This is a genomic window from Lutibacter sp. HS1-25, assembly GCF_004121075.1.
Lineage (GTDB): Bacteria > Bacteroidota > Bacteroidia > Flavobacteriales > Flavobacteriaceae > Lutibacter.
Genome location: NZ_RHLN01000007.1, coordinates 1 through 95,859 on the forward strand (window position 1 = coordinate 1; position 95,859 = coordinate 95,859).

Annotated in this window: 72 protein-coding genes and 1 pseudogene; 11 read left to right on the forward strand and 62 right to left on the reverse strand. The window is 32.2% G+C overall.

Features of this window, described 5'->3' with window-relative positions; translation table 11 throughout:
- The coding region (locus EC396_RS04185; protein WP_240665628.1) for a transposase at positions 1–866 on the forward strand (866 nt) is incomplete at its 5' end.
- Positions 867–955: 89 nt separating this feature from the next.
- Here EC396_RS04185 and EC396_RS04190 read toward each other — a convergent pair.
- From EC396_RS04190 to EC396_RS04285, 20 genes are all read right to left on the reverse strand, one after another.
- Positions 956–1,912 (reverse strand): hypothetical protein, encoded by a 957-nt coding sequence (locus tag EC396_RS04190; RefSeq protein ID WP_129365454.1) that lies wholly within the window; start codon positions 1,910–1,912, stop codon positions 956–958.
- On the reverse strand, positions 1,905–3,848 hold the full coding sequence (locus EC396_RS04195; RefSeq protein WP_129365455.1) for a P-loop NTPase fold protein: 1,944 nt from the start codon (positions 3,846–3,848) through the stop codon (positions 1,905–1,907). Before EC396_RS04195 ends, EC396_RS04190 begins: the two co-directional genes overlap by 8 nt.
- A 3-nt stretch (positions 3,849–3,851) precedes the next feature.
- Positions 3,852–4,154 carry a hypothetical protein gene (locus tag EC396_RS04200; RefSeq protein WP_129365456.1) on the reverse strand — a complete coding sequence of 101 codons (303 nt, stop codon included), beginning with the start codon at positions 4,152–4,154 and terminating at the stop codon, positions 3,852–3,854.
- 272 nt (positions 4,155–4,426) lie between these two features.
- Positions 4,427–4,729, reverse strand: a complete 303-nt coding sequence (locus tag EC396_RS04205; RefSeq protein ID WP_129365457.1) for a hypothetical protein — start codon at positions 4,727–4,729, stop codon at positions 4,427–4,429.
- Positions 4,730–4,758: 29 nt separating this feature from the next.
- Positions 4,759–5,769, reverse strand: a complete 1,011-nt coding sequence (locus EC396_RS04210; RefSeq protein WP_129365458.1) for a hypothetical protein — start codon at positions 5,767–5,769, stop codon at positions 4,759–4,761.
- Between the two features lie 622 nt (positions 5,770–6,391).
- Positions 6,392–6,934 (reverse strand): hypothetical protein, encoded by a 543-nt coding sequence (locus EC396_RS04215; protein ID WP_129365459.1) that lies wholly within the window; start codon positions 6,932–6,934, stop codon positions 6,392–6,394.
- Positions 6,935–7,010: 76 nt separating this feature from the next.
- Positions 7,011–8,105: a PD-(D/E)XK nuclease family protein gene (locus EC396_RS04220; RefSeq protein WP_129365460.1), complete on the reverse strand. Its 1,095-nt coding sequence runs from the start codon at positions 8,103–8,105 to the stop codon at positions 7,011–7,013.
- Positions 8,095–9,012 carry a YafY family protein gene (locus EC396_RS04225; RefSeq protein ID WP_129365461.1) on the reverse strand — a complete coding sequence of 306 codons (918 nt, stop codon included), beginning with the start codon at positions 9,010–9,012 and terminating at the stop codon, positions 8,095–8,097. The genes EC396_RS04220 and EC396_RS04225 overlap by 11 nt, the downstream gene beginning before the upstream one ends.
- Positions 9,013–9,689: 677 nt before the next feature.
- A complete protein-coding gene (locus EC396_RS04230) occupies positions 9,690–11,630 on the reverse strand; it encodes a tetratricopeptide repeat-containing sensor histidine kinase (RefSeq protein ID WP_129365462.1) in 1,941 nt (646 codons plus the stop codon).
- A 396-nt stretch (positions 11,631–12,026) separates the two neighbouring features.
- Entirely contained in the window at positions 12,027–12,518 is a 492-nt protein-coding gene (locus EC396_RS04235; protein WP_129365463.1) for a hypothetical protein, read from the reverse strand.
- A gap of 1,125 nt (positions 12,519–13,643) precedes the next feature.
- A complete protein-coding gene (locus tag EC396_RS04245; RefSeq protein ID WP_129365464.1) occupies positions 13,644–14,792 on the reverse strand; it encodes a Wadjet anti-phage system protein JetD domain-containing protein in 1,149 nt (382 codons plus the stop codon).
- Positions 14,789–15,052: a hypothetical protein gene (locus EC396_RS18060; RefSeq protein WP_240665629.1), complete on the reverse strand. Its 264-nt coding sequence runs from the start codon at positions 15,050–15,052 to the stop codon at positions 14,789–14,791. Before EC396_RS18060 ends, EC396_RS04245 begins: the two co-directional genes overlap by 4 nt.
- Before the next feature lie 6 nt (positions 15,053–15,058).
- Positions 15,059–18,133, reverse strand: a complete 3,075-nt coding sequence (locus EC396_RS04250; protein ID WP_240665630.1) for an ATP-binding protein — start codon at positions 18,131–18,133, stop codon at positions 15,059–15,061.
- A gap of 37 nt (positions 18,134–18,170) precedes the next feature.
- Complete coding sequence (locus EC396_RS04255) at positions 18,171–18,749, reverse strand: DUF4194 domain-containing protein (RefSeq protein ID WP_129365465.1); 579 nt, start codon at positions 18,747–18,749, stop codon at positions 18,171–18,173.
- A complete protein-coding gene (locus EC396_RS04260; protein WP_129365466.1) occupies positions 18,746–20,212 on the reverse strand; it encodes a DUF3375 domain-containing protein in 1,467 nt (488 codons plus the stop codon). Before EC396_RS04260 ends, EC396_RS04255 begins: the two co-directional genes overlap by 4 nt.
- A gap of 244 nt (positions 20,213–20,456) precedes the next feature.
- Positions 20,457–20,969: a hypothetical protein gene (locus tag EC396_RS04265; protein WP_129365467.1), complete on the reverse strand. Its 513-nt coding sequence runs from the start codon at positions 20,967–20,969 to the stop codon at positions 20,457–20,459.
- Between the two features lie 59 nt (positions 20,970–21,028).
- Positions 21,029–21,676, reverse strand: coding sequence for a hypothetical protein (locus EC396_RS04270; RefSeq protein ID WP_129365468.1), 648 nt, complete (start codon positions 21,674–21,676; stop codon positions 21,029–21,031).
- Between the two features lie 150 nt (positions 21,677–21,826).
- Positions 21,827–22,210: a hypothetical protein gene (locus EC396_RS04275; protein ID WP_129365469.1), complete on the reverse strand. Its 384-nt coding sequence runs from the start codon at positions 22,208–22,210 to the stop codon at positions 21,827–21,829.
- 2 nt (positions 22,211–22,212) lie between these two features.
- Positions 22,213–23,709 carry a hypothetical protein gene (locus EC396_RS04280; RefSeq protein WP_129365470.1) on the reverse strand — a complete coding sequence of 499 codons (1,497 nt, stop codon included), beginning with the start codon at positions 23,707–23,709 and terminating at the stop codon, positions 22,213–22,215.
- Positions 23,710–23,948: 239 nt separating this feature from the next.
- Positions 23,949–24,725, reverse strand: coding sequence for a hypothetical protein (locus EC396_RS04285; RefSeq protein ID WP_129365471.1), 777 nt, complete (start codon positions 24,723–24,725; stop codon positions 23,949–23,951).
- A gap of 1,152 nt (positions 24,726–25,877) precedes the next feature.
- On the opposite strand from EC396_RS04285, the gene EC396_RS04290 reads away from it, so the two are divergent.
- From EC396_RS04290 to EC396_RS04300, 3 genes are all read left to right on the forward strand, one after another.
- Positions 25,878–26,852, forward strand: coding sequence for a tocopherol cyclase family protein (locus EC396_RS04290; protein WP_129365472.1), 975 nt, complete (start codon positions 25,878–25,880; stop codon positions 26,850–26,852).
- A gap of 195 nt (positions 26,853–27,047) precedes the next feature.
- Positions 27,048–28,052, forward strand: coding sequence for an elongator complex protein 3 (locus EC396_RS04295; protein ID WP_129365473.1), 1,005 nt, complete (start codon positions 27,048–27,050; stop codon positions 28,050–28,052).
- Positions 28,036–28,731, forward strand: coding sequence for a DUF6873 family GME fold protein (locus EC396_RS04300; protein ID WP_129365474.1), 696 nt, complete (start codon positions 28,036–28,038; stop codon positions 28,729–28,731). Before EC396_RS04295 ends, EC396_RS04300 begins: the two co-directional genes overlap by 17 nt.
- A 114-nt stretch (positions 28,732–28,845) precedes the next feature.
- Here EC396_RS04300 and EC396_RS04305 read toward each other — a convergent pair whose 3' ends face one another.
- The 8 genes from EC396_RS04305 to EC396_RS17820 form a co-directional block, all read right to left on the reverse strand.
- Entirely contained in the window at positions 28,846–30,114 is a 1,269-nt protein-coding gene (locus tag EC396_RS04305; RefSeq protein ID WP_129365475.1) for a DUF2130 domain-containing protein, read from the reverse strand.
- Between the two features lie 291 nt (positions 30,115–30,405).
- Positions 30,406–30,714 (reverse strand): DUF6804 family protein, encoded by a 309-nt coding sequence (locus EC396_RS04310; protein ID WP_129365476.1) that lies wholly within the window; start codon positions 30,712–30,714, stop codon positions 30,406–30,408.
- Between the two features lie 2 nt (positions 30,715–30,716).
- Entirely contained in the window at positions 30,717–31,553 is an 837-nt protein-coding gene (locus tag EC396_RS04315) for a DNA/RNA non-specific endonuclease (protein WP_129365477.1), read from the reverse strand.
- 61 nt (positions 31,554–31,614) lie between these two features.
- A complete protein-coding gene (locus tag EC396_RS04320) occupies positions 31,615–32,532 on the reverse strand; it encodes a hypothetical protein (RefSeq protein ID WP_129365478.1) in 918 nt (305 codons plus the stop codon).
- 9 nt (positions 32,533–32,541) lie between these two features.
- Positions 32,542–33,801, reverse strand: coding sequence for an ABC transporter permease (locus EC396_RS04325; protein WP_129365479.1), 1,260 nt, complete (start codon positions 33,799–33,801; stop codon positions 32,542–32,544).
- Position 33,802: 1 nt separating this feature from the next.
- The gene (locus EC396_RS04330) at positions 33,803–34,210 is read right to left on the reverse strand and encodes a hypothetical protein (protein WP_129365480.1); all 408 of its coding nucleotides are present in this window, start codon (positions 34,208–34,210) and stop codon (positions 33,803–33,805) included.
- Between the two features lie 454 nt (positions 34,211–34,664).
- Positions 34,665–36,602, reverse strand: a complete 1,938-nt coding sequence (locus EC396_RS04335; protein WP_129365481.1) for a tetratricopeptide repeat-containing sensor histidine kinase — start codon at positions 36,600–36,602, stop codon at positions 34,665–34,667.
- A gap of 50 nt (positions 36,603–36,652) precedes the next feature.
- Entirely contained in the window at positions 36,653–36,814 is a 162-nt protein-coding gene (locus EC396_RS17820; RefSeq protein WP_164975201.1) for a hypothetical protein, read from the reverse strand.
- Positions 36,815–37,177: 363 nt separating this feature from the next.
- Between EC396_RS17820 and EC396_RS04340 the strand changes: the two genes are divergently transcribed.
- From EC396_RS04340 to EC396_RS04350, 3 genes are all read left to right on the forward strand, one after another.
- Positions 37,178–37,861, forward strand: a complete 684-nt coding sequence (locus EC396_RS04340; protein ID WP_129365482.1) for a hypothetical protein — start codon at positions 37,178–37,180, stop codon at positions 37,859–37,861.
- 100 nt (positions 37,862–37,961) lie between these two features.
- Positions 37,962–38,720, forward strand: coding sequence for a glycoside hydrolase family 25 protein (locus EC396_RS04345; RefSeq protein WP_164975202.1), 759 nt, complete (start codon positions 37,962–37,964; stop codon positions 38,718–38,720).
- A gap of 372 nt (positions 38,721–39,092) precedes the next feature.
- Positions 39,093–39,998 (forward strand): EamA family transporter, encoded by a 906-nt coding sequence (locus EC396_RS04350; protein ID WP_129365484.1) that lies wholly within the window; start codon positions 39,093–39,095, stop codon positions 39,996–39,998.
- 65 nt (positions 39,999–40,063) lie between these two features.
- On the opposite strand, the gene EC396_RS04355 is transcribed toward EC396_RS04350, so the two are convergent.
- The 3 genes from EC396_RS04355 to EC396_RS04365 all read right to left on the reverse strand — a co-directional run bounded on the left by EC396_RS04355 (position 40,064) and on the right by EC396_RS04365 (position 42,395).
- Complete coding sequence (locus EC396_RS04355; protein WP_129365485.1) at positions 40,064–40,600, reverse strand: peptide-methionine (S)-S-oxide reductase; 537 nt, start codon at positions 40,598–40,600, stop codon at positions 40,064–40,066.
- A 316-nt stretch (positions 40,601–40,916) separates the two neighbouring features.
- Entirely contained in the window at positions 40,917–41,711 is a 795-nt protein-coding gene (locus EC396_RS04360) for a cation transporter (protein ID WP_129365486.1), read from the reverse strand.
- A 291-nt stretch (positions 41,712–42,002) separates the two neighbouring features.
- Entirely contained in the window at positions 42,003–42,395 is a 393-nt protein-coding gene (locus EC396_RS04365) for a DNA-binding protein (RefSeq protein WP_129365487.1), read from the reverse strand.
- 391 nt (positions 42,396–42,786) lie between these two features.
- Between EC396_RS04365 and EC396_RS04370 the strand changes: the two genes are divergently transcribed.
- Positions 42,787–43,887: an alkene reductase gene (locus EC396_RS04370; protein ID WP_129365488.1), complete on the forward strand. Its 1,101-nt coding sequence runs from the start codon at positions 42,787–42,789 to the stop codon at positions 43,885–43,887.
- Between the two features lie 452 nt (positions 43,888–44,339).
- Here the strand turns inward: EC396_RS04370 and EC396_RS04375 are convergent, their stop codons facing one another.
- Together EC396_RS04375 and EC396_RS04380 are read right to left on the reverse strand one after the other, a co-directional pair.
- Positions 44,340–45,899 (reverse strand): hypothetical protein, encoded by a 1,560-nt coding sequence (locus EC396_RS04375; protein WP_129365489.1) that lies wholly within the window; start codon positions 45,897–45,899, stop codon positions 44,340–44,342.
- Positions 45,900–45,992: 93 nt separating this feature from the next.
- Entirely contained in the window at positions 45,993–47,681 is a 1,689-nt protein-coding gene (locus tag EC396_RS04380) for a hypothetical protein (protein ID WP_129365490.1), read from the reverse strand.
- Positions 47,682–47,918: 237 nt separating this feature from the next.
- Here EC396_RS04380 and EC396_RS04385 point away from each other — a divergent pair.
- A pseudogene (locus EC396_RS04385) lies at positions 47,919–48,151 on the forward strand (alkene reductase); the annotation flags it as partial.
- Positions 48,152–48,643: 492 nt separating this feature from the next.
- Here EC396_RS04385 and EC396_RS04390 read toward each other — a convergent pair.
- Positions 48,644–53,851: a LamG-like jellyroll fold domain-containing protein gene (locus EC396_RS04390; protein ID WP_129365491.1), complete on the reverse strand. Its 5,208-nt coding sequence runs from the start codon at positions 53,849–53,851 to the stop codon at positions 48,644–48,646.
- Between the two features lie 189 nt (positions 53,852–54,040).
- Between EC396_RS04390 and EC396_RS04395 the strand changes: the two genes are divergently transcribed.
- Both EC396_RS04395 and EC396_RS17825 read left to right on the forward strand, forming a co-directional pair.
- The gene (locus tag EC396_RS04395; RefSeq protein WP_129365492.1) at positions 54,041–58,825 is read left to right on the forward strand and encodes a LamG-like jellyroll fold domain-containing protein; all 4,785 of its coding nucleotides are present in this window, start codon (positions 54,041–54,043) and stop codon (positions 58,823–58,825) included.
- Between the two features lie 12 nt (positions 58,826–58,837).
- Positions 58,838–58,993: a hypothetical protein gene (locus EC396_RS17825; protein WP_164975203.1), complete on the forward strand. Its 156-nt coding sequence runs from the start codon at positions 58,838–58,840 to the stop codon at positions 58,991–58,993.
- Positions 58,994–59,405: 412 nt separating this feature from the next.
- Here the strand turns inward: EC396_RS17825 and EC396_RS04400 are convergent, their stop codons facing one another.
- The 28 genes from EC396_RS04400 to EC396_RS04535 all read right to left on the reverse strand — a co-directional run.
- Complete coding sequence (locus EC396_RS04400; RefSeq protein WP_129365493.1) at positions 59,406–60,074, reverse strand: response regulator transcription factor; 669 nt, start codon at positions 60,072–60,074, stop codon at positions 59,406–59,408.
- 329 nt (positions 60,075–60,403) lie between these two features.
- Positions 60,404–61,501 (reverse strand): BamA/TamA family outer membrane protein, encoded by a 1,098-nt coding sequence (locus tag EC396_RS04405; protein WP_129365494.1) that lies wholly within the window; start codon positions 61,499–61,501, stop codon positions 60,404–60,406.
- An 11-nt stretch (positions 61,502–61,512) separates the two neighbouring features.
- The gene (locus tag EC396_RS04410; RefSeq protein WP_129365495.1) at positions 61,513–62,706 is read right to left on the reverse strand and encodes a BamA/TamA family outer membrane protein; all 1,194 of its coding nucleotides are present in this window, start codon (positions 62,704–62,706) and stop codon (positions 61,513–61,515) included.
- Between the two features lie 16 nt (positions 62,707–62,722).
- Complete coding sequence (locus EC396_RS04415; RefSeq protein ID WP_129365496.1) at positions 62,723–63,763, reverse strand: hypothetical protein; 1,041 nt, start codon at positions 63,761–63,763, stop codon at positions 62,723–62,725.
- Positions 63,756–65,702, reverse strand: coding sequence for a hypothetical protein (locus EC396_RS04420; RefSeq protein WP_129365497.1), 1,947 nt, complete (start codon positions 65,700–65,702; stop codon positions 63,756–63,758). Before EC396_RS04420 ends, EC396_RS04415 begins: the two co-directional genes overlap by 8 nt.
- A gap of 77 nt (positions 65,703–65,779) precedes the next feature.
- On the reverse strand, positions 65,780–67,060 hold the full coding sequence (locus EC396_RS04425; RefSeq protein ID WP_129365498.1) for a DcaP family trimeric outer membrane transporter: 1,281 nt from the start codon (positions 67,058–67,060) through the stop codon (positions 65,780–65,782).
- Positions 67,061–67,178: 118 nt separating this feature from the next.
- The gene (locus EC396_RS04430; protein WP_129365499.1) at positions 67,179–68,105 is read right to left on the reverse strand and encodes a hypothetical protein; all 927 of its coding nucleotides are present in this window, start codon (positions 68,103–68,105) and stop codon (positions 67,179–67,181) included.
- A gap of 255 nt (positions 68,106–68,360) precedes the next feature.
- A complete protein-coding gene (locus EC396_RS04435) occupies positions 68,361–69,608 on the reverse strand; it encodes a threonine/serine exporter ThrE family protein (RefSeq protein ID WP_129365500.1) in 1,248 nt (415 codons plus the stop codon).
- Between the two features lie 216 nt (positions 69,609–69,824).
- Positions 69,825–71,099 (reverse strand): serine hydrolase, encoded by a 1,275-nt coding sequence (locus EC396_RS04440; RefSeq protein WP_129365501.1) that lies wholly within the window; start codon positions 71,097–71,099, stop codon positions 69,825–69,827.
- Entirely contained in the window at positions 71,092–72,663 is a 1,572-nt protein-coding gene (locus EC396_RS04445; protein WP_129365502.1) for a M81 family metallopeptidase, read from the reverse strand. Before EC396_RS04445 ends, EC396_RS04440 begins: the two co-directional genes overlap by 8 nt.
- Positions 72,664–72,724: 61 nt before the next feature.
- On the reverse strand, positions 72,725–73,699 hold the full coding sequence (locus EC396_RS04450) for a GTP-binding protein (protein ID WP_129365503.1): 975 nt from the start codon (positions 73,697–73,699) through the stop codon (positions 72,725–72,727).
- 12 nt (positions 73,700–73,711) lie between these two features.
- Entirely contained in the window at positions 73,712–75,247 is a 1,536-nt protein-coding gene (locus EC396_RS04455) for an amidohydrolase family protein (protein ID WP_129365504.1), read from the reverse strand.
- A gap of 36 nt (positions 75,248–75,283) precedes the next feature.
- On the reverse strand, positions 75,284–76,354 hold the full coding sequence (locus tag EC396_RS04460; protein WP_164975204.1) for a membrane dipeptidase: 1,071 nt from the start codon (positions 76,352–76,354) through the stop codon (positions 75,284–75,286).
- Between the two features lie 201 nt (positions 76,355–76,555).
- Positions 76,556–77,737, reverse strand: a complete 1,182-nt coding sequence (locus EC396_RS04465; RefSeq protein WP_129365506.1) for a dipeptidase — start codon at positions 77,735–77,737, stop codon at positions 76,556–76,558.
- A 21-nt stretch (positions 77,738–77,758) separates the two neighbouring features.
- Entirely contained in the window at positions 77,759–78,856 is a 1,098-nt protein-coding gene (locus tag EC396_RS04470) for an amidohydrolase family protein (RefSeq protein WP_240665631.1), read from the reverse strand.
- Between the two features lie 285 nt (positions 78,857–79,141).
- A complete protein-coding gene (locus EC396_RS04475; protein WP_129365508.1) occupies positions 79,142–80,797 on the reverse strand; it encodes an amidohydrolase family protein in 1,656 nt (551 codons plus the stop codon).
- Between the two features lie 162 nt (positions 80,798–80,959).
- Positions 80,960–82,612 carry an amidohydrolase family protein gene (locus tag EC396_RS04480; RefSeq protein ID WP_129365509.1) on the reverse strand — a complete coding sequence of 551 codons (1,653 nt, stop codon included), beginning with the start codon at positions 82,610–82,612 and terminating at the stop codon, positions 80,960–80,962.
- Between the two features lie 26 nt (positions 82,613–82,638).
- The gene (locus EC396_RS04485) at positions 82,639–84,330 is read right to left on the reverse strand and encodes an amidohydrolase family protein (RefSeq protein ID WP_129365510.1); all 1,692 of its coding nucleotides are present in this window, start codon (positions 84,328–84,330) and stop codon (positions 82,639–82,641) included.
- Positions 84,331–84,604: 274 nt separating this feature from the next.
- Complete coding sequence (locus tag EC396_RS18265; protein ID WP_129365511.1) at positions 84,605–84,733, reverse strand: response regulator transcription factor; 129 nt, start codon at positions 84,731–84,733, stop codon at positions 84,605–84,607.
- A 632-nt stretch (positions 84,734–85,365) separates the two neighbouring features.
- Positions 85,366–86,766 carry an amidohydrolase family protein gene (locus EC396_RS04495; RefSeq protein ID WP_205757912.1) on the reverse strand — a complete coding sequence of 467 codons (1,401 nt, stop codon included), beginning with the start codon at positions 86,764–86,766 and terminating at the stop codon, positions 85,366–85,368.
- Between the two features lie 423 nt (positions 86,767–87,189).
- Entirely contained in the window at positions 87,190–87,849 is a 660-nt protein-coding gene (locus EC396_RS04500; protein WP_129365512.1) for a DUF3299 domain-containing protein, read from the reverse strand.
- Positions 87,850–87,882: 33 nt separating this feature from the next.
- The gene (locus EC396_RS04505) at positions 87,883–89,127 is read right to left on the reverse strand and encodes an ABC transporter permease (RefSeq protein ID WP_205757913.1); all 1,245 of its coding nucleotides are present in this window, start codon (positions 89,125–89,127) and stop codon (positions 87,883–87,885) included.
- Between the two features lie 5 nt (positions 89,128–89,132).
- A complete protein-coding gene (locus EC396_RS04510) occupies positions 89,133–89,873 on the reverse strand; it encodes an ABC transporter ATP-binding protein (RefSeq protein ID WP_129365514.1) in 741 nt (246 codons plus the stop codon).
- 273 nt (positions 89,874–90,146) lie between these two features.
- Positions 90,147–91,322 carry a DcaP family trimeric outer membrane transporter gene (locus EC396_RS04515; protein WP_129365515.1) on the reverse strand — a complete coding sequence of 392 codons (1,176 nt, stop codon included), beginning with the start codon at positions 91,320–91,322 and terminating at the stop codon, positions 90,147–90,149.
- Between the two features lie 179 nt (positions 91,323–91,501).
- Positions 91,502–92,773, reverse strand: a complete 1,272-nt coding sequence (locus EC396_RS04520; protein ID WP_129365516.1) for a carbohydrate porin — start codon at positions 92,771–92,773, stop codon at positions 91,502–91,504.
- Between the two features lie 475 nt (positions 92,774–93,248).
- Positions 93,249–93,458, reverse strand: coding sequence for a hypothetical protein (locus EC396_RS04525; protein ID WP_129365517.1), 210 nt, complete (start codon positions 93,456–93,458; stop codon positions 93,249–93,251).
- Between the two features lie 109 nt (positions 93,459–93,567).
- Positions 93,568–94,830 (reverse strand): threonine/serine exporter ThrE family protein, encoded by a 1,263-nt coding sequence (locus tag EC396_RS04530; protein ID WP_129365518.1) that lies wholly within the window; start codon positions 94,828–94,830, stop codon positions 93,568–93,570.
- A gap of 307 nt (positions 94,831–95,137) precedes the next feature.
- Positions 95,138–95,859: dipeptidase (locus EC396_RS04535; RefSeq protein ID WP_129365519.1), on the reverse strand; the 722-nt coding region annotated here is incomplete at its 5' end.

A 95,859-nucleotide genomic window follows, 5' to 3' on the forward strand; every position in this document is an offset into this window, starting at 1 on the left:
CACATTACAGTCCCACCGACCCAGATGCACGTATCAGTGTAAAACCAGGCAAGGCAAGAAAACTTAATTACATGAGCCAGTTGAGTGTTGATACAGCTCATCACGTAATCACAGATATTAGAGCCTATCACGCCGACAAACGAGATAATCAGTATTTACAAGATATTAGTACACGTTTAAAAAAGCGACTACACAAACAAGGATTACTTTGGAGAAACTGTATAGCTGACACAGGTTATAGCAGCGGAGAGAATTATGCCTTTCTAGAAGCAGAAGGATTGGAAAGTTTTATACCACCTCACGGAACCTATAAAGGCGGTCCAGAAGGCTTTACCTACAATAAACAAGAAGATTGTTTTATCTGCCCCCAAAATAAAACGATTCCATTTACAAAGGTTTTTTATGAAGGAGAAAACAATAATAAAAAGAAAGAGTATCGAGCATCTAAATACCTATGTATTGATTGCCCTATACGTAGTACTTGTTTAAAAAAGAGTCAAGAAAAACGGATTACCATCACTTATTACAAAGAAGAATATGAGCGTAACAATACAAGGGTAAACAGCAAAAGAGGAAGTTATATGAAAGGTAAACGGCAAAGCACTGTTGAGCCTGTATTTGGCACCCTTACTCAGTTTATGGGACTTAGGAAAATAAATACAATTGGTATACAGCAAGCAAATAAGGTAATGCATCTGTCAGCAATGGCTTATAATCTGAAAAAGTACTTAAAATTCATTTCAAAAACTGTAAAAAGTGATGCAAAACAGGTGCATCATTTTATTTTAACATTAGAGGGCTTTGTAGGCCTTCAAATAAACCTTTTTAAGCGATTCGAAATTGAGAAGAGTTTGCTATTGCTTTAAAAAATAAGCCCCTTAAAAAGGAGCTTATGAAATAGGATATTTGTGTTTTAAGGTCTTGTGCAACGGCTACCATTGTTGTATGCAGTGCTTTACTGTTCAATTATCGTTAATCTGTTAATAATGTTTAGTTTCTGTAAATATTTTTCGCTTATATCTGAATAATTATCTAAAATCATTTTCGCAATATCTTCTGGGCCGTAAACATATACATTTGTTTCAAGTGCTTTTTTCTTAAAATCATCATCAACTGTTCCGCTCGTTACTAATATATTACGGCTTAAAGTATTTTTATCATCATTCACACTTTTGTTTATTTGAAAAACTCCGCCAAAAGATGCTTTATTTGTATGTTGTTTTACTTGTATGTTTAACTCTAAAAACAAATCTAATTCGTCAATTGCGTATGTTAAACTCAAATCTTTACCGTCAATAGCTTCTTGTCTTTGGTCGTTTTTAAAACCCTCAAATCCATTGTAATTGATTTTAAAAAGTTCTAAAATAAATTTTTCAAATTCAACATCTTGAAAATATATGTCTGCTCTTTTATTTAAGTGTTCAGCTATCGTTTTTATATTTTCTTCTCTTTCTAATTCAATTTTTTGATTGAAACTTTCACTGAGAGATACAAAATCTGAACTTATTAGTGTTTCAATATCAGACTTTAAGTCAGCTAAATTTAAAAAAGTTCCTCTAAATTTTAATCTTGATTGAAATTTAGAACTTAAATCTTTTCTTGGATACCATTTTGTAAGCCAATTTACATTTAAGGTATCTTTCCAATCCAAATCTTCTCTTAATTGCTTCTTTTTTGCAATACCAATGGCAATACCTCCATAATTAGGCATAATGATTACATCACCTTCTTGAATATGACAAAATTTAATTGCCATTCGCGATGCCCAAGGATTTTCTATTAAAACTTCTTTTGGTGTTTTTGAACTTAAACCAATATTCCAACCACAATATATAAGATTATTTTCTTTACAAAAATCTATTCTTTTTCCCCATTTTTCTGAAACTCTGAAAAGCCAATAATTTCTATTCATTATTAATTATTTTGTTTGTTAAGAACAATACTTTTGTTCGGTAATCGTGCATTATTTGAACTGCTTCACAAATTTTATTTATCACACTATTTTCGTAAAAGGAATTTACATTATCTAATCTAACGGATAAAACTAAATGTCCTTGAAAACCATCTTTGTTTGTGTGTTCTTTGTCTAATAATTTGGCAAACTTGTAAATTGATGAGCCTAACATAAATTTTGTTACTAAACCATTGTATTCTTTTTCTAAAATTTCTAAATCATTCAACAAATTTTTATCTTTAAATGTCTCTTTAATTGTAGGATAATTTTGAGGGAAATACCACAAATTAGTCCAAATATCTAATTTGATTTTACCATCTACTGAACCACAACTTAAATTAAAACTTGTTTTTTCATCTATTCTAATTGGTGCATTTACTTGAACACGTTTCCCTATTGGTTTAATTTGATTGGCATAGTTTGGCATTACCTCTTTTAGTCTAGCCAATATTTTATTTCGTGCATTTTTTAATAGAGTAGGCTTGTGAAAATTAATACTATTATTGTCATTTGCCTTCAAATTAGTGATTGCAGATAATGAAATTATTCTGTTTATATAATGTTCTAAATCCTCTTTATCCTCATCGTCAGTACTAAAAGAATTTTCAACAATTTCTTTAATCATATTTAACAATAACGATAGACTTAACGCTTTTTGTTTTAAATAATAATCTGTTTCACACAATCTGAATAATATTTTTTCCCATTCTTCATCAAATTCTTCCATTTGATTAAGTTTGTTTTGGGAATTTTCATCTAAAGGTTTCAAATTGTAGTTTAAAGCAATGGTCTCATTCCAAGCTGTAAAGTCATTATTTTCAACAAGGATATTATAAATTTTAGGATAAGCAATTTGCAAGCTAACAAGGAAAAAATTTAGCAATAAATCTGTGTCAGTTTCAAGTTTTAAATCATCATCTTCTTTTGCATCGTTAATGCACTTAATTAGTGAAAGTGAATTTAAAAGCCTTTTTATAGACCTTGGATTTGAACCAACGGATAAATTGGCAATAGTTGATAGCTTTGTTATTAAAACGTCATTTGAAGCTTGTGCTGTAGTTATATATTCAATATTCCTTAAACTTTCTTTTAGAAAGTCGTTTACCTTATAACTTGATACAGGCATTGAAAAAGGAACTTGAATTATTTTATCAAAAAACGACCTAAATTCCCGTTCGTTTTTATCTGATAATATACCGAACTTAGGTTCTAAACCTTTTACAACTACATCATAATCAATCGCCAAAACAAAAATACAGTTCTTTAATGTGAAAATATTCTTCAATAATTCCAACAACTCGACTGCAACTGGTGGGTCAATTCTATCTAAATCGTCAATAAAGAAAATAAAACCTTTATTATTAACTTTAGTTTTGTACCATTTAATTATATCTTCTAATTGTTTACGAATTTCGGATACAGAATTATTACTATCAGAGTTAAATGCGGCATCAATAATTTCTCCGCTACCATTCAATGCTTTTTCAGCAATTACTTTTGAAGTTGCTAAAGCGACTTTACTACTAAATTTAGCAAAAGTTTTAAAAAGTTTTTCGGATTTTGTACTATCTGCTTGCGACAGACTTGTAACCTCTTTTATTAATTGATATATAATTGACACCAATGTTGAATGAGCATCTTTCATTAGTGCATATTCCCACGTATTTAACCAAATAGAGTTAAAGGGTTTTTGTTGATTTTCATTATCACATAAATTCTCTTGCAGAAGATTCATTAATGATGTCTTTCCGCTGCCCCATTCTCCTTGTAGTGCTATTGTTATTGGCGTAGAAGAATTTTCAATAAATCGTTTTAATCCATTTTCAAATGGTGCTATACCAAAATTATCTTTTTCTTTTGCCTTTCTTGGTATGTCTATAATACTTGTATTCATATTTTATGCTATCCTTGAACCTGTTTTTTTACAATTTCTATCATATGTATAAATGTAACTACCTTTTTTGAGATTAAATGAATTGCCAGAAGCATTCCTAAACTCACCATTCGTTGTTGAAAGTGAATTTATTTTTTTAGCATCATCATTATATGTATAATAATAACTGCCTTTTTCAAGAATTAAGAAATCTGTTCCAAAGTCTAACAACTCTCCATTTGTTGTTGACAGAGAAGAAATTTTCTTTCCGTTTTCATCATAGATATAGTAATAACTACCTTTAATTTGTACGTCTGAAATTGCCATAATTGTATTTTTTTTAATTTACCTACTCTAATTCGGTTTTCAGCTTATCCCTATTTCTGCTATTTGTAAATTATTTTTTTTACTATGTAAATGTATGTCGTTGTGTACAATTTTTTTTTGCATTGCATTCAACGGAGGCGTTATGAAAAGTTGCCGATTGGGGCGATTCCCTGTCAAGTTACACAAAAGTTGAAGCGGGCTATAACCCTTGATTAACCAATGTCACAGCATTTTTTTATACCGCGTGTTAGCCACAGATTTTTTATATTCAATCAAATAATCCTTATTAAAGAACCGTTTTCTTTTCGCAATTCAGTTTTCCCTTTGGTTGTACTTATTGCAATATCAGAACCATTCCATCTTGCTCCAGTTGCATCGCCATTCCCAATAGTCCGAACTAATGAACCGTTATCTTTTCTGATTTCTACTTTACCTTTCATAGTTGTAATAGCAATAAGTGATTGGTCATTATTAAAATCAGCTGCAACAGCAACCCCGTTTCCAATTGTGCGCAATAAAGAACCATTGTCTTTTCTGATTTCTACTTTTCCTTTTACAATTTTAAGAATGTTCATAATCTAAATTTTAGAGGGTTAGTAATTTGTTATTTCCACGATAAATTTCTTTTAACAATTTCGTTTGCCAATTCCGCTGAATTAGATGCATTTAGTTCTTTTGCAAAATCCCAGAAGTATTTTTTATTACCATACAAACCTCCTTTTGAAGTCTTTTTGAAATTTACTTCATGTGGATTTTCCAATAAAAACACTTGAATACCATTATCCTTAATTTCTTCTCTGCGATAATCCCAAAGTGAAATTTTTTGTTTTGCTTCTTGGATTAGTTCGCTTTCAGAATAATTTGAGTTATTCCATTGTAAATATTCATTCTCATAGCTTTTCTCAATAACAACAACTGCCTTGATTTCATGTATGAATTTTACATTTTTCCATTTATACCCTCCAAAATACTTTGCTCTTCGATGACTATAAACTCCACCTGTATTTGGACACATAAATACATTTTGGTTATGAACTTCGCGTATAGTCGAAGCACAGTTAACAACTTCCAATAAATATTTCCATGAAGGGAAGTAATTATTCCTATCAAGATATGCTCTAAATTCAACAAGAAATTTTTTAAAAACATCAGATGAGTCAACAGTTTCTAATGTTTCTACAAAATCTTCAAACGAAATAGGTACTAAAATAATGTCAAGTGATTTAGCTATTTCAATTTGTTTTTGATATTTCTCTTCAGGATTGTCAATCTCAAAGTTTGAAAGTAAAAACAAGATATTATAATCAACGTTTTTCTTAAATCCATCTAAATGACGATTTATCTGATCAGAATAGAACCAGTCAGTTCTTTTGGTTTCAAAGAATATTGAAAATGATTTTTGTTCAATTACTAAATCAGGTATGCTTGTTTCTTTTCTTACTTGTTGCTCGAAAGTCGGATTGATTATAAAATTTGTCGAAGTCAATGATGAAATTGCTTCTTCAAAACTCGTTGGATTTTCTTCATAAAGTAATTTCAAAATCAAACCACAATGGTTTGTCAGAGAGTTTTCTTTTGTGTGATAGTCAGAGAATAATGATATTTCCTTGCTCATTGGTTGTCTTTTCAAATTTGTGGCTAACTTTAATATATCCTTATACTAATTATGTTTATCAAGTCAAATTTCCTAGATAAAGTATTTTGTATCTGTTTTATTATTTCTGATTGTGCAATTTTTTGAATGTACTAATTTAACTAAAAAGAGTTCATAAAATATGTTTAAGGTTAATTTATAATGAATTTAAATATACTTTGTTTTCATTTGTCACATTCAAATGTATGATACAAAATTGAATTGATATTACGGGAAACCGTATTGTGAACTCATTTTTTTATTGTTAGGCAATTCTTAAACATCAATAATTTTCACTTTCAAGTTATTTTGTTCCGCTAGGTTTATCACATTCAAAGTCCCTTTACTTTTTCCATCCCAAAAAGCGACTAACGCATCTGTATAATTTGCCATTTGTTGGTTGCGTTTTAGTCCTGCTGCTTTGCCAAATCGTTTCCAGTCTGCAGTGAATTTTGTGACAATAATTTCTCACCACAATTTTAAACTTTGATTGTAAAACCATTGTTTCGTAGTAAATAAAATGCCTAGCTATTTTTAGCCAGTCATTTTAGGTTAAACTTCTCTATAGAATATTTTAACCCTGTTTTTTTTAACATTAGATTGTTTAATTAGATTTGAACTTGTTGATGTTATGTTTCCAAGCGATGTAATGAAATTTGGCAAAATAACTAAGACCAAAATCTCCGTATTTTTTCAGATATTCATCTAAATTAACAATTATTGTATCTCCCAAACTTTCAATTTCTAATTTAATTTCATTAATTATTAAATGGTGCTCTGCATTGTATTCAAAAATTACAGGAGTAGTTAAAACTATTTTAAAATCATAGTTGTTTTTAGAAAAATACGAAGCAATGTGCTTTACCAAAGCTGTACTTGCTTTTTTTCTAAACTCAGAGTATGATAATGATGCTAACAACACATAACTTTTGTCTTTAGAAAATTGATTCGTAATAGCATCTAGATTTTCAAGATCTACTATTTGTTCAGAATACTTCCCCTCGTATTCTAATATCAAATCATCTTCACATGTACTTTCTGTGTCAAACAAAAAGAATTCAGCATTTTCCTCTTTTTCTATGAAAGAAACTAACGCATTTCTGCCAGCTCCGCCTAAACCTATAAAACATTTGCTTTTTAATTTCATCGTTCTAATTTTAATTATAGGACAAAATTAAATAGCTGAAAGACAAAGGGTGTCTTTGCTCCTTAATAAACTTAAATTAAGCTGGTAATATTTTTTCGATTATTTTTTTTAACACATCTAAATCAGAAGAACCATCTTCAATCAAATAATATCTCCAACTACCCCAATTGCTTTCATATTCAATTTTGAGGTCTTCAAAATTGGAATGAATTTTCTCAAAATCTTTTTTGTTTTCTTCAAAACAGCATATATATAATTTCACTGACTCATCGTTAGACCAAAGATTAATCCAATATTTTTCATTCTCAAACTCTATATCTCTGTAATAAGCATTAAATTGAGTAGCCCTCTTCACTTCACTTAATTTCAATTTATCTTGTTTAAGACTATCTGCAAAATAGTTATGAAAATCATCTAAAAAAATCTCAAATTTAGCTTCGTGCCACTCTTTACTATTTACAATTTTAGACAACTCAACAAGTTTTTTAAAGTCTTCTGGTTTATTTATTAGACTACTTTGAATCTTTAAGGCTGTTTCCATATACTTATAATTATGAATATTATTTTTTAATAAATTGATATACTCCGTTATGTGAGAATGAGAGGTATTGGTGTTGCATTTTTCTAAACTTTTAATTAGGTTTTGTACATTGTAATTAACAACATCTATTACATTCAAAGTTTTTTTAATATTTTTGTCAATATGTATATAAACAACCTTCTTCACATTATACCCTTCCCTTTTAATACCTTTGTAATAATCTATTAATTGACCTGGTTGATCTGGAGCATAATTCAGCTTATTTTCTATTATAATTGCACTTGACTTTTCTTCAAACTCGCAATCCCAAGTAATCAAAATATCTATTGGACGAGAATTCGCTTCATCTGATACTTTAATTCTTCGTTCAGTATAAACATTAATATTTTTGAATTCTTCAAATTTACATACATCATCTAAACCAATATCGATTAAGAATTGTTTTAGAAATAAACTTTCATGGCCATGATTTTCTGCTGGATTTAAAAAGCTAGCTAAAATGTTGCTATGAGCTAATTCTTTTTGAGGTACTTCTGTATATAATGTATTTAAAATACTGTAAGGAACATCTTTGGTCACATCTATTTCCCTAAATTCTTCTAGTAAGTTCGAGATATCTTTAATATTCATATCTTTTATTTAAAATTTTTAATTTTTCTATTATCATATTAATTAATTCTACTGGTTGTTTAATGGTAATTCTATCTCCATAAGAAAGTAACTTGTAAACTAACTCGTCTCCTAATTTCAAATCCAACTGAAATACAACGTTGCTATCAGTTTCTTCAATAATTTTTTGAGAACTATGAATTGGTAAACTCTCTAAATATTTTGCTTGAATAGTGTCTGTTGTCAAAATTACTTTTTCTGGTTTTAAATCATTATCTATAGATATTCCATAATTGTATTGATACAATTCAGAAACATCAAAATTATCAGGTAAAATATAATCAGCTGATTTTTCAATGCTAATTTCCTTAATTCTATCTAGTGCATAAGGAGCTATATAATTCTTGTTATTTTTAGCTATTAAATACCATCTATTTTGAATTTCTTTTAAGGCATAAGGTTCTAATAATTTCACCTTTGTTGCTCCTTCCCAATATTTCTCATATCGTATTTTTATTTTTTTTCTATGTGTGATCGCATAAATAATGGGCTTTAAATATTCAGTACCTTTACTTTGTTTTTGCTCAAAAAAGACGACATCTTTTATCTTATTTTGAAATTGAGAAAGCTTTAAAACTTCAAATGTCTCTAACATTTCTATGAAGTTAGGTCTGCTATAATCTTCATTGACAATAAAATATCCTTTCTCTTTACTTGAGTGTAAAATATCTACCCCAAAAACCTCCCTAATATCATTAATATCGCGATTTAAAGTTCTTTGTGAAAAACCTACTTGCAAATTATTATCTGGCAATAAATAAGCATTCTCATTTACATAATCAACAAGGTTTTGATATGATGGATAATCTCCTCTTTCTACTCGTTTAACAAGCAATAAATAACGATTTATATATTCCTTTTTTGACATAGGTTATTTTTATTCACAAATTTAATTTTCAAACAGACAAACTATGTCTTTATAAAAGCTGTTTATTAAACTTTTTTTATGGAAATGATAGTTATTAATATTAGCACCCTTAGCCAACAGCATTTGAAAACAGTACCTCGAAAGTTTTTATTGTTTTACAATAAACAAAAAATGCCAAGCAATATAGACTGCACCATAAAGTTTAGATTCTATCTAATCTAAAAAAATTTGCACTTATCTTGGTTAAAATAAATTTTGGGTTTTCCCCCTTTCTCCAAGGAGCAAAATTATTTTCGTGCATCCACTTTCCAATATTTGAATTTCTAAACTCTGGACAATTTCTCCAAAACCCAGGAGACAATGAAACGTTAAAAGAATTTTTTCCCTCAATTGATAATTCAAATTTGGTTATATTCTCAAATAAATATCTATTTTTTTTCCAACTCGAATTCCATAACCATTTCCTCTTGTATCGTGTTTTCCATCATTCCAAGAACTTACATTAATTTTTTCCATTTTTCTATCAAGCTATTTTAGTTAACTGTAAATTATATGAGTTGTGGCAGATTGCGTGGTAATTTCCTGTCAAACCGATTCGCAGTTTGAGCCGGGTTACAGACCTTGAAATTTAGTTCTTTCCCTGCCATTACTTATACAAAATATTAACAACAGTTTTACTAACCACCATTTATTTCTGGTAGTGTAAAGCGAAAGGTACTTCCTTTACCGGTTTCACTTTCAATAAACATTTTTTCATTATGCATTTGAATAAATTCTTTACAAAGAATCAATCCTAATCCGGTACCTTTTTCATTATTTGTTCCCAGAGTGGAAGTGCCAGAGTTTAATACAAAAAGATTTTGAACCATTTCCTCATCCATACCAACTCCATTATCAATAATTGAAATTTCAATTTTATTCACATTCGACTTAGCAGATATGATTACGTTACCTTCAGGAAATGAATATTTTATTGCATTAACAATCAAATTCCTTACTATTGTAGATACCATGTTTTCATCGCCTTTCACAAAAATATTGCTAGAGACTTTGTTTATTAACTTCACCTTTTTTTTGTTCGCTGTTTCACCAATCAAGTTAATAGTTTCATTGACTGTTTTACAAAGGTTGATTTTTGTCGGCTCAAAATTTATTTTACTGCTTTGAATCCTTGCCCAATCAAGAAGATTTTCTAGTAGCGTCAATGTACCAGCAGCACTATTATAAATAATGTTGGCATATTTTTTTATCTCCTCCGGATGGTTAGTTTCAATATTGCCTTTAAGAATTTCACTAAAACCCATGATGCTATTAAACGGACTTTTCAGGTCGTGGGCAATAATTGAAAAAAACTTATCCTTTGTTGCATTTGATAGTTCCAACTCCTTATTCGCATGCTCCAGGGCTAACTTTCCGTTTACAATTTCCTGGTTTAACTCATGTAATTTTTGGTTGGTTCTTTTCTGAAACCTAAGACTTTTATATATTATATATGCAAATCCTACAAAAAGTAATAGTATAATAATTAAACCATAAGTAACCCGTTTTTGCTTGACAATATCTGCTTCATACTTAACTCTTTCAATTTTAAATTCTAAATCTTTTTCAAGCTGAGTAATTTTTCGGGTATTATCTATTTTAAATAAACTATCTTTTAATTGGGTAGATTCTAATTGTAGTAGATATGCGTTTTTGAAATCATTCTGTTCAAAATACACTAAGCTTAAGGTTTCATATAACTCAAGTAATATTTCGCTTGGTTTGCCGTTTAAGGTTTCAATCGCACTCTTTAAATTGTGTTCTGCTAATTGAAGTTGTTTTGTTGCAGCGTAATACTTCCCATAAACAATTTGCGACATATCAGTTCCATTGCTTTTCTTAAAGCCATCAATTGACTGTTGGTAGTAGACTAGTGCACTATCTGGCTGATTTAGTTTTAAAAAATAATTACCAATATGATAATTCATTATAGATAGCCTTTCAGGGTTTCCATTGTTTACCCGAAGTTGTAAGGCACTTTTGAATTTAATTAATGCTTCATCCCATTTTTCTTCGCTTCCCAAAACTGAGCCTATCAAAATCAGATTATAAGACATACCAGCCTCGTTATGAATTAATTCATTAATTTTTAATGCTTTATTAGCATACTCTATTGCTTCTTCATTTTTCCCCAGTAGTCGATAAATTTCTCCAATGTTATTATAAGCATATGCAATCTCAATGTTGTCGGGTTCAATATTCATGTCAAGCACCTTAAAATGGTAATCCAAAGCAGCCGAATAATCTCCGTGTTGCTTTTTTGATACGCCTAAAAAATTTAAAACTTTACACTGACCAGCAATATTTTTTTGCTTTGAATATATTTCAATGGCTTTGTTACCATAGTTTAATGCTACCTTAAAATCATTATACCGGTTTTCCCAACACAATTCAGCATAAATTTCCGCTTTATCGGAATCAATTGTTTTAGTTTTTAGAACACTAAGTAAACTTTCTGTTTTTGAATTAGTTTGAGAATACCCTATGTTGAAATTTATAAATACTGCAACCAATAAGATAAGGGAGGGCAAATGAAAAAAACATTTTTGGGTTAAGATGTTGATTCTATGTTCAAGCATAATAGTAATATCTTTTCTTATTTTAAATACTTAACCAATATAAATAATAAAATTAACAAAATGGCGAATTGCATTGAAGTATTAGGTTAATAATTAGTTCGTTTACTAAATATTTTTTTGCTGTTTTAATTCTGATTAATGTTGAATTTACTTCTTTCTTTTTCTATTTAAATATTGAACTTAGACTAATGAGGAAATATTCCCAAAAAGGATTGATCATCTTGTATTTTAAACAAACCCTCGCATTTTTTTAATTAAGCCCAACTGGCTTTTAAAAGATTTGTGTGACTGGAAAATCGGAGATTTTTCTGCCGTAGCAAATCGTTTGTTGAATGTTTGTCGGTTCGTTATTTAGTTTAAATGTAAGCATAAAATTTATGAGGTGTTATATACCGTTTAGATTATCATTTTAAGTTTTTGTTTAATTGGTTTTTCATCTATTATACTATTCAAAAAATAATATGCATTAATTTCGCTTTCGGATAATTCTTTTTCAATTAACTTAAAGTTTTTCTCTATATTTTTATAATTAGGATTTATGTCATTGAGGAAATGGAAAATTGAATTTTCCTCAAGTTTATAATACTCAATTAATTTAAGAAATATTCTTTTTTTAAGTTTCACAAATGAAGTATTTATAACAGTATATTTTTTAAAATCTTCGTTACTGATATTAAGTAGATTTTGTAGTTCTATTTCTGTTAAATAAATAATTTTTTTCAGATCTACTGTTTCATTTTTTGTCTTTGAAATAATAAGTTTATGTATTTTTTCAGGACTATACTCTTTTACAAAATCAAAAATTTTACTTTTAGTAGAATGTTCAAAAGATTGTTTTTTAAAATTTATATTAATCGGCCTTTCGTTAATGAAATTTAAACTTTCCAATGTTAGAAGTTGAATATCAAATTCATGTAATCCATTTTTAATAAAAAAATTATCAATCTCACTAAATATTTCTGCGGAATACCTTCTACGATGAGTCTCTATTGATGATTTTTTTTAACTTTTATGATAATTTTCAATTAGAGTATTTAGTTTATTTTCTTTCATATCGTAAAATTTTATGAAAATGGCATATAACTTTTTTATATACTTATATTAAGTATTTTTATCCAGTCAAACTTCCTAGATAAAGCATTATATATATGTTCTATTATTTTTGATTGTGCAATTTTTTGAATGTACTAATTTAATAAAATTGCGTTTAAAAAATATGTTTAAGGTTAATTTATAATGAATTTAAATATGCTTTGTATTGATTTGATACATTCAAATGTATGATACTAAATTGAATTGAGATTATGGGAAACCGTATTGTAAAATCATTTTTTTATTTTTAGGCAATTATTAAACATCAATAATTATTACTTTCAAGTTATTTTGTTTTGCTAAGACAATCATATTTTTAGTTCCTTTACTTTTTCCATCCCAAAAAGCAATTAAAGTATCTGCATAATTTGCCATTTGTTCGTTGCTTTTTGGTCCTGCAGCTTTTCTATATCGTTTCCAGTCTGCAGGGAATTTATTGACATTAATTCCTCACTACAATTTTAAACTTTGATTGTAAAACGATTGTTTCATAAAAAACAAAACACCTAGCTTAAAAAGCCAGGCGTTTTGTTTGTTGTTGAGTAGTTATACATCTGTCAAAATGGCTTATAATCTGAAAAAGCACTTAAAATTCATTTCAAAAACTGTAAAAGGTGTTGCAAAACAGGTGCATCATTTTATTTTAAAATTAGAGGGCTTTATAGGCCTTCAAATAAACCTTTTTAAGCGATTCGAAATTGAGAAGAGTTTGCTGTTGCTTTAAAAAATAAGCCCCTTAAAAAGGAGCTTATGAAATAGGATATTTATGTTTTAAGGTCTTGTGCAACGGCTACCGGTGTTGTGCCTTAGTTGTTTATTCTTTGTCCGTGGATTGGGTTAGACACACTCTTTGACAAGTTTTGGTTTGTGCGGTTGGTTTTTCGCGCGACTTGGCAATGTATGTGGCTGTGAAGGGTTGAATTATTCATTTTCAAAATATTTATTAACATAGTCAAACGGAATTTTTTCTTGTTCCAGTCGCCAGTTATTTGTTTTTAAAATGTCATAAAGTTGTTGTTCTTCGTCAGTCAGATTAAGTTGTACGGAAATGTTTGTCGGTGTTCCGCTATCGTTTTCAAAGAATTTGTCAAATGTAGGTTTGTCCATTAAAATGCTTTTTGTTTGAGGGAAATAACTACGGAATTGTGATAGGATTTCAAAACCTTGTACGTCAATATCTCCCCAGTAAAGTAATTCTTTATGTTTAAACCAATATACATTCTTGAGATTTGAAACACTGAAACCACTTCCGAACAGAGCTATCGCTTTATCCATTTTGGGAAGAGTCAATGCAGTATAAAAAGTTGTTTTATTTTCAAAAACGATTACCCTTTCAATTGGCAAATCAAGTGTCTCAAATTCGCTCATAGGAATAGAAATATCATCAATTCCCGAAAAGAATTTTTGACTAACTTCCTTGTCAAGAATTTCAAACCGTATTTGTGGTTCTGCATATTTCAGATTAAATCTTTTTTCAAATTGCTTTTCTTCCTTGTTGTTATATTCTGAGATTAAGATGTCGAGCAAATCCTTAATAACACTTTGATTCCGCTCAATAAATTTAGTATGAACATTTATTGGCAGTTCTCTTATGTATAAATTTGGCTTAGGATTTTGTTTGAAATATAGACATACTTTTAAAATACTTCCCCATTCAACTGTGTTTTGAATAACCTTAATAGGGTTATTAATTATCCATTCTTTTAATTCAGGAAATACTTTAGTGATTTTTATAATACTTTCATTGAATAATTTAACTTCGATTTCCTTGCCTAAAAACTTCAGAAAATCTTTTTCTGTATCAAAATAAATGGAAGTTGGTAAATCTTGTGTGCCTAAATGTTTTGTTTTTACTTGTTGAAAATCTAGGGTGTAACCAAATCCTTTTTTCTCTTTGGATTGGCTTATAATTAACTGTATTTCTTTTTCAAATTCAGGTAATGATGATTTTGTGTATTTTTTATCTCCTCTAATCACAAGTTTCTCGTAAGTGTTATTTATAACCAACGATTGAAGAAAGAAAATATATTTTTTTTCGGCTTTTTTCTTTATTTCTTGTGGTGTAATCATTGAGTCAAGTAATTTGTTTTTTCTTCTTTAAATTGCTCAATAGGCATATCATATAGCCAAGAGTGTCTTTCTTCTTTTCGCTCTACAAAATGCACGAACGAAATATCATTTTCCACAATATGAATATTGTCACTTGGAGTAACAACTAACAATTGTAAATGAAGCTGTTTGCAAAGTGTAATTAGATAGCGAGCCTTATCTTCGTCTTGCGCTTTAAAAGCTTCGTCGATAGCAATAAAGCGAAACGAATTAGTTTGCAAAGCTTCCTATGTTAAACCAAATTGATAGGCTATAGCCGAACCTAAAATGGTGTATGTAAGTTGTGCTTTTTCACCACCCGATAGTTGTCCCATATTTTCATAAGTTTTGAATTTGGCATTGGTTTCCTTGTAAAATTCTTCTGCTTTGTAGCTAAACCACAAACGGACGTCCATAACTTTTTTACGCCATTCTTCTTTGTCTAATTTTGAAATCAATGGTTCAATGTGATTATAAAAATGATTTTTCCTCCCATCAATGGAAGAATCAACTTCCCTGATGTTTGGAATGGCAGCGTGAAGTAGATTCCTAAATTCTTTTACTTCATCATTAATTTTGTTGGGTGCAACCAGTTGAATATAAGTTTTGGGATTGTTTTTGAAATCAATATCTTTTAATGAATCATTCAGGTGTTTAATATTTTCTTTGATGGAATCTGACCAGTTTTCAAAAAACATTCTAAAATTACCCACCTTATTAGTAATAGTTTCTTGGAGATAGTCGTTGAATTTTTTCTCAAATTTTGGAAGATTATCTTTTTCTAATCTTTCCAATAACTTCTGATACTCATTAATAAATTCTAAATTTGTTGAATCGGGTAATGAATTTACATCAGAACGCCAATCTTTAAACTTGTTTGTAATTATTTCAGTAGGACGTTTAAAAGCATTGATTTTAATTTTCACTTCGTCTTCGTTCTTCTGTTTTTGTCCTTCAAGTTCTTCTGTTTCTTTTGCATTTTCGTCTTGAAATTTTTTGCGACTTGTTTCAAAGTATGCGTATTCCATACTTAGCAAATCTTGATTTTGTTTTTCAAATTCGGAAACATCGATATGCCCCAAAGGCTCGAAAACAGCTTTGTTGCTATTTACAGTTTTAGTGACGGAGTCAATTTCTGTTTGCTTTTTACCTTTCTCAATAACTTTATTCTCAATATCAACTTCTGAAAGTTGTTTTAAATTTGCCTGAACTTTTTCTAGCTGCTCTTGCAACTTTTTTACTCGGTCATTGGTTTTTTCTAAATCATCTTTCTGCTCTGTTTTTTCCTGTATTTGGTTAGCGTAGGTTTGCCAGTCTATATCATCATATTTCTCATACTTTGAGAACAAATTATGGCATTCATCTTTAAATGTGCCTAAATTTTTTATCTCGGTATTTTTATTTGAAATAGCTTTCTTATTTTCGGTTTGTTGATTTTGTAGATTTGTTAATTCTTTCTTTAATACTGCAATTTTTTCTTTGTTATCCCAACCTAAAACATAGTTTTCTTTTCTTGAAATATGTGGGCGGTCATCTTTTTCGTGCTTCCCTTTCCTGAATTTTATTAAACCGTTTTGAGTAATTGCCATTTCAGAATAGCGTTCAAACTCAGAAAGATTATCCACGCAAATGAATTGAAACTGTACTTCTAAATAGTTCTCAATCCATTCCTCATATTGTGTTTTTGGCTTTATTTCAATTTTGTTGATTAAAGATTTTTCGTTGACATTCTTGTAGCGTAAATTTTTGAGATAAGCTTGTTCTTCGAATTTATCATACCGGATTCTTCCTCGTAAATTGTTGCCGTTTACATACTCATTTACTTTTGAATAATACTTTGGTGGCACAATTAACCGTAAAGCAAAATTGTGAAGCACTTTTTCAATAGAAGATTCCCACGCCAATTCATCATCTTTTACTTTGATAAGTTCACCAATAAAAGGAATTTCTTCTTTACTCGCACCAATGTGATGAATGAGTTCATCTCGTATTTCGGCTTCGCGACCTGCAATATTATTTTTGTTCTTTTGAAGCGTTTGAATGGTTTTTACTAAATCATTAGTTGATGTCTCAAAATCATCAGCTTGGTTTTTTAATGCACGAAGGTTTTCATTTTCATCATCAATTTTTAATTGAGTAGCTTGTTTTAATTCTTTTGCTTTTTCTCTATTTATCTTAAAAGTTTCTTCGCCTGGGTTGGTGCTCAATTCTATATTTTGAGCAATTTTGTTGTAATCGTCAAGTTTACTACTTCTTAATTCTCGACTTCGTTCAAGCTGCCGTATCTCTTTTTCTAAATCCTTGATTTTACTTCCAACTTCATCTTTTTCAATAGAAATAGAAATTCTTCTTTCGTCTTGTTTTAATGTTTCCTCTTTATTTCTTAACTCCTTTAATTCCTCATTCAGTAGTACTATTTCTGCTTTACATTTTTTAAGTTCCTTTTCTCCTAATTCAACACCTTTCATTGCAAACCAATAAACAGCCGTTTCTTTTGATTGCTCTAAATGCTTCAAATTCTCTTTAATTTTGTTCAGTTGAATTGCAATTTCATTGATAGGAGCAAGTTGTGCAATTTGCTCTTTGGCTTTTTCAATGTTGGTTTTTGCATCCATTAAAGTCAAAAAACTTTCTTTTAGTTGAATGAATTCCGTTTCGGCATCTTGCTCCTCCAACATATTAGTTCTGATAAACTCGTCCAAGTCTTCCAAAACTTTCACACCTACTACCTGATTGAATAAGCTCAAAGCTTTCACAGAACGCATACCAAATAGGGTTGACATTCTTTCAGCATAAGCTGATGGTCCATCTATAAATTCTATTCTCTTTTTAGTACTGTTTGCATTGTAGTTTTTATCCAGCCTCCTTTTCCACAGTCCCTTCGCATCAAACTGACCGAAATCTTTTTCTATTTCAAGCGGAAGGTGTGCAATTCCAAATTGTCTTCTCATCTCATTGTTTGAAAACCAGCGCACCTGGAAAATTGTAATTTGTTTTTGGTCAGTGTTTTTAAAGTGAGCAAGAATTACTGAATAAGTGTTCGTATCGCGGAGTTTTTGTGTGGAAGTAGAGCTTTTCCCTTCTTCCTGTATATTTCCGTAATGTCCCAACACGTATGTTTCTTCAGTTCGGTCACCTTTTTTCTCAACACCCGATGACTGATTATAAAAGCGGTCTCTTTTGGCAGGAACTATCAATGTAAGTAACGCATCAATATAAGTGCTTTTACCTGATGCATTAGCACCGGTCAATAATGAATTATTTCCTTGAGGATTTATTCTGAACACTTTTTTATCAAATGTTCCCCAATTAAAAACTTCCATATATTGAAGTCTGAAACCCGCTGTGTCAGAACTTGTACTAAACAGACTCAACATATTCCTGCAATTTTGTTTTAAAATCCTGTAATATATCCAGTGTTATTTTTTCTTTGATAATGCGATGTATTTGATATTTCGTTTCATTTTCTTTTTTGCTTATTTCTTTCAAATAGCCTAGTTCTACAGCCTTTTTAATGTAGCTATCCAAATCTTTTTGAAATTTCAACTTATTGTAGCCCTGTTGAAGAAAGAGTTCCAATTCATCTTTAATTTCGGAATCGGTTATAAATTTTTCTGTAGCCAACTGTGTTGGATTACTATCAAATTCCTCTAAACTTTGTCTTAAAACCATAAGCACGATTGATGTTTCAAATCCGATTTGTCGTCTTGTTACCAAACCAAGTGTTTTTCCCTCACCGTCTTCAAATTGTTTTACAAAGGCAAAACCATCATCTTTTTTTAAAATGAGTTCTAAACCAACTTGGCTTATGTATTCCTGAATTTCATTTTGATAAAAGACTATATCTTCCCACACGTTTGAGTTACGCTCAACAACTCCTTTGAGCAATTTTACTATTGCCTTGCTGTATGGATTTATATTTTGTTCTAAATTACTCATTTGGTCAATATGATTTCGGGTATTTTAATCTGCTTTTTATTTTCTACATCAAACACTATATTCTGGGTTTTTTCGAGATTGATAGAATGTTTAAATTCTTTTACAATACCAATGTATCCAAATAGTTCAGGTAAACCTTTTTCAAGTCCTCCATGATTTTCAACCACATCAAAAAGCGTTGTTTGAGATTTTTCTTTTAGAATATCTTTTATCCTTTTTCTAAGCATTTCTTTGTCAATGTTTGATTGAGAAAATAGCTTACTCAAATGATTGGAAGAAGTGATATCTTCGTTTGCAACTTGCGGTTTCTCTTTGTAAGTGATTTCTTCTTTTTGTTCAAAAGTGAGTTTTCTTTCGAACAAAATGTTGGTTTCGATATCAGTTTCCAACTCAAACGAAATGTTAGGCTTTTTCCTTATTTTAGCTTTGCCAATTTCTACAAGGTGTTTCTTTATTTCCTGAATTATTCTTTTAGTTGCTTCTGATTTTGAGCTTTCACTCTCACGAATAATACGGCTCAATTTTTCAGCCATTTTATCGTTGGCTTTATATACTTTTTGCCCTGAACTATGAAGGTGCTTTTTCATTCCTTTTAGGAACGGGTCGTTTACAGGAATTGATTTTTCCTCTAATGTTTTGTACAACTCTTTAGTAAGACTTTCCCATCTGTTTTGCAATTCAGGATTTAAAATGAACGACCAAAAAGCGTAAAAACTTTTACCTTGTTGACTTTCTTTCAAGGCTTTAAGTGCATCAAAAGTAAATTCCAGTATATCGCTTTTTGTTAAACTCCCGTCAGCGTGTTTTTGATAAATGCCCTTGGTTATTTCTTTGAAATTATCTTCAACTTCTTTAAAGTCCGATAATAATTCTTTAGCCGATTGATTGAGTTGGTTGAAACGTGGAACGATTTCAAATTCTTCGAACACTTTTACATCTTCGCCAATTTTTATTCGTTGAATTTGTTGTTCAATTTCTAATTTCTTTTCATTCAATAACTCAATCCGTTTTTCAGCATCTTCATTGGTAAATTCTACAAGCTCTTTTAGCTGATTTAAAATGTTATTGAACTTTGATTCTGTACCAACAAATTCTTCCTTTTTCAAACTTGACAACCAATCGATAGTTTTACTTGAATTATTAGAAAGTTCATAGAAAACTTCACCTTGCTCATCAGGATAATTGGTTAAGAAACCTTTGTTTGTCCAATTTAGAATGTACTTTTTAGCTTTTTCTTCATAAGTATCAAAGGCACTTATTTCGCTGTCTTCATCATTTTCAACTTGCTTGTATTCTAAGAAATCGGCTAATTGATTATGGATATTTTCAGAAGAAATTGAGCTTTGTTCGCTTGAAAATGTACTTATCAAAAACTCAATAATTATTTCTCTGTTTTTTAAACGCAGCAATTCAACACTTGGTGATGTGTTCAGTATTTCTAATATTTTGGAACTTTCTGTCATTCAATTTTATTCAGTTTAGCGTTGGCAAAATTCAAGCTCTTTTGGTTTTTCTGTTTTGGCTTTGAGTGTCGGCAAAACCAAATGTGCTTGAATGTGCGGTCGGCTCTTACACAATGGGGCACAACGGGCTTTTATAAGATTTGTGCGTTTTAAAAATACGATAATTTTCAGCCGTAGCAAATTGTTTATTTAATATTTTAAATTTTCTATTAGTTTAAATTTTATGGGGTGTTGGTTGCAGTTTTTAATCGGTAAGTGATTTTGAAATCATTAAATAATCATCCCTCAAATTATCTTTATACTCTAGCAAAGTCCAACATAATATTTTATAAAAATGCTCTTTTGTTTCTACTGTAGTTATTAGCATATATAAACTACCATCTTCTGTACTCCAACTCAATTCAACCTGAGCATGTTTATTTTCATTAGATTCAAACTCTGTTATTTCGGAGATTGTTCTATTTTCTGTTTCCAGTTGATAATCTTTAGTGAAATTTTCAAGAAATTCCTTAGGATTTTGAAAAATTATACTTAAAGAATTTAACTCATCCTTAGAGTCTTCAATTACAATTACATAAGCTTCTTTTACTGTATTGTTATATTGTAATGTTGCGACATCATTCAAATCATACGTTTTAACCATATAATTTGGGATTTCCAAACTGAAACAATTTCCAGCATTTTTTGTTGAAAAATTTTGAGAAAAGGAATTAGTCGTAAATGTTATTAAAAAAAGAATAATGTAAATTTTTTTCATATTATTTGGATTCTTGTTAAATATATTATTTGTTTGTTCTTGTTCATTTTTATTGCGTGTTAGCAGCTGGCATTCTTCTTCTTTCTTATTAATACTATCAGAAGAATTATATTGGTCAACATAAAAAATCCAAGTAAAATATCTTTAATCTCAAATGCATTCTTGCTATCATTATCTTTTCCTTTAATGGCTTGATGATGATTTTTCTTTGTGATTTTTTTTAGTTTTTCATAATCATTGAACCAAATTGCAATACCTTCAGTTCTCTTTTCTAATTTCTGCAATTGATATTTCAAAGTATTAATTGGCTCATCATTTTCAGAAAATTCTGGTGGCGGAGGTGGTATAATTCCCTCGGCTCTTTGTAATGCCATAGAACGCAAACATCCATTTAATTCGATTGTTGTATCGTTTAGTTTTTCAGCGTAAACAATCCAAATCCCTTTGACAGTAGGAAATATAGAACAGTTAGAAAATGCTTTCCCCCAAATAGTATCTCTTTTGTAATCTCCTTTAAATAATTCAAAGATTGAAAAACTAAAAGTGTTATTCTCAAAATCACTTTTTATAAGTTCACCAGTAAAAACCATGTCAGAATTTCTTAATCCAACAATGACCGCACTGTCTCTTTTTATTTCTTTACAATCACAAGCAAATGAGCTTGTATGTATTATCACTATCAGTATAAGTATTGCAATTTGTTTCATTCTTTTGCTTGCTGCCAACGAGTTTGTATATGGAAAGTCGCAGGTTTATTTGTTGCTATTTTCGTTTAAACTACAAAGTAGCAGAAAAGTACAAATTAAAAAAACTTGTACTTATTCTGCTATTTTTTATTTACGTGGTTGTGGTTTGTATTATTCTATTTCAAATCTGGATTCTACGTGAATATATTCATTCTTGTTAACCAAAAAGACAACATATTTCTCAAAATACTCATATAATCTGAAATCATTAAGCTTTCTATGATTTTTTTTTCTGTAAAATTCTGAATTATGTATGAATTTTTTCAAACATTTTACCTTTTTGGATTTTAAATTATAAGTTGTTTCTTTTCTTTCAAAATAAAACGTTCCGTCAGAATTACTATCAGCAAGTAAGAAATCATCTGAACCATCCTTTGCGCCCAATATATAATTCCTGTCAAATTTAAAAAAGAGTGTGTCTTTATCTATTGATTGAGCTTTGGAATTAAATGACAATAGAATTATTACAAAAGTTAAATAAAATATATTTTTCATGATTAATTGTTTGGACAATTTGGTGTAATAGTAGGGTAATGAAATTCTAAACTGTTTTTTAATTCTTCTTTTTTGCTGTCAGATAAGTCAGTATAAGCTTTTACTCCTTGGTCTTTTAAGCCTTGCCACGCCAATGCTTCATAGAAACTATTAGGTAACGGATTAGTGCCATTATTGGTAAGCCAGTTATAATCACCTACTAAAGCGTTTTCATGAAAATTCTTTAATGCATTTGTCATTTCTCCGACATATAAATCTGCCATAGTTTCATGTTGAAAAGAAGCTTCAAAATTATCTGATTCAAATTTTTCATATGTTGTTCTAAAGTCTAATTCATCATTTGTCGGATTTTCTGTTAATAACTTTCTATACATATCAGCATGAATATATTCGTGTAAGATTGTTCTTGCAACTTCAAGTGCTTTATTAGTTTCCATCTGATATGAATTGATTTGAATAGTTATTACATTATCTATTGGAGACTTTGTAAGCCCGTTAACTTCATCGCCATTTTTATTATAGACTCTTGCCTGAGATTCAATTTTAATGTCAAATTCAGATTTCCCATCAAATTTATTCAATATGTTTTTTATATATGAATTTCCTGTTTCGTCAAGTAGGTCGTTAATACACCCTTCTTTTCCAGTAAGATTTGTATCAATAATTTGGTCAGGTTCAAGAGGAAGCGGTTCACTATCTTTTGGGTTACCGTTTCCGCTACTGCCACCTCCTCCATAATTAGAATAAACACCATAAGTTTCAGGGTTATAGTCGCTACCAGAAGAACAACCAACTAAACTTATTTCTTCAAAATGGCCATCTTCATACCACCAACCCCACCAAACACAAGTTACTTCCATTGGAGCTAACTTAGACAAATATTGTTGTTTTTTTGTTTTTTTTGCAGTATCCTTAAATTCTTTAAGATTATTGTTAGCATCTATTATTGCTATTTTTCCTTTGAAAGAATTATGGATGTGAAAATAATTAACACTTGAAAATAACTTTTCAAGAGTTTTACTATTATCAAGATAGAAATTAGTAAGATAACTACTGAAAGGTTTTTCACTATTATTTGATGGTAAAAATAAAAGTCGACTAAATGTTTTTTCTTTTTTAAGATAATTTTTTCCTTTCTTTTTTTGCAAAGGAATTAGATTAAAATCTTTTTTAAAATATATAGGCACTTCAACAGCATAAGTGTTGTTATTGAAAGTAACAAAGGCATTGTTCCAATCAATTTCTTCTAAATGTTCAAGAGCAGTAAAATTATTTTCGTTAGGATTTTGTTTGAACCAATTTTTAGCAGCTTCTATAACAGCTTGGTTATTTTTAAGTTTGTTTTTTTTAAGAAGTGTTTGTTCAAAATCATTTATTTGTTCTTCTGCGGTTTGTTCCTCAAGTATTTGTTCCTCATTTTGACAACTTGATAAAAAGATTAGAGTACAAAAAAAGACTAAACCTAATTTCAAACAATTTTTAAATGTTTTCTTTCTCATAATTTTCAAATTTTTCATAGTGTTTAAATTTATTGATTCATAATTAATTTTCAAAATTTTAGACAAGTTGCAATTTTTCTTGTGAATTTCTATCGTAATATAAACCACAACGTGATTTTATATGATTTGTGCGACTGGAAAATCGGAGATTTTTCGGTTGTAGCAAATCGTTAGTTGAATGTTTGTCGTTTGTATTAGTTCAAATGTAAGCATAAATTATATGAGGTGTTAGGCACAGTTTAGTCATATGTTTCTCTTTTTATAGACCAATCTGCATTTTCATTAATGCTTTGATATGAAAAATTGGTTTTCTCAAATTCGGTCAGAATTGGTTTGAAAAGGTTTTTATATAACTGATATGTCTGAAGAAATTTTCCTCTTACTTTTGAATTTGAATGATTTATTGAATTTAAATAAATATTTTTTAAATAATTCAGTTCAAATTTTATCGCCCAATATTCATCTGTTCCATCTATTGTCAATAAATCCTCAGAAGGTAAAATGCCTAGAGTATTTTCACTTAATCTTTCAAAACATTGTAATACTGAAACAAAATTTAAGTCATTATCGTAATTAGTAGTTGGATATATTCGATTGAAATTTAATATTCTTTTATCTATGAATAAACCTATTCCGTTTACTTCTTTTTCTTTATTGTAACAATTAATCAACGCATCTCCAAAATAACATTCAACGTTCTTAAGATTATAATGTTTAAATTTATCATAAGTCAAGATGGCTCTAAAATAGATGTCTTTATCTGCTAAATGATATGTTAAATCTTGTATAAATTCAATAGCATACATCACAAAATATTGATTTTCTTTAGTGTTTGTAGGCTCTGATTTATTGTAAACAAGTATTGTGTCTGAAAAAACTATTGTTTTAAATGCATTGTGTGAATGTACATTAAGTGAATCAATTATGTTATAAATCATTTCTACTTTATCGGAATTACTACTGACTAAATCAGCAAATCCAAGAATATCAATATACAATAAATATTTATTTTTCATAGTTGTTCCAATTTCGAATTTAATTGTGCCTAACTCGTTTTATCTAAATAATAAATAGTTTAATCCGTTTCTTTGTCAAGATAAAACAACATTTAATTCATCTTATTACTAACTTAAGTAAACTAATAATTTTTAGCTCACTTAAGTTTATCCCATAAAAAAAACACTAAAAAACAAGAGAATCTATGTTTGTTGTTTATAAATAATATATGTTGATTTTTTTAGCAATTCATTTGGGGGCTTTTCAAGGTATTAAAATTAAATATTTTTTTTTTAACCTTTATGACAATTATCAGAAAGCTAAAATTAAAGTGATTTTAAAAACATTTTCTTATTTCTGTTCTCCAACAAAATTATTTATTAAATTAATATTCAAACCAATCCAAATTCTTTTTATATTTGAGTAAAATATTATAATAATCAAAAGCTAAAAACCGCATACTTTTTTGCATACGTTTTTAAAATTATATAGCTCTGGAGCCCCAGTAAAATGGTTGTAAATCAATTTTTACTTGGAATTCATAACTCGGAGGTCTCGGGTTCAATTCCCGATCTCGCTACAAATTTTATGTAATTAAAAATTAACGGTTTAGTGTTCACTAAACCATTTTTTTATGTTTAGTATAACTAAATTTCTTACATTTGAATACGAAAAAGAATACGATTGATCAAGTCCAAAAATTATGAGATTTTGGTTTTAAGCAAAAATAGTTGATGGTCTTAAAAAGAAAAATCCACGTTTTTAATACCTCTAAACTGAACTATAAATAATTTTATTTTGCATTGAATGATTCAGCGGAGGCATTTACACTTCTGTTATCAAAGTAGTTTAGCATATTCTTGTATGGTATCTCCATTGTTTGAAGTACCGATTTTTAATCTGATGAATTTATAGATATTAACACAAACGATGTTGATTTTTATAATAATAAAGCCATTTTTAAATATTTGTTTGGAGATAAAATAGGCACTTACACAGATGGAAGAAAAGCACAACAATTAGGTTATTGTGTTAATCCTCAATTTATCAATGCTACTTGCAACCAAACATCAGTTTACACGTTTTACAGGGTAATGTTTTAAAACGTTCATTTAAAATACCAAACTATTTTATGTTTCTTATATTTGATTTATATAAATATTATTTCAAATATGCTTACAAAAAAATTAAAAGCCTTGTTTAATCCTGAACGATACCATGGCTGGGGAAAAACTGAAAAGTATTTTGAAGGATGGTATTACAAAGTTCTCAATAAATTAGAAGATAGGGCATTTGCCATTATACCTGGTATTTCTATGGATGAAAATGGAAATCAACAAGGTTTTATTCAAATTTTAGATGGAAAAAAACTTACTGCTGAGTATCACAAGTTTGATATGCAAGAATTTCAAACAAAAGCAGATACATTTGAATTTAAATTGGCAAATAATATTTTTACTATTCATAACATCCAATTAGATTTACCTGAAATAAAAGGTGAGTTACGTTTTAAAAAACTAGTGAAATGGCCTAGTAAATGGTATTCTCCTGGTATTATGGGACCTTTCTCTTTTGTTCCATTTATGGAATGCTATCATGGTATATTAAGTATGGATCATTCCATTGAAGGTCAATTGACTATTCACAATGAAGTTATAGATTTTACTGCCGGAAAGGGATATATTGAAAAGGACTGGGGGCATTCTTTTCCAAGTGCTTATATTTGGATGCAAACAAATCATTTTAGTCAACCCAACGTATCATTAAAATGTTCAGTTGCCAAAATACCTTGGCTAAAAAGTTCATTTATTGGCTTTATAGCAGGACTTTGGCTGAACAATAAATTGATTGAATTTACAACATACAATAATTCATATCTTACTAAATCATTTGTTGATTCACATAAAGTTGAAATCATTTTAGAAAACAGCAAATACAAACTTGAAATTAAAGCTTTTAGACATGAAACAACCGAACTTTCTTCTCCAATATTAGGTTTTATGGATGGCCGTATAAATGAAAGTATGACTTCAGAAGTAAATGTTTTACTATTAAATAAAAGAACTCAAAAAATTATTTTTCAAGATACAGGAAGAAATGCAGGTCTTGAAGTTGCAGGGAAAATTCATGAAATTATCGTTCGTTGAAAAATGATTTAATTGTGAAACTTATTTTAAATCAATTAATGACTAAATTTAAAAATAGGATTCATCTTAACAATATTGAACCCTAAAAATATGTTTATACACCTTACAAGCTAGAGTCAAATTTAATTATCGTAAAATTGCATTTTAAAACCTATTGCTAATAATTTAAAATAAAAAAGCACAAATAGTTATAAAATGAGTCTTAAAAAGCATTGTAATATCCCAATATTTATTCCTGAGTTAGCCTGCCAGCATCAATGTGTGTTTTGTAATCAGGAAAAAATAAGTAATACTTTTTCGGTTCCAACACCAAATGAAATTGGTCAAATAATAGATAGTTACCTTGCAACACTTTCTGAAGGCACAGTAATTAACATCGCTTTTTTTGGGGGTAGTTTTACAGGTATTCCTCAAGAGGAAATGATCAATTATTTAAAAGTTGCACATACCTATGTAAAAACTGGTAAAGTTCAGGGTATTCGAATCTCTACAAGACCTGATTATATTACAAATCCAATTTTAGATATTTTAGAACAATACGGTGTTACCGCTATTGAATTAGGTGCCCAATCTACAAACGATAAAGTGCTGGTTAAATCTGGAAGAGGTCATAAGTTTAATGCCATTGAAAATGCAGCTAAACTTATTCGCAAAAGAAATTTTGAATTGGGACTTCAAATGATGTTGGGACTTCCCTATGATACGCTAGAATTATCCTTACAAACAGCCCGGGATATTGTTCGTTTAAAGGCCGACACAACACGTATTTATCCAACAATTGTAGTAAAAGGAACTGTTTTGGAAAAATTATATAAAAAAGGCGAATATCAACCACTTTCAATGGAAGATGCTTTAAGTTGGTGTAAAGAAGTACTAAAAATATTTAATGAAGCCAGTATAAAGGTATTACGAGTTGGTTTGCATCCTTCGGAAGAATTAGAATTTGACAAATCGTTAATAACTGGCCCTATCCATCCTTCGTTTAAAGAAATGGTATTGTCTGAATTATGGAGCGATGTATTGATGAGCAAACATCTTCATAAAGGAAAATCAATCATTTATGTGGCAAAAAATCAATTGAATTACGCTATTGGGTATAAAGGAAAAAACAGAAATACACTTCGAGAAAAAGGATATGACATTAAATTTGTAGCAGATAAAAACCTAAAAGATTTTGAATTAGATGTATGCTATAATTGACAAAAGAACTCCTTTAGAGGTAAAAAAGAACCTTGAAAAATATGTAGATGATATTTTCGAGTTTTCAAGCGAGGATATCACATACAACGCTATTTCTGGTCATCCGGATATCTTTATGTTTCAAGATGCAAATAAACTTATTATAGCTCCTAACACTACAAAAGAATTGATTAATTTTCTTGATAAAAAAGCTGTGAACTATACATTTGGAACAAATCCTGTTGGTAAAAATATAGATAATAGTGTGCTGTATAATTGCTTAAGCACTAAAAAATATTTCTTTTGTAAAAAAGGAAAACCAGACATCTCCATTCAAAAATGGTGTTCGTTAAAACAACTTGTAAATATCCCTCAATCCTATGCCAGATGCAGTATGTTTACTTTAGACGATACAATAATTACGTCTGATAACGGAATTGTTAAAGCACTTAAAAAGGCTGAAATAGCCTATTTTTATTTTGATCCTTCTGAAATTAGAATTATCGACCATAAAAATGGTTTTATTGGCGGAACCATGGGGATGATTGACAACAAGGTACTTTTTTTAGGAAATATCTTAAAACACAAAGATGGTAAGGCGCTCGATAAATACATTGCCACTCTTAAAAAAGAAACTATCTGTTTAGGTAATGATTATTTGTACGACGGAGGTGGCCTGTTTTTTGTCTCTTCAAAGTAATTCATACTTTTTTTAACCCATGTAATTGATAAAAAATTGAGCTTAATTATCAATTAGTTAGGCGCCACCTCGTAAAATAGGTAAACATATTTTTAAGGTTCAATTTTATTGAACTTAGTCTAATTCCGTTTGCTCTTCATCAAAACCTGGCAGTTCCAATGCTTTAACAGACTGTATCGCATTACCCGCTATTCCTTTAATTGAACCATACATATCAATGGTATTGGTAACAACTTTTTCTATTTGCTTATCTCGTTGCTTCCAAATTCGTTGCATAGAGCGTTTTTCACTTTCTAAATCTGCTTTCATTTGGGTAAAGCCTTCAACAATGGCTTCAATTTGCATTCTAAAGGTATTACTAGTTAAAAAATCATATAGCATATCCATTTTATCGCCTTTATTTTCTTGAGAACTAACCGCTGTACTCACTTGAATAATGGATTCTCTTAAAACAGTACAAAGCCCTTTAAATTCTTCATAATTACAAATCCAAATACCATCTTTTAAGCCCAGTCTATCCATATCAGACGGCATTACTTCTGTTACCAACACACCAATATTTGCACCTTTATCTCTAATATCTGCTTTAAATTTTTCTATCCAACTAGGTTGAAAATCTTTGGTTCGTTTGCTTTCATAATAAATTGTACCACAATTCTGTTCAGTGCGTGTATGCACAATTTGAATACAATCTCCACCTCTAGCTCCCTTTTTAATTTCCTCAATAGTATCTAACGGAAATTTAGCAGCTAACCACTCTTCTATTGCCAATTCCTGAACTTCACCTTGCATTTGCATAGATCCTTGCTCCTGCTTTCGCTTCATTTCCTCTGTCAGTTTTTTTTGATCTTCTAACTGTTTTATCAATTCTTTAAAACGCAACTCATTTTTATCTTCTTCAGACCTTTTTATTTTCTCTCTTTCAGCTAATAAAATTTCATTTAATTTTTTTTGAGCTTCAGCCTCCGCAATTTCTTTCAACTCCCCTTTTTCACGTTTTAATTTTTCAATTTCAGCTTTGGTACGATTTAACTCTTTTATTTGCTCCGATTTTTCATTTAATTCATTTTGTAACGACTTAAATTGCTCCGATTGTTCTTCTTTTAATTTTGCTTTGACCTTTTCTTCAATGGCTCTTTTTTCTTGCTTTAATTGAGATTCTAAACGCTCTTGAAACAGTTCATTTTCCTGCTTCTTTTTTCTCTCAAAATCCTCTTTCGCTTTATTTAAAATTTCAAATTCTGAAGCATATTTTTTCTTCTCCTCTGCGATTTGAGCTTGGTATTTTTGTTTGATTTCTTCTTCTAACTGGTGCGATAATATATCTTGAACATCAATTGATGTTCCGCAATTAGGGCATTTTATTTGAGTTTCGTTTTTCATAATTCTCTATTTCTACAGGGTTTGCAATTGTTTTATTTCAGCTATTTTTTTAAAAAAAGACGCATTGGTTTGCAACAATTTTTAGCTAGCAAAATAATGATAATTGCGTTATAAATAAAATGAATGTGATAATTTAAAATGAATTTAATTTGCTACAATTGAAATACGTTTCAACTGGTTTAATTGATTATTTACTGTTGAAGGTCTTTTGTGTATAAAAAAAGATTTTCTAAAACCACCAAAACCCGTTGACTTTAAGTGGCGGATTTACACAAAATAGAATGTTAATTTTTATAATTTATGTTTTAATTGATTTTTTTTAGAAATAAACAAGCTAATTAACAAGCCCAGTCCAACAATTACATCAACCACATTCCATAACATCCTTCCTAATGCTATTTTAAAAATAGGTTGAAACAAAATTGCCAAAGCAATATAAATAACAACAGCTGTTTTTTTATCCTGTTCATTTGATTTGTATGCTAAAATAGCAAAACCTACCAAAGCTAAAAATCGTACCAATTCATAAAACCCATAAGGCATATCAAATAGACATAAAAAGAATGAAATTGCTAATAGTATTTTAATGAGTTTTCCCATAATTACCTTATTGAAATCCAGGTTTTTAAATTTATATTCGCTTCCAATGAATCTTGTATTATTTTATCAAGATTATAGTAAAAATCTATTCCGGTTACCTCCTCTACTTTATCTATTGGAACCGCATAGGTATAAATGGATTTATCAGATTTTTCATTCGGCATTATAAAGGCTACTGCCTTTATTTTACCATTTTTAAAAGCAAGTAATGTTTTATAAAATGCTCTTGGTACAGTAACTTTATTTTCTCCAATATGCTCAATTGGGTTGTCTAAAATTGGTCCGGTTACTACATAAATCGAATCGTTAAAAGATGACCAATAACTAATTTTCCCTTCTAAGGACTTCCATATTCCGCGGTTAAAAGAAGCTTTTTGAGGACTTATATTACTCAAATAAAAACTTTCACTCATAGCAGTTATATTATGACCCATATCGTGAGCAGGAGCCAAATGTCCCATATCATAGCCACTACCAGAATAATCTTTCGGACTGGCAGATTGAGTTTTTACATATGGGTCTTCTCGATAGTCATTTGTTCTTTCTATACTTTTATTGTAATTATTGCTTGTAATTTTATAGGCAACCCATTCAGCCTGTTCGTTTTTTTCACTATACGAAACCGTAAAATAGGGATGTTTGATTATTTGATTTGTGGTTGAAGTTGGGTAGAAAAAAAACTCATTTAGTTTTAATGAAGCTTCAATAATATTTTGTGCACCCCTAACTTTAGTGATTGATAAACTATTATCAATCCTTAATTTAGCTTGTTTAGATTTTGATGTACAACTAACAAATAAAAAAATAAAAAATAGATTTATTATTACAATTTTAAACATTTTTGTAAAAATATTTTGAGGGAATCATTTTTTTCCAAAATTCTAAAATATATAATACTCGTTAGTGGTTTATTAGAAAATCCTTAATAATATTTTCCATATTTGAGGGCAAATCTGCATTCTTAATTTCAAACTTTTTTACATTCATTTTTTCAAACCAAGTTGTCCAATATGCCTTAATAACATCTTCTTCGTAAGGGTTTTTCACATCTGGATTAATACCAATAACCAAAATTTCTAAATTAGATAAATCTAGATCCAATGGAATAAATCCAAAATTTCCTTCATCGAATTTAGTTTTCCATTTTGAGTCATTTAAATGATCCCTTCTAATCGTTTCTGGCGTGATATACGTTGACAAATTCTCTTCCTTAATTTTAGTTGACTCATGATATACATATCCATCCGTTAAAATTATTAAAACATTTCTATAGGCTTCATCAACACAATAATCTTTTACTTTATTCTTAAAAAATTTCCAAGTATCAGACCCTACATATTGTCCATCTTCAATAGCTAAATTATAAATCTCTATTGGAGAATTTGCATATGTATTTTTAATTTCATCTAATAAATCAGGGGTAATATTACCTTTCGTAATGTGATATTTTAATTTTTTAGATATAGAATTTATTTCCGAACTTAATGGCTCAGGATCAAAATAAAGTTGAATTTTATCATCCATGCTTCTATTCTTTTTTGCTCCTAAATGAGAACTAAAGACTTGAGCAACACTGTTTATATATCCAACATCTCTTTTATAATAATCCAAACTTTCATTTGGGTATTTTTCGGGGTTTATTCTATCTGATAAATCTAGTAAAAAACTAACATTCCAATTATTTAAATCAGTTTTTTCAACTACTTTTTTTGAATCTTCATTTACAGTATCTTTAACTTCCTTACTATCATTTCCACCACATGCTATATTCAAAATAAGCAGCGAAATGAAAACTATTTTTTTAATTTCTTTTTTCATTATAATATTTTAAGAGTAGACTACATTTTGATTTTGAAAATCATCTAATTTTAAACTTTTTAAATGTTCTTGACAAACAACTTCACATTGTGCTAATAAATCTTCCTTTTGTTTTTTAGGCAATGCTATTTCTGTCCCAATGGCTTGGTACCAACCTTCCTTATACTGTGAATGATACAATAAGTACTCTTTTATTGGAAAAATAAAACCATTGATTTTTGCTTGTAGTTCTGAAATTTTTCCTTCAATATCTGTAATATCTTTTTTTATTTGATCTATTGTTGAAATTATCTTATTCTTTTGAGTATATAAATTTTTAATTTCATCCTTTTTAGACCTAATGAATACATTTATTTTATCCAAATTATCATATTCTTTCATTATAAAATCAAAAACCAACCCCCAAATTAAGTAAACTACAAATCCAGCAAAAATAATCATCCAAAATTCTGGTTCTCTAATTGCAATACTAAAATTAAAATCTGGTGTCGTCGGTGTTCTATTAAAATCATATATCTTTTTTTCAATAATGAAAGCCAATAATCCATCAAAACAAAATGTAATCATAAACAGTCCCACAAGCTTAATAATACTAATAACAGATTTACTCTTTTGCATCATATGTATTAAATACCCAAGTCCTAAAAAAACAAAAGGAATTGTAATAATTAGTACACCTTCCAACCAACTAGCTTTAAATGCCTCTGTTAAGGCATTTGCATCAAAAATAGCTGCAGTTAAACTATCATCAGAAAATTCCTTAAAAAAAGCAGAATATGATGCAGATATATAAAAAACGAAAAGGTAAATAGTTATTGGAACTAATAGACTTAAACCAATATACAACAATGCTTTTGGATTTTTATCTACATCAATCCCATAGTCCTCAGGATTCCTTTTTACATTAACAATATCTTCATTTGCTTTTACAATTTTACTTCTAAAATTAGCTACCTTTTCCTCATTAATTCCTTTTAAAGTTTCTAATTTTTTTAATTGTGTATTTTGTCTTTCCATTTCCTCAACAAAAGGTTGCTTCAACATTTTTTGTTCTACTTCTTGTTTTTTACATTGATTTTCAAAACTGTTATATACATTTTGCAAACAAGCATTTAAAACAATTGGAGTTCCAGTTGCTTTTTGAGAGGCTGCAAAACCACTTTGATAATAAGTAATTCTAATCTGCTCTCTGTGATCCTCTGTACTTTCAATTTTGTTTTCTTCAACTTTTGGCTTATTAATTGCAAATAAATTCTTTATAGATCCCATTTTATAAATTTTTTAAATCATTAATAATTACCTCCTTCTTAACTCCCTCTTTTGCGTTTTTTAATAAGTATGTAGTTAATTCTTCTATATTCTCTTCTAAAAAATCAAACCTTTTACAATATTTTTTTAAAGTATTTCTCTCATCAAGAGTTTCCTTGCCATCTGCCCAAATCATAATTGCTAAATCATACAAATATTCAACTCTCAACTCTATTGTCTCAGGAATTGAATTGTCATTTGTTGGATGTAGTAATATATAATTTAATTGCTCCTCAGAAACACCTCTTTCTTGCGCGAAAGAATATAGCATTTTTAATTCCAAAACATCAAAATTATCATCTGAAAATGCCATTTGATATAACCTTAAAAAATGGGTTTGGAGTTCTTTTGTAATATGAATATGTTCCATAAAGATTTCAATTTTTTATAAAAAATTAATTATACTATTCAATACTTAATTTTAATTTACTAATTCAAATATAATTCCATTAAAAATCAAATCTTTACGGGTTTCCGTAAATCAGAAAAAAATATGCTTAAAAAATTTTAAAATATTTGATAAAAAAAACAAAAGGGCGAATTATTGGTTTTCAAATTGAAGTCTATTTTCAATAGCACAAAAGACAAAACGCTTACATTTATTCATAAAATTCATCATTAATTTTATTTTATAAAAAATTATGTAAGCGTTAATTTTGGAGAAATCTTATTTTTTAATTTCTAGGTATTACGCTTAAAAACAACAGATAAAATTGTAAATAAATGGAAGATTTTTTTAATTCTTATTCACGAATTGTCTCTTAAACTACACAAAATCAACACTTCAGAAAAAAAAATAAAAAAAGGAATGAAATTTTTAAAAATCACTTTTTAAAACTTATGAATGCTTTAAAACCATTGTGCATGCTTGTCTCAAAAGTTATAGTTCCGTATAAAGATTTGATGCGGGTTTTGATATTTTTAAGTCCATTTTTAAATTTTAACTCATTTAATTCCAAACCTTTACCATTATCTGAATATTTTACAGACAATAGATTTTTATCAACTTTAAAAGTAACTGCAACAAGTGTAGCTTCGCTATGTTTGCGCATATTTACCATGAGTTCTTGCAAAATACGATACAATTCAATTTGCTTTTCTTTTGTTAATGAAGCCAATCCTACTTTTTGAATGTCTTTAAGAATAACCGTTGTGGTATTGCTATTAAAGCTGGTGAGCATTGACTTTAAAAACAGTTCAAAATGCACTCCAGTTTCAATTGAATTGTTTTGATGCGAAATATCTCTGGTCAATAAATACACTTTTTCCAAATCATCCAATAAAGCTTCTTTTGAGTTATCGGTATATTGTATTTTATTCATAATGTTTACCATATTATTGGCTACTTCATCATGAATTTTTTTAGAAATACGTTTTTCTGTTTTATAAACTTCTACCCTTTTTTCTATTTGGTGTTTTTTTCTTTTGTAGTATATAAAAACCAATAAAGTAATAAAAATTGTACTTCCCGATGTGAACAATAATATGTTATTTGTTTTTATCTTTTGAATTTCCAATTGCTTTTCAGCTGAAATGATTTTTAGTTGTGAATTTTCTTCTCTATTTTTTTCACTATCATATTTTATTTTAGCAAATTGATTTTTTGCTATTTGTTTGGCATTTTGTAAACTATCATTCAAATGTAGGTAAGTATGGTAATACGCTTTTGCTTTTACCGGCTTATCCAACGCTATCAGTTTCTGTAAAGCTTCTAATTGATCGGGTATACAATTTTGACTGATTGCCACATCGTACATTTTGGAAGCGTAATAAATAGCTGTTTTAGTATTCAAGTTTTCATAATATGTTGAAAGATGTGCATAACTGGCAATTAATCCATATAAATCATTTTCTTGCAATCGCATTTCCAAGGCTTTTTCTAGCTCAGGTAACACATTTTCAGTTGTTTTTGCCAACCATTTAACGTAAGCTAAATTGTCTATAACCCTAGCTTTTGTTGTAAAACTAACAATAGTATCTTTTAATAAGCTATCTAAAATTTTTATTGAAGTATTGTAATCTCCTAATTTTCTATAGGTATTAGCGATATTATTTTTTATAGTTATGCTATTTTCTTTTGAAGTTGTTAAATCAATCGCTTTTTTATAAAATAGCAACGCGTCTTTTAGTTCTCCTTGTTCGTTTGAAGAAATTGCCCAGTTATTGTATACACTTGCCGAGGAAATTGGATTTTTATCACCAAAATATTTTAAAGCCAATGAACCTGAATGTTCACTTGCAATATTATCTCCAAAAGAACGCTCAATAATAGCCATTGTTAGTAGGTTATTACCATTTAAAATACTGTCATTGTATTTTAAATATTCATTTTTAATTAAATTATAATAGTAATAAGCACTATCTGTTTGTTGGTTTGAATTATAGTAATAGGCAAGAATCGAATAATTGCGTCCAATTGCAATTGAGTCGTTGTCTTGTTTTGATTTTTGTATCAATTGTTTTGAAATGTAAATTGCACTATCATATTGCTTTAAACTTCCAAATAAATAAATTTTATTAGTTAGAATATCTTCAATACGTGGGTCAGATTTATCAGCCCCTATTTTTTGAAGAGCACTGTTAGCGCTGTTTAACCGAGTTTCAATAGCCAAACTATCATTTTTCATCTCTTGTATAAAAAAACCAATAGTATCTAAATCACTCACTTTTGAAGAATTTAATTCTTCTTTTGGAGAACAAGATGCTAACATAAATAAACTGCTAACAACAAAAAAGAGGAATGTAAATTTTAAATTTTTCATTCCTCAAAAATAAGATAAAACTAATAATCAATTGACAATTAATTTAAATTTTATGGCTTTGGTGGCGGAGGTGGCAATTCCCCATTTTCTCCTCCAGTAGCAAATAGTTCTAAACCTTCTTGGTAAAAACTTAAATCTTGATCTTCATCATTTGAACAAGAAATTAACATTCCATTCATTAAAATAATTCCTAGTAATATAAATTTTTTCATTTTTGTGTTATTAAAATTTGACAATAGTATTGCTGCCCGAATTTTTACTCAGTGTGTTTTTGCGTTACAGCAATACGCTAATTTTTTGAAGAGATTTTCTCTTCTGTTTGGGAAGTATGAAGTCTAAAAACAGTTAAGGTAAACTGCTTCCCAAAACGGTTTTCTTTACTGCTTTTAGCGCTTCATTTAGATTTAGCTTATGTACATTCTTAATTTGTACCGAATTAAGTTTTTGCTAATTCTGAGGCAAATATTGGGATGGTTATGTATTATTCTGTGGAAAATTGATAGACAATTTTTGGAAAATATTGTCCAACACGCTTGCAAATATTTTATAATTTTGAAATTGTTAATTTTGCCTTCATGTTAAAAGAATTATTACATCAACTATTTGTTAAACTCGAAAATGAAATAGGAAATAACAAAAAATCGAAGAATGGCAATGCCATTTATTTTGTTGAAGAAATTTTAGAAAACCAGTTTAAAAAACCATCTTTTATTAGCTCAAAAGCAATAAAAGGTTATTATGATAAATATGTTGAAGGAAAAGAAAACAATGCAGGAGAACCAAGTATTGAATTAAAAGACTTAATTTCTAAATATTTAGGTTACGAGCATTTTTTAGCTTTTGAAACTCAAAATAAAGCAACAAACTTTTTTAATGTAAAAAAATCAAAAATTACATTGCTAAATTATTCCTTAACCGCTCTTTTAAGTTTAACCCTAATTGTTGCTTTTTATAAGATTTATTTGGCTAACAAAAATGATGATTGTGTTATTTGGCAATTTAATCATTATGAAAAAGTAAATTGTGATAATCAATTTGCAATTCAAAAACCAACAGATATTAATATTGAAAAATTTAATAAAGTCAATGTTAATGATTCAACCATATTCTTTATAAATAACAAACCAATTATTTGGTACGGAAAATCTGTTAAAGGAGAAATAGAGTTTTTCAATGCTAGAGGTACACACCCAATTACTGGAAAAGAATTAAAACCAGTAACTTCATATATCATAAATAAATATGTTTACAAACAGTAGCAATAAAAAGCTAAAAATAAGCACATTATAACGTTCAAATTCTATGAAACATTCCCGTAGAAAAAAGAATTACTTTCATTTTTTTTTAATTTTTTGCCTGTTGATTTTATCAACAGCTGGACTTTTTATTTATAAAACAAATGGTGTTTACCTAAAGAAAGTTTATCGTAATTACGTAGAAGCTACTCCAAAAATATATCGGGCAATAGCATCAACAGAACCATATCTAAAACCGCATATTAAAAAATATGAGGTTCACGGTATTGATGTCTCAAAACATCAAGGAAAAATTAACTGGGATTTGGTTAAACACCCTGATTCAGGAAAAAAAATTGATTTTGTCTTTATAAGGGCAACATATGGTACTTATGAAGATAAATTGTTTGATACTAACTGGGTAAATGCTGCCAATAAAAATTTCGCTTTAGGTGCTTATCATTATTATTGGGCAAATACAAATTCAACTTTACAAGCTAATAAATTTATTGAAACTGTTGAATTAAAAAAAGGCGACCTCCCTCCTGTGCTGGATATTGAAAAACTTCCAAAATTTCAATCAAAATCAAACTGGTTGAAAGGCATCAAAAACTGGTTAAATTTAATAGAAATGCATTATGGCTTAAAACCAATTATATATACCAGCGATGGTTTTTACAAACATCATTTAAAAACAGATCCTTTTTTTACCAACTATCCCCGACTTTGGATTGCAAATTATAACAACATACAACAACCTGACAGTAACTGGCACTTTTGGCAATACAGCGATCAGGTAAAAATTGAAGGAATCAATGAGAATGTTGATCTCAACGTTTTTAAAAATGATTCGATTTTATTTAATGAATTGCTAAAAAAATAAGTTTACACACTGTACTGGATTGTGTTTTGGCAATTCTTTTTTCATTTTTTTATTTTTCATTGTTCCATCATCTATTTAACAGCGGCTCTTGTTAAGTACTTTGTTAATTGTAACCAAAGTATTAATTAAAATTCATGGTCTTTAATTTAGATTATTTTATATATTCGCTTTTAAATAAAGGTTTTTTTGTGCTGTGTTATTCATTTATTGGTTTTAGCAATCACAACCAATAACACATATTGTATTGGCTGCGTTATAAACATTGTGAAAAATGAACTTAACGTAAATATTGAAAAAACGCTTTAGATTTTAGTTAAATGAATAAGAGGTTTGTGCACTATTTTACCTCATTTTTTGATTGAGAATTTATTTATGAGGTATTTATTTGGCGTTACTATTATCTGGGCTTTTTCGTTTAGCTTAATTGGTGTATATCTTTCTGGGTATGTTGATGCATGGTTTTCAGTATTGGTACGTATTGGTATCGCTACAATGCTATTTTTACCCTTTTTAAAACTTCAAAAAATTAAGGCCGAAACAATTTTAAAACTTACTGCAATAGGTGCCGTTCAATTAGGTTTAATGTATTGTTTTTATTTCCAGTCGTTTAGGTTTCTTACTGTGCCTGAAGTATTGCTTTTTAGTGTATTTACACCCATTTACATTACTTTATTAAACGATATTTTAAGCAAACAATTTCATAAAGGGCATTTACTCACTGCTTTAATAGCTGTTTTAGGTGCTGCTTATATTCAATACTCAAGCATTAGTGAAAATGTATTTTTAGGTTTTTTGATTACGCAAGGTGCCAACTTTTGCTTTGCTATTGGTCAGGTTGCTTACAAGTATTTGTTAAAATCTATACCCGAATTAGAAAGCACACCAAAGTATACCATTTTTGGATTGTTTTTTATGGGTGCATTTATAGTGTCTCTAATTGCTTTTTTTATTTTTGGTTCAACAGAAAAATTACCAACAACATCTGTACAGTGGGGAATATTAATATACCTGGGAGCTGTGGCTTCTGGTGCAGGTTATTTTTTTTGGAACCAAGGTGTTGTTAAGGTAAACACAGGCTCGTTAGCGATTATGAACAATGCGTTAATTCCAGTAGGATTGATTGTCAACCTTCTTATATGGAATAAAGAGGCTGATCTTAAAAAGATTTTAATTGGTGGTAGTCTTATTTTTGCTTCACTTGCGGTTAATGAATACATCAATAAAAGAAACAAAAAAACACCCAACACACTGTTAATTAACAACCTAAAAGCAGATTGAGATTGGTTTTTATATTCTTAGTTTAAATTACTGTCTTAACAAAATTGCAGCTACCCAACTAAATACTAGTTGTTATTTTTTTTATACTTATGAAGTAAATCTAAAGGAATGTGGCAATAAGAATGGTCATTAGGGTGTAAGGTTAACCTGTCTTGATGTTCTGCATCACTTGGAATATAATTTGTTAAAGGAAGTATTTCAATAGCTATTTTTTTTGTTGTTTTATTTTGAAGGTTTAATTTTTGTTCAATTTTATCAATGCAATTTTTTGCTTTTAAAAGGTGATTTTGATGCTCGCTGTAAATGCCTGTACGATATTTCTCACCTATATCATTCCCCTGTTGGTTGATACTATAAGGATCAATAATTTCTAAAAAGTAATGAATTAAATCTTCAATTGAAACAACCTTAGCATCAAAGACAGTTTTGACACATTCTGCATAACCATCATAGGCTGTTTTAGTAGATTTTGTAGCGCCATTGGCTCTACCGGCTTGGGTCTCAACAACGCCAGGCAGGTGCTTTAAAAACTCTTGTACACCCCAAAGGCAGCCGCCTGCAAAATAGATCGTTTCCTTTAATAATATTTGTTTTTTTGTCATTGTATTATCCTAAAATAGGTTGACTTTTAATAAGATTTGTGCATCTGAAAAATACCACCTTGCCTACGCAAAGGATATTTTTGGTGTTATTTCGTATGGCGGCTTCATTGTGATACTATCATTTGATACTATCAAAGATAATATCATTTATCTAAAAGTACTATTATACTGTAAAATTTTAATTGAGTAAAATGGATTAAAAAAAAAAGAAATTAAGACTATACGCATCATTTATAAATACATTTACAACGTTAATTTGGTTAATATTCACAATAAAACAATTACATCAAAGATAAACACTTCAGGTGCTTTACAATTATTTACTCAATTTCAATATCCTAAAAGCACCTTGAATTACCAAACCAAAAACGATGGTTCCAATTATCAAATCAGGTTTGCTTGAACTCAACCAATTTACTAAAACTCCTGCAGTTATTATACCTAAATTGATAATCACATCATTAGAGGTAAAAATCATACTTGCTTTCATATGCACTTCTTCTTTGCTTTTTGAACTTTGTAAAATATAAAGGCAAATTCCGTTCGCAATCAAGGCAAAAAATGAAACAACAATCATTGTTGAAAAATTAGGAAGTTTTTCGTCTCCAAAAAATCTCCTTAATACTTCTACAAATCCAATAATGGCAAGTAAAATTTGAAAATATCCCGCAAGTTTCGCAATCTTCTTTTTTTTAATTAATGTTCCACCAACTGCAATCAGGCTAATTCCGTAAACAAAACTGTCTGCAAGCATATCTAAACTATCTGCAACAAGTCCCATAGATTTTGAAATTATCCCTGTTGTTATTTCTATAATAAAAAAAGTGAAATTGATTACAAGTACAGACCAAAGTAGTTTTTTCTGATTTTTATTTTCTTTAAAGTTTGTTTGAGCTGTTTGCTCAGTTGATATTTTCTTTCCTCCTAAATTCAACTCAATAACAGACTTTTCAATTTGGTCAATTGCTCCGTTGTGAAAAATAGTTAATTTTCGATTGGGAATGTCAAAATCTAAATTCACAATGCTTGAAATTCCATCCAATTTCATCCGTATAAGATTTTCCTCTGAAGGACAATCCATTTTGGTAATTTCAAATATTGTTTTATTCATTCTATTTTTTTTGGTTTTAGCATCAACTACTGCTTACTTTTATCTAAACAAGCAAAAAGTTTAACCCGTATATTTGTCTAGATATACTAATATTTAATTTATCCTATTGTCAATTTAAGCAAACTTAATTTTATCCAATAAAAAAACAAAATCAAAAGAAAATATTAGCACTGTGCTTCATATAATGTGTGTTTGTTTTTTAGCATTTAACAAAATGCAACAAACTTTATAAAAGTACCAACATGCAACTATGAATTTTAAAAACTTCAACAAATTTTAAAGTAAAGTCAATTAATCTTTAAAACCTTGCTTGTTAAATGTAAGTTTTTTTAAAAAGGTTTTAACACGTTTATCAGGTCTAAACAAAATTCGTCGCTGTTTTACAGAATTAACGCCTAAAGCTTCTTTGCTATCTTCACCATAAGAACTAATACTTATTTGAAAACTTCCTAAAAAACCAAAACGCACTATTTTACCAAAACTCAATGCATCTTTAATATTGTGTTCTAAAGCAAGTAAAACAAGGTAACAATCTGCAACAGATGCGGTACATTGTTCAGATGTTATTCTTGCTAAATCTTCAAAATTAACCTCACCTGTAGCCTTTGTCGCTACATAATATTTTTCAGGTTTGGTAAGGTCTCTTGGGTCTTTTTTCTTTACAATTTTTAGAGGTAATGCCATTTTATATTGGTTTAAATTTAAGATATCAATAACTATTTTTAATTTGTATTGAAATATACTCAATTTACTTGATAATTACGATTAATTAATTAGCAATTAAAATAAAATGTCTAGTCGTTTATAAGTTAACGTCCAGACGTTTTATAAGCAAGGTCTAGACATTATTTTATTATTACCAACTCTTTTTTATAAATGAATCATAGATATATAAACCTGCTTCATAAATTTATAAAAAAGTATTATTAAATAACATATTGTAAAAGTCAATTTATCCTTTTTCATTTGCTTGTTATACAACTTTCTGTTAAAGTGTTTTTAGAAACTTTAAACTCCTAAAATTCATACTTCAAATTATATTAGTTAAATTTACAAGAAGCTAATTTATAAGACAATGACAAATATTCAAGCGCTTTTAACTCCTTATAAAATGGGAGATTTACTTTTAAAAAACAGATTGGTAATTGCGCCTATGACCCGTTCTAGATGTAATAATAACGAAAATGCTCCAGGCAATTTACAAGTAAAATACTATACGCAAAGAGCCTCTGCAGGTCTTATTATTACTGAAGGTTCACAAGTTTCAAAACAAGCAGTTGGCTATGTAAACACACCCGGAATTTATGCCGAATCTCAAATAAAAGGGTGGAAAAATGTGACCGATGCGGTTCATAAAAAAGATGGTAAAATATTTATTCAATTGTGGCATGTTGGTCGGGTTTCTCATCCTGATTTTCACAATGGTGCGTTGCCTTTGGCGCCCAGCGCCATCAATCCAAATTCAAAATCTTTTACGCCCAATGGTTTTAAAGATACGGTTACACCAAAAGAAATGACTTTGGCCGATATAAAAACCACTGTTGAAGCATTTAAACAAGCCGCCATAAATGCAAAAAAAGCAGGGTTTGATGGTTTGGAAATTCATTCATCAAACGGTTATTTATTTCATCAATTTTTTAATAAATGTGCTAACCAAAGAAAAGATGCCTATGGTGGAAACATTGAAAACAGGGCTCGTTTTTTCTTTGAAGTTTTAGATGAAATCAGCAAAATTTTTCCACAAAATCGTATTGGTGTAAGGTTCAATCCTGCTATGCACAATTTACACGGAATTGATGTTGATGAAGAAACCATTCCATTATTTGAATATGTTATAAAAAAATTAAACAATTACAACATTGCTTATGTGCATCTTTCAGAACCTTTTACCGATGTTTCTAAGGTTAAATATGCGGTACAAAACATAGCAGCACATTTTCGTCCATTGTATAACGGAACCCTTATTATAAATAACAATTTTAATCAGGAAAAAGGAAATAAAATTATTGAAGCTGGTTTGGCTGATTTGGTTGCTTACGGAAAATTATTTATTTCAAATCCTGATTTGGTTGAACGATTTGAAAAAAATGCGCCTTTAGCCAATTGGGATGCTGACACCTTTTACTCGGATACCGGTGAAAAAGGCTATACCGATTATCCTTTTTATGCTGAATAAAGCATTAGACATCATAAACAATAATTTATCCTATTTGAGTTATAAAAAGCGTGTTTTAAGAAGCGCATAGCTCTAAAACTTGTGTAAAATGGTTATATGGAATTGAACTCAGAAATCTTCATTCTGGATTACGTTGCTAAATAAAAGAAGATATCCAAAAAGTGAACTTTTCGTCAACCTGAACTTGATTCAGGTTCTTATAATAGTTAATTTACAGCGTAATAAGATGCTAAAATTATAGATTCACGAATTCCTATTTAAAAAATGGATGTGATTTCATCAATTCAGCACAAAGAGTTTTGATGCATTTAAGACAGCCACTTTATTATTTACAAAAAATGGTATACCAAAAATTATCCGCAGACTTTATTTTCATCAAAGCTTGTATCTACATTTGAAAACACTTTTATAAATCCCTCTAATGTCCGTTATAAATCTGTCTGTTTTTATTTTTAATTACAAATTCCAACTATATCATTCACCGTATTTTGATATTTGAAATAATTAGCAACCTTAACCGTCCCTCTTACACTAAATTCAACATAATCAGAATCTACTTTTACTACAACCCCTCCAAATTTATTAGCTATTAATTGAGACTCAATTTCTGCACCACTTAATGGTATTCCTTTAACATCAGTACCTCTTAACAAGATGCGTTGAACAAACGGTATGCGTACATTACTTAATTTTTGTATCACATCAAAAACTTCTATTGAAGTATAAGGTGGCACTATAATTTTACGATTTGAAGAAACAATTTGTGAATCGGTATATTCTTGTGCTTCTATTGATGATAATTCAGCTCCAAAACCTCTTGTAAAACTTGTTTCTGAAGTACTTGAACCTGATACACTTACTCCTACACCAAAAAATTCACAGCCGGCTTCAGCTTTTACAGTAGTTGATTTTGTATTAACAGAGTTTGAATAAAAGTTAGCAATTTCTTCAAAACTTATACTTGAAGTTGTAAATTCTTCCTTATTGGTACCTACATAATACTCTCCAATTGCGCTAGAACAGTTATTAATGGTTTGGTCGAAAGCAAAATCCTGTTGCGATGGAGGTATAATTGCTGTAGAATATTCTGTACCTAAATCGTCAAATTCCCAATTAATATCTGCTGCTACAAAATAAAATGCTTCTAAATTTGTTCCTAAAATTTTCATCTTACCATCTGGCGTTTGTTCTAAAGTAAATTTATGGCTGTTAAGATTGTCTTTGTTGTCTTTATTGTATCTAAGATTTCTAAGATTGATCTCTAAATATGAATTCTCATATGCGGTTTTAATTTTAAAAACATTGGGTTCTCCTTCTACTTCAATAAAATAAAATTTTTGAATTTTACTATAATTATTTGATGGATCATTAGCATAAAGATTTTGTGTCATTTCTAATACACCACTCGCTCCCACAGGTGAATTACTTTTAAGGCCAAGGTATGATGTACCAAAATAACTTTCAACTTTCAAATAATAAGCAATGTCAGGATTGAATTTATTTACTATTGGTTTTCGTAGTTTTTTGGTTTCTATTTTAATGGTATTATTATTACTACTTACAACAAATTTTGTACTAGACAATTTTTCTAAAATTTCATTAGTAGCATCTAAAACAGCAATTTCAATAGGTACACCCTCACTAAATTTAAATAATTGTGTTTCTGTAAGGTCTTTTATAGACAATTTAAAAACAGCAACATGCGTATATTGATCTACCTGAATACTAGTTTGTGTAAAGCTACTTAGTTCAGCATCGTCTACAATAACACTTACAGTTGTTGGCTTGTAACCTAAAACGGCTAATTTTCGAGTATCAATGGCAATACCAATTTCACCGGCATTTAAAGGTATACTGTTTAAGGTTTCATCAGAAATACCTTGTATTCTCACCATACCTGCTCCATCATCCTCTAGTACCTCACCAGAGGTAGGCTTAGTTTCTTCAACTACTTCAAAAGTACAACTTGTAAAAATAGAGATAAGCAATAAAAAGGATAGTATATTTTTCATTTTATATTTATTTTAATCATTTATATAAAAAATAATTGCCATTAAAATGGAATTGTTTTTAAAAGAAAACTTAAATTGAGTTAATTACTTATTTTATTCGCAAGCACTTACAATATCGTGCATGGTATTGTTAAATTCGAAATAATTTTCAATATTTACAGCTCCCCTAACACTTACAACAATATAATCACTGCCTCTTTCGGTTACAACACCATTAAAAGCATTTGCAATAAGTTGCGATTCAATTTCAGATCCTGATAAATAATTTTGGTTTACAGCACCTCTTATGATATATCTTTGTACAAAAGATATTTTTATATTTTCAAGCTTTTGTATAACATCAAAAACTTCTATGGCACTATAGGGTAAAACCGTTACCTTTCTATTATACGACACTTCTTGAGACTCATAAAAGACTTCGCCTTTATTGGCTATTTTCTCTTTACCAAATTCTGTAGTAAATTCTGTAGTTAGGGTACCTGAAGCACTAGCTTCTATACCAATACCAAACAATTCTGTATCGGCAGAAACCTCAACAGTCTCTTCATTTTTACCATATATTGATGAAAAAAGGTTGATACTCTCTTCATATGACATACTGGTGGTTTTCTTTTCAGACCTTGTAACACCCACTTCATAATCTCCGGTGGCACTAGAGCAATTTAAGATGGTTTGCTGAAAAGCAAAATCCATTTTTGTAGGCGGAATGATGGCTGGTGAATATTTTGTTCCCAAATTGGTAAACTCCCAAGAAATATTCGCTGTAAAAATTTTAAATTCTAAATCATTTTTAGAATCATCATCAAAAAATAATGTATAAGTCTTTAAAGTAGGAGTATTACCACTATAATGTTTCTCAAAATTTGAACTTAAATAAGTGTTTGAACCTAATGGTTTTATTTTTACTGTACCTCTTCCTGTTTGTTCAAAAACAAACTTATCTGCCTCAGGAAGATACCAAGTTTTCCCATAGTCGTTACTCCAGTAAAGTTCTGCAACATCATTGTTACCAAATTTATTATAAAGATCTGCTTCAAAATGAACATTCATAGGGCCGCACTGACACGAAGGCTGTACTTCTTTTATTATATGGTATGAGGAATCTGTTGCAAAGGTTGAAGTCTTAACAATCTTAAAAACCCTATTATTATAATTGGTAAGAGTTACATACTGATCATCGCCATCAGTATAATTAAGAATACCTAAAGACATATAATCTGTTGCTAATTGAATATATTGATCGTTCTCCGGATTAAATTCCAAAGGTTTTACAATTTTTGGCAATGTTGGGTCTATTTTTAATGTTCTTGCAATGGCATTGATAATGTATCTAGAAATAATTTTATTTTCTAATTTCACCCCTTTATCATCAAATACGGTTACTGTTATTGGCACACCATTACTAAACTCTTTCAATTCTGCATCTGTAAGATTTTCTCGCTTAAGTTTAAAAACTGCAATATGAGTGTATTGATTAACAACAATATCCTGCTGAGAATAAACACCAAGTCCACCACCTACTGCCACAGCTATTTTGGTAGGTTTATAACCATAAATAGCCAACATTCTGGTATCTACAGAAACGCCAATTTCACCTAAATCAACTGGAATTGAATTTAAGGTTTCTTCTGAAATCCCATTTATAACACCTCCTGTTTTTGTAACCAATGGTTCTTCTTTAATAACAGCAGCATCTTCAGATTCTATAAGTTCAAAATTACAACTTGAAATGATTACACTAAAAATGGAAAGAATAATTAAATGGTGTATTTTTATTTTCATATTAAAAAATTTTGAATAATATTAATTGGTACTGGTAAATAACACTAAAACTTAAGGCAATTATTAAAAGCAATTTTTGTTTTTTTTGAATTGATTTATATAAAAATTTGTCTAATATCAACTCAAAACATTCGTGGAAAGCATCAAGAAACTTTTTTCATAGGTTGTAAATATATACTATTTATATGATAAATATCATATTTTTAATAATTAACCTAAACAATAATATAAAGTCCCCCATTATATAACGGAAACCTTATTATAAATAACAATTTCAATCAGAAAAAAAGAAATAAATTATTGAAGTTGGTTTGGCTGATTTGGTTGCTTATGGAAAATTATTTATTTCAAATCCTGATTTAGTTGAACGATTTGAAAAAAATGCACCTTTAGCCAATTGGGATGCCGACACCTTTTACTCGGATACCGTTGAAAAAGGCTATACCGATTATACTTTTTATGCTGAATAAAGCATTAAATGTAAAAAAGAATGTTGCTATCAACGCTTTAAAAATAATTCAACAACCATTCAATGAATTAATAAAAAGCAGGTTTACATACTTTACAAAAAATGGGGAAATACGCTGCGCTTACAGCTATGGGAACCTTTTTAATTTTAAACCCTAAAAAAGCCCACGCACAATCAGCTGACCAACCTGAAGACCCAGGATAATAGTTTTTTTAATCTTTTTTAATTAAAAATTAACTGATTTTAAATTGAATACCAAAAAAACTGATTTAGACTTTTTGACAACAGGTTATTTAGCTTACTAAAAAACCCTTAATATAAAAAGATCAAAAGTCTATTTGATTTAATAATTGTAAACAATTTAAAGACCAATAAATATAAATTAGCAACGTGAACAAAAGTAAATTAGCACTTAAAATAACTTTGTTAAAACTAGTTTCAAATAACACCTTATAAAGTAATTTTAAATACTCTAATCAGTTGCTATAAACAACTATTCAATAATTACTTTTTTAACAATAGACCCTGTAGTTGTATTTATTTGAACCAAATACATACCTGTTGCTAAATTATTTATTGGTAAAGTCAAACTAGGCGCATTTAAATTACCATTCCAAACTTGTTGTAATTGTCCTAAACTATTATACAACTTGATACTTTTTAAAACTGCTTGTGTTGTGTTTTTTATTTGAATCTCATCGGTATTATGATCCATATACACCAACAAACCTTGTTTTAAAATAGTTTCTTCTAGATCCAAAGTATTTTGTGGTGCAAATACCATAGAAAAACGATCTACATAAGTACCAGCTTCTAAATTAATTTCGAATGGCTGATTGTTAATTTTAGTAGTGGTTCCTAACAAAGCATCTTTAATATAAACTTCAACATTTTCATCTACATTTTCCAAATCGTCAATTTTTATAGTAGCTATGCCAGCCTTGCCCATAATAACACCTAGCGGCACTTCTCTATCTATATTTGCATCAGGCAAACCCTGAATTACATATTTCTTATTTTGTATATTCCAAAACATATCATCGGCTACTAATCCATTAATTTCACCATCATAACCCCAATCTACTCCATCGGTTGTATTTTGATCAATGGTTAACAAAATTTGTCTATGCCCCATTTGAGGCGATTCAAATCCCAACCTGAATTTTGGACGAACATCTCCTCTTTTTACACTAGCAGCTGCTTTTGATTTTGTACTACCCGGTTTCATAAAAATTGAAATTGTATCTAAAGGACGCTCATCTGATTCTTTAATAAAAATTCGTTGACTATTGTTAAATTCAATATTAGCATTAACTGCTCCACCACTTTCAGTAAAAAAGCCTTGACCAACAGGAATATATTGCCCAGGTGTTTTTAAATCTGCCAAGGTAGGTTTGTTTGAACTAATACTTGAAGCTGGTACATTTGCAGGAACAGCTCCACCCAAATTTAAAGTTGCATAACCACCTTCATATTCAGCTAAAATATGACTTGTTCCTTTATACTGCTGCCAAAAATAAAGTCCTCCATTTGATAATGAACCGGTTCCTGTTGGGGAATTGTCCGCTAAAAACTTAAAAGCATCAATCGCTGACGGATAAGGATTTGCCACTAAATATTGGTTATTTTCACTCACATTTACAGTTATTTTACCATTGTTTGGCAAACCTCTAAATACGTAGTTTTGAAAAGTTTTAACATTACCTGTCCCTACTCCTTTCATTGTAAATCCTTCTCCAGCATAAATAGTATCAGTACTTCTCATATGTTGCCATTCAGAATAGGTACCTGCTTTTTTATTTGCAAATTTCCAAATCCAATAATCCGCTATTTTAACAGTTGTACCAACTACTGATCCATCATAATTATAACCTACTACATAAGTAACTTTATTGTTAGAATCGCTATATAAAACATCTGATAAGATATAACTATAATCGTTTATGGCAATATCCTTTGATATTTTGGTTGCACCTACTGGCGATCCCCAATAATTGTATGAATATTTATTGGCTGTACCTTGTTGATCACGCTCTAAAACACCTAAACTATTTTTATCTAAATCACTATCTACAGTTTGAATCAATTGAGACTCACCTTCCAAATCAATGGTGCCGTCTAATTTTAAATAATGAGAAACCGTAATCCCATAACCCGTTCCTGTTCCAGTTGAAATATCAGTAATTCCATCTACCTGAAGCTTTCCTCCAGCATTAACAATAAGGCCTAAAACTGTTCTGTTTCCGTTTCTGCTTGCTGGAATTAAAGTTGTATTTGAGTTGTCTAAAGTAACATCATGGTCTATTTGTACAATATTATAATCTATTGTTTCTAATGCATCTAAATATGAATCTACCCCAGGAAGATATTGTACATTTCCATTCAACCAAGTATTTTTATCGTCCCAAGCACCATCTTGAATGGTTTTATATGGAAGCGGTGCTGTTTGAGCATCAACAAAATCATAGTTTATCATGGAAGCATCATGCCCACTATTTGATTCGTCTTTAACACTACCAAAAACAAATCTGCTCATTGGGTAATAAGCAATTAAATTTGCCCATGGTATGGATATTATTTCATTTTTAGTGGTTGCCGAAGGTAAAACTTTACCATCTGCAAGGGCACCGTTTTCTATTATTTCCTGATTCATAATATAGCGAATCTGATCACCTGACAAAGCTACATTCCAAACACGTACTTCATCAACACTACCGTCTAATTTTTGCTGTCTTTTAATATGGTGCGCGGCTCCAATCATAAAATGAGCATCTGAAGGTACATTCATAGGATTTAAAGTATCGTCACTATCTTCCAAATAACCATCAATATATAAACTTGTTGTACCATTAAGACCTACTGATGAATCATATGTTGCACATATATGATGCCATTCGTTTTCAGGAATGGTTGCTGATGTTTGCATAATTTGATTAACTGTATCATCTGGGTCACGCCATACCATTCTAAACTGATTGGTTTTATTTATTCTAAAAGCATACCCGTGATTATAGTATCCGTCCTTATCTTCTCCTGGTTCTAAGTCTGTGTTTTCACCAAAGTAATTACGCTTGGAAACCACATCAAATTTACCGGCTCCGGGACTTCTTTTTACCCAAGCACTAATCGTATAATTTGTATTTGCCAAATTGTTTACATTACCCGCAGAAAGATACATATCACTTCTATTAAAGGAAACTGCTCTAGAAAACTCAGCAGAAATAGGAGTTGATCCAAATGTGATGTATTTAGTTCCTTCAAAATACCAATCTGCTTCTAAATCTGAACCTTTATCTTTCATAGTTGCAGATGTTACATTGGTTGTAAATAAAGCATCATCAGCTACAATCATTATATAATTTTCTCCAGTTGAATATGCGCTAGATACCATAGCCTTAGGAATTGATAATTTTACGGTGGGTACAGAATCTGTAACTACCATTTTCCAAGTTCTATTGATTGCCTTTGCTGATACAGTTGTTGTTACACCAGTTATTCCTGCGCTAAAATCTTTTGTAATAGTTCTTGTTGATGTTTCATCGCCATCATTATGCCCCCAAATTAAAAAGGTTTTATCTCCAAAAAAATTATTTGTATTTTGTTTGTTAGTAACTGCAATCTCTTTGATTCCAATGGTAATATCATCTAAAGTATTGATTGTTTTTGACTGTTTTTGACTTAATTCAGAAGTATCATCTTGCCCTATACCAGTTACATTATAATTAAATCCTACGTTTTCCGATTGATCCCAAATAACCCTGTTATCGGAATCTACATAATCTTGTGATGTACCATTAACACCCAATGTAATACCATATTTAATTGCTAAATATGATTCTACTTTACTTTTATTTACAGGTGTCAATTTTTCGTTAAAAATCAAAATTTCAGCAATACCACCGTTCCACCCTTTACTTGGAGTTGATGGATGTCCGCCAATAGCAGCAAATGGACTAGGTGCATTATATGTAACTGTAGTAGCTGAACCAACGGAAGCTCCATTGATAAAAAGCTCTGAATTTGAGTTTGAAACCAAACTATAGTTAGCAATAAATGGCATATTATTAGCTACAGTTGTTGTTGTTACTACTCCTGAATTACCACTTCCATTCATTCTTGCTCTAAATGTAGGTGTTGCGTCTGAAAATTCTAAAAGAATATTATCCCCTGAAGTATCAGCTATATTTAACACTTGTTTTTGCCCACTAGCACTAAGTCCTTCAGAAACTGTGAATGCAGTTACATCAGCACTACTAGCTAATAAACTTGTTTTTATAATATCATCAACACCGTCAAAATTAAGCATTGGATTAAAGTTAATGCCGCTTTCAGTAAAAATAGGTTTGTTTGCTCCAGTAGTTTGAATGGCATTATTAGCATTAACGGTGTTGTCTAACCAATTTAGTACGGGATCACTCTCTGATGCCGGATTGCCCGCAGTTACTTCAACTCCTTTATTTGCTTTAACCCATAGTTGAATCTTTCCAGCAACACCACCAGGACGAATTGAGTTAGCCAAATCAATAATTTGAATATTATGAGATACACCAAAAGAATTACCGTCTTTTGCACACCAATGGGCAGCCTCTGTTTTAGATTTTAAATAATAGTTTCTAAAACCTTGTGCGTAACCAGTTCCATTACCTGCAGTAATAAAACTACCAATAATTGAAGATTGTGCTAAATCTGATAATCCTGCCGATGAAATATCAATCGTAGTCTCGCCATTTGCATAGATAGCATCTGTAAAGCGAGTTACAGTAATATCAGGATTATTTAAAACATGGATAAAATGTCTGTTTGTATTGCCTGTTGCTGATCGCGATCCATCAAATTCCCAATCTACAGTTTGATTATCAGCTCCAGGAGCCATAATAGGCCACTGACTTCTTATTTTTTCAGACTCTCCTCCAGAAGCAGCTGTTTCTGCTTTTGATTGTGTTAAAATTATTGAGTTTCCCCAATCACTCACATTAGTAACTGTTCCAGTTGCATCATACCCGTCATATAGAGTTATTGACCCTGTTGCCAAATCAGACGAACTGTCGCCATGTAAGACATTCCAATTAGATCCTGTGAATTCTACCAGTGTTATGTAAATAATAACTTTATTTGAAGTAGTTCCTTTTCTTACAATTAGGTTAGTACTTGAGGTCAAATGTGCAATTCCTGTAGCAGAATCAGCGCCATCAACTGTATCATCATTCATTATTCCAGTAATTATTGGAACAACTTTATTTGGTGAAACAATCCCAGCTCCTGACACATCTATATTTACAAAATTAACACCATCTAAAGATGCTGAGTATCGTCCTCTAACAATAAATTCATTTACACCACCTACCGCTCCGGTGTATTCCCAGATATCAGTATTAAAACGCATATTATTGGCTATAGAACCTGCTTCTCTATAATAACTAAGCGTACCTGTTCCTGTTAAAACACGTGCTCCTGCCATATCATCACCTTCAAGAGCACCAGTATTTAAATCTGATCTTCCTGCGTGCGTTTTACGATTATTTGTTGGTAGCGCAAATGCATTTGTAAGTGAAGAGACTGCTACAAAACTTGTATTTGTACCGCCAGTATTAGGTATATCGTCTTGTATGTGCTGAATTTTAAAATCTTGTGAAAAAAATATAGAACTATAAAATAGACATAAAAACACAAGAAATTTTTGACGAATATTTGTTGTTTGCATAAAATGAGGGGTTTCTATAATTTACAATATTAACTATTTTATAGATATATAACAAATATTTTAATTTATTGTAAAAAATCCTATACCAATCAAACAAACATTTGCATTATTTCCTCAATTATGAGGCTAATTCATAAAATATGATATATTTGCCAAAATAATTTTTTAAAAAAAGTAGTAATCCCTCTTATGAAATCAAAAATTACCTTAGCCTTTTTATTCTTCATTTTACTTTTCAACAACCTATTTTCTCAAGGAAAACCTAATATCATTTTAATTATTACTGATGATATGGGATGGTCTGAAACAAGTACAGGATTAACCAATTTAAATAATCCAAGTGACTTTTATGAAACACCAAATTTAGAAACTTTAGCCAGTGAGGGCATTGCATTTCCGCACGCCTATGTTAATGGGGCAAATTGCGCACCTACAAGAGCTGCTATATTAAGTGGACAATATGCCGCAAGACCAACAAATAATGTTTTTAATGTTTATGACTTAAATAGAGGGAATGATAGTAGTAATTCAACTTTGATAGGACCTACTATGGGATTATCAGGAAACAACAACATAGACGAAATTCCAGCCTCGGCAATTACCATTGCAGAAACCTTGAAAACTGCGGGATATGCAACAGCACATTTTGGTAAATACCATATGGGTGAAAATGAAAATACAAACGTTTCTAATAATGCCCCTACTGACCAAGGTTTTGACAAAAATTACGGTGGAGGTACAGCGGGAACACCTGGTGTTTATCATGCTTCAAATTCAGGAGGTTGGAAATGGCATAGTAATATACAAGGAACAGATTTAGATCCTTATGCTGCACCTTACACATCTGCAGAGTCTGAAATCATACTTGGAGCGGGCAATACATCTCTTAGTGGTACTACAAAACATGTTACAGATGCTATAACTTTGGCTGCTTTAGATTTTATGAATGGTAACAATAGCAATCCATTTTTTATGCACTTTAGTAATTTTGCAATTCACAGTCCTACAGCTAACCAACACGCTCGTCCTGATTTATTGGCAAAGTATCAATCAAAAAAGGCTACAAATCCAAGTGCAATGGGGCATAACAATGTTGGATTGGCCGCTATTTTAGAAGGTATGGATCAAAGTATTGGCGTTTTAGTCAATTATTTAAAAAATACTGATGACCCTAGAAATCCAGGACATAAATTAGCAGACAATACATTAATATACTTTATTTCAGACAATGGTGGCGCTGAAAACACTCAAGAAAATGGACCTTTAAGGGGTATGAAAGGAGAATATTATGAAGGTGGAATAAGATCTGTGACTGTAGCTTGGACTGGTGGAAATTTATTAGCTAATAAAGGAACTGTTAATACAACACCAATTATTGCATTTGATTTATATCCAACATTTGCTGAAGCTGCCGGTGCAACTCTTCCTGTGGGTTATGATATTGATGGCGTAAGCCAATGGCAAATGTTAACAAACGGAACTAGTATGACAAGAGAATCTTTATTTTGGCATTTCCCTGGATACTTAATTGATTCTAAACGTACCCAAAAACCCGTTACTGTTATTAGAAAAGGAAATTATAAATTACACCACTTCTACGAAACTGCAGAATATGAATTATATGACATTATTAATGATATAAGCGAAACTACAAATTTATTACCAAGTACAGATCCAGCAATTATAGATATTGCAAATGATATGATTGCAGATATGCAAAATCATTTAACAAGTACCAATGCACCTCTGCCAACTTTTAGAGATACAGGTGCAACAGTGCCTACACCAACTTCGGTAAGTCTTGATATAACACCTAATTCAACTGATGGCTGTCAAGTTTCAAGTGGTTATGAAGCTTATTGGGATTTTGATACTGCAAGCAATGCTGATGATGCCTCTGGAAATAATCACAATCCAAATATAATTACGGGCACATTGACTTATGATTCTTCTGATTTTAAAGAAGGTGATCAATCTGTTATTTTTGATGGTTCAACAGAAATTCAATATAGTAATGGCGCATTTTTATCTGATGCAACCACAATGAGAAGTATTACTGTTTGGATAAAGCCTTCATCATTATCTGGTACTCAAGAAATTTTCGAAGAAGGCGGAAGTGGTAATGGTCTAGCCTTGAGACTTAATAATGCTACTATAGAAGCTAGGTTAACTAACAACACAGATCCAGATGAAGATGTGACCGCTAGCTTTCCTTCTGATGGTGCTTGGCATCATGTTGCCTTGGTTTTTGATGGAGCTAACACAACTTTGTCTCTTTATATAGATGGTGTACTTGCTAATTCAAACACAAGCGCTTTTAGTGTTTTAGATACACACTCTAGTCCAGGTGGTATTGGAGGTGTTATTTCTGGAGACGCATATGGAAGTGCTTCTGGCGATAGTTTTTTTACAGGTAAAATGGATGCATTAGCACTATACAACGCTGTATTATCAGAAACTGAAATACAAAATTCTGCTTGTTACTCATCTTCTTGTACAACAATATTAAAAACAGATTTTGAAGCATTTTGGGATTTTGATATTGCCAACAATGCCAATGATGTTTCAGGAAATGGGCACCATCCACAAATACCAATATCTTCAGGTATTTCTTTTGATTCTTCAGACTTTAAAGATGGTGATCAATCTATTGTTTTTGATGGTACTGAAGCAATTCAGTATGCAACTAATTCTAGTTCTCCCGATGATTTTTTAAATACCGCCACAAGTTCAAGAAGTATTGCTGTATGGGTCAAGCCAAGTAATTTAACTGGTAATCAAAATATTTTTGATGAAGGAGGCAATAATAATGGAATCGCTGTTAGACTTTCAGGCAATAAATTGGAATCTGTAGTTAGAGACTCTAATTCAAATGCCAGTATTATTGACGCAACATTTCCAAATGATGGCAAATGGCATCATGTAGCTATGACCTATAATGGTTCAAGCCATAAACTTTATATTGATGCAAGTGAAGTTGCTAGTAATGAAACAGGAGTTCCTGCAACAGTTACTTCTCATGCAAGTTATGGTGGTATTGGCGGTAAATTAAGTAGTGCTGATAGTTTTCAAAATACAAACGACGCTTTTTTTATAGGAAAAATGGATGCTTTTGTAGTATCAAATAGTGCATTGTCTTCAGATGAAATAAATAGTTTAACAACACCTTGGTATTTAGGAGTTGATAATGACAATGATACTTATTTTGGTAATCAAATTATTGTAAACCAATGTGCAAGTCCAGGAGTTGGTTATACGTTATCAGCTTTATCCATAACAGATTGTGATGATACTAAAGCTACTGTTTACCCTGGCGCACCTGAAATAGCAGATGGACTAGACAATAACTGTGATGCTACAATAGATGAAGGTATTACCTATACTTTTAATGGAACTTGGTCTCCGGCGGACCCAAGTGGTTTTAATACAAATGCACCAATAATTATAAACGCTAGCAATGCTGTAATTACTTCAAATACAGTATGTACAACATTAACTGTAAATTCTGGAGCAAGTTTAACTGTTAACTCTGGTGTAACACTTACAATTAATGATGCTGTTAACGGATTAACGTTAGAGTCTACTTCTACAGCATATTCAAGTCTAATTGTGGATGGTACTGTTACAGGAACAGTTCTTTACAAACGTCACATTAATAACACAACTACCTCTTCACGTGGGAACGATTTAATTTCAGCTCCTTTAAGCGGTCAAGCTTTTAATGATTTTGCAGTTGCAAATTCTAATATACCTGTTGTAGCTGGAAACACACTGCTTTTTGGACCTTACAAAAACACCAATCCAACTGCATATGAATCTTGGGATACTTCAAATACAACTCAATTGATACCGGGAGTTGGTTATCGTTCTGGTTCTACCAACAATGGTTCATTTACTTTTTCAGGAACTGTAAATACAGGTAGCGTTACAGTTGCATTAACAAGTCCTGCTGGTGGTAGCAAATGGAATTTAATTGGAAACCCATACCCTTCTTACTTAAAAATAAACGATGGTGTTGATGGTTTTTTAAACAATACCACAAATCAAGGACTGCTAGAAGATAGTTCTAAAGCAATTTACGGTTACAATGCTACTGATACAGGTGGAATTTGGACTATCTACAATTTAGCAAATACCGATGCTAATACCTTAATCGCTCCAGGGCAAGGATTTTTTGTTGCCTCTAAAACTGAAACTGGTGGTGATATTCAGTTTACTCCAGCAATGCGAAGTATAGGTGATAATGATGATTTTATTCAAGGAAAAAGCAATAAAACAAACCTAAATTTAAAACTTCAAATTGCCAGTGATTCAAAATTATATAAAACAGATTTTTATTTTAATAACAATTCAACCTTAGGTTTAGACCCTGGTTATGATGCTGCTGTATATAGCTCATCTGCTCCTAAATTTGCCATTTATTCACATTTAGTCAACGATAATATTGGACGAGATATGGCAATTCAATCGCTAAACACCAAAAGTGCATCTGATGTTCTTATTCCTATTGGAATCAATGCTATTGCTGGGGAGCAAGTAACTGTTAGCATTTCAAATTCAACTTTGTCTGAAGCTATATTTGTGTATTTAGAAGACAATGTAGCCAATAAAAGAACCTTATTAAACAATGAAAATTACACATTTACTGCTACCGAAGATTTAACAACAACAGGACGTTTCTTTATAAACTTAAAACCTGCCGAAATTTTAGCTGTTGACGATTTACAACAACAATTAAATAGCTTGGTAGTTTACACAAGCACATTGCCAAAAACAATTATTGTTAACGGACAATTAACAGATATTACAACTTTAAACCTATTTGATATTCAAGGTAGAAAAGTTTTCACTCAAACCCTTGATCAAAATACCAATAGCAATAAAATAGATGTTTCTAGATTTGATACAGGTATTTATATTGTACAAATAAAAAGCAATGCTATTTATAAAACTCAAAAAGTAATTATTAGATAATTAATTCAAAAAATGCATAACAAGCCCAACAAAAATCAAATAACAAGAAAACAAGCTATACAAAAAATGGGGAAATACGCTGCGCTTACAGCTATGGGAACCTTTTTAATTTTAAACCCTAAAAAGGCCCACGCACAATCAGCAGACCAACCTGAAGACCCAGGATAATCGTATTTTTAATCTTTTTTTAATTAAAAATTAACTGATTTTAAATTGAATACAAAAAACAAACTGATTTAGACTTTTTGACAACAGGTTATTTAGCTTACTAAAAGTTGTCAAAAAGGCTAAATTAATAACATTTTATCAGCACCAAAGTTAACATCCCAAACGAAAAGCTTATCATAAAAATAACGATAAGAACTAACGATATAAATTTTATTTTATTCATTGCTTATTTTTAAATTTATAAATCAAATTTAAAATGGTACTACAATAAAACTATAAAAAATTTCTAAGGGGTTTTATATTGATTTTCTTTTTCAGGATGATAGCAAACATCCCCAATTCACAATACAAATGTAGTTTGTTTAATTATAAATAGTTTACGGGTTTCCGTAAAATCAAAAAATAAATTTTACTAAATAAGTCCTAAATCTTTGGCTATTGCAACCAAATGAGCTGTATTATTAGCATTAAAATGTTCTTTTAAAAATTTCAATCTTTTTTCAACAGAACTAATACTCGAAGGTTTCCATTTACGCTCTTGCAATTCATCACTAACCTGCTCTTGAGAAAAGCCTTTAGAAAGACCGTTTATCATAAATAAATCGTGTTCAGTAACTTCTACGGCATTGCTCTTAGATATTGCAGATGAACATTGTAAAGAAATGTAAGGGCTGTCTGAATTGTAAATTTGCTGCATTGCTTTTTTCAACTCTCGCAATCCATCCCTACTTTTCCAAACATAAGCATCTACTTTAAATCTATTAATTAAGGTTTGTATTGTAAACGATCTGTTTTCTATTGAAAAGACAATAATTTTTAATTTTGGAAATTCATTTCTAACAGCTGCTACCAATGCTTCACCCGATGTAAGTTTTTGTGTTTTACCATCTTCTTCAAATGATAAATCACTTATTAATAAGTCGTATGGACAACCATCCATAGCTGCTCTTTTAAGTTTCATCAACGCTTCATCACAATATTGAATATTATCAATTTCAGCAATGCCAAGTTTACTTAGTTCTGACTTCATTCCGCTGTTTATATAGTCCATATCTTCAGCTATCAATACTTTTTGAAACATAGTATTTTTTTTTAAATCTAATAAATGTTTTAAATCCGCTACTTATAGCAGTATCAAAAGTAACTATTCATTTTATAGATTTTATACGGGTTTCCTCATTTTGAAGATCATTTTTAAATTTTAACACATTTAAATCCAAATCATCCCAAAATTTACTGAAATTATTATTTAGACAAGCTCATAAATAAAGTGCTATTTTATTTAAAGCCGTTTTTTAAAAGGGTAGCTACTATCATTACAATCACAATAAATTACATATTTATTTCAGATTTGAAATAACATACATAATTCAATAAATTAACAGCTAAAGTAAAATCAATCACAATTTATCAACGCCCAAAAGACTCTCCAATTCTAAAATAAATCCCCCAATCATCTTTTCCAAGGGCTGCATCCAAACCAATATTAATACGCATTTTTTCAATAACCATATATCTAACACCTACACCTCCACCTGCTAATAATGGGGCATTGTCTAAATCAGAAATTGTTTCAACTGCAGTAGCTAGGCCTAAAAAAGCAACAGCTCCAAATTTATTTTTAAAACGGTGGCGGTATTCTGCTTGTAAGGCGTATACTTGGTTTTCACGATAACGCCCTTTTGTGTAACCTCTAATATCATCTTGACCAACTACATTCTGCCCTTGAAAAGGTACATCACCAGTTGAAACAGCTGCATGAAAACGTGCCGCAATAATATCATTTGAAGATTTAATAGGAATAAAATGATTGTAAGTGATATTGTAAGATTCAAATTTATTATCACTTCCTATCCAATCCCTATAAAAATTATTTTTGAAAGAAATGTTGTAACCTTTAAACGGGTTTATCTGATTATCTCGTTCATCTAAATTTAAAGTATACCCTAAAGAATTCATACTGTAATAGCTAGTTAGAAGCTCTGGATCTATTGATTCTGGAAGGTCAAAGGTTAATTTAGAATTTGAATACACACCCATCACACCGAAGTAAAGCTTCCCAACAATTTTTCGTTCAACTTTAAGAGCTGCAAAATCTGCTTTGGTATTATAACCAATAAAACTACCTCCAAAAACAGGAATTTCCTGAAAGTATTGATAATTGATATTTCCAGCACCAACAGCTGCTAAAATCCGCCACTTATCTTCATTAAGGTACAATCGTTGAAACAAGGCACCAAACCAAGTGCCGTTTGTAGTATACATTCCAAAAATTCCAGATGAAGACACTGGGGAAATAGTATCAGTTTTACTTACCTTATAAAAAACCTGCCCCATTGCACCCAAACTAAACCCTGTGGCATTGCTATAATTAACTACTGGAATAGCTGCAAAATTTACTTTTTTATCCTTTTTTTCTTTTTCTTGAGCAAATGAAGAAGGACTTAAAATACCTAAAAAAAGTACAAATACAATACTATTTACATATTGAATATATTTATTTTTCATAATTTTTTTTTTTAAAAAGCCTCAGTCATATTAAAATACAATCCAGAGCTGTTTTTACCAATTCCAAAATCTATTCTTAAATTCATTCTTGGCTGTAATTCTAATCGATATCCAACACCTGCATTTGGCAACCAATGATCTAATTCACGGAAATTTTCAGCAACAGCACCTGAAGCCAGCCAAGTTGCAATACCACTTTTACTTGTTTGTCCGTCTTTTTTCAAAAACATATAACGCCATTCACCAACAGCTACCACACCTGTTTTATCTCTGTACTGACCATTTAAATACCCTCTTAGTAAACCTGTATCTCCTATTAGTGTCATACCACTATAGGGTACTTGGCCAACCGCATGTCTTCCGTAGGCTCTAAAAGCCAATGTATTTCCATTCCTATTTAATTTTTGGTAATAACGTAAGTCTAACTCATATACTTCATAATCTTGATTTCCACCAAAACTAGTTGATGGCTTATAATAAGATAAATTAGCATACATACCACGATAAGCATTTACAATAACGTCACGGCTATCATAGGTTAAATTATAAGCTAACCCCGATTCATTGATAATGTCTCCAAAAGCAATAAAATTAGGGTCATTACCCATAATCTCGTTAGTATCTTTAACCTTAAACCTACTATAAATGTAAGACAAGCCAACAAATAAATTAGGGATCAATTTAACATCAATTTTTGGTTGAAGCCAAAGTAATGTGCGATTGTATGTTGATGTTTCTTTTCCTTTTTCAATACTTTCATTCGTATTGTACCCAATTCCAAAATAATCATCACGTACATTAGAATACTTTGCTATTAATTTTGCTCTAAGCTTATCTTCCAGCCAAAAAGTGTTTATTACAGAACTCAAACCCACATTACCTCGAGTACTAATACTCCCCATAAGAGGAATAGAAGATCTTTGCAGGTTTGGGTTATTTGGATCGGTACTAAATGTATATAATATACCACCTCCTATTAACAAACCTGCCTCTGGTGTGTATCCTGGACCTGCAAAAATGCTTAAAAATGGCCTACCTGCATTAATTAAGGAATCTTTTCGTATTTGTCGTTGTTCAAAACTCGATGCTATCTTTTTAATGAATGATTTTTCCTGAGCATTCAATGTGATAAAAAACAACAAACATAAAAAAAAGGTAATGCCATTTTTAATTTTCAGAAATTCATCCAACAGTTTTAAAATCATAAACCTAAAAAGCTATTTACAATTGAAAACCAGCTAAATAATTCTTTCCTTTAAATCCAAAACGGTATCCTAATCCAAGAACAAATTGACTTCTACTTCCAAAATTGTAAATACCAGTTAATGTATATCGCTTATTAAATTGAAAATTAAAACCAACATTCATACTCCATGGTGAAATAAATTTCTTATCAAATTGATAATAAAGATCTACTGGTTTTTCATCTGAAAGCCAATTGGCAACTCCAGTGTACAAAGGTTCTAAAACTTCTTGTTCCCTATCAGTTAAATTATCATACCAACCATTTAAACCATCCAATGCCTGTTCTTTATCAGACGTACTGATCAATCCTAATTTTCCGCTACCGGCTTTATTAACACCAAGATATTGTGCCCCTACAAGAAGTGCTAAATTTCTAACTGGATTTTTAAATTTCATTAAATAACCTGTTCTTGCTCCAAAAATAATTGATTTATTAGCCTGATCTAAATTTGACATCTTGGTCCAAACCATCCCAAAATCTGCAGACATTACCATTGGTCCAACAGCACCTCCTAAAACAGCACCCCAACCATACCCAAGACCTGTATTTTTTTTAGTATTGAATTCCATTTCAAAAGGAAGCCCCAATTGTACATTTGTTACAGCATTAACAGTACCACCTATACCATAAACATTTAAGAAAGGTAATAACCAAAAATCATAACGCAAAGTATAAGCATTGACATCTGAACTAATTTTTTTAAACCGAGCAAGACCATCAATAGGTATAAGTTCATCTTCGCTAAACCCTATAAAAGCATTGCTTATTAGGATGTCTTGATTAGAAGTAGCATAAGTAAAGGAAATTCCATTAGGATAAGGAATATCAAATCCCATTTTTCTAATTCTTTCTCCCATAACAGGCAAATGCCACTCATAAGGGGTTCTTTTTAAACTATCTCGATAAGATTCAAGTCTATCTGAAATTGATAAGTTTGTTATTTGACCATAGGTCATTGTAAAAGAGGCTAATATAAATATAGCACTGGCTATAATTTTTTTAATATTGTTAGTCATGGCTTAATATTATCGATAATTCTTTAAAATTGTTTGCAATTAGTACTTCTTCCCAAGTAGCTTTATAAATTAAAAGTGAGATGATTGCAGATACACGTTTCTCTGTGATCACATCCTCAAAAATACCTGTATTTACAATAGCATTAATAAGGTTTTGTGCTACATCCTTCACATTGGTCTCTTTTACAGATTGCAACACCGGAAGTAGCGCTTTGGTTATTGCTTCCTTAGTAACATTGTCTTTAATAATGTCTAAATTAAGTATTAACTCAGCCAAATAACTTGCTACAGCTTCAGCATTAAGGTTTGTGATTTTTTCTAAAATTGGAAGAATTAAATTTTTAACCGATTCTGAATTTATATTTTCAGTAATAAAACTGTTCAATGCTTTTGCAATGCTTAAAGCCGTTGCATTAGGATTTAAATTATCAAGAATAGGACTTAACAAATCTCTAATTTCAGTATAAATTACTTGAGAAATATCATCTTTAAAGCCTAATAACCATTCTGCAAGTGTAGTACCTGCTAGTTCAGGATCTATCGTTTGCAAAAATTGAATAGCTGCACCAAAAGTATTACTTATATTTTCTGTTGTTAAAAATTGTGATAAGATAATATTGGCAACATCCTTTGAAGCTTGCTCAGGTCCAGTAATAGCAATTACTGGTTTAATTGCAATATATGCCAACTTAATAGTGCTTTGCATACTGTCATAATTTGGAGCTAAATTAAGATCAGGAAATGCTTTATTAAGAGCGTTAACTATTATTTCAATATTTGCTGTAGTTTCTGTTGCCAAAGCCCCCATTTGAAGTAAAGATGTTTCATCTATACGTGTAGTAAAAGGTAACAGTCCTTCAGAAATTGTTGTTTCATTGATAAAAACATCTTCAACAACAGCTGTTAACTTGTCTGAAACAACAGCTATTTGTGCTTGATCTAAACGTGTAAATTGAGTCCAAGCGCTCACAAGAATTGGTTGTAGATTGTTTTCATTAAATACATCAGAAAATAGGTCTGAAATTAAAGTTGCAATCGCTTCAGAAACCGCATCTGAATTGGTAGCAATTTGCTCAATATAAGGAAGTATAAAATCATTGAGCTGTTCTTCAGAAAGCTGTTCATCTATAATTTTAACAACTTGGTTTGCTATAGCCTCAGCTACTGCATCTTTATCTATGTTTGAAATATTCTCTAATTGAGTTAAAATTAATTCGGTTAAAAGAGGATGCCATTCAACTTGTTCAAGGGCATTTCTAATTTCAGTAGCTAATAAAGCTGCTAACTCATCTGGATCAATTTCATTTATAAATTCAAGTTTACCTGCTATTGCAGAAACCACAACATCATTAATTAAAGTTTGTAAGGCTTTGTTATTAAATAAAAGATCTGCAACAAAATCACCTACTTTATTTGGAGTATTATTTGCAACCTGATCTATAAGTTTGTCATTTATTTTTTTTATAATATTTTGAGCTGTTTCATCAGTTGCTATCAATGACATTTCTTTGGCATTGGCATCATAAATATAATTATAATTTATGTTCTCAGCTGCATTTATTCTTATAGTTCTTTCGTTAAACACAAAATAAGAACCTATGGTATTTTCTAAAAGCAAGTCAATTTGACCATTTCTGGTAATAATTGTTCCATCTTTTTTAAACTCTACTTCATATTTACGCATATCTGAAGCATCTAAAACCATATCATCTAAATCATATACGCCTGCAGTTAAAATAGCATTTGTAGCGTTAAACAATATAGGAGGCGGAATGTCATCATCACGCAATTCAAATTTGAATTGCTCTAGATTCCAAGTATTTGATGTTAGTATTTCCTTCGTTTCGTCTACGGCTTTTATTACACTATCTTCAGGCAATTCGCAAGAAAAAAGTAGTATCATTGCGAGTGCAGCGATAAAAGTAAATTTTGTTTTCATAAAAGTATTTTTATAATTAATTTATTTTATATGTTGATTTAAGATATTGCATATATTCGATTTTTTACTAGCCTATTTTAAAAAAGATACTTAACCATAAACTGCAAGCGTTTACCAACTCCTGAAGTATCATCTCCATTTACACGTTCTAAAACCATAAATTCAACTCCTGTATTTACATTTTTAATTGGTGACCATATTAAGTTTAAGTGTCCTGAACTACCACTTATCATTTTACTCTCATCTCTGTATTTAGACGGGTCTATTGCATAATAACTAACATTTAAATTAGTTACCAATGTTTTAGAAAGGTTGATACATACACCTGTACCAAGATTCCACGCAGGCATTGTTTCCAATTTACCTTCATCGTTTAAAATTCCAGAACTTTGAGTTCCTAAAGTAGCTATAATTTGACTTCCCCATCCTTGTCCATAAGAAGTCATCCATCTAAACCAATGTTTTTTATCTCCAAAATATTCACGTCCACTAAAACTAAAGCCCCAACCAACTTTAGTTGAATTTGGAATAACCTCTTCACCATCCCATCTTAACTGAAACAATGAGGCACCTAAAAACAATCTACCGCCAGCATTTGTTGTTTTTGTAATCCTTCCTGTTAATAGGGGTAATTTTTGACTCGCTTGACCTTCAAAACTTCTTCCATCAATTCCTGGAAATTCAAGCATTTCTAAAGCTACTGCATATTTAAATTTGGTATTTATAGCATCTTCAAATCTTATTTGTGCTCTTCTAGTTCCTGTTAAAGCGTCCCCTGCAGCAAAATCAATAGTAGCAGGTACTGCATATAAATCCGACTGTGTTCCCCAAGTTCTTCCTATTAACAAACGGCCTAAAACACCGTAAAAATGTCTTAACCTAGCCGACTGATTAAATGGTCCACGATCAAGATTGTAAAAGTCAAATTCAAAAAAAACTTGAATAGGCATACCTGTTTCAGTAATAGATCTAAAATCAATATTTAATCTAGATTCTCTAGCAAATAAATTCATATAGCCACTTTGTGCTGGTCTACCATCTCCCTCCACAGGAACATTCTGAATCTCATATTGAAAACGATCATAGCTACCGTCAAAATCTTGGATATAATCTAATTTAACATATCCACCAATGGCCATTCGTGCTTTAGAACCAAAAATAGGCCATGAATTAGGAAAGGAAGCGTCGACCAAATCCTGCCCTGTATAATTCATGGTATTGCCTCTAAACAAATCAATACGTGCTGTATCTTTTTTAACCGTATTTAATGTATCTCCTGCATGCCATTGTTGCCCATACATACTATAAGAGCAAAGGCATAAAATAGCTAAAAGCTTTGATATTTTTTGAACAGTCATTGTGTTATTTTATTTTTAGTTTGATTGATTAAGGTTGATCATTTATAAATAAGTAATTTCTTTAAGAGTCAAATGCATTTAACTCTTAAAGAAATTTTAATGATTTTTTAATTTAATCTTACCAAGGTAATGGCACCACTGGTGAAATAGTAAAACGTATTTGATGTTGTGGACCAAATTGATCTGGTGAGGCTACATAATACCAGTATTGCAAGCTCATTTTAATAGGTAATTTACCAAAATGTGTAACTTTATTTGCACCAGTAGCAATAGGAAACGTTAATTTATTTCCTTTTGAGGCCTTGTGATTAAAAGACCAAGTTGGTCCTCCCATGATTTGCCAACCCTTTTTTAAGCCAACTACATAAAAATATTGTCCAGCTGTAACACTAGCCTTTTCGATTCCTTCTGTTGATGCAACCCATACATCACCCATACTAGAAAAACTATCATTCGAAGCTGGGTCAATCTTATTCGCACTCCACGAGTGATTTACCATAGCCCCGATAACACCCCATTTAAAAATTTGAGCAACCATGACTTCAGGTCCTAACATCGTATAAGGAGATCTTAATTTTTCGTGTGTTGCAGTTCTAAAACTACCAAATGCACCGATTAAAGCTACTGTTTTTGATGGAAATGTTTTTCCTACAGCAATATCTGCACTAATATTACCCAATTCTACTCCTTTACTTTCAAAACCACTAGGTACTGCTGGTACGGGTTGGGTAAAATAAAGGGGAATATTTGGTCTTACAAAAAGATTCACACTCTTACTTAATGGTACTGGTAAACTCGGTTGAAAACTCATCGCAAAGCTATTTTGACTTTCAGCTCCAGGTAATTCTCCCTGATAATGCATATAATCAAAATTGAAATTCATGGTACCTAAAACAGTATTAGGATTGGCTAATTCTTTTGCCATCTCATCTGCATTTGGTTTTTCTTCTTTTTGCGCTTCTTGTGCTTCTTGTGCATTTATCAAAGCTGAAAATAGCATCATAAAAAGCAATAAATACTTTTGAATTTGTAACATTTTTTTCATAATTTAAGTTTTTTTAATTGTTTTTGTTTTAATTGTAATCTTATATTTATATCCAAAACAGCTTTTAAAAAACTATGTTTTCTACTAATAATTTGTCAAGGATTTAAATCTATTTTATGTTGGCTTCTAATATGCGTGTTTTAGCTATTTTTATAAAGCCATTGTTTTTGATTGTTTTTTAGTAATAATACTATATTTTAAAAATACGTCAAAATTAACTTAATTTTAACTATTAGAAAAATAATATGCTTTTTTTTATAATTTGGGTTCTGGACGAATAATGGTATATCCAATCATGATTCCTACAACAATTGTCATAGCTACAATAAACATATGAAAAAATTGTTGTAAACCCAAAAGTAATTCTCCTTGCGCCATAGAAGCCAATCCACGAAATCCAATTGTACCACTTACCAACAATACAATAGCTGGTATCAGAACAATAGAAGTGGGTCTTCCGGTTTGTTTAGACCAAACATTGGCAACAACTACCGCCACAATGGTACCCAATAAATTACCAAGGTTGCTATCCAAAAGCGAACTCCCTGCCAACACTCCTAAATATGCCAAACCAGAAACAAAGACAGCCCAAGGTAAATCTCTACGAGCAATTTGAAAAGCTAAAGACAATCCTACCAGTAGCAAAGGAAAAAGCAGCAATAACCAAATTTGACTTACTGGTGTTGCTGGTTCAACAACTACAATGGTTACAAAATGGTTCGCTATACCAATTCCCAATACTGCACCTGCAATTTGTTTGAAAAGTGTTATTAACCCACTCATTAAATTTGACATACCAGACAAAATTCGCTGTGCTACCAGCTCGCCTGCACCCAAGCTAATTGAATAACCAGGCAGAATTATAGCAACTGCAGACAATATTACCAATACTTGATTTAATTCGGGAAACCAATATTTAACAAGCGTTACCAAAAACGCTGTAATTAAAGCTGTTGTAAATGGCATCCACACCATTGCAATAGTACCTAAACGAGCTGAAATTAGTACCAAACCATAAACTAGTATGCTAAATACTGTTGCAAAAATTGTATCAATCCAACCCGCACCTAAAAGTGGTGCCAAGCCTAGACCTGTTAAAACATACCCCAACATACTTGCAAACTTACCCCAAGGCACAGGAACCTGATCTATAGCATCTATACGAGCATAAGCTTCTGTCAATGACAAAGATCCAGTTTCAATCTCATTTAACAATTCTCCTAAACGCGCCAATTTATCCAAATCAATATCAGGAGGTTGCGTCACTATAAATTCAATGCGCTGTGGTGTGTCATGCCCTTCTCTTAACCCCAATGTAAGTTCTATAGGAGTAGATTTAAATACACCTTCATAACCCATTTTATTTGACAAACCTTTAAGAAATGATTCCAATCTTCCTGAAGCAGAACCATATTTATGTGCTGTGAGCGCAACTTTTTTAATAAAATGGAATGCCTCATCAAAAGGAATATTTGCCCCTATAGTTAAATTTGATTTTTTCATTTAAAGTTATCATAAAGAGACTCGCTAAAAAGTAAACTTTTCGACATTCTAAAGTTGATTCAGATTCTCACAATGATTTATTATGAGTATGATGAAAATCTGAAATCATAAATTCACGAATTCCTATTAAAAAAACAATAAAAAATGTGAATAAACAAATTCAGAATGACGGATTTTTATACCTATCAGACAGTCTCTTTTTTTAATAATTATAATTTATTTTTCTCCATTCAACATTTTTGCTGCTGCTCTTAGATAACCTGGTGAATGATCCACGCCTGAAATAGATTCATCGTTGGTAGCTAATCCAAAATAACATCCACAAAAATCACGAGCAGGATCTACATAAATACCTTGCCCCATATTACCGTGCTTAAACATAGCGCCATCTTTAAATGAATGATCCCATTGTGCTGTATTGGTATAAGGTGTTTCACCAAACCATCTTTTACCCATAGCTTCTTCACCACAACCTACATAGGCATCTGGATTTCCAAAATTTTGGATAAATTTCAACATCTTGTCTGAAATGACTTGTTCTTTAGCAACTTTATTCCAGCTAGGTGTATACAATAAAGCATAACGAAGCATATCTTCAATAGTAGATATATTTAACCCAGCAGCACCTGGAGTACCATCTGGAGCAAGCGCAACGCTAAACGGAGATCTTGCACCTATTTTAGACCATACGCGTTGACCCCAGTATTCGTGCCAAGGCATTTGCGTAATATTCTCCACCATCACCACTAAAATCAACGTGATACAAGTAGAATAACGGAATCTATCACCTGGCTTTTCTCCTGGTATTGGTTGCGCTGATTTCGCCCAATCACGCCAACTGCTATGACCACTTTCAAATGATCGTGTCATAAAACCTGCAATAAATGATTTTGGATTGGTCAAACTTTCAAATGTTTCTTCCACATCTAAACCTGATGACATGTTCATGGCATTTTTTACAGAAACTGCATCCCAAGCGGTTCCTTTAAGATCTTGCACATAGTGTGTGATTGGCTTTTCAACTTCTAATTTTCCTTCTTCCCATAGCATAGTAGCAGTTAAACTTACCGTTGTTTTTGAAGCCGACATCCATACGTGTGGCGCGCCTTCTCTCATTCCTGGAGAGGTTTCAAAAACTATTTTCCCTTTGTGTGCCATTATCATAGCTTGCACCTGTTTTGGGCCTTTGATATATTCCTCTAAAGTTGGGTTTTTAGTTCCATCTAAATTATCAAAGCTCAAGTCCAATAATTCTGGATGATAGTCTCTTTCCAAAATGCTTGTTTCTGCTGGAGGCATCACTACCTGTGTTTTAAAAAATGCAGGTAGGTTTAAGTTATAGTATATAGAGTCATCATTACCAGTTTGCCAGTTCACAAAACTGTAACGGCTCGTTGCACCATATACAAAGTCTAAAGGTTGTGGTTTTTTCCATTTTGACATGCTTGTTTCCATGTGAAGCATGTCGTTAATTCTGTCTTGTTTACTCATTTCTATTATTTTTTAAATTAAACGTTGTATTTGGGTTTAACGGGTAGATAGGATACTTTAGCTGGGTGTGCTCGAAAAGGGTAATATCGCGACTAGTTGTTCCGGGAACATCAGCAAGCAGTAACTTGTCGGTGAAGTTTTCATAGAACGCTCGAAAGTGCATCCCACTTTTGACGCCTATGACATCATATTCCTGAATGATGATGCCATGTGGCCGTCCCTGTGTATCATCATAGGTTTGGCATAGGCCGGAAATAACGATGACATCCACTGTATTCTCCGCTTCGATGACCAACCTGGCGGTAGGGCCAAGCTGGAATGGGCCGTTGAAAGCGGTTCCCCCGCGAACGGTCTCATTCCCATCCGAAATGGATTTGACATAGGCTTTGGTCTTGATTGGTGGGCCAGCTAGTGGCTCAAATTTTCCCCCTAGGTTCACATCAATTGTGGCACCAACACCTGCTGCGGCTGCTTGTTTTGCGGTTTCTGGATCGTGAATAGACATGAACGCGACTTTCCCCAAGCCTTTGGTTTCCATAAGGGCCTTAAGAAGATGAGTGCCTCCGCCACCGGCTCCTCCACCGGGATTATCCGCAGCGTCCCCAATCACAATCGGGGTATGGTCGATGATATCGCCTTTCGTTGGCAATTTGCGAACATAGTGGCCGTCCTTCTTGAGCATGGCCAACACAGTGCTCATCGTTTTGTCTAATGTTTCCAATGGGATGATGGACTCTTTACGGTGATCCCATATCCAGTGCGTCAGTTCGTCAACCAATTCCTGTGCCAGCTTAATATTATTTTCGGTTGTGACCATTGGGTACACGCCACAAAAATTGCTGTCTTGGTAGGGAAAGCCATGCATAACAGAGCAGTTGAGAACACCGGGCCGCGTTTCGATTTCGATGCACTTTTCTTTCAATCGATTTGCAAAGGAGCCTTTCTCTTCGGTATTACTCATCCCCATCATCAGTGGCACTTTGCGATAGGCGGGCGTAGGTTGCGATTCTCCTGCCAAAATAGCTGCGCCACGATACATCGCATCACGTGCACAAGCATTCATATCCATATGAGGATATTCTTTGCAGGCATTGAAGAAATTCATATTGTCCTTCATTTTCTCTGTGATCTTGCCATGCAGGTCTCCGGACCAGACAATCATCGTGTCCTTTCCAACTAGGGCTCTAACCGACTCCGCTAAGTCTCCTTCAAGATCGTTCGTTCTATTCACCATACCGGCACCGTGAACACACAGGTAGACAATGTCCATTGGTAACTGTGTTTTCAGTGTGTCCAAGATTTCCTTTTTCGCATCTTTCCAACACTGATCACTCACCGTGCTAAAGCACCAGTCTATATAGTACATGACACCCGGGAGCAACTCCCAGCCCTTTTCCTCGCAGACATCCACTGCCCCGCCAATGGCAGTTCCTTTCAACTCCTTCTTGATCTGATCGCCCCGAAAAATGCGCATTCTGTCGAGCGTGGTTTCGCCCATGCCTTCGGTAAGGTAGGTGTTGGTTTCGTGAAAAAAACCGACATAAGAGACTCTTAATTTTTTCATTTAAATTTCCTTTATTGATGTTGTACGACCTTCTAGTTTTTTATATTTCTTAAATTAATCTTTAATTATCTAAACACTTATCAAGAGCATTTTTTATACCTTCAATATTACAAGTCCCTTTTCTTGCAATAAAAACGAGTTGAGTAGCAGGGGCATTTTTTTCCCAATTTCTTTCTTCAGAGAGAATGGTTCGCCTTCCAACCATTTGTAGCAACAATCGTTTAGAAGGATTCTCCTTTGCGTAGATGAAGCCTTTAGCTCTGAATAGTTCAGGTGGAAGATGCGTCAATAATTGATTAAAAAGAGACAGTTTAAGAGGATTGGTACTTTGGTAACTCCAAGATTCAAAGGTAACCTCGTGATGATGGTCATGCTGTACTTTTTCAACTTGTCTGTTAAAATATTTCCCAGCTTCAACACCTAACAATACCTCTATTGGTAACTTGCATTTCTCTGCACACAGTATTTGTGATCGTTTATTCAGACTGCCAATCCAACTTTCTACCTCGAATAGTTTTTCTTCATTGACTAAATCAATTTTATTAAGAACAATCAAATCTGCGGCGCTAATTTGTAATTTAGCAAGTTGCATTTCTTGTTCTGGAATATTGAGTACTTGTTCTGCATCAACAACCGTTAAAACTCCATCCACTAATACATCATTTCTAATTTCTGTTTGAAGGAAAGACCTGTAGATGCCATCTGGATCAGCCACACCACTAGATTCAATTACAATTTGATCTGGCCTTTCTGCTAAATCCGATAATTTTAATACTGCAGTAATTAAATCAGCACGAATAGCACAGCAAACGCAACCATTAGCCAAACTAATAACTCCATCGGTAACATCGATCACCAAGTCTGCATCAATATTTATGGCGCCAAAATCATTTACAATCACTGCAATTCTTCGCCCATGGTCTGCAGTAAGAATGTGGTTTAAAAGTGTGGTTTTACCCGCACCCAAAAACCCGGCTAAAATGGTAACCGGGATTGGAGTGTTGGTGTTTTTAGTTATATTTTTGGATTCTATCATTTAAGAGATTTATTAAGCTGTTATTTTACCGCGTATAGGCTTTCCAGGTAAAGCATTTGTATCTAACTTTTCATCTCTAATTAAAAATGTACCATTTATAATCACATGATGCATTCCTGTAGATAACTTTGCAGGATTACGGAAATCTGCTTGTTCTGATACCGTTTCAGGATCAAAAACTAAGATGTCAGCATCGGCACCAACTTGTATTCTTGCCTTATTTTTCATCTCAGGTATAGAATCTTCAAGAATTTTGGCCGCATTTAAAGATGTATGACGCATGGCTTCCATCCAGCTAATTACACCGCGTTCACGTACCCATTTTCTTAAAAAGCGACAATAGTTTCCGGCTGCCCTTGGGTGGTTGCTTAAACCTTCTGGTAATGGCCACTCATTACTATGGAAGAATTTTCCTTCTGCAGTAGTATAAGGTAGACCATCTGTAACAACTGCGGCGCCTGGAAATAAAACCGACATATCAAGTAATGAAGCATCATGCGCATTGTCATCTTCTCTTAAGTAATGAACCACCGTAGATAAGTTAGGATCCTCTTTTATAGCTTTAACAACTTCTTCTTTTGTTTGAAAGTCTTTCATAGTTTTAATCGCTGTGAGGTCGCTCCAGTCAATTGCAAGTCGTTCGCGTACATCTTCAGGATCAAATTCAGCTGCCCCAAGTGGACCATTTCCAGATCCATAAGCATAGGCTTCAGTGGTAAGTGGAATTCCAGCAGCCTGTGCTGTTTTTATCAATTGACTCGTAAGCGGAATATCTCGTAAACTCACACTATTAAGGTGGCAAATATGAGTTTTTGCACCGGTACTTGCCGCAAGACCTATCATTTCAACAATATTTTTAGTACCACTATTTGGATCAATCATTGAAAGGTTTTGGATATGCGTATAGGTAGGTACATTGTATTTTTTAGCCAATTGCCAAATACCTAATAATTCTTTCATCCCAGCACCTGGTGCATATCCCCATGGTACACCAACACCAATACCACCTTCTTTCAGACCTTCTTCTGTCATATCAAGAATCTTTTGAAGGTTTTCACCTTCTGCAACAGACATAACCCATTCCGTAGCATCAAAAGCGCCTAAGAACCATTCGACTGAAGGAACAGGTTTACCGTTGACAGCTTTTTGTGGGCTAAACGTTACAATTCTTGCTCCACCCCATGCGGCAGAAGCACCGTAGTTTATAGGTCGGCCTTCTTTAGCACAGTTCTCGTAAAATTCGCTTACTGGTAATACGCCAGATTCTAAATCTAACGCAGTTGTTAAACCATCAAAGGCCTGAATACGATTGCTGCCAATATTTTGAGAATGTGCATGTAAATCAATAAAACCGGGACATACAATTTTTCCTGTAGCATCTACCACATCTTTACCTTTTAATTCTTCAGCAGAAATTGTGGCTATTTTGTCCCCAATTATTCCAACATTAAAAATGCCGTCGGTATAGGTTTCAGCATCGATTACCCTACCATTTTTTAAAACAACATCATAGACCACATCTACATTTTTTTTAATTGATTCTTTCATGTTTATTGATTTAATATTAATTATTTATTCCATTTTTTAATGCTCATGCACATGAGGAAGACTTTCATTATGGTCTTCACCGTCATCAATTAATTGCGCTGTCGGGTCACCCCACACTTTATCCATCACTCGAAGCCAGTTACCTCCCCAAATTTTCCCAATATCCTCTTTGGTATAGCCTCTATAAAGCAATGCGTCTGTAAGATGGTATAAGGTATTAGGAAGTTCAATACCTACGGGATAATAATATGGAGGTGCTGGATAAGCTTTTGGATCCCAAGCACCAGAGGATACCAGCTTGTCATATTGTGCTTGAATTTTTTCGGCTGGCATCACACCATTTGTGGTTCCATCGTAATCAAGACCACAGGTCACGTGGTCAATACCCATTAGATTTACCATATAATCAATCATACCAATCATATCATCCATAGAAGGTTGTTTATTTTTGGAAACAAAAGCAGGATAACCTACAACACCAGCAGAACCACCATTTGCAGCAATAGCTTTCAAAACTTCATCCGATACATTTCTTTTATTATCAATTTTACCATAAGCATTACCGTGAGAAATAATTACCGGTTCAGAAGAAGCCTCTATAGCATCTAATTGACTTATTTTAGAAGTATGAGAAACATCTACTATCATTTTAGCACTGTTACAGGCCTTAACTAAACCAATTCCAAGTGTACTAAGTCCTCCATCAACTCTTTCTGTAGCCCCATTTGCAAATGGGTTACGTGTATTGTAAGCTATTTGCATAACACCAACACCTACTTGTTTGTAAAACCATACCAAATCAAGATCTAGACCTATTGCAGAAGGACCTTGGAAATGTAAAAACATCCCTAATTTTCCTTCTTTTTTTGCTGTCATAATATCATTCGCTGTTCTACAAAGCATTAATTCTGGGCGTGTTTGGATTTGTTCTGCTACCCATGCAATCACCTTTGCCGTAGGATCGGGCCCTAGGTTTGCGCCCCCAACGGTTACAGATATTGCTGTTGCACCTCCTTGAATCCACCAATCGATGTGCTTAGGGTTGAATGTGCTGGCTAGAAGCGGCACTGCACCATCAATAACAATGGAGTTCTTATGCACTTCCATATAATTTTTGGTTTTTGGGACATAGCCTTTAATGGCTTTTTTGTTTGCAAGGTTTGCAAATGATAATAATGGTCCAGAGACTATAGCAGTACCAGCAGCAGCAGATAACCCAATAAATTTTCTTCTTTCCATAATATTCGTTTTAATAGTTAATACTTAGGCGAATGAGACCCATAAAATGTAGGCCTCATTCTATTTATATTACCCCCAAATCTCTCCCATGATTCGAAGCCAGTTACCACCCCATATTTTAGCAACATCCTGTTTTGTATAGCCTCTGGCAAGCAATGCTCCCGTAAGGTTGTACATAGAATTTGGAAGATCTATTCCTTCTGGGTAATGCCATGGTGGTGGTGGGTAGGTTTTTGGGCTCCAATCACCTTTCTCTACTAAATAATTGTAAAGATCTAAAGCATCTTTTTCAGGCATAGTACCAGCTTGTCCTAGCATGTAGTCCATACCAATTCCAACATGGTCAATTCCAACAAGGTTAACCATGTAATCGATCATTCGAATCATATCGTCCATACTTGGTCGATTATCTTTATTGGTTGAAATAAATGGTGGCCAACCTGCAACACCACAAAGCCCACCTTTTTGAGCTACAGCTTTTATTACTTCATCTGGATAGTTACGATCGCTATTGATTACAGAACGTGCATTACCATGAGAACAAACTACGATTCTAGATCCTGCCTCGATGGTGTCTAGAGCAGTTTTTACACCTGCGTGGGCTACATCCACAATTATGTTTGCTTCATCCAAAACTTTAATCAAATCACGACCTTTCTGGGTCAATCCATTGTCAATTTTTTCACCACTTCCATACCCGAAATCAGTTTTCTGGTTGTAGGTCATTTGACAGATTCCAAGGCCAGCTTGTTTAAAAAACCAAGCCCACTCTATATTGGCATACAACGCATTGGGTGGTTGAAATTGGTATACTATACCCAGTTTGCCAGTTTTCTTAGCCTCATGTATATCTGCAACTTTTTTTATTAGTAAAGTATCAGAGTCTTTAGCCATATGTTTGGCAACATAGGTAAGATAGTCCATTGTAGATTCTAATGAACTACTACTTACCGTAGTGAAAACGATGTCAGCACCTCCATTTTTATAGAGATCCCATGGATCTCTTAATAATTTCCCAGGTGGAGGAATACCTAGTAATGGAGCCGCTCCATCTATGGATATCAATTTGTCATGGATTTTACGAAAATTTTTCGGATATGGCCCACCTGGTTGTGTGAGTTTAGGATCCTCTTGTGCCCATAATGAAGACCCTGGTAAACTAACACTAATTGCACTGCCAAGTGCGCCAGCAGCTATGAGTTTAGTGAAGTATCTGCGGCTAAACTCTTTTTTTTCATTGTTATTTTTCATAAATTTTATGTTTATTAAAAACTATTTTAACGTATTCTTGTAGATTACTCCGTCTTTCATAATGACTGGGAAGTTATTTTCAGGATCTATGACCAAATCGATGTTTTCCAATGGATTACCATCTACCAATATAACATCAGCTAAAGCTCCTTCTTGTATAACACCTATTTTTCCGGGATAGGTGTCACGCGGGCCACACAATTTTATTAATTCACCATTGCTGGCTGTTGCCATATTTAAAATTTCAAAAGGTGTGTACCATTTTTTTAATTTCGCTAAGAATTTCCCTTCTTTAGCAGCTAATTCTGGATCAAATAAAAGGTCTGTACCAAAAGCCGTTTTAACTTTATATTTTTTAGCATAAGCGATCGCATGATCTAACTCACCAACAAGATTGGTGTATTTATCTGTGCTTAATTGGTTTTCAAAAACAAATGCGTCTTCACCATGAACATCCATCGGTTGCATACTCCACCACACGCCATTTTCAGCCATTGATTTTGCAGTTTCCTCTTTCATAAAAAAGCCGTGTTCAACTGATTTAGCACCAGCTTTAATCCATTGTTGAATTGCGGCATCTGTATTAACATGAATTGCAACATAGGTATTCCAACTTTTTGCTACATCACAGATAGCTTTCATTTCTTCAAAAGTATATTCAGTAACATCAAGAGGGTCATAGATTGAAGCGACACCTCCGCCACCCATGGCTTTAATTTGAGTTGCCCCCATACGTAATACTTCTCGAGATCTTTTTATTACTTCTGGAACACCATCTGCAATTAAGGTGTGTCCAACTCTTTGTGAATAATCCAGAGGTGTTCCTGCATTCTCAGGAACATCATTAGGACCTCTGAAATCTCCATGGCCAGAAGTTTGACTGATATAAGGTCCTGAAGGGTAAATCCTCGGGCCATCTACTAATCCTGCGTCAATCGCATTTTTAACTCCAAATACATTACCTCCTACATCTCTTACAGTTGTAAAACCTCTTAATAACTGTTCTTTTGAGTGTATGGCAGCAGCAATACTTAATTCACCAAAATTAGCCCCCAACACCTTGCTAATAGGCCAGAAGTTAAACATCGTGTGCCAATGTGCATCGATTAATCCAGGCATCAGCGTTTTTCCATTACCTTGAATAATTTCAGTTCCTTTTGGAGCTTTAATGCCTTTTGCAATTTGTTTGATAATGTTTCCTTCTACTAACACATCAGTATTGACTAGTTTGTCTGATGTTCCATCAAAAACTTGTACATTGGTAAAAAGGGTGATTTGTTTTGGTTTTTCTTGAGCAAATAGCCCTAAACTGATAATGCAAAGAATGCATGATAATAATGATTTTTTCATTTTTAAAGAGTCTTTTAGTTTATTAATTATTTAGTTTTTTTACTACGCCTCCAACTAATTATTAAAGTCGCAACAGTTTAAACTAGCTCCACCAAAATCTATTGGTACGGTATAAAACTCTTTTTTCCAAGTTTCAATATTGAGAGGTACCAATTTACTCTCTGTTACTGTTTCAAAACGGATCGGTTGACCTGGATTAACAGATTCGGGCATGACTTTAGAATCTTTTAGTACAATAACACCGTTAACTAGTACATAAGGAATACCTGTAGATGGTGTAGTACCTTTTTCGTAGGTTGCATTGTCTTTTACTTTTTCAGCACTAAAAATGGTAATATCTGCCACCATGCCTTCCTGCATACGACCACGTATTTGCATAGCTTTTAAACCCATGTCACCTAATGGCTTTGCATAATTGTAAGATGTCATTGAAACTAGTTGCATTAAAGGAATATCATTGTCCTGACCTAAGCGCAGTGTTTTAGCAAATGCAGCACAAGATCGAGGGTGTACATTTGGTAATTCTTCATATGGCGTATTTCTAGTTAGACCCGCAAATGGTATTAATGGCATTCCATCACTTCCTATGGCTACCCCTGGCATTTTTAGCCAGTCAACAATGGCTTCCTCAGGCATTTTGTAAACCAAAACCGCTCTGGTAGGTTCTTTTTTCAACATTTCTTCACGACTTTCCTGGGTGTACCATTCTCCTGTAGCCACATCTTTTACGGTTTCTTCGTATTTGTTACCTAATGTTTTTACCCAAACTTCTGGTTCAAGAAAAACCGCGTTTAAAGCAGTAGAACCCGCAGCGTAAGGGTATATTTCACCCCATACATTGTAATCTCGTTCACGCATTTTAACCAACAACTCATGTACTAAATTATATCCCGGGTTATTAAAATGTATCGCAATAGCAGGAGCGCCCAATGCAGCAGCATTGGATAACATTTCCTGTATACCATTTACCTCGGCAACGTCGTTTCCTGGAGTACCTCTAAAATGCATACCTATTTGACGACCATAGGCACCTGCTAATTTTTGTAATTCATAAATTTCACGAGCAGACACACCTTCACGCATGTATCCTACAGTAGAACCAATTCCGATACCTCCCAGACGTAAACCTTCATCCATTTGTGCTAAGATTTCGTTTCCTTGTTCTAAATTTGGTCTAGTTTTAGACCAACCATCTTTCATACGGGTTTTTAAAGCATCCATTGTATAAAAGTATTCCCAATCATTGAAACCATCTAAAACAGCTGCTCGAGCTAATTCATGGGCAACCGCAACTCCATAATTTAAAGGTGCTTTTCCTTCACGTAGTTTATACCATTCATTTATTTTGGGTCCGTATGCTCCAACTTCTAAATCCAATACAGTAGTACGACCATCACGAAGCATTAGGTTGTACATATAAGGCTCAATACAATGTTGATGACCATCTATAAATCCTGGAGCAACCACATGTCCTTCTGCATTGATGGTTTCCTTACCTTTAATGTCACTTTCTGTAATAATAGCTATTTTACCATCTTTGACTCCTACATTTCTAATGCCGTCAAAATTGGTTTCTGGATCCATAACACGACCATTTAAAATAACTACGTCAAATTCCTGATTTGAATCTGCTCCTTTTTTAGTTGCTGTTTCTTTACAACTGCTAAAAATAAGTGCAATTGCAAAAAGTGTTAAAATTGTTTTTTTCATATGTTGATATTTATTGTTTTTTTATCGGTCATATGTAATTCGCATATCATCATTGGTGTTTGCATCGCATTTTCGTTATGCTCATTTCATATACAATTGCTTTAAATTTTAAAAAAAAGGGACTGATTTATCTAATTGAAAAACAGACCCTTTTTTATTTTTTTAAGACTGATTTGGATCAAACACTCTTGGTTCAATCTCTATTTCATCTAATTTTCCTTTTTCTTGAACAGGGAAACGAATTGGTTTACCCGGGAAAACTTTTAGTACTTCAGAGTCTTTTACTACTATAACTCCATTTACCAATACATAAGGAATACCTGTAGATGGAATAGCTCCCATTCCTGGTTGATAAGTAGAATTATCTCTAACTGTTTCAGCGGAGAAAACTACAATATCAGCATCCATACCTTCTTGCATACGTCCTTTTGTTTTAAACTGAGTAATACCTGCCAATTCATCAAAATACTTGGCATGTAAATAGCTCATTTTAGAGATGGCTTCCATCAAAGGCATCATATTTTCTTCACGTACCATACGCAATACCTTGGCACGCGTACCTGCACTACGTGGATGAACGGACTTCCCTTCGTAAGGTGAATCCCAAGGGTAGTATTCAAGGTTTTCATCCTGAATAGCCATACCGTCAGACACAATCACTACTCCTGGTTGTGCCATCCATTTAACGATGTCTTCCTCTGGGTTGATGTAAATTAAAACGGCTCTTCCTGGATCATTTTTACGAACGTCCTCATACATTGCTTTGTCCCAACGGGTGCCATCTAAGTTTGCAACGTCAGAATACGTAATTCCCATTTGAGCCATACCTGCTTCTGTAATAACATCTGTAGAAGCAATGGTAGAACCAGCTACATAAGGATACACCTCACCCCATACCTTGGCGCCTCTTTTTTCTCTAGCATCATTAACCATTGGAATGGTGTATTCCCAGTCCATATTACTGTTTAGGTGTGAAGCCATGAAAGGCGCATCTAAAACCATCGCATTTGCCAGCATTTCCTGAATACCCAACTGCCCCTCGGTAGGAGGTCTTACTCCCGCAAAGCGCACATGTCCATTTGTAACACGTCCATATTTTGCCGCCAATTCTTGGTATTTATATAGTTCGTATTGCGTAACACCTGTGGTCATATAACCAACTGGTACACCCACACCCAAAGCTCCTTGGCGAAGACCTTCGTCTACCAAACTCATAATCTTGGTCATTTCCTCTTTATTAGGCAAGGTTGCAGTCCAGCCTGGCTTGCGCCCTTCTTTCTGAGCCTTTACAGCGGCTGCTCCCACTGCATGAGCAAACAACCCTCCCATATCATTAGCCTGAGCTGCTATTTCAGGACCGTCAAGGACGGATAAACGTGCAATAAGCGAGAGCGCTACTGTACCATAGTTACTTTGGGTTTTCCCCTCTGCATCATCATACCATTTAGCGATATCTCCAGCTCCTGCTTCAAAATCCATCATGGTTGTTAAACCATCACGTAAATTAACCTTACGACTGAAAGGATCTGTAGCATGTTGGTGTCCTTCAATAAAACCAGGTGCAACCACGTGTCCTTCTGCATTGATGGTTTCCTTACCTTTAATGTCACTTTCTGTAATAATAGCTATTTTACCATCTTTGACTCCTACATTTCTAATGCCGTCAAAATTGGTTTCTGGATCCATAACACGACCATTTAAAATAACTATGTCAAATTCCTGATTTGGATCTGCTCCTTTTTTAGTAGTTTCTGTTTCCTTACAACTGCTAAAAAGAAGTGCAATTGCAAACAGTGATATGATTGTTTTTTTCATACTGCTTGAATTTAAATTACTATTATTTATTTTTTTGGTAAAGGTTTACCTGCACCAGAATCATCGTCTAAATGAATTTCAATAAGTTCAGGATTTAAACCAATCGTATGCTCATTCAACCACTTATTTTGCTCAATTGGCACAAATCTACCTTTAGCTTCCACTGGGAAACGAATTTCTTTTCCTGGTTTTACAGTAAGTACTTCATTGTTTTTTACAACAGTAACACCATTTACAATTACATATGGAATACCTGTAGTTGGGATACCGTGCTGCCCTACTTTAAATCCAGAATTATCGGTGATTGTTTTTGGGTCAAAAATAGTGATATCAGCAATTTTACCTATTTGAATTCTACCACGTTGTTTCATAGCTTCAAGCCCTGTATCCCCTAAATGTTTGGCTGGCCAGTAACTAGCTTGCGCTATTGTAAACATCAATGGTACACCTTGTTCACGAGCCATTCTAAAAACAGCACCACGAGATCCAGAGGTACGAGGGTGACCACGGTATTCTGACCAATCAGCATCCCAAGGTAGTAGTTTACCATCTTCACCAACTCCTGCCATTGCATCACTTGCAATAGTCATGTGAGGAATAGATAACCAATAATTCATCCATGCTTTTCTGTAAGGAAATTCAACCACAACAGACCTTCCTGGTTCTTTTTTCATTAGTGCAGCATAAGTTTCGTTGGTAAGGTATGCATCGTCTATAGGGTCGTAGATGGTTTCTTCGTATTTGTAACCACGTTTTTCTACCCATTCAGAAGGGCTCAAGAAAGCAGCCGTGATCGCTGTTGACCCAGCGGCATAAGGATAATATTCTGACCACATATTCAACCCTTTTTCTCTTGCCATTTGCAATTTTTCTTCAATTTCCCACCAGCCATAATCATTGTTGTGAGCGATAAGCAATGGTGCATTCAACAACATCGAATTCGTGAACATTTCATCAAAAGCTATTGGAGCTTCAGTTGGCGTTTCTGATAAAAGATGGTATCTTGTATGAACAGAAGTCATACGGCCATAATTTGCACCCATCCTTTGACCTTCAAAAAGCTCATAACTAGTGATACCTTTAGCCATATAGGCAATCGGCGCAGCAATACCAATGGCACCTTGTCGTAAATCTTCATCCATTAAAGCCATTACTTTATTCATTTGCTCAACTGTAGATGGTGTTTCTGCCCAACCTTGCACACCATCTGTCAAAGCCTTAGCAGCATAAATACCAATAACAGAATAATCAACTGGTGCACTAAGTTCAGCATCAGGATCATGAACAGCCATTCTATTAAATAACAAACTAGCATTTGTACCGTAGTTTACTTGCCAGCCCGTTTTTGCTTTTTCTGCGTACCATTCTTTTACATTGAATGAACCTGCTTCAAGATCCATACCTGTAGTTACGCCATCTCTTAATGCCATTTTACTAGCAAAAACATCGGTTGCATGATAGTGTGTATCGATAAAACCAGGTGCAACCACATGCCCTTTTGCATCAATGGTTTCTTTACCTTTTATTGGAGATTTTGTAATTGCCACTATTTTCCCATCCTTAACACCTACATTTGAGATATCATCAAACATAGTTTCAGGATCCATTACCCGGCCATTTAAAATGACCAGATCATAGCTGTCATTTGAAGTTGTTTTCTTTTGACCGTATGAAAACGATACCAAGAAAATAAAAAGAAAAGTTAAACTTTTTTTCATAATTTAAGTATTAAGTTAATATAATTTTCGTGTTTCACAATAAGTGATTTTTTATTAAATATTTATATGTTATAATATTATTTTAAAGTTAATTAATCTAATACTAAAAATATGTTTAAATATATAAAAAAAAAGTTAAACAAAAAAATATGTTTATCCAACAATTTAATTTTTGTTAAACCCCATATGATTTATGTAGTTTTAAAAGATTCGCAATTTTATTTTTTCAAACAATCTATCAAAGGTAAAAAAAAACGCGACATTTGGTATAGTACTAAAGTATTAAAATAGCTTTATTAAAAAAAAAAACAACTTCATTTCTAAGTTTATTAAGCATCGAGGTACGATTAGAAACAGCTAACTTTCGAAAAATATGGGTCAAGTGACTTTTTACTGTTGACATTGAAGTGTTAGATAATTATAAAAAGTATTGTTGAAACGGAAGGTATTTTTCAATTTTTTATTCAACAAAACTAATTAAAAAAAAATCATGCTAGCTATTTAAAGATAACATGATTGTACAATTTTTTTTTACTTTATTGTATTTTTATAGACTTTCCCGTCCTTCATAATTAACTGAATGTTAATTTCTGAATCATGAAAAATCGTTAGGACTTTTGTAGATAGCCTTTTACAAGAAATATGTCTACTTAAGCATCTGTTTCAATAAGCCCTATTTTTTTGGATACAGAATACTTAAGTCACTTAAATATAAGATTTCAGTATTTACAGAAGTTGCTTATTTCAAAATCTCAGGAGCTGTCTCCCATTTTAATCTTTTGCTTAGTTCAAAGGATTTCCCTTTTTTCAGCTCCGCATTATCCACAAAATCATTCCCAACCGTAATGGAGTACCTAATAAATTTTGCGAACATGTTTCATAAGCTAAAAATAAGATTATTTCTTAACTTTCTATGATGGCTAAGTTCGCATATCCACACCAAGTTATATACATAAAAAAACTGCGAAGCTAGCTTCGCAGTTTTCTGATTATATTTGTAATATATATCTGTCAACCTATTTTAGATTGTCTTACTTACAAAGTATTCTTATATACTTTTCCATCTTTCATGACAAGCTTCATTGCTGGAATATCATCACCAGCACGTCCAGGTGCATCAAACCATTTTTCATTAGCGCCAATAAGTGTTAAGTCTTCTAATGGATTTCCATCTATAATAAGAATATCTGCATAGGCTCCCGCTTTCACTACGCCTAAACTACCTTCAAAATAAGGGTCTATAACATCTCCTGCAAGTTTTACGATTTCACCATTTACAGAAGTCAGTGATTTTAATGTAAATAAATTACCAAATAACTGTCCACTTAAATAAATAGAATAGTCAGCTTGCGTTATACCGTTTTGAAGATCGCCAATCGCATCTGTATTGAATCCCATTTTTGGTTTAAATTTCTTTACGTTTTCAACAAAATCTTTGGCTGCTATTTTCGCAGACTCATATTTTTTCTTAGACATTGCACTTGTGCGTATATAATCCAGTTGATCAATTAGAGGAGAGAAAGACGTCACGTTTGTAGTCATATATGCTCCCTTTTCTACCATTTTTTTCGCAACCTCTTCATCAAACATTAAGCAATGCTCTATAGTCTTTACGCCATTGTCTAAGCATCTCATAATTGCTGTCTTACCGTACGCATGAGACTGAACATAAGAGCCATAAGACTCTGCTACTTCAACAGCAGCTTGTATGTCTTCTACAGAGAACGCATTTAATTGCCAAGGGTCAAATTGTGAAGCAATTCCACCACTAGACATGATTTTAATTTGAGTTGCTCCTTGCATAAAGTTTTGGCGAGCTGCTGTTTTAATCGCTTCCGGACTATCAGCCGTAAAACTCATGGCATTGCGAGCTGCTGAAGAATGCGCACCAAACATAGTTTCGTTAGGAGTTGTATAATTTCTAAAATCTGCGTGAGAACCAGATGGGCCAATTAAAGCACCAGAAGGATAAAGTCTTGGGCCATTTACCATACCTGCATCTATACATTTCTTTAGTCCAGAACCCATTCCTCCTGCATCTCTCCAGGTAGTAAATCCTGACATTAAAGCAGCTTCAGCTTTTACCGCTGCTCTAATTGCTAATTCATCATAGCCTTTATTATTTTCAATATCCGCTAGCGTAAGACCATTCAAGTATAAATGGCCGTGCCCCTCAATTAAGCCAGGCATTACGGTACCACCCTTACCGTCAATTACAATTGCACCTGCAGGTGCTGTAATTCCATTTTTAACCTCTTTAATTAGGTTGTTTTCAATTAAAACATCTGCTTTTACAAGCTTATCACTTGTTCCATCCCAAACATTTACATTGGTGATTAATTTGTAATTGGGTGCTTTTTTTTCTTGTGCAAATACATTGGCATTTAGCAATACCAATGCAACAATAAGACCGAGTACCGATTTCATTCTTTTCATAATAAATTTGTGTTTTTTGTAATAAAAGTTAAAAATAATTTAGATTTAAAAGCTTCGTCCTTTTCATAGCATATAACGTCTATAACTAAACGCAATGGCAGTTTTAAGTACCAAACTCTAACAAATATACAATTATTTATAATTTGGGAAAAAAAAATTAAAAAAAAATTGGAAAAAAAAAGGAGCCCCGCCATTTTGCAAAAATTGGTAGCGTCCAACTTTGTGTGTATGCGTCATCTCAACTTATAAGATTTGAAGCGTTTAATTTTGTTAAAAATTAAAGTCATAAAAAAAAAGAAAGACGATAGTTGATACCGCTTTCTTTTAAATTATTTTATTGGACACTAATGATTAAAAGTATAATTTATACCGCAACTGAAATTAACGGATGCGCATCCAGTAGTGAATCCTTGCTTGTCCTATTTACTTATCGTTGTAGTTCCAGATTTTTTTTGCAGACATTGAATATCCCATATTTATATTGTCAATACCATCTGCCAAAAAAAGCTCTTTCGTTAAACTTTTTGTTGACAGCGTACCTTCAACCCAAACCGGAGCAAAGCGGGAAGTTGTTTTGAAGCCTTCGTCAAATTTTATATAAACAATTTGATTTGGCGGTGGAGGTGGTGTGTGAATACAAGCCCCTACCCAAGGCACTAAAAGAAATTCAAATGCATTTTTTCCATCAAAGTCCAGCGGCAATAAATAACCTGACATTCTAATGTTTAATCCGTTTAATGATTCTACCACTGTTTCCGCTTTCTTTTTTCGAAGCTCCATAATAGCTGTACGCTGGGCAATCAAGTACTCAATATCAACTCCTTCAGCTGTGAGTTTTTTTTCTTTTTCTTGAACTTTTTTCAGAATTTCAGCGTTCACGCTTCCTGGTTTTCTTTCTTGAAGCATCCGTATTCTCGCTATATAACTTGTTTCATCAATTTGTTCCTCTGTCAATTTTTCAAAAGGATCATCAAATTTAACTTCATCCGAAATTAGATCATCCCAATGAATTACTTTTACCTCTTGGGCAAAAATACTAGTAAAAACAGTTAAAAATAGAAAAGTAAAAATTAATTTGCGCATATTTTTTTTATTTAGTTATTGTATGAAATTAAGTTACATTTTAACGGTCATTCCGTCTAAAAGTGAGTATTTATATATTTTATAACCGGGAATTATCCCAATTAATATTCCTAAAATTATTACCGTTCCGATTATATAAATTTCCTGTAATGATATCCCTGAGGGATTTAAATAAATGCCGTACTGTGTTTCTAGTATGGGTTTTGCTATCTGTAACAGGAGAAAAACAACAGCTATACCTAGCGCTATTCCCCAAACGGTAATTACAATAGATTCGCAGGAAATTAAACCGAATATTTTTAAAGGGCTGGCACCAACCGAGCGTAGAATTGCCATTTCGCGCCGTCTTTCATTAACGCCGGTAAGCAATGCCACAAGCATACCAATTAATCCGGCAACGGCAACAAAACCAGAGACAATCAGCAGTGCTGATTCAATCTTTCCCATCATGTTCCAAAGTCGTTGCAAGGTCAACCCAGGCATAACTGCAGTTAGTGGCTCACTCTTATTTGTATTGATTTGGCGTTGTACGGCCAAAATATTTGTTCGGTTTTTTAATCCCACCAAAAAAGCAGTAATGTATTCGGGTTCAAGATTCAATTCCTCAACTTCATCGGCCGAAAAGTGCATGTGTTTGTCGGGCATTCCATTAACCCAGTCAATATGAATGGCTTCAATTCCTTCTAGGCTCACATGAATGGTTTGGTCAACAGGTGTGCCAGTACGTTTCAGGATTCCAGTAACGCGAAAAGGTTTGTCACCGTGGTCGTGAAAAGCAATTTTACCTGAACCGTGGTTGATTACAATTTCATCGCCAATTTTATAGTTATGTAAAGCTGCAACATCTGCCCCTAAAACGGCATCAAAAGTTTTTTGAAATGCCTTTCCATCCTGAAATTGCAAATGCTGTTTATTGGCAAATTGATAATGTGTGAAATAGTCGTGGTTCGTACCAATTACACCAAATCCTTCATGCGAATCGCCCAGTGAAATCGGAATCGTCCAGTCTATCAATTCATTAGCCGCTATATCTTCGTAGCTATGCCAGCTGATATTGCTAGTAGCCATTCCAATATGAAATACCGTTGACAAAAGAAGTTGCTCGTCGCCGCTGCGCGCACCAACAATCAAATCGGTGCCCGAAATTGAATTGGTAAAACTATTTTCCAAGCCAATCCTTATCCGTTCAACACCCAATAAAAGCGTGATACTAATAGCGATAGAAAATATGGTAAGTGCAACCGTAAACTTACGGTTCAACAAACTTTTTAACGCCAATTTTACTATAAACATACCACAGCCTCCTTTCCTTTTTTCTCAATAATTTGCATAGTTTCTGTAAAATCATTGATTGAAATACTTTTTTGGAATCTCTGTTGGATACGACTGTCGTGACTTACATACAACAAAGTGCTGTTGTTTTTTTTGCACTCTTCCAAAAGCAGGTCAAGGAAGCGCATAGCATTTTTTTCATCAAGTGCTGAAGTTGGTTCATCGGCCAGTATAATTTCGGGCGAACCAATTAAAGCCCTGGCTGCAGCTACCCTTTGTTGTTGCCCAACACTCAGTTCGGTCACTTTTTTTTCGTGAATCTCTTTTTGCTGAAGACCTAATTCAGACAGTAAACGGATGGCTTCTTCTTTTGCAGTAGTTCCCTTTGTTTGGATTTTATTCCTTTTAACTTCAGAAAAATGTATGGGAATAAGTACATTTTCAATAACTGAAAGATAAGGGATCAGATTAAACATCTGAAAAATAACCCCCATATGATTTGCCCTAATGGCATCGCGTTGTGAAGAGGAAGCATCAACCAATTTTTTTTCTAATATCTTAATTTCACCACTGCTCAATGGTAAAACCCCGGATATTAAGTTCAAAAAAGTAGTTTTTCCACTTCCGCTATCGCCTTTAATTAAAAGATGTTCACTTTTCAAAACTTCAAGTTCTGGAATTGTAATAAAAGGAACCTTAGATTTATCCCAACCAAAATTTAAGTTCTGTATTTGTATGATAGAATTATTCATTGTTAATTTTAGAGTTTAAAAGTAGTGTTTTTTATAAATTCTTTTTCAAAAATTTAAAAGAAAAAATAACAAATTCTATTTCAAAACCCGCCCCCAGACTGACATCGAAACAGCCTCCGTAGGTAATGGCAGATATAATGTAACTATTGGATCCCAACGTAATCCTACTTTGTATTCATGTTTCGAATAAACTTGTCCCTCGGTTACATAAACTTCTTACCCATATCCTATTTTAAATTGTTCGATTATGATTTACAACTGGCTAAGATGCCATTAAAATAGCTGTATTCCAAATTGAAAACGGTTATTATTGAATTTTCCCCCGTTGTAATTTTCCTTGGCTGAGTAAATCCATTCCACACCAATATTTACATATTTATTAACCCTGTAAAACGTATTCATAAAAGCGAAAGTACTTGATTTTATATGTGGATTAGGATTATTTGGAATTTTATCAGCGCCAAACATTCCATACGCAAAATTACTTCTAAATTTTTCATTCCATTCATGGCGGTATACACCAAAACCACCATATTGGGTTTGCAATTCAGTTCTAGCTCCATCAAAATATCCGGCATTACTATCCGCTCCCAATACATAATTTGAGGCTCCTGAACCATACAGGCCTGAAAGCGTAATTTTGATAGCATCATTTGGTTTAACAATGAATGTTGCGTTGCTTAAATAACCAGTTACACGATTTTCAGAATCATCTGTTTTATCAGCAAAAGACATAGGACGAATCATTCCCACGATGCTAAAATGATATATAGATGAAGGGTCAACGCTCAGTGATGCAATAAAATCAGGATATTTATTCAACGGAGTCATATTAACTCCTTTTAGATCTGAATTTATGGGTTCTTCCAGAGAAACCGACAATGCAAGTGTTTTGGAAATTGGGGTGCTAAACCGAATTTGTCCACGGCGTATAAAGGGCAGTCCACTTATGGTAGGTTCAACCAAACCTTCAGGTATTGCCTGTAAATCCATAACAAGACTCCAGTACTGCCCCATTAATAGTTTTTGACCCTTCTTATTACTTAATTGTAAATAAGCATGTCGCAAGGAAAATCCTGATTCTCCCCTGAAGTTCATCTCGATATAACCTAGCATTTGTATATCTTTTATACTATATCTTCCATCAAAATATAAGCGCGATGTTTTGGCGCCCATATAGGTCTGACCTTTATAAATATTTTCGGGAGAGAATGTGCCCGGAAGAAGTATTTCGTTTTTTACATTGTATTTGGTATCGTAAAATGCAACGGCCTTAATAAATCCTCCAACAGCCAGTGAAACATCTGTACCAGGTAGTTTAATGGCTCCAGGGAATTCACCTTTTCTAATAGCCGCTTCGTTTAAATCTCCAATATTATCGCGTATTGGTGTAATGGTATCAAGTTTTTGCGCATTTAGATTTGTAAAAGCAAACAAACAAGCGAACAAGATAATTAGTAGGTAACAAAGGCTGAAAGCCTTTGTTATTATTAATGAAGACTGAATATGTACTCCCTGTGTTAGCGGGTTTGACATATTCAGTCTTCTTTTAATACAGACTGATTTCATTCTTTCAATCAATTTTTTTATATAATTATTGTATTGTGTATATCTTAATTCTAGTTTATTTAAATATTAATTCGTCCACGTGCTCCAAAAATAGTTGTAAAATTTGTGTTGGTATTTAATGCTGGATTTATTATCAATTGTATATTTGGTGTAAATTCTACATGAGGTACAATCTGTAATTTGTAGAATATTTCAGAAAGGTATTGATCTTTTAAGCCAGTACCAAATAGATTTTCATTTGGTTTGTTCCAGTTTAATCCTAATCCAAATACATTTGATCCTGTTATATTATAACCAATACCAGTACTCACTGAAGCAGTAAAAATACTACCACCATCTTTTGCCCAGCCCCCTCTAAGGAATGGAAATAATTTATTACCTAATTCCCAACTAACAGAGCCTGAAATACCCCAACCATTAGGAGCATTCACTGTCTTGTCTACTTGCCAAAAGGTTATATGTGCGTTTTGTAAAATAGGCATTTCGTAATTAGGCGTATAACCTACTTCAAAAGTTTTGAGGGTTTCAAATTCAGTAAAGAACGTATCAAAGCTTTTATAAAATTCTTTGGCAGTACCATTAGCATCAATTAAACCTCCTATAACATAAATATGATCCGTTAACCATGCGCTAACCATTAAGCCCAATGAACCATCAGGGTATGAACCGCCGGTAGTACTGGTACCTGTTGCAAATGATAGGTTGTTAAAACTACTCCAAGGGCTTGCCAATGCATATATGTCAGTCCAATCCGTCACATCCAAAAATCCCGCATAAGCTACAATATTAGCCTTTGCAAATGTTTGTCTCCAATATAGATTGGTAACACGCCACCTGTCATCATTATAAACAGATTGCACAAGACCAACATAACCTACTCCTGCAAGTCCCCATTCACGTAATGGTAGGTCGGTGTATTTATGTCTGTTTTCAACTTTAAATACCAAACCGCCCTCATGTGAAGTACCTCTACCAACCAAATTATACTTACCATACATACGAAATACACCACTGGCACCAACATCATCACCTATTGCTTTGGTAGCTGCCATTATTTGTGAGTTATAATCAGCATTAATAATAAAGCCAGTTTTTTTATAAAACCTTTGTTTCAATTGGTCTAAACTGTCTAACCCAGACCATCTATTAAAAATTTCTTTTGAGGTTGATCCTTTTGAGGCGATGTCTTTACTCATCTGCTGACTTACAGAGCTTGGAGCTGAAAGATCTCTTATTTTAATAGTATCTTTCTTTTGATTTTGCCCATAGACAGCAAAATTAAGCACCACTGCAACAAAAAACAATATCAAACCTCTCTTTTCGCTTTTCATACTTTTAAATTTATTTTATAATATTTTCAACAATTTATCTTCTTTTTTATTAGCAGTTAGTTCTTTTTAGAATTAGCTAATAAAAAACTATTTTTCAACAGATTTTCGTTTACAAGTCATAAATCGACATAAGTATCTTCTTTTACAATATCAAATAGATAATCTATTGTAACAAATATATTAATTTTTTTAAGCTATTAAATTAAACAATATCATTAAATTTTATTACATATAATAGAATTATTTTCAACACCCATATACAACTTGACACTATAAAAATACAACTATTACTCTGGTAACTATATTAACAAATAAAAGAAATTAAACAATATGACAAAACAAACCTTCGGCTATCTACGTTTCATCATGATGATCGTTTTTCTTAGTTTTCAGCTATTCTTAACGACAAAAACAGCATAAACAACATTTGTTACTCGCTAAAAAATAAATTCATATCTATTTAATCTACAATATATTACAGTTTTTTCTTATAAATTAAGCCATCTTTCATAATTAAAGACAAATTTTTATCTGGTGCAGCTAATAACGATATATCTTTAAGCTGGTTACCGTTTACTAGCAGCAAATCGGCATATGCACCTTCTTCAATAACACCTAGCTTACCCTGATACATCTCACGTTGACCACACATTATTATCAATTCAGCATTGCTTGCTGTTGCCATGTTTAAAAAAGCTACAATTAAATTATAAATTTGGTAAATATTAATAGATTAAAAAAAATTGCTATTCTTTATAGTTAACTTTTACGATATTCAAAAAGAGTTAATTTATTTACAAATTGGGTTTAGGTTTCACAATGAAAAAACCGATTAAAACACCCAACATAATGGTTAATGCCACAATAAACATCTGAAAAAACTGTTGTACTCCAAGCTCCATATTTCCACTAGCCATATTGGCTAAACCACGAAAACCAATGGTACCTCCCACTAACAATAAAATAGCAGGAATAACAACAATAGAAGCTGGTCGGCCTGTTTTACGAGACCAGAAATTGCCAACAATTACAGCAACAATTGTCCCTAGCAAATTTCCCAAATTAGCATTCATTATTGAACTTCCACCCAAAACTCCCAAATAGGCTATGGCAGAAACAAGTACCGACCAAGGTAAATCTTTGCGTGGTACTTGAAATGCTAATGCCAAGCCAATTAGTAACAATGGAAAATAAAGTATCATCCACTTTTGATCTACAGGGGCTTGAGGTGCCACTGCTGAAATGGTTACTAAAAAACTAGCTATACGGACACCAATTATAGCTCCTGCAATTTGTTTAACAAGTGCAATTAACCCTGTTTTTAAATTGTACAAACCTGATTTCATGTGTTTTGTTACCAATTCGCCAGTGCCTAAACTAATAGAGTATCCAGGTAGCAATATAATAACAGAACAAAGAATAACCAAAACCAGATTTAATTCAGGTATCCAATGTTTAATCAATGCTGCAAGAAAGCCACTAACCAATGCAGTTGTAAGAGGCATCCAATTTATAGCAGCAGTACCAAAACGAACTGATAGTTGAACTATACCAAAAACGATGATGCTAAATACTGATACGAATAAGCTATCTATCCATCCTGCACCCAAAAGTAGTGCAAAACCAAATCCAGAAAAGACATATCCTAACATACTGGCAAAATTGTTCCATGGTGGAGGAATTTGATCAATTGCATCAATGCGCGGCTCAGCATCATTAAGAGATAAATACCCAGCTTTAATTTCGTTCAACACATCCCCTAATCGGGCGAGCTTGTCCAAATCAATAGATGGGGGTTGGGTAGCTACAATTTCCTCACGCATTTGTATTTCTGATGCTTTCAATAAACCAAACCTGATTTCTACAGGTGTAGATTTGAATTTACCATTGTAACCAAAATCTTTAGCTAAGCTTTTTAATAGAAATTCTAATCTTCCTGAAGTAGAGCCGTATTTATGCGCTGCCAAACCTACTTTCATGAGAAAATTCCATGCATCGTCAAAGGGCACCTTTGGGGATGTAACAAATCCTTTTAAATCTTTTTCTGAACTTTTCATTTACTTCTCTTGAATTTCTAAGAATGTATGTATTCTATTTATTTCAAACAATTACTTTTCCTTGGTTCCAATTTTGACATTCACTTTACTACTATGGTAAATTCAATATCAGTTTATATATTGAATCATGCTTGTCTTCATAATAGTTATGACCTTGATTCTGTTTATTTGCTGATTTAGATTTAATGCTAAGGCAAAAATTGTATTTTCCTTATAAATTTAAGGTCAGGAGTCCTAAATCAGAATTTGTGTTCTATAGTTAAACTCCGATGAATGACTCCTGACCTTTTCCTGACGGCCCTAAGCATTACGCCCCCCAAACTTCCTTCATGACACGCATTAAGTTTCCTCCCATAACTTTTTGAGTATCTTCTACACTATATCCTCTGTTAAGAAGCCCATTAGTTATATTGTAGAAGGTTGCAGGTGTTTTAAGACCAGTAGGGTATACATAAGGAGGATGGCCATACTCTTTAGCTGTCCAAGCACCACTTGCAATGATTTGGTCGTAAAGCTTTTGTGCATCATCATCTGCCATAAGTCCTTGAATCATATAGAAATAATCCATTCCGATGGAGGCATGGTCAATACCAGCCACTTCAATGATATGTTCGATATGCGCGAAGAACTGGTCAAACGTAGGAGTTTGACTTGCACTTACAAACGTTGGCCAACCAACTGCACCAACAACACCACCGTTTTGACCAATCGCCCTAATCACATCATCTGGAACATTACGCGGGTGGTTGTAAACAGCTTTGGCATTGGAGTGAGAAATGATTACCGGGCTGCTAGAGAATTCAATCATGTCCAATACATCTTTATCGCTATTGTGAACTCCATCGACAATAATGCCCAACTCGTTACACTTCTTGATCAGGTCTACCCCTGCCATGCTCAGTCCGGCATCAGATCGATCTAGTTGTCCACTTGCGAATCGATTTCGGTAATTGTAGCCCGGTGCCACTTGGCCAACACCAGCTTCCTTGAACTCTTCTAGAAGGTCTAAATTGTCTTCAACAGCATAAG

Excerpts from the sequence above, each read along its gene's own strand:
- EC396_RS04500 (WP_129365512.1), bottom strand. The coding sequence starts at position 87,849 with ATGCGCAAATTAATTTTTACTTTTCTATTTTTAACTGTTTTTACTAGT.
- EC396_RS04525 (WP_129365517.1), bottom strand. The coding sequence starts at position 93,458 with ATGGCAACAGCAAGCAATGCTGAATTGATAATAATGTGTGGTCAACGT.
- EC396_RS04300 (WP_129365474.1), top strand. The coding sequence starts at position 28,036 with ATGTATGCTATAATTGACAAAAGAACTCCTTTAGAGGTAAAAAAGAAC.
- EC396_RS18265 (WP_129365511.1), bottom strand. The coding sequence starts at position 84,733 with ATGTCAACAGTAAAAAGTCACTTGACCCATATTTTTCGAAAGTTAGCT.
- EC396_RS04195 (WP_129365455.1), bottom strand. The coding sequence starts at position 3,848 with ATGAATACAAGTATTATAGACATACCAAGAAAGGCAAAAGAAAAAGAT.
- EC396_RS04465 (WP_129365506.1), bottom strand. The coding sequence starts at position 77,737 with ATGAAAAATAACAATGAAAAAAAAGAGTTTAGCCGCAGATACTTCACT.
- EC396_RS04405 (WP_129365494.1), bottom strand. The coding sequence starts at position 61,501 with ATGAAAAATAAATATATTCAATATGTAAATAGTATTGTATTTGTACTT.
- EC396_RS04480 (WP_129365509.1), bottom strand. The coding sequence starts at position 82,612 with ATGAAAAAAACAATCATATCACTGTTTGCAATTGCACTTCTTTTTAGC.
- EC396_RS04520 (WP_129365516.1), bottom strand. The coding sequence starts at position 92,773 with ATGAAAAGCGAAAAGAGAGGTTTGATATTGTTTTTTGTTGCAGTGGTG.
- EC396_RS04395 (WP_129365492.1), top strand. The coding sequence starts at position 54,041 with ATGAAATCAAAAATTACCTTAGCCTTTTTATTCTTCATTTTACTTTTC.
- EC396_RS04215 (WP_129365459.1), bottom strand. The coding sequence starts at position 6,934 with ATGAAATTAAAAAGCAAATGTTTTATAGGTTTAGGCGGAGCTGGCAGA.
- EC396_RS17825 (WP_164975203.1), top strand. The coding sequence starts at position 58,838 with ATGCATAACAAGCCCAACAAAAATCAAATAACAAGAAAACAAGCTATA.
- EC396_RS17820 (WP_164975201.1), bottom strand. The coding sequence starts at position 36,814 with ATGAAAAAATTTATATTACTAGGAATTATTTTAATGAATGGAATGTTA.
- EC396_RS04190 (WP_129365454.1), bottom strand. The coding sequence starts at position 1,912 with ATGAATAGAAATTATTGGCTTTTCAGAGTTTCAGAAAAATGGGGAAAA.
- EC396_RS04455 (WP_129365504.1), bottom strand. The coding sequence starts at position 75,247 with ATGAAAGAATCAATTAAAAAAAATGTAGATGTGGTCTATGATGTTGTT.
- EC396_RS04445 (WP_129365502.1), bottom strand. The coding sequence starts at position 72,663 with ATGAAAAAATTAAGAGTCTCTTATGTCGGTTTTTTTCACGAAACCAAC.
- EC396_RS04270 (WP_129365468.1), bottom strand. The coding sequence starts at position 21,676 with ATGAAACAAATTGCAATACTTATACTGATAGTGATAATACATACAAGC.
- EC396_RS04530 (WP_129365518.1), bottom strand. The coding sequence starts at position 94,830 with ATGAAAAGTTCAGAAAAAGATTTAAAAGGATTTGTTACATCCCCAAAG.
- EC396_RS04325 (WP_129365479.1), bottom strand. The coding sequence starts at position 33,801 with ATGGGATCTATAAAGAATTTATTTGCAATTAATAAGCCAAAAGTTGAA.
- EC396_RS04410 (WP_129365495.1), bottom strand. The coding sequence starts at position 62,706 with ATGATTTTAAAACTGTTGGATGAATTTCTGAAAATTAAAAATGGCATT.
- EC396_RS04230 (WP_129365462.1), bottom strand. The coding sequence starts at position 11,630 with ATGCTTGAACATAGAATCAACATCTTAACCCAAAAATGTTTTTTTCAT.
- EC396_RS04365 (WP_129365487.1), bottom strand. The coding sequence starts at position 42,395 with ATGGCATTACCTCTAAAAATTGTAAAGAAAAAAGACCCAAGAGACCTT.
- EC396_RS04510 (WP_129365514.1), bottom strand. The coding sequence starts at position 89,873 with ATGAATAATTCTATCATACAAATACAGAACTTAAATTTTGGTTGGGAT.
- EC396_RS04200 (WP_129365456.1), bottom strand. The coding sequence starts at position 4,154 with ATGGCAATTTCAGACGTACAAATTAAAGGTAGTTATTACTATATCTAT.
- EC396_RS04350 (WP_129365484.1), top strand. The coding sequence starts at position 39,093 with ATGAGGTATTTATTTGGCGTTACTATTATCTGGGCTTTTTCGTTTAGC.
- EC396_RS04295 (WP_129365473.1), top strand. The coding sequence starts at position 27,048 with ATGAGTCTTAAAAAGCATTGTAATATCCCAATATTTATTCCTGAGTTA.
- EC396_RS04290 (WP_129365472.1), top strand. The coding sequence starts at position 25,878 with ATGCTTACAAAAAAATTAAAAGCCTTGTTTAATCCTGAACGATACCAT.
- EC396_RS04425 (WP_129365498.1), bottom strand. The coding sequence starts at position 67,060 with ATGACTGTTCAAAAAATATCAAAGCTTTTAGCTATTTTATGCCTTTGC.
- EC396_RS04460 (WP_164975204.1), bottom strand. The coding sequence starts at position 76,354 with ATGGAAGTGCATAAGAACTCCATTGTTATTGATGGTGCAGTGCCGCTT.
- EC396_RS04390 (WP_129365491.1), bottom strand. The coding sequence starts at position 53,851 with ATGCAAACAACAAATATTCGTCAAAAATTTCTTGTGTTTTTATGTCTA.
- EC396_RS04430 (WP_129365499.1), bottom strand. The coding sequence starts at position 68,105 with ATGAAAAAAATGTTACAAATTCAAAAGTATTTATTGCTTTTTATGATG.
- EC396_RS04370 (WP_129365488.1), top strand. The coding sequence starts at position 42,787 with ATGACAAATATTCAAGCGCTTTTAACTCCTTATAAAATGGGAGATTTA.
- EC396_RS04335 (WP_129365481.1), bottom strand. The coding sequence starts at position 36,602 with ATGAAAAATTTAAAATTTACATTCCTCTTTTTTGTTGTTAGCAGTTTA.
- EC396_RS04280 (WP_129365470.1), bottom strand. The coding sequence starts at position 23,709 with ATGAGAAAGAAAACATTTAAAAATTGTTTGAAATTAGGTTTAGTCTTT.
- EC396_RS04245 (WP_129365464.1), bottom strand. The coding sequence starts at position 14,792 with ATGATTACACCACAAGAAATAAAGAAAAAAGCCGAAAAAAAATATATT.
- EC396_RS04330 (WP_129365480.1), bottom strand. The coding sequence starts at position 34,210 with ATGGAACATATTCATATTACAAAAGAACTCCAAACCCATTTTTTAAGG.
- EC396_RS04440 (WP_129365501.1), bottom strand. The coding sequence starts at position 71,099 with ATGAGTAAACAAGACAGAATTAACGACATGCTTCACATGGAAACAAGC.
- EC396_RS04435 (WP_129365500.1), bottom strand. The coding sequence starts at position 69,608 with ATGAAAAAATCAAATTTAACTATAGGGGCAAATATTCCTTTTGATGAG.
- EC396_RS04210 (WP_129365458.1), bottom strand. The coding sequence starts at position 5,769 with ATGAGCAAGGAAATATCATTATTCTCTGACTATCACACAAAAGAAAAC.
- EC396_RS04420 (WP_129365497.1), bottom strand. The coding sequence starts at position 65,702 with ATGAAAACAAAATTTACTTTTATCGCTGCACTCGCAATGATACTACTT.
- EC396_RS04485 (WP_129365510.1), bottom strand. The coding sequence starts at position 84,330 with ATGAAAAAAAGTTTAACTTTTCTTTTTATTTTCTTGGTATCGTTTTCA.
- EC396_RS04260 (WP_129365466.1), bottom strand. The coding sequence starts at position 20,212 with ATGACAGAAAGTTCCAAAATATTAGAAATACTGAACACATCACCAAGT.
- EC396_RS04380 (WP_129365490.1), bottom strand. The coding sequence starts at position 47,681 with ATGAAAATAAAAATACACCATTTAATTATTCTTTCCATTTTTAGTGTA.
- EC396_RS04250 (WP_240665630.1), bottom strand. The coding sequence starts at position 18,133 with ATGGAAGTTTTTAATTGGGGAACATTTGATAAAAAAGTGTTCAGAATA.
- EC396_RS04220 (WP_129365460.1), bottom strand. The coding sequence starts at position 8,105 with ATGAATATTAAAGATATCTCGAACTTACTAGAAGAATTTAGGGAAATA.
- EC396_RS04285 (WP_129365471.1), bottom strand. The coding sequence starts at position 24,725 with ATGAAAAATAAATATTTATTGTATATTGATATTCTTGGATTTGCTGAT.
- EC396_RS04475 (WP_129365508.1), bottom strand. The coding sequence starts at position 80,797 with ATGAAAAAAACAATTTTAACACTTTTTGCAATTGCACTTATTTTTAGC.
- EC396_RS04495 (WP_205757912.1), bottom strand. The coding sequence starts at position 86,766 with ATGAAAAGAATGAAATCGGTACTCGGTCTTATTGTTGCATTGGTATTG.
- EC396_RS04315 (WP_129365477.1), bottom strand. The coding sequence starts at position 31,553 with ATGTTTAAAATTGTAATAATAAATCTATTTTTTATTTTTTTATTTGTT.
- EC396_RS04305 (WP_129365475.1), bottom strand. The coding sequence starts at position 30,114 with ATGAAAAACGAAACTCAAATAAAATGCCCTAATTGCGGAACATCAATT.
- EC396_RS04375 (WP_129365489.1), bottom strand. The coding sequence starts at position 45,899 with ATGAAAAATATACTATCCTTTTTATTGCTTATCTCTATTTTTACAAGT.
- EC396_RS04225 (WP_129365461.1), bottom strand. The coding sequence starts at position 9,012 with ATGTCAAAAAAGGAATATATAAATCGTTATTTATTGCTTGTTAAACGA.
- EC396_RS04470 (WP_240665631.1), bottom strand. The coding sequence starts at position 78,856 with ATGCCTGGATTAATCGATGCACATTGGCACACGATGTTTAACTTCTGG.
- EC396_RS04450 (WP_129365503.1), bottom strand. The coding sequence starts at position 73,699 with ATGATAGAATCCAAAAATATAACTAAAAACACCAACACTCCAATCCCG.
- EC396_RS04255 (WP_129365465.1), bottom strand. The coding sequence starts at position 18,749 with ATGAGTAATTTAGAACAAAATATAAATCCATACAGCAAGGCAATAGTA.
- EC396_RS04355 (WP_129365485.1), bottom strand. The coding sequence starts at position 40,600 with ATGACAAAAAAACAAATATTATTAAAGGAAACGATCTATTTTGCAGGC.
- EC396_RS04205 (WP_129365457.1), bottom strand. The coding sequence starts at position 4,729 with ATGAACATTCTTAAAATTGTAAAAGGAAAAGTAGAAATCAGAAAAGAC.
- EC396_RS04415 (WP_129365496.1), bottom strand. The coding sequence starts at position 63,763 with ATGACTAACAATATTAAAAAAATTATAGCCAGTGCTATATTTATATTA.
- EC396_RS04340 (WP_129365482.1), top strand. The coding sequence starts at position 37,178 with ATGTTAAAAGAATTATTACATCAACTATTTGTTAAACTCGAAAATGAA.
- EC396_RS04320 (WP_129365478.1), bottom strand. The coding sequence starts at position 32,532 with ATGAAAAAAGAAATTAAAAAAATAGTTTTCATTTCGCTGCTTATTTTG.
- EC396_RS04360 (WP_129365486.1), bottom strand. The coding sequence starts at position 41,711 with ATGAATAAAACAATATTTGAAATTACCAAAATGGATTGTCCTTCAGAG.
- EC396_RS04400 (WP_129365493.1), bottom strand. The coding sequence starts at position 60,074 with ATGTTTCAAAAAGTATTGATAGCTGAAGATATGGACTATATAAACAGC.
- EC396_RS04275 (WP_129365469.1), bottom strand. The coding sequence starts at position 22,210 with ATGAAAAATATATTTTATTTAACTTTTGTAATAATTCTATTGTCATTT.
- EC396_RS04310 (WP_129365476.1), bottom strand. The coding sequence starts at position 30,714 with ATGGGAAAACTCATTAAAATACTATTAGCAATTTCATTCTTTTTATGT.
- EC396_RS04265 (WP_129365467.1), bottom strand. The coding sequence starts at position 20,969 with ATGAAAAAAATTTACATTATTCTTTTTTTAATAACATTTACGACTAAT.